The following is a 115343-nucleotide window of genomic DNA, read 5'->3' as shown; positions in this document are numbered from 1 at the left end:
TTTTTAAAGAACTCCCTCACGCAGATTATACCTTCTGTCAGAAAAGCCGTTTCAACAAGGTCTCCCCCATTGTCTTTTTGTCCAAAAGGCTTAACCTTACCTGTATTGCCGTCCATCCAGTGCGGCCATGCGCCATGAAAGCGGTCGGCATTTTCAAGAAAATTTGCAATTTTTTTAAACCTTTCTACACCCTCTTCGCGGGTTATATACTGTTGGTTAATACCGCCAATGATGGCCATAAGCCCAAAACCGGAACCTCCGGTAGTTACTATATGGGCATCATTATCAGGGTAGTTGCCATCAGGATGATAACGCTCACGTGCCAGGCCTGAGTTAGGCTCTGCAAAATCCCAGAAATATTTAAAAGTTTGTTTTTCAACCAGGTCTACAAGCTGCTCATCAGTTAGTTGCACGGCAGGAGTTTCAGGCTGTTCAGGAGTTCCTGATACTTTTGGATCGCCTGAGCTGCATCCTGTTGCGAAAAGCGTCGGAATGATAAGTAAATATCTGAGCATTGGCTTTGTAATTATTTTCATGCTATTAAAAAATCTTCCCCCTTACAGTAAACTATAAGGAGGAAGAATATTGGTATTAGTAATTCGGATTCTGAGTCATTGTTGGTGTCTGAATCAGCTGGTTGTAAGGTATCGGGAAAAGCTCATGTGTTCCCACGATGAAGTTTTTACCTGCTGCCTGCATTGCAGACGCTGCCTGTCCTGTTCTTACAAGGTCAAACCACCTGTCGTGTTCAAATGCAAGTTCAAGCCTTCTTTCATTCCAAATTGCCTGTCTAAGGTTTGCAGTATCTGTTACCTCACCAAGGTTTACCCTTAATCTTACAATATTTAAGTTTGTAAGGGCTGCCGCAGTGTTGCCAAGCTCATTAGCCGCTTCAGCTGCAATTAAGTGAATTTCAGCAAGCCTAAGTACACGAATGTTCTTATCGCCATCTCCTGCACCGGCATTAGCACTTGAATAAGCTTTCTCGTTGTACATTGGGTTTTCAACCGCTGCACTTACAATACGCCCGTCATAAAGTGTTTCGCCTGCAAAAATAATTGTTGCATCTCTCCTTATGTCATCTCCTGCTGCGTTATAAGCATCAAGAAGGTTTTGAGACGGCGTATTAAAGCCCCAGCCCCAGCCGCTTGTACCACGTGCACCCTGAGTTTCAGAATACTGCTGAACACCGTGAGCTACTACTTCGCCCCTTGCCTGAACTTCAAAAATAGATTCAACTCCATTTTCAGTTGTAACTCTCCATAATGTAGCATAATCGTTCTCAAGGCTATACTGGCCAGAGCCTATAACAGTCTGAGCCATATCATAAGCCTGCTGCCATTTTTTTTCATACAGATACACTTTAGCAAGTAGTGCCTGTGCAGCACCTTTAGTAGCACGGCCTAAATCTTTAGACTCATAGTCACTTTTGTTAGGCAATGTGTTTATAGCATCAAGAAGATCTGCTTCTATATAAGCATAAACCTCTTCTTTAGGAACACGTTCAGTAAGGCTAACATGCTGTAAAGGCACATCTCCAAAACCTCTTACTAAAAAGAAATAGTTATAAGCCCTAAGAAATTTAGCCTCTCCTATAAGACGATTTTTATATCCCTCATCTGTAAGGCCAAAACCTTCAGTATACTCGATAGCATAAGAAGCACGGCCTATTGCTTTGTACCAATTAGCCCACATAGCATCAAAAGATCCTGAACTGCTGGTAAACTGTAGATCATCAAGTTCTTTCTTATCACCTCCGGTATCGGATGGTGAACTTCCTTTATCTGCATTATCAGACAGCATCTCTGTAACTCCAAGGTAAGAGAATGCATAATCCCACTCCGTAAGCATACCATAAATACCATTTACGTATGCTTCAGGGGTTACAAGTTCCTGATCGTTAATATCAGTATCCTTTCTTGAATCTACGTCAAGAAAGTCATCACAGCCTGTAAGTACCGCAGCACCCATTAACAGGCATAATATTGTTTTATATTGTTTTTTCATAACTATTTTATTATAAATCTACAGAAACACCAAAAATGAATGTTTTTACATTAGGATAGGCAGAAAGCTCGATACCAGAGATTCCGTTTGCAGTAACATTTCCGTTTGAATCAGGAGTGTTAAGCTCCGGAGTAAAACCTGAATATTTTGTGATCAGGAATGGGTTCATCGCCGTTGCATATACCCTTAATCTTGGAATTTCTTTCCAAACATTATTGAAGGTATATCCTATAGTAATGTTGTTTATCCTCAAGTAGTCCGCTTTCTCTAGATAATAGCTGGATGCAATGGCATCACGGTTAGCACCAGGTTTTGTTGCAGTAGTATTATCCGGAGTCCAGCGACCGTTAAACATGTCTGCAGAGAAGTTTTCACCACCATTTATACGTGTACCTTTAAGTCCGTTATAAATTTTGTTTCCTCCTGCACCATATCCATCAACAGAAAAGTCGAAATTTTTGTAGTTGAAACCTACAGTAAGACCGTAGTTGAATTTAGGCATATAGTTACCAAAGAATTTTTTATCGGCATCATCAATTTTGCCGTCACCATTCTGGTCTTTGTATTTTAACTGTCCAGGCTGCGCAGTTGCAAGGTGTGCATTTGCATCAATATCTGCCTGGTTTTGCCATACACCGTCTGCCTCATACATCCACCATGAATAAATTGGTTGTCCATTTTGCAGCCTCTTTGTTATTTGCCCGTTAGCAAGGCTACCGCCTGTGCTTCCGTCATAAGCCGGTTTAACATTCTGTACCATATTTTGATTATGCGTAAATGTACCGCCTACAAAATAGGTAAAATCTTCTCCGATATTGTCTTTCCAATTAAGACCAATCTCAAAACCTTTATTTACGATCTCTGCACCATGATCATTATAGTTAAGGATATTAGGTGAGTTACGTAAAGGAATAACATTTAGAATTGCATTTGTTGTACGCCTGTTGTAATAATCAAAACTACCTGTTAACCTTCTGTCAAGAAGTTCAAAGTCAAGACCTGCATTAACCTCTTTAGTTACTTCCCAGCTTAGTGGTGTAGCAGGAGATCCTAAATAAGCCCCCTGCGCAAGAACCTGGCCCGGTCCAAGTACGTAGTTATAGTTGTTGCTGTCTGTTCCTCTTAAAATCACAGTCTGATTAAATTGAACATCTGCGTTACCAAGCTCACCGTAACCACCTCTTATCTTAAGAAAATCAAGTCCTTTAATATCACTTAGGAAATTTTCTCTTGTAATAACCCAACCGGCGGAAACTGATGGAAAGTTACCCCAGTATTTCTCATTGTTTTTAAATGTACTGTTACCATCCCTTCTAAAGTTAGCCGTTAAAAAGTATTTGCCATCGTAGTTATATGATAAACGTCCGAAGTAAGAAATGATTTGTTTAGCAGTATCATAATAACCTGTAGCTGAAGTTAAAGAAGCCTGATTTAAGTTCCAGTACTGTTCTTTAACAGGCACATTATATCCTGTAGATGTCTGTGTGTAATTATCATTTCTCCTGTCTCTTGTTACACCGGCAATAACGTTTACACTATGCTTGTCAAATTGCTTGTCAAATGTTAAGAATGTATCCCAGTTATAACGGAAAAACTCATCATTTTGATACGAGAGCATATTGTTTTGATATGTTGTAGATGTAGGGTTAGCCTGCTGAAGTGCGAGGAAATCAGCTTCTGTCCTCGTAGGATCTTCAGCAAGATAGCGTCCTTTAATATCATCGTAAGTCCTTGTTTTTGCATACGATTTGTTTAAACCAATCCTTGAATTCACTTTTAACCAATCGGTTAACTTCAATTCAGCATCAAACATTCCCTGTAGTGCAGTAGAATTTGTTTCTCTATTAGTAAAACCTACTGTTGCCAGCGGGTTACCGATAGAATTTAAACGTCCTATAGCATCACCTGCAGCTCCCTGATACCCTACAACACCTATTGTCTGGTTGTAAAAACTTTGTCCGTAAGCTCCATTAGCATAACGTGTTGGCACAATAGGTGCCTGTCTGTAAGCATCATCAAACGCACCAAATGGTTTTGGATTATTTTTTGTGAACGCCATACTACCTGACTGCGTAATTTTAAGTTTATCATTAAACAGTTTGAATGTATTATTCATCCTGATCACATTCCTGTTTAATTTCTGATCTTTAAGAATACCCTCTTCGCTGTAATTGTTATAGCTTACAAAATATTGCGCATTATCACTTCCTCCAGATACAGATACATTGTTCTGTACAGTATGGCCTACCTGAGCAACTTCTTTAAACCAATCTGTGTTATAAGGCTGGTTTGCAGTAAGGAAACCTGTAGTTCTTCCCTGAGCAGCAAGATTTTCGTTGTAATATGTAACATACTGTGAAGCACTTGCCATATCAACCTGATTAAGAATTGATTTTGCAGCGTAGCTTGAGCTTGCAGAAAGGGTCATTTTACCTGATTTACCTTTTTTAGTAGTAATCAAAACAACACCGTTTGCAGCATTAGATCCATAGATCGCAGCAGATGAAGCATCTTTCAGGATGTCCATAGATTCGATATCTGCAGGGCTGATGTTTTTAATATCTGTAGTGACGATACCATCAACTACATATAAAGGCTCTGTTCCCGATGCAGCAGTACCTAAACCCCTGATCCTAACTGTAGGAGCAGCTCCGGGAGCATCATTATTGATAATCTGTACACCCGCAACCTTACCCTGGATAGACCCCATGGCATTAAATGCCGGCTGTTTTGTAAACTGATCTGCTTTTACAGAGCCAATGGCGCCTGTTAAATTAGATCTCTTTTGAGTACCATATCCCACAACAACAACCTCTTCAAGATTGTTTGCTGCGCTGGTTTTCATGGATACCGACATAGCGCCTGCTGTGGCCGCTACAGTTATTTTATCAAACCCAATCATGGAAAAAGTGATCATATCGCCTGCTTTACCGGCAATAGAAAATTTACCATCAAGATCTGATGATGCTACGGCACCAGAAGACGAAGAGATGTATGCATCCGGTATCGGCTGCCCATCAGAATCGACTACTGTACCTGTAATTTCCTGACCGTAGGTAACGATGCTACCAAGCAGCAGGAATAAAACAAGAATAAAGTTTTTCATATTGTTGAATATGTTAAAGAGTTAGTAGCACGAAAGTAATCACTACATCGTTGTAGTCAATACATTTTAAGCATATCTTAACTACATCATTTCAATCAAAATACAACATAAAACTCTATATTACAACAATTTAAACATTACTATAATACATCTAAAAAATAGCAATTGATGTAGTATTGATGTAGTATTCAATAGTTAATTTTTTAGTTTAAAAATTGAATAAAATAAATTATAACTGGAATAAATTACACATTTATCATGAAGCGGGTAAGGCTTTCCTCCTGTGTAATATCAAGCTTTTTGCGAAGTCTGTATCGGTGAAGTTCTACGCCGCGATATGATATATTCATTAGGGGAGCAATTTCTTTTGATGACAAATTCATCTTAAGATAAATACAAAGTTTAATATCTTTTGAAGTAAGGGTTGGATATTTTTTAGATAACCTGTCTACAAACTCTTCATGACTTTTTACCAGGTTTTTCTCAAAACTCTGCCATTCGTTTTTGCTAAGGGTATTGGTTTTAATGATTTTCTTGATTGCTGATTTAAGTTCAGCAGTATTTTGCTTTACTTCTAAAGCCTCCTGAATGCTTTCAATCATTTCATTGTGCTTGGCAATAGATAACGATTTACCCGCAACTTCAGATGCCTTACTCTGCACCTCTACTTCGAGCATATGTTTCTCATGCTGTTGCTTCCTTAATTTATTTTCGGCCTCCATTTCAAGTTCCAGAATTTGTCGCCTGTGCTTAAGCTCCTCTTCGTTAAGTTTTATCTGCTCCATGTACCTTACCTTATTCCACCTATAGTATAGGAAAAAAACTATAGCTACAAACAACACATAAACCAAGATCATCCAGAAAGAAAAATACCATGGGCTGGAAACATAAAACTTAAAATCACCCAATTTTATATTGTTTTTACCATCGTTATAAAAAACTTCTAACTCCTGTTTTCCCCCTCCAAGATTATTAAGCGTAAGATGACCGTTACCTACAGGCAAAAATTCGTCCGATCCGTTGAGCGTATAGGTAAGATCAGGCCTGCTAAATCCATAAAATTCAGGTTTGACATCTATCTCTACAGATTGGTTGTATTTAATTTTAGTATTGTAATCTATCAGCTCGTTGTCGTAAAATCCTTCAATACTGATCTTTTGCCGTTTTTCTGATCTTTCAGTGGGAGTAAAAGCTATAAAACCGTCATCAAGGTTTACCAATAGCTGCCCATTGTCATTGTAAACCTGTATATTATCAAGGATTAGCTTGCTGCGATAGTATTTTTCAGGAAGGAGTTTCCATAAAAAATCATTTTTACCCGCAGTTATAAGATACAGCTGCGATGCTTTTACCACCATAAACTGATCGTCGTCTACAGGAATAATATCTGAAATGCCTTTAAATGCGGTATTAAATATTTTATCTTCTTCCAGCTTATTGGCAATGCCATTATATACATACCATACATTATTGATAAGAAACAATATCTCATTTCTAAAATTAAAGATCTTTACTCCATAATCTCCTGATATCTTATTCGTGCTTGAAATATTTTCAACTTCTTTTACCTTAAAATCTTTGCTGTAGGTAATGCGGTAAAGGCTTCGGTTATTATCTGCCGCCCATATTTCTCCCGGCTTATTTTGGGCAATATTCCGTATAGGCTTATTAAGCTTATCCAATTTAGTTACCTTAGTAAGGTCGTTTATATCTTTATACACAGCAATACCGGTATAGTTTGCCTGAAAATAAACGTTATCATACTGGCTCTTCAAAAATTTCCATCCGCCGTTAACAGGGTTTTTCCATTGCAGTGCATTACCATCATATAAGAATGTCCCATCGTTATGGCCTATTATAAAACGGTCGCCTTCCTTATAAATATCCCATACCTGCCCCTGCGAATTTGGAATGGCATTTAATTGCTTATTCTTATGTGTAAAAATACCGTGATTCGTAACCAGAAGATGACCGCCATTATTAAGTGCAGCCAATGAATATACTGATCCTAACAACCCGGAATTATCTAAAAATATAGATACCGGCGAATTAATCTCAATGTGAGAGATGCCGTTATCAAGCCCAAGCCAAAGATCTTTTTCTTTATCAAAAGCTATAGACAGCACCGTATTATTCTTGATGCTGTTATTACGATTGATGTTTTTATAGGTATTGTCGGCAAGGTTAATTACATAAAGTCCGTTACGGCCTGTACCTAACGCCAGTACTTTGTCGTCAAGAAACTTTCCTGCAGTTATTACATTATCCTTTATTATAGCATTTAGAGGATTGTTCCAATTTTCAAGCTTTCCGGCAGAATTAGAAACAAGTATCCCATTGTTTTTGGTGAAAATATAAAAGACTCCACCCTTTTTTTCTATACTGTGTATAATGTTGCCCTCAGCAAGATTCCAATTGGGCATCTTCGTAAAGGTTTCTCCGTTCATTACAAAAATCCCTTTACGTACTGTTGCAACGTATATTACATTATCTATAACATAGCAATAGGATATCTGTTCAGGAAACCTGATTTTTTTTATAGCAGTGCCATCATAAACGTAAATCTCGTTAAACCCCTGAAAATAAATACTGCTGCCTTTCTTAAATATTTTCCAAACCTCCTCGTTATCCGCATTTCCGCTAAACAATTTCGGATTGATCTTTGATATAGATGTATATACCATTTTACCTTCAACCCTCTTAAAGAAACCAAATTCTCTGTAAGAACCACAGTATATCTTATCTCCATCTACAAAAACAGAACGGATGATGGTTTTATTTGGGAGCGAATATTTTTCCCATTTTACACCATTATACCGAATAAAATAATGGTTGTTAGCAAAATACATTGCATTGTCATTACCCTGAACAACGTTCCATACCTGGTTGTCACCATTATATTCTGACTTGGTAAAATTTTCTACAAAAGGCAAAAGTTCCTGAGAAGAGACTATCGAGAAACAGAATAAGAGAAAAACTGAGAATATATTTTTCAGGAACATATCGGGAGCGGTTAGAATGATAAATTTAATCAAAACAAAAATAGCAAAAGTGCAAAAAAAATGCCCCTATATATGGGGCACGTTTTCTTTTTCTGTTATATAGTCCTTGAGATAGCTAAATCTTTCGGTCAGCCTTCCGTTATCGGTTATCTGAGATCGGCTTAGCACCCCATCTTTATCGTTATTAAAGAAGGCAGGAATGATATGATCAAGAAACATTCTTCCAAAACCTTCACTTGCATCTTTAGGGAGTTCACAAGGTAAATTGTCTACCGCCATAACCACAATTGAAGCAGGATGATGAACATCAACCTCAACACCTTCTGATGGATGGTAGCCATAAAAAGGTTCTGCAATGGTAGACGACCTTAGCGTACACGCCACAGGCCCGTTTATATCGCACGAAATATCGGCAACGATCTTAATCCTGTTATCTGCAGCCTTAAGCATATCAGCCGATAATATAACAGGGGCATTATTGCCATAAAAATGTCCTGCAATAAATATATCAGATTCTTTGGAAAAGCGCGCAAAGTCTGACTCATAGCCTGATGGATCGTGATAAAACTCATTTTTATCAAATGGCTTTCCGTCTTTTCTTCTATTATAATGCTCTACATCAATATGAACATATACAGGCTCAGTATAATTTTTTGAAAAATAATTCTCTACTGAAACCTCCTTAATCTTCATACCATCAAGCATTTCCTTGGCCCCCATACCTACTTTACCGAAACCGGTAAGGACAATTTTTACGGGTGGCAATACCTGTTTTTTAAGCCTTGCAATAAGCATGCTCTTATCATGAAGCGTTTCAGCCTTTGGCAAATTAAACAGCTCATATTTAACTCCAAGTGCTCTTATACAATTGTATGCACCCACGTTCCCTGCATATTTACCAAAACCTATAAGACGCTTACCATCTGCATCTACAAACGTTTCATGATCATAAAGATCTATTTCTTTATCTATTATTGCCTGCAAAAGTTTTTGGTTATGAGGCTGTTTTTTAATAGTATGCGAAAAAAATATATACTTTTTTTGAGGTATAAGATCATCAACAGGAACTTCCTTAACACCTATAAGCACATCGCAATCAGACATATCTGTGCTCACTTCAAATCCTTTTGCGGTATATTCGGCATCAGTAAATACTCGAATTTCAGATGCTTCTACCTTAATTTCAGCCTGCGGATAATTATTGCGTAGTTCTGCCAGTTCTTCAGGCGAAAAAACTACTCTCTTGTCTGGCGGTGATTTTCTCTCTGTTATTATACCAAATTTCATAGCAATCAAAATTCTTAAAGTATACTAATTTGTTAGTTTAAAGTTTGCTAAAACGTTATGAATACAATAATATAACACAAACTTAAAAATTGTTTTCAAATATAACAGTTATTACTACTGTAAGCAATTAATATTTGAAAAATATATTGTTATATTTGCACAGTGATTTGGTACCGTTTTTGATATTATTAAATCATATACTTTAAATGGGGTCGACTGGTTTTGACAGCAGGCCGAATTGAACAGTAAGCACGTCGAGAACAGGGGTTAGTTCTCGTTAATAAATTGGCCTCAAACTTATAAACGGCGAAAATAACTACGCTCTAGCTGCTTAATCTAAATTAAAGTAAGATTAGCCTCGTCCCTGCAAGGCAGGGAGGCAGGATTCTCCTGAAAAGCCCTGGTTTATGGCGTTTCGTTTAGGAGAACCGTAAAAGTAAACCTGGGGGTTTCTTCGCTTCGCGGAAGCCCTGAGAAAACAGAAGATAAGTGTTGTGTGGTAGTTTTTGGCCTTGCACAACAACGAAAAACCAAGCGAAAACTAAACGTGTAGAAAGCTCTTTGCTTCCCTGTTTGGACCCGGGTTCGATTCCCGGCGATTCCACACCAATAAAAAACCTGCTTAACTTCTTAAGCAGGTTTTTTTATTACATAAAGTTTAATGTAGCATTAGCCATGTTTTTTATTATTTTGACTTTTATTAAGTGCAAGCAGCACTAGGCCTAAACCTGCACATGCAAGTAAAGCTACACTGATATTTTTATTCCTCACCGTCATTGGTTTATTTCCGTAAACGCGAAGCGGTTCTTTAGAATTTTCTAAAACATTTCCGGCATTACCCTCTTTGTTCTGGTTAGACCTCATCTTTATCCGTACAGCTGAGGAAGCAGTATTAATTATCAGTTTAGGAAACAGCCTGTACATATTTGTAATAACCGCAGACCTAAAGTCAGGAAAAAGGTCTTTTTTAGGATGTTTTGCCAATTCAACCATTTTTGCCGCCGTTTCGCGCGGGTCTGAAGCTACAGGAGGAATTGTCATAGCAAAACCTGAATATTTAGCCGAATGTAAATTGCCCGTGGAGTTTTGTAGCTGAGGATAGAGGTTACTAATGTGAATATTTTTTCTATTAGAAATTTCACCTTGCAGGCATTCCATCATGCCCCTTATGCCATATTTAGTAGCAGAGTACACAGCACTATAGGGCGCAGGCATAAAGCCACCAATAGACACATTGTTAATTAAAATTCCTTCATTTTGACTTTTAAATATTTTTATAGCATTGTAAGCGCCATGCATGTATCCAAATAAGTTGGTCTTAATTACCTGCTCATGGATTTCCATTGGGATCTCTTCAAACTTCCCACTAGCCATTACACCGGCATTATTAACCCAAACATCAACCACACCGTTTATTTTTAAAGCTTCTGCTGCTATTCTTTCAACGTCTTCCGCTACCGACATATCTGCGGAAACCCCAATAGCTGTAACACCTAATCCCTGGCAGAGCGCTACCACTTCATTAATACCTTCCTGTCCCCTTGCAGCTATAACGACATTTGAACCTTGCAGCGCAAATGCTTCGGCTGCAGCACGGCCAACACCACTGCTCGCACCTGTAATAACTACTGTCTTGCCCTTCAAACTGTTCTTAACTTTTTCCATCCCTTTATATACTTAAGTGTATTTTCAATAATTAATGCTTTTAGCAGTATAATAATCTCCTTTATGCAACAGAAGCAGGGAAGATGATTATTCATTTAAATTACTAAGAATAACTTTTATTGCGCTTAGGTTTAAGAAAACTTTAGTCGTTAAAAGTCAAAAACTTACAGTACAGGCTTTTTATCCTATTTACTAATACTACGCAATGCAGCTATTTCCCTGCGCATTCCCTGTAGTACATCTCTAATCGTTTCAGGGCTGTCATCGGGTTCAGATTCGTGGGTAGCAATACTGCAGGCATACTCCCATATTTCAAGTATTTCAGATGCTTTTATTACGTAAGGATCATAAAGCGTATTATCAGAACTTAGCGTCAGGCTGTTCTTGCCATTCTTGTTAAGCCGTTTATAAACAATACCCTCATTTTTAGTCAGAAGAATATATGTCCTCCCATCCCTCACCTCGCCCAGCTGTTCTATATATTTACCAATGATAAAAGAACCATCCCTGTGCGGTGGCATAGAATCGCCCACGACAGGAAATGCACGGAATTTACCATTCTTAAGAAATGGCAGTGAGATGTGCTGCAACCCCTCAATAAACTCAGGGTCACTGTAGCCGGCCATATAGCCTGCCCGCGCTTTATGAGGAATGATCTCAATCATATTCTCTCCTGATTTTTCTACTGTAATAGGCAGCAGGATGCGGTTGTCATCTAATTTTATTAATCCCTCCATGTCAATCTTTCGGATATCTACCGTAAGCAGCAGGTCTATGCTAATATGGTAGTAGCGGGATAACCTGATCAGCGTTTCATAGGGGGGCTGTGATTTTCCTTGTTCGTATTTCGCAAGGCTGTCACGGCTTATAGACAGGCTTTCGGCTACGAAATCCTGCGAAACATCTTTTGTAACCCTAAGGTGGCGGATATTGTCAGAGAATAAAGACATATGTATTTTGGGATTATTTATCCCAACAAATATACATAATATTGGGAATATCTGTCCTAATTTTGTTGAATTCAAAAGCAATATTTTTACTCGTATTCAATCTATAATTAAGAAAAAGTGAAACCGGCAGCAGATAAAATAGAAATAGCGAAGCAGCTCCAGGCAGGCATTAATGCTATGCAGGGAATGGGAAAGCAATCCCATGAGCCCGCTATTGGCCTAGCCCCTTTTGCCGCTGCCTTTCCCGAAAATACGTTCCCCACGGGGGCGATTCACGAATTCATAAGCTATGAAGCAGCCAACGCAGCGGCAACTACCGGATTCATGGCTGCAATTATAAGCAAACTGATAAAACAGGGCGGCCTTTCCTTATGGATTACAGGCGTAAGAAAAAATTTTGCCCCGGGTCTAAAACATTTTGGGCTGGAGCCTGACCGCATTGTCTTTATCAATACATCACGTCCTAAAGAGGCACTCTGGATTATTGAGGAAGCGCTAAAATGCGAAGCGCTTACCGCAGTTATAGGCGAAATTAAAGAACTGAGCTTTACCGATTCCAGACGGCTGCAGCTGGCTGTAGAAAACAGTGGCGTAACAGGATTCATCCATCGTTATTGCCCCCGTACCGAAAATGCCGTTGCCTGTACCACGCGCTGGAAGATAACACCCTTACCCAGCCTGATTACAGACAATTTACCCGGTGTAGGGCAAAGCTCATGGGATGTGCAATTGCTAAAAGTTCGTAACGGACGGCCTAATGCCTGGCAGATAAGCTGGTCAGGCAAAAACTTTGTACCCCTTGCAGATAAACATTTTGTTATACCGGTTTTAAACGAACGACATACAGGATAATGCCACGATATGCCTCAATAGCTTTTCCTTTTCTGCTGACAGAATACGCAGCCAGAAAACAGCCCGAATTATGCGGCAAGGCCTTTGTTATGGCTTCACGCCAACGCGGAAGGATGGTTATTGACGCAGTAAGCATGCAGGCTGCAAAAAAAGGAATTGCTAACGGTATGGTACTGGCCGACTGCAAAGCTGTTTTTCCTGAACTGGGGATGATGGAAACAGAGCCGGGCAGGACAGAAAAAATTTTGCAGGCATTGGCAGAATGGAGCATTATGTATACGCCCTATGCTGCCGTTGACCTGCCCGACGGATTGCTATTAGACATTAGCGGCTGTGCACACCTTTGGGGTGGCGAGGAGGCTTACCTTGAACATATCACGGCTAAGCTAAACAGTTACGGCTACACTATTCAGGCGGCTATTGCAGATACGATTGCCTCGGCATGGGCTGTGGCACGTTTTGCAGAACCCATGACGATAGTTAAACAGGGCAAACAGCGCGATGCATTACAAAGCCTGCCTCCTGCGGCATTACGGCTGGAGGCCACCATCCTGGCACGTTTAAAAAAACTCGGTATGCGGCAGATAGGAAACTTTATCAATATGCCGTCTTCGGCTCTTCGAAGGCGTTTTGGTAAAGAACTTCCCAAAAGAATCGCACAGGCTTTAGGAACCGATATAGAATGGATAGTACCTGTACAACCTGTTGAACCCTATCAGGAACGGCTTTCGGGCATGGAGCCCATCGCATCTGCCATAGGTATCACGATTGCCTTACAACAGCTTTTAGAAATGATCTGCGCACGGTTACAAACTGAAGGACTCGGTTTGCGTAATGCTGTATTCAGGTGCTACCGCGTAGATGGCATAGTGCAGCAACTGGACATTGGCACCGGCCACCCGTCGCGTAATACAACACATTTATTTAAACTGTTTGAACATAAGATCGCGACATTGGAGCCTGCACTGGGTTTTGAAGTATTTGTACTGGAAGCACCAAAGGTAGAACCGGTAACCGATGAGCAGGCAGCCATTTGGAATGCAGCTACGCAAAACGACAAAAAAGTAGCAGAGCTGCTGGATCGGGTAACGGCAAAAATAGGCCCCGGCGCCGTGAGCCGCTATTTACCGGCAGAACATCACTGGCCGGAACGATCTATAAAACAGGCCGTTCCTTTATGGGAGAAGCCTGTAACAGAATGGCGTACAGACCTGCCCCGCCCTATTCATTTACTACCTGTCCCCGAAACCATAGAAGTCTCGGCTGTACTGCCCGATTATCCGCCTATGTTATTTCGCCATAAAGGGACACGGTATTCTGTTGCCAAAGCCGATGGCCCTGAGCGTATTGAGCAGGAATGGTGGCTTTCAGACGGACTGTACCGGGATTATTATGTAGTCGAAGACGATAAAGGTGCCCGGTATTGGCTGTTCCGCTCCGGCCCGTATGACGGTGATTATCCTAAATGGTTTTTACACGGTTTTTTTGCATGAGCTATACAGAATTACAAATAACATCAAATTTCAGCTTCCTGCGCGGGGGCTCACATCCCCACGAAATTGTGGAACAGGCTGCTACGCTTGGCTACCGGGAAATCGCCATTACCGATTATAACACCCTGGCCGGCGTAGTGCGTGCCCATGCTGCCGCAAAAAAATCAGGCATACGGCTTATAATAGGGTGCAGGCTGGAACTGCTGGATGGACCTCCCCTGCTGGCATATCCTACAGACAAAGATGCCTATGCACGGCTCTCTGCCCTTTTATCCACAGGCAACCTGCGCGCCGAAAAAGGTAAGTGCCACCTTTACAAAAATGATGTATATAAGCATGCACAAGGAATTCTATTTATTGCCCTGCCACCGCTTTTATTAAATGAAGCATTTGATTTTGATGATACCTATAAAAATACACTGAGCGAGTACCGCAACAATTTAGGAAAAGCGCTTTACCTGGGTATGAGCCGTTCCTACCAGGCTAACGATAACAAACGCCTGCACCGCATTGCAGAATTATCTGAAGCCCTGGATATAAAGCTTGCTGCTACTAACGATGTGCATTATCACGAACCTGAACGCAGGCAGCTACAGGACATACTTACCTGCATTCGCGAAAAATGTACCATACACACAGCGGGTTTCCGCCTCTATCAAAATGCAGAGCGTTACCTTAAGACTGAAGATGAAATGCAGCGCTTGTTCAGGCATTATCCCGAAGCGTTAACTGCTGCCCGTGAAATAGCCGATGCGTGCCAATTTTCCCTGAACAGCCTTAAGTATATTTATCCCGAAGAAATTACATCCGGCGGACGCACACCGCAGGAAGAACTGGAAATGCTTACCTGGCAGGGCGCTAATGAGAAATTTATTGACGGCATACCGGAAAAAGTTGCAGAGAACATTCGTTATGAGCTTGAATTCATGCAACGAAAGAATTATGCCTCTTATTTTTTAACAGTATACGACTTTGTTCGCTTTGCGCGGCAGCGCGATATTTTGTGCCAGGGGCGTGGTTCGGCAGCAAACTCTGTAGTATGTTACTGCCTGGGCATCACATCGGTAGATCCGTCTAAATTTAAGGTTCTCTTTGCGCGCTTCATGTCTGATGCACGCGACGAACCGCCCGACATTGACGTTGATTTTGAGCACGAACGCCGTGAAGAAGTTATTCAGTATATCTATGAGAAGTACGGGCGCGACCGTGCAGCAATCGTGGCTACCGTAACACAGGTACACTGGAGAGGCGCCATACGCGATGTGGCTAAAGCAATGGGCTTATCTACAGATGCAGTTGACCGCCTTGCGGCCTCTATACAGGAATTTCGCGATGAGCTTGACGATAGCCGCATTACCTCTGAAGGTTTTAACCTTGCCGACCCGCACCTTTTGAAAACTTTAGAGCTTACAAGGGAGTTTGTAGGATTTCCAAGGCAATTAGGACAACATACCGGCGGTTTCATAATTACCAGGGACAGGCTATCTGACCTGTGCCCCATACTCAATGCGCGCATGGAAGAGCGTACCAATATAGAATGGAACAAAGATGATATTGAAGAACTGGGATTTTTAAAGGTAGATGTGCTTGCTTTAGGAATGCTTACCTGCATTCGCAAGGCTTTTGACCTGTGCAAACAGCATTATAATAAACACTATACCCTTGCTGATATTAATAAGGAAGAAGACCCTGCAGTCTATGAAATGATAAGCCACGCAGATACATTAGGGGTATTCCAGATAGAAAGCCGTGCCCAGATGTCTATGCTGCCAAGACTAAAGCCAAAATGCTTTTATGATCTTGTTATTGAAGTTGCCATTGTACGCCCGGGCCCTATACAGGGAGATATGGTACACCCTTATCTTCGCCGCCGCGATGGAACTGACCCTATACATTATCCATCCCAGGAATTAAAAGAAATATTAGGGCGCACGCTGGGTGTACCATTGTTTCAGGAGCAGGCCATGGAGATTGCTATTGTTGCAGCTGGTTTTACACCTGCCGAAGCCGATGGGCTGCGACGCAGCATGGCTACTTTTAAGGCTAAAGGCAAGGTTAGCGACTGGGAGAAAAAACTTGTTGCCGGAATGATAGCTAAGGGGTATGAGGAAGATTTTGCCCGCCGTGTGTTCCGCCAGCTGGAGGGCTTTGGTTCGTATGGATTCCCCGAAAGCCATGCGGCAAGCTTTGCCTTATTGGTCTATGTTTCTTCGTATATAAAATGCTATTATCCTGATGTTTTTGCAGCAGCGCTGCTCAACAGTATGCCCATGGGTTTTTACCAGCCCGCCCAGATTGTTATTGATGCCCGCAATCATGGTGTAGAAGTACGCCCTGTAGACATCAACCATTCCTCATGGGATAATACCCTGGAAGAAAAATCAGGAAGGTATTTTGCCCTGCGGCTTGGGTTCAGGCAAATAAAAGGATTATCGGGCGATGATGTACAGTTACTGATGGATGCACGTAAAATGCCTTTTAAACATATACATGCATTGCTCGATGCCGGGGTATCTATGGCTGCCCTTGAAAAACTGGCAGATGCCGATGCGTTCCGCTCCATTGGCTTTGACCGCAGGCAGGCGCTTTGGGAGGTTTCTTCGTTATCAGACAGCCCTATAGGAATGTTTGAGGGGCAGCCTTCGGAAAGTGCTGCAGAGGGTCAGCTCTCACTACCATTGCTTACCGATGCCGAACACATAGTAGAAGATTATGCTACGGTGGGACTATCGCTCAAGGCGCATCCTGTAAGTTTTGCACGCCGGAGGCTGGAGGCTATGCGGGTAATGCCAACAGGCAGCCTTCCTACTATGAAAAACGGCGACATTGTAGCTGTAGCAGGGCTGGTTACTGTACGGCAAAGGCCCGGAACCGCTAAAGGTGTAATCTTTGTTACCATTGAGGATGAGACAGGTTTTGCTAACCTGGTAGTTTGGGGAAAGGTTTTTGAAACCTATCGCAGGGATATCGTTCAGGCGCGCCTGCTCATGGTACAGGGAAAAGTGCAGATTGAAGGGGAAGTTATACACATCATTGCAAATTCATGCTATAACCTTACCTATCTGCTGAGAACAGGCGATGAAAGTGTGGAGCCACAGCCTGATGCAGATACAAAAGGCAAAACACCGGAAGCTGTATTCCATAAAGGAAGAAACTTCAGGTAAATGCACATTGGTCAATACTAAAAGCCCTTAAGCATACAAACTATGCTTAAGGGCTTTATAAACAAACAGCTATCAGTTGCCCCGGCTATTAATTTTCGCGTACATATTGTTTATCTATCTGGCTTAAGATCGTAGGATCCTGTATCTCATTGTCTTTTGCCAGTAAAAGCACCTTAGACAAGACCTCTGCCGATTTAGGGTCGTCATCTGCAAACGGCAGGAACAATCTGCCCCTGTGCTGCGAATGCACCGGCAATATAGATAAATATTTACCCGGAACCTGGTGCACGATGGCGCTACCCAAATGCACACTGTAATTAGCCAGTTTACCCTGTATATGGGCATGATTGCCTTTTACCTCAACATTAGCAACCTTAAACAATCTAAGGGTTTCCCTAAGCAGCACCGACCTCATTTCTATAGATGAGTGGCTTGCCTCAGGATCTACACCGCCCACGTGGGCAACACTAACCACAAGGTCTATATCGCGCATTACCTCTGAGAAAATACGCGGGTTTATATCTTTAAAAGCTATGTTTTTATAATCTTTTAATGAATGGAATTCGATGGTCTCAAGGGTTGGGCTTTCTACATCGGCAGGAGAAAACCAGTTTGCCATTGCATACATTTTAACCTGGTAGCCTTCTTTATGAAACACCTTTTGCAGGCCTTCTTCATAATCAACCCTCCATCCCCTGCTTTTCAATAAAGCCAGTGTTTGCTTAGGCTGTACCTGATGGCCGGCATATCTGCGGGATATTGATTTTTCGCCAAGCTCATCGGCGGTAGGTACATACAGTTCCCTGAATACCTGCTTAAAGGGCTGCTGGATCTTATTATCAAAATAATAAGACTGATAGTCTGTCCATACTTCATTTTTATGCAGGTCATAACAATGCGCAATCCTCAGGGTCTGATTTTCAGCTAACGCAAAAATTTCTCCATGTGCACTTATAAGGCTGCCATCCTTGTAAAAACCTGTCGTATTGTCGTTAGCTATAAGCACCAGCTTTTCAAGGTGTTTAGAGATAACAGGATGTTCAAAAAGGTTACTGATTTCTGAAAACAAAAATTCATCACCGCGAATCATACTTTCTTCCAGTCCTTTTCTTGATCGTGTCCATTGCTCGCGCATGGTTTTCCTATAATTGGTCAGTTCAATATACCCTTTATCTTTCTTAACATTTGCCGGAATTGTCTTTAATTCCTTATCGCCTTTAATAGCAACCACATCAGCTTTTCCGTCGCTATTTACAATTAAACGTATAGTTGTGCCTTCAATAGTTACTTCGGTTTCTTTAGACAGGATATTCTGGACCTGTTTTGTCTCCATTGCCCACGTTAAACGTACAGGATCAGGATATCCTGCATTACGCGCCAGGTTTTCTAATGCAACCCTGATAGCCAAAGCCTCGCTGGTTTGTTTCATAGATCCAAACTCCCTGCTCTCTTTTTTAAACTGCTGAAGGTATTCGTACCGGGTTAACACATCCTTTTCTGGATTTGCCTTACTAAGCGGTACTAAACCATACACGCGCAAATAATCCTGGTCTCTTTTCTCTTTCACTTTTGCAGTAACCTCTTTTATTTTGAGGTCGCCGGTAATCGTATCGGCATATAGCCTGGCTCGCCTGTGGCCGTTGCCGTCGGTTACAAATTTGGCGGCATCATATAGTAGTTCCCATCGTGCTTTGCCTAATTTTTTATAGGCGGATACAAACCAATCCCTGTCTACAGCGCCATCTTTAAAATCCTGCAGGTCAATCGCCGAAAATTTAGCTGCTTCACTTTCCAGTTCAGAATTCACATCACTGTATGCAGCAGTTTTGGTATGGGCGTGCAGCCACCAGATGCCTTCGTCCAGTCCGTTCCAGCTTAAATAGCTGCTCACAAATTTTTGCCATTGCGGTGCATATATGGCCGCCTGTATAAGCCTTTCCTCCGGTATTTTTGCTTTTTCTACAAAGTCGTTAAAAAGTTCCTGTGTATCTGATTCTGACGGATAACATCTTTTTAATAAATAACTGAATAGCTTTTGCCTGTTAAGCTCAGTATATCCCCAGGAATAAATATAACCCTTATAGAGGCTTTGCTTGCCAAGGCCCGAAAGCAGCTCTGCAAAGCGGTTAATGCCGTATATTTTTTCGAACCCCTGCACAAGATGTGTTACAGAGGTATTAGAATCGCCGCGTTTTAACTCAATATCTAAAAAAGTATCCCTTATCTTGTCGACCATCGGCTCTAAAAATGGGAACTTCTTTAAAAGGTTTGCACTATCAAAATGGCGGTAATGATTAGTCTTTCCCGTTAGGACAGAAAGCCTTTCGCTCTCAAGAATGCCTTCGTACACTTCGCCCTTTGTAATAACATTTTTTTCAAAGGCCAAGCCATATACATATATAGGCGGTTTATTGACAGCTATGTTCCTTTCCAGTCCTGAGAACTGTCTCCACCTGTAGAGATTCCACACCTTAATGCCTTGCTCCGGCGTGAGGTTGTTGAGGGATATGGCGTTCAGGTAAACATCAAAATGGCCCTGGTTTTGCCAACCGTCCCCGTTTTCATGCCTGTAATAATATTCGTTTTTAGCAGGCTTATACTCATAATTCAGTACCGATTTTGGCAGGTCGGCAAACAGCATGCTGCAGGCATCAATAAGAAATTGCTCTTTTTCTTTAAACGGATACCTTAACTGTAACGACTTGAGGATATCTATAAGAGGGTTGTTCCAGTAATAGCCTTTTTGTATGGGGTTAGGTATAAAGTCCTGATGGTAAAAAACGTGTTTTTCAAGAAAATCCCTCCACACCTTCCTGTCGCAATTGCCTACAAGAGTGAGCAGGAATAAATCGCTTTCTGTCAGTCCTGAATTTTTAAACCACTCTGACCAGACATCGAATAACGGATAATTATCGGCTATTTCTTCTGCACTTGCAGTTTCAGGCAATCTTTTTACTCCCCTGAAAGCATTACCCAGCAGTATCGTTTCTTTACTGTTATCATAGTTTTCAACCTCGTATTCATAGTTTTTATGCCGGTCGAATAAATCGTTCAGTTTCTTTATCTCATTCTTTATAACCGAAACCGGTTTAGAAAATCCGTATTGGTTTGCCTTTACAGCAACAGCATAGCGTGAATCTTTATCGGGTACAGGCAGCGCATAATTGGATATTTGCTTTGGATCATAAAATCCATAGCCGTTCTCCTCACTCAGGACTTCCTTTTTTTCCTGCGGAAGCAGCTGTTCCATAAACTTCAGCTCTTTCTCAGTAATTTTAGGGCGTGCGGCATATTCTTTAACCCAATCATTTACTTTCTTTTCCAGCCTTTTGTTTTTCTGGAGCTGCAGCATTATATCAAGGGCAGACATACGCTGTTCTACATCGCCATTATCTAAAATATCGCTAATCACATTTTCTATCTTAGCTTCCTTCTGCTCAAGTATAATTTCTATCAAATGTTTTTTCAGGGTAGCATTCCTGCGTTTAAGCAGGCTGTTAAACAGTGCCATCTCTTCGTTATTTATATCAACCCTTTTAAGAGTATTCATAGCCGTTGCTACGAGTGCCTCGCCCCTGTCTTTTAAAATACGCAGGGCAAAGCCCCTTTCAAAATCTGTTGGTGTCCTTTTAGTGTTGGTATTACTATTTAAGCTGCTATAGCCATAGCAATAAAAGTCTTTCAGAATCCTTTGGGTAAGCGTGCTCCTCAGTTCTATGGAGAATTCCTCAAAATGGTTCAGTATGCGTTCCAGCCTTTCATTATTTTCTCCAATAAGATTAATGGCGGCCGTATAGAGATCATCTTTTTGAAAAGTAACCGTAAGCCATGAAAAGACCTTGCCTTCAAAAGCTTTTTGCTTTATGGTTGTGCTTTGAGCCAACGCATATGTTTTTTTAAAGAAATCAGGATAATCAGCATTTTGTACATAAAACTGAGATTTTGCATTCGCCAACAACAATCCGTTCATGCGTGGCAGGGCAAAGGCCAGTATTTGTAAATCGTCAAACTGCAACGCCTTGTAATACAATGGCATTTCTATATAAGGGTCCTGTGTTTCGCCTGCAAACTTCAGGGCTAGGCATTTTTTTTCTACAGTACCTTTCTCTAAAAGTTCGTGCAGGTAGGGCACCGTTTTTTCTACATCAAAAACGCCCTGTACCCACAGGGCCATATACACTTCATTATTATTTTTACTCTGTATGCCTTTTGCAATAGATGCCGGATCTGCAAAATAAGATGCTGCCAATTGCAGTATGTTTTTTACCGTGGCTTCCTTCTCGGCATCCCATCCTAATCCCGCCCAGGTATCTACTGCTCTTACAACCGATGAAAAACGCGTAAGCTTATGTTCTAGCACCACTTTTATCATGTATTCCAGTGCCCCTATATCTGTTTCGTCCAGCGCTTCAAGAATAGTTTGGCGCAGGCCTTCCTGTCGTTGTGCGGCGAGCAGCAATTTTTCTACAAGTTCCCAGCTTTCCTTCTTAGCAGAGTTTAACAATGCCTTGATTATGTTGCGTGACACCTTACCGTACGGATGCTTATTGAATAAAATATCTTCAAACAACTGGTATATTGAAGTATTTCCTGAGTCTAACATTGCCGACCAGATCATGAACTGGCCTGCAGTATTAGTAACCTCTGTATCGTAACATATCTGTTCTTCTGTAGTCAAGTCATAATATGTACCTTCAGGATAGCCGTATACTTTTGAACCGCTAAGCAGCGACCTCAAAAAATTGATTTGATTTACGAGCAGGTACCTTTCATTATTTGGCGCCCTGAATGACCTCCTGGCATAGCCCAACTGATACATTTTATGAGGAAGCTTATCCCATGCCTGCTTGACGAACTCTGCCTGCTCAGCGCCAAAAAAGTAAACCAGCAGCTCATGGTAATTTTTATCATTCCACATACCTGGTTTTATCCATTTTGCCAGCTCATCACACTTTTTAGAGCCTAACGAAACAGAGGCTCCCGTATAATCGGTATCAAGACTAACCAGGGCCAGGCCAAATTCGGCTACTTCCTTTTTAAGCTTATTTTTAAGCAGCAGCCTGGATACCAGATTACTTTCGGCAATTTCTTTTAGTTCCTTCTTATATTTTTTAACGGGATTCCCTGTTACCTTATTTTTAAGAATTGATTCAACAGACATATTGATTTGATTGATTAGTTTTAAATACTACCAGAGACCGCCAGCTAAAAAAGTAAGCCTGATAAAAGTTAAAGGCTTATTTTCCTGCAAATCTATTTTCATATCCAGAGCGGATAATTCGTCATCCCCATAAAAAACAGTGTAGATGCCATCCTGAAAAGCCAGCAGGGCATTTTCTATTGCCGCATCGAGATTGGGCTTTTGATGATTGTAAATAGCCCCAAAGCCTGCCTTACCTGTATCGGTTAACACAGATAAATAATTTTCTTTGGGGTGGTGTGTCTTATCCTGATCATCAGACTCAAATGAAGAGCAGTTAAACATATCCACCTGATGCTTTACCACCAGCTCTATAATTTTTTGCGTAGTTATTACCGAAACTGAGGTATCTAACTCCAATTGCTTTTCATTTAGTATCGGGTACTTTCTCCCCAATAGCCTTACAGAAATACTGACATTCATTATTAGCGGTTTGAATGCTAAATATAAAGTTTTTCTATGTAATTCTTACATTTTGCTGCATCAATTGACCAAAACTTAATTTTAGGGGCAGTCATAAGACTTACATTTAAAATTGACTAAATTGCGGTTAACTATACAAACACACAAACATTATGAACGACGATACTATAGCTAAAAAACAGGAGCTGATTGAAAATGCATACAAGTCTTTTAATGCAAGAAATATTGATGCAATCCTGAATGTTATGCATCCTGACGTAAAATGGTCAAGAGCCTGGGAGGGCGATTACGCAACAGGGCATGAAGACGTAAGGGAATACTGGGAACGCCAATGGAAAGAAATAAACCCTAATGTAAATCCTGTTGGTTTTTGTGAACGCGATAACGGGACTTTTGAAGTAACTGTTGACCAGTTGGTAAAAGATTTAGAAGGAAACATTTTATTTAACGGAAGGGTGTTCCACATCTATGTTATCAACGACGGAATGATTTACCAAATGGATATTGAGCAAAATTAGGCGTATTAGCCTGTTAAATATATTTATATATACAAGTATATTCACATAAAAAATTCCCCTTACAATTTGCAAGGGGAATTTTCTTCAATTTAAATGTTTGGGAATATTATTTTTGAGCGAGGCCTCGTGTTAACCAACCTCTTTTGTTTGCTGTAACTATGGCATAAGGGGTAATCCAGAACAAGCCAAAGGTATATAAAACGCTATACGAATATGCCCAGAAGGACTGTGCAAGATTGTATCTTTTTGCGTAAAACAATACCGGAAAGCTTGACATTACCAATATGCTGAAAAGCGTAGAGCTTAAGAACAATACAGGATGCACAACGATAAAGAATAACATAAACATTAAGAAAGGATAGGTCATTACAATCTTTAAAGCCTGGTTTATAAACAGCAGCCTTGCTCCTGCTTTATTACCTTCCCTAAAGTTTTTAAAGACGAACTTAGACATCATTATGTTTTCACGCACGTTACTCCTGTCCCATCTGATGAACATTTTGTATAATCCGCTGTATTTTTCAGGAACGTCTGTAAGTACATAAGAGTTTCTTTGGAACAATACTTTGAATCCTTGTTTAAGTATCATGTTTGTCATGGCACGGTCTTCACCAATGTCTGACGGCTGCCCCATAAACGTTTGATTAATCCATTCAGGAAGACATTCAAAAACTGCTGAGCTTCTGTATGCTGCAAGTGCTCCAGGAGTACACATAACAGTACCAAGCCTGCTTTCTACAGAACGCATGAATTCAAAACTCATTACAAAACTTACGTTAAGCATTTTTGGAATGATGCCCTTATCTTTATTAAGCACCCTTACGTTACCCGCAACAGCACCACAGTCTTCGTTTACTACAAAGGGGCTTACAAGATTTCTAAGTGTATCTTTTTTAACGATAGAATCGCTGTCTACCGTTACAAATATTTCTCCCGTTCCCAGGTTAAAGCCACGGTAAAGCGCATGGCGTTTTCCTTTGTTTTCTGGTTGTTTGTATATTGATAAACGATCGCCTAGTTTTTCTTTAGCCAGCTTCATGTATTGCCATGTGTTGTCTTTACTTCCATCGTCTACGGCAAGAAGCTGCAATTTTTCTACAGGATAATCACTTTCAGCAAGGCTTATAAGAGTATCAAGCACAAGTTTACCCTCATTGTATGCAGGAACGATAACGGTTACCGTAGGCAGCAAATCATCTGAAACCGATTCGATAGGCTTGTATCGCAGGTAAAGAAATACATTGTAAAGAAAGAAAACGAACTTAAATGCAAATAATGCCGTAGCAATCGCAAAGAATATGAATCCGAAAGTGGTATTCATCCTGTCAAGGTTAAACTGTTCAAAGTCGTCTTGCAGTTCGTATACTACATAACCTCCACCCAGCATAAGTACAAAAGTACCTATAAGCACTAAAAGCGATAAAGGCTTTTTAGGGTCAGATGGTTTCTTTTTAAACTCGTTATTTGTCTCTTCTTTCTTTTTTATTACAGCAGCCGGTTCAGGTTTTAATGATTCATTATAAACTCTGAAATGGTTTTGCTGACCTGCAATACTTTTTGAAGCGTATAGTTGTTTGGCAGTAATTGTGTCGCTTTTCATGGGTGTGGATCTTATGGGTTCAATTTCATTCTAAATCGACAGCATCGTGTAATATTATCGACATATGAGATTAAGCAAGCCCCGTGCCATAGCCCTTTTGCACGTACTACAAGGGTTTCGCTACTTGTTTTATGTGGAAAAACTGTGGAATTATTCCACAATAGAAACTGAAATTCCACACATTTATTAAGACAATACTGATTAATTATTTTTAATGGATTACATTTACCAGTAACATTTTTTAAATTCCTGTTACAAAAACTGTCGGTAAGCGTCATATAAGTAATCCTAAACCAATAGCCATGAACCAAAGATTATCTATTACACTTTTTGCTTTTTTACTTTGTACACTAAACATTGCTGCACAAGCAATTACTGGTAAGGTAGCAGACCGGCAGCAGCAACCTATTGAATATGCCAACATTATGATAGGCGACACCTATGGCGTTATGAGTAATACTGAAGGTGTTTTTACCGTAAATACTGAGGGACTTGCTCCCACAGATAAAGTTATCATTTCATGCATTGGGTTTGAGAGTGTACAATTGCCGCTTTCTGAACTGAAAGAAGGCACATATAATCTTAAAGAGAAAATTAATGTCCTTGATGAAGTATTCATTACAAACAAAAAGTTATCTGCTACAGAAATCCTGACGGAGGTAATCAAGAATGCACCTAAAAATTACGCGCAAAAAACGGTAAAAGAAACATACTTCCTACGTTCGTCTAACAGCTATAAATTACTTGACAGCCAGTTTGAACTGCTTAAGTCATCGTTAGACAGTAAAGCGACATTAAAAGAAATAAACAAAGAATTTGCAGAAATGTCTAAAAAGACAAAAGGTAAAACCTCTAAAGATTTTAGCGAATACTATGGTTTTCTATATGAGCAGAACAGCCTGAAAAAATTAGCTGTAGAAAAAGCCATTCAGCTTAAAAACAATGAGAAAGACGTTTCAGGCGAACAAATGAGCGGAAAGGCCATAGAACTTATCAAAAAATATCTTGATCCGGGTGCAACTTATAAGGTAAAATCTGGAATTATACCTATTGATGACTCCCTGAAGATTAACTCCCCTAAGAAGGATGTAAAGACAGATATAAAAACTGCGTCGTTAAGAAACAGTATAACGGCGCTAAGCAGTTCGCTAAATAAATTTTATACTAATGAGGAACTGGATTTCTTTACAGAATTTAAGAAATATACTTATACCCTTGAAGGTTACACTACAATGAATGATGAAACTATTTACATAATTGATTTTAAACCATTAAAAAAATCGGCTAATTATTACGGTAAAATATATGTAAATGCATTCGACTTTGGCGTTGCAAAACTTGAATATAACCTTGTTGAAGGCAAAACAGAAAGCAGTGTAAGCCTTAAGTTTTTACTCGGTGTAAAAATGGTTGAAGACAGAACGAAAGTATCGGCAACATATACAAAAAGTGAGGATGGCAAATATGCTTTAAACTTTGTAAAAAAAGAGTCAGGCACTTACGCTTACATGAATCGTTCCCTGAAATTTACCAAAAATAAGGCCGATAAAAATGAAGAAACCAAAATGATCAAACTGGATTTCCTTGGCGAATTTGACAACATGAACATTAAGGAACTTTTTATTATTGACAGGAAACCTATAAGCGACGACGAATTTAAAAACGTTACAGAAAACACCACCTATAATCTCAATTATATTTCTAAATACGATCCATCGGTATGGAAAGATTACAATGTTCTTGCACCGGTAGAAGCCATCAAGAATTATAACTAACAGTATATGCCTTTATCGCCCTAATCTCATTAGGGCGATTTTGTTTTAACGCGCTTTTAATACTTAGCAAAATCTTAAAGGCAGCTGTGTTACAAATCGCATTATCTACCTTTACAAAACTATAATTACGTGTTTCCTGCCTGCTGTAACGAAGATGACGGGCGTCAGTCGGTTGAGGAGGCTGTAAAGGGGTCATACACTTTCCGCCCGTTCGTATATGGCATTAAAAACCTACGCCGGCGCATTTTATGCGGAAACCGGTCAGCAACACAACCGCCATCCGGCAGGAAGCAAAATTAAACAGTCATAAAAATGCCCCTTACAATTGTAAAGGGCATTTTTTATTATACTGTTACATTACCATTTAGCAGAAAGTTTCCGTAAAAATCAGGAATATCGCTTTTAAAAATAGCATCCGCGACTTCCTGTACAGGATATTCAAGTTTTACTATTTCGGCAGTTATACCTTGTTCGGATATTCTCAGGATTGCATATGATGCGAGCCTGTCTGCTTCTCTCGACCTTCCTACAGAACCGTCGTTGAGCAAAAGCCTTTTATCATTTCCACCCAGTAGTATTTCTTTTTGATAAGCAATATGCGTATGCCCCATTACGATTACATCGGCGCCGGACAAAGTGAGCATTCCCTCCAGATCTTTTGAATCGTGCCCTACATGTATGTATTCGTCATTACTGCGGGTGCTAGCATGCACAAGTAATACCTTCCTGAACGTATCTTTTATTTTATAACGAAGTTCTATTGTGTAAGGAAGCTGCGACATCCACTTCTTGTTAGCCTCTGTAATGGTATCTTTAGAGTGATTGATCGCTTTTGTACGCTGCATTGTTTCTTCGGCGTCGTGGTGCGGTATAGGGATTATCGGGTTGTTAAAGGCTAAACGCTCATCATGATTACCTAAAAGGCACGGAATCTTAAGATCCCTTATGCATTCTATCACTTCGTTACCCCAGGGAGCAAAATCTACAAGATCGCCCAGGCAGTACATCTGGTCGATTCCTCTTTGCTCTATATCTTTTACTACTACTTTTAAAGCCGGCAGATTGCCGTGTATGTCACTAAAGATAGCTATCTCTATCATCTTTCATTGATTATGCAGCAAAGTTAGGGCATAACTTTTAAAACGTTCATTATTTGTGCTATTCAAATATTACTGTTCATTATTTTTTTAATCTTTATTACATTTGCCCAAACTGATAATTAAATGCTGTCCATACTCATCCCCACCTATAATTATACTGTATATCCTCTTGTAAAAGATCTGCATGACCAGGCTGTGAAGGAAAATATCGTGTTTGAAGTAATTGTAATGGATGACTGTTCTACAGCCTTGGCAACTATTGAGCAAAATAAGCATATAGATTCTCTGTCCCACTGCAGGTTTATGCAGCAGAAAACGAATGGCGGCCTTGCGCAAAACAGAAATACCCTTGCAGCGGAGGCAAACTATGAAAACCTTTTATTTATAGATGGTGATGGTATCATAATATCTGACTCGTATTTAAAGGACTATCTTAACAATACTACAAACAATGATATAATTTATGGTGGCAGGAAACATCCTGAGAATGTAAACAAAGAAAATCAAAAACTACGCTGGAAATACGGCCTGCTTATAGAAGATACCACTGCTGAACAGCGTGATACTGCGGTGTATCAAAAACTGCTATGCAATAATGTATTAATCAAAAAACATTGTTTTGATGTGGTGGCATTTGATCCTGAACTACGCAAATATGGCCATGAAGATACACTATATGCCTATCAGGTAAGCCTGCTGAAACTAAAGATAAAACATATTAATAATCCTGTTGAACATGGCGACATAGACCCTGCCGAAGTTTTTTTAAATAAAACTAAAATGGGGCTCGTTAATTTACGTATGCTTTACAGGCAGGGTAAAATAGATTCCGGTTTTGTGAAAATGCTATCTATATACCGCAAGTTTAAGCGAACAGGATTAAGCGTGCCTGCAGGCTTATTCTATAAGATGTTTGAAAAAGTAATGTTTAAGAATCTTACATCCGGTAATCCTTCACTGTTTGTATTTAATTTATACAGATTGAGCTATATTTGTTCTTTAAAAGCATAATGTATGTATGGTATAGCTAAAAAGCTGGCGATAAAAATAATTGGCAAAAAGAAAATCTTTAAATATGAGCAGGCTCTAAGAAAGATTTACGCCGCAGGCTACACCGGCAGTAAACACCAATGCAACATCTGCGGCAAAAAATTAAGCCGTTTTATTATACTTCCCCACAATAACGATAAACTATGCCCAAGCTGTGGAAGTCTTGCACGCGACAGGCGATTATGGCAAATTGAAAACAGCGGATTTATTAAAGAAGGTATTACCTTTCTTGATTTTTCTCCCTCTCGAAGCCTTTCTAACAAACTAAAGAAAGTTAAAAGCATAAAATATATAAGTACAGACTTATCAGGAAATTTTAATGCCGATCATCGATATGATATTACCAATATTGATCTTCCCGATAGTAGTATAGACCTCATTGTATGTTATCATGTTCTTGAGCATATTGATAATGATGCACTGGCAATGACCGAACTGTACAGGATTTTAAAACCGGGAGGGCACGCCCTGATACAGACACCTTATAAGGAAGGTGATATATATGAAAATCCCTTGATAAAATCCCCGCAAGAGCGTGAAATTCATTTTGGGCAGGACGACCATGTGAGGATTTACACTGTACACGGCTTAAAACAACGACTTGAAAATGCAGGTTTTGATGTTGAAGTCAAAACTTTTAATGCTAATGCTTTTAACGGACTTACCGCAAATGAAACTATTTTAATAGTGCGCAAAATATAATAGTATGCCATTTTTTTCTGTCGTAATACCACTTTATAACAAAGAAAATTTTATTGCTGAAACGCTAAATAGTGTATTGGCACAAACTTTTACTGACTTTGAAGTGATTGTTGTTGACGATGTTTCAACGGATGGCAGTATATCTGTTGTTGAAAAAATAAAAGATGATCGGATAAGGATCATAAGGCACGAAAAAAACAAAGGCCTTTCTGCCTCACGGAACACCGGAATTAAAAATGCTGACAGTGAAATGATAGCTTTTCTTGATGCTGATGATTTATGGAAAGAAGAATTTTTAGAAAGCATGGCCGGTTTATCTAAAAAATATCCGCAAGCGTCAATGTACGCCTCAAAATATGAAGAAGTTTATAACGAGGTATATGTAGAACATGATTTTTCTGCTCAGGAAGGATTGGTACATGATTTTTTCATCAATAATTTAAACCAGACGATATACTATCCGTCTTCCCTTTGTGTAAAAAAAGAGGCTTTTGATGTAATAGGCCATTATGACGAATCAATAACTTTTGCTGAAGACCTTGATTTTAATATACGAGCCCATCTTGCCGTAAAAATGGCATACGCAAACAGGCCATTGATGATTTACAGAATGGCATCTGAAAACCAGATTACCCATTCAGGTCTCAAAAACAGGAGCATTACCGATTTTGATAAATATGAGGCTTTGTACCCTGCCAGAAAAGACCTTAAAAAATACCTGGATTTTCACCGTTACATAATGGCAAAACATTATAAACTGGATGCTAACACACAAGGCTATAAAAAAATGCTGAAGGGAATTGACCTTTCCAGCCTTAATTATAAACAGATTGTATTGCTATATGCCCCTGCATTTATTTTAAGAGCAATAAAAAGAATAAAAGGATTGCTGATAAAAAATGGCCTTAACCCTACTTCTTATTAGTCCTCACATAGTCTAAAAAGTCGGCATATTCGCGTATGTAATCTGCTTCGTCATATACTCTTGAAGCTATTACCATACACACTGCCCCTGATGAGAAATTTTCGAGTTCGCGCCAAATATTATTGTTTATAAGCAGGCCTTTGTCGGGTTTATTAAGTGTTATCGTAACTTCTTCAGTACCGTCTTTAAGCACTACATCAAAACTGCCCGAAAGCGGTACTAAAAGCTGCTGCAGGTTTTTATGTGCATGGCCTCCCCTTGATGCAGAGCTTGGCACATCATAAAGGTAATATACCCTTTTAATATCAAACGGAACTACATCGAGCTCAATTACGCCAATATTGCCTTTGGCATTTTGTATTTTAGGTATATCTATGAGCTGTATCTCCATTTTAGTTTTGTATTTGTAAAAATTCCATCCATTGACGGCCTATTGATTGTATTGAAAACTTTTTAACGCTGGCTTCCGAATTACTCTTGCATTTAGCATAAAGGTCTTTGTCACTATACATACGGTTAAGCCCTTTGGTAAACTCCTGAACGTTCTGGTCTTCAATCAAAAGTCCGTTTACTCCATCTTCAATAATTTCAGACGGGCCTGTGTAGCAGTTAAAAGCTACTACGGGTGTGCCACACGCCAAAGATTCCAGCAATACCATAGGCAGGCCTTCATTTTTGCTGGTTAACGTACAGAAAAGCGCATTGCGCATATAAACATACGGATTTTCCTTAAAACCCTTAAAAATAACTTTATCTGAAAGGCCTTTTTGTGCAGCACGTGCCTTTAATGCTGCTTTCATTATTCCCTCCCCCAAAATAAGGAGTTTAACATCATTTTGAGACAGTACAGAATTGGCATAGGCTTCAATAAGCTTATCAAACTGTTTGATATTGTTTTCCGGCATGCTTCCCGCAGCCATTATGTAGGGAAATTTTATATCAGCATCAGTCTTCTCACCACATTTATCATTTATATACTCTATGTTTACAGGATTATAAATGTTTACAACATTTTTTAGCTCATATAGCGCTTCTATCCTATTTTTTATCTTTGTGGTGATACTGATAACACCATAAGCTTTGCCATAAATAACTTTTGTAAACCATGCATTTTGGGGCATATACCATTCTAAGACAGAACTATGTACTGTGTAAACTGCTGGTGCGGTATAAACGAATTTAGAAATAAAGAAATCCTGAATGTATTTCTTTCGCATCCGGAAATCTATAACATAATCAAAGTCATGCTTAACTATGTAGCGCCTCAGGGTTAAAAAGCGTTTCAGCTTATTGCTTATCCCATTTTTTTTATCTTTTAGAAGCCCCAGGTTAAGCAGCCTGCCCGAAAAATCATAGCTAATCTTATCCTGAACGATCACATTATGAACTTCTACACCCTGCGAAGTAAAATAAGTAGACAAAATTGCGTGTACACGTTCTGCCCCCCCGCCCGAAAGTGCGTCGCCTACAAGACATATTTTGGTTTCATGGGGTTGCTTCATTGGTATATATTAGCTATTTTCGAAACAAATATAAACATTCATGAGGATTTTACTTATTGGCGAATACAGCAGGCTTCACAATTCCCTAAAAGAGGGTCTGCAGGCATTAGGCCACGAGGTAACGCTGGTGAGTGATGGTGACGCCTTTAAGAATTACCCCTCAGATTATCTTATTGCTCCAAAATATACTACAAAGGGCATTTTGAATATGGGCCGCCAGGTTATTTTCAGGATGTTTAAGCATGACATATCCTACTGGGAGCGCGGAATTCGTTTTTATAAACTACTTTCCAAACTTAAAGGCTACGATGTTGTACAGCTGATAAATGAGGCCCCTATAAAAACTGTTCCTATTTTTGAAAAGTATCTTTTAGGTAAAATTTTTAACCAAAATAAAAAGGCATTTTTATTATGTTGCGGTATAGACTATACCGTTGTACGCTATATGCTGGATAAAAAGCCACGTTATTCACTTATGGATCCTTATTTTAAGGATAAACGCCTTATACCTGAATACCGATACATTTTTGATTATGTAACAGCTTCGCATAAAAAACTGCACAGATTTGTATATGCCAAAATTAAAGGTGTCATAGCAAGCGATATGGATTATGCCCTGCCACTTAAGGAGAATGACAAATTTATAGGCCTTATAGGTAATCCTGTAGTACTAAACAACCTTATCTATACCATACCATACATTAACGATAAAATCGTTATTTTTTTGGGCATCAACAGATGGACGTATAACCAAAAGGGCATCTTTTATTTTGAACAGGCACTAGATATAATCCGTAAGAAATATCCAGAAAAGGCTGAGATTGTTATTAGTGAGACACTGCCCTATAACGAATATATAAAGGTATATGATAAGGCACACATACTGATGGACCAGGTGTATGCCTACGACCAGGGATACAACGCGCTTGAGGCTATGGCCAAAGGAAAAGTGGTTTTTACAGGAGCCGAAACAGAATTTATGCAGCATTACAAACTCACGCAAAGAGTTGCTGTTAACGCACTGCCTGATGTTAACAGTATTGTAAACGAACTGTCTTACCTCATAGAAAACCCCGGAGAGATAATTGCCATCAGCAAAAACGCAAGGGATTTCATAGATAGCGAGCACGATTATATAATAGCCGCGCAAAAATATTTAGAAAAATGGGAAAATTAAATACATTGTAATGCTTCAGAAAAAAATTGCTTACCCACTGATTTTTATTACAACAGTGCTGATATACACTATTTTTATAGCCCGAAATGGATATGAAGACTGGGATACAGGCTTTATATCGGGTATGGCATGGCGCTTAGTTAAAGGTGAAGTTATGTATAGGGATTTCATCTATACAAAAACACCATTTTCTCCTTATTACACAGCCACTCTGATGCGTTTATTACCGCAGGAGGGGCAGTTTTATTTTATAAAATGCATCAACAGTATTGTCTTTGCGTTACAAGTGTGCCTTACCGTTCTTGCCATAAATAACATTTACAACCTAAAGAAATATGGCATAAACGTTTGGGGATTTGTAACCGTTGGGTTCATCATTTCACTGCTCAACTATCCAATGTACCCATGGTACACTCCGGATGGACTTTTTTTTGCGTCAGCTGCATTGTATGTAAAATCAAGAAATAGTAAAAGTTATGCATCGCTCCTTTTTATAGCGTTATTAGTATTGCTTTCTGCACTATGCAAACAATCCTATTATCCTGTGCCAATAATTTTTCTTGTTTGGGTATTTATAGATTACGGATTTAAAAAAGCAGCAGCTTTCCTGGGTATATTTTTATTGCTTACAGGAGTATTTATTGGCATTATAACCCGAGTAACATCGCTTCATAATTTCTTAGACTGCATAACCGGGCAAACAAGGCTTTATGATGTTTATTACAGCTGCATATACGGTTATGCCCATAAAAACTATAAACTATACCTTTTGATTATCGCAGCGTCTATACTAATTGGTATTAATTATAAATCCGTCAAACAAACATCGTTCACGGTTATTTTTAAATGGCTTATTATCTGCCAGTTTGTGGCTGCAATAATTTTATATTGTATCGGCGAGGCACAGCTGGGATCTATAATAGCATTTAACTCGTGCGCTTTAGCAGGGATATATAATATTTTTGTGCTAAAAAGAGAAATCAGTTATTTATACCCCGCTGCTGCGTTGCTTGGCATCGCGTGGTGTTCGTCGGTAAGTTGGGGATATCCTTACCCTACACTTTTTGCCTCAGCCATAATTGCTGTGTATTTTATATTGTCTGATGGCTTTCTGTCCCAAAAAATAGTTTCAAAAAAAAATATTCTTGCGGTCGTAATGTGTATAGTGGCATTTGCGTACAACTTGTATCCATACAGGAGCGGTGTAGTAACAGATTTAGATTACGACATGGGAGCTATCTCTCCTAAGCTAAAATATATCAGGACTAACAAAGAAAATTTTGATAAGTTTTTGCAGCTTAAAGAACTGATTGACAAGTACGGTCCGGTTTACATTACCGCTACTCATTATCCGGGTACTTATTACATTTTTGATAAAACCAATCCGTTGACAGCCGGATGGATGATTAATTCAGAAATCAACTTTAAACTTGACAAGATGCTGGCAGAAGCTGCAAATAGCAACGGCTATATATTTCTTGACAATGAATATAAACCTATATTTGATGCCGGTGAGGCTGAAGCCTCAAACAAGACACTATTTTCGGCATACATAGCTGAGAATTGTACACCTATAGAAAAGCTTAGATACTTTACTGTTTATGACACAAAAGAACTTAACAAAAAGTTACCTGAAACTGATAAGAACAGAGCAATACATTAAAAATCTTTTTGTTTTTGCGCCTATATTCTTTGGCGGTAAATTTTTGATACAGGATGCAATAATCAATACAGCGATAGCTTTTGTAAGCTTTTGCATGGCTGCGAGCGCTATCTATATACTTAATGATTATTTTGATATTGAGGAGGACAGAAAGCATCCTGTAAAGTGCGAAAGGCCACTCGCTGCAGGAACAATACCTAAAAGTAGCGCCCTGACACTAATGGTTATATTAGCCGGGACGGGCATACTGCTGGCATCGTTCGTATCTTTCAGGCTATTAGGAGTAATAGGAATCTACATCACAATGAACATACTTTATTCAAAATGGCTAAAGCATATTACTGTTGTAGATGTAAACATTATAGCAACGGGATTTTTGCTAAGGGTACTTTCAGGCGCAATAGTAGCCGAGGTTGAGCCTTCCGTATGGATTCTCCTTATTACGTATCTCCTAGCGCTGTTTTTGGGGTTTGCAAAACGAAGGGCCGACGTACTTTTATCCCTTGACGGAAAAGAGGTGCGAAAAAACATAGACGGTTATAACCTAAATTTTATTGATACGGTATTGTCTATACTTGCTGCGGTTATAATCGTGGCCTACATATTATACACCCTATCTTCGGAGGTACAGGAACATTACAGATCGCACCTTATTTATGTATCGGTGATCTTTGTGGTAAACGGTCTGCTGTATTACATGAAGCTTACACTTGTAGACAAGGTTACTTATTCCCCCACCCTTATAGTATTACGCAACAGGGTGATACAAATTACTTTGCTGGGCTGGATCTCCATAATGGTATACCTCCTTTATATTCAATAACCAAATGACAAAGACGCTTGCCATTTTTGATTTTGACAATACGTTATATTCAAAAGATTCCCTTCTTGAATTTACGCGTTTTGCAGTAGGCCGGAAAAGCTTCTATATTGGCATTGCAAAATTGTTTCCACATCTTGCAGCCCTCAAACTTGGCCTGCAGGGCAATGCAGTCACAAAACAGAAATACCTCAGCCATTTCTTTGGTGGTATGGATCGTGAAACCTTTAAGCAAGCAGCATCGAATTTTTCTCTTAACAAGATTGATAAGAACCTCAACCCACAGTTAAGCCAAATTTTACAGACGCATATTGATAACAACGACACGATATATATTGTAAGTGCTTCGTTTACCGAATGGCTTGAACCCTGGTGCAAAAAGAACAACTTTGGGCTTATATGCTCTAAGCTGCAAATAGAAAATGAAAAAGTTACCGGAAAAATTGACGGCCTTAATTGTTACGGCCCTGAAAAAACAGCACGCATTAACGACACTATAGATCTATCTGTTTATGATTCTGTTTACGTATATGGCAAAGGCAAAGGTGATAGGGAAATGCTGCTGCTGAGGCGGTAATTATTTATCAGATATTAAACAAACCCTTTCTGAAATACACCGCCAGCATTATCCAGTAAATAAAATATGTCAGAGCATGCCCCATTACAGCGCCTTTCACACCAAAATGAGCTATCAAAATTGTACTTGAGATATAAAGAATTATACAGGATACAGCTTCGCTTACAAGATAAGCCGTTGTTAGTTTTTGAGCAAAAAACTGGTAGCCGAGTATCAGCGCGCCTACTTTAAAAAAGTCGCCTGTAAGCTGCCAGAAAAATAGGTCTGTAACCGGTAAAAAATCTTCTTTTAATATAAATAGCACCGCAAACTCACGTAGTAAATAAAGCAGTATCATGCCTGTTCCAAACAAGGGCAGCATACTTCTGTAATAACTTAGAAATACATCTCTTGTTTGTCCTTTTGACTGGGCAACAGAAAGCTTCGGCAGGAAATAAACCGACAGCATGGTCGTGGCAAACATCATATAGTATGAAGATATCCTGTTCATTGCAACCCACATACCTGCCGTATCCAGGCTAAAATTGTCAATCAGGTTATTACGGATAAAGATACTTACCAAAGGGGCGACAAGCGCAGAGAACAGCGCCATAATGCTATACGATAACAAATCTCGTAATGTCGCTTTATCAAAATATTTAATACGTATAAAAGGCAGTCGCGGAAAACGCTTCCATATACTGTAAAACGTGAGTACAAAAAAGACCGACTGAAACAATATGAGTCCCAGAAGGGCCCCATTAGTTTGGAATTTCCACATCAGCAGTACCGATAATACTACGCCGAGTACATTTCCACTGATATTAAGCCATATTACCTGTTTGTAATTGCCCAGTCCGTTAAGGATAGCTATAAATAAAAGGCTGCCCGCATACCATGGCAATGAAAAGCCAAGTACTTTAAACACCCATGCATATTCGTAATAGTCCCTGAATATCCATTCACTGCAATAGCCAGACAACAGCAGCAGCAGGATGCTTAAGCCTATTACCACGGCAAAAATGCTCAGGAAAACGGTTGAGAGTATTTTATATAGCTTTTCCTCGTCTTTTTGGTATTCGGCTACATATTTTATGATGCCGTTCTGCATACCCAGCATGGAGTATGTTTCTACGGGAGTAAGAAAACTGCGAAGGTTTTCTATGATAGCCATACCTCCCGGCCCTACATATGCTGCGATAGCTTTTGACGTTACCAAGCCTCCAAGTATTCGCACAATAACGCTTACGCCGTTAAGCGAAGATATTTTTACAATAGGTTTTTTTAGTATGTTAGCGATGCTGCCCAAATGGAATATTATATAAGTACGTTATCCAGCTTTGTAAAGTTAGCGGTTTCTACCTCATAAAAATCCTGAACCTGAGTCCTGGCACCAAAGCTCTCTTTCCAGAAAACAAGGCCTTCATTGAGTTTTCGTCCCTGTTCTTCGTTAGATATGCCAAAGTCAAAGAAACGTTTATCTGCAAAAACATCGTTGATAAGGTGCGCATATAGATAGTCCAGGCTTCCTAACTCGTTTTTATCTCTATTTCCCGAAATGTATTGCGGATGCGCAACGGTATCAGTTATAAAAACTGTAGTTCCCGCTACAATTGCATCGTTAAGGTACACATTAAAATGCCTTATATTATCAGGGAATTTTTGATGCAGCAATGCTATTTCTTTCGCGGTATGTACAGGCTTTACATCATGCTTATGATGCAGGTTAGGTATAAGTATTGCATCCCAGAACAGTTGGAATTCAGGCTCTTCTTTGATGACAAGCCCGTTCTTTAATCCTCTTCTTATGCTTTCTTTCCTTGTTTTTGTAAAAGGCAGCCTGTTGTCGTTATCTATAATGCAAAGGCTGTCCTTTCGGGTTAATTTAGCATCGGCAGTAAACAACGCATAGCTAAATTCGTCGGCAGGGACTTTGTGGTAAATGGCAGGAATTAATTTTACATGGAGCTTATGCACCCCATTTTCATATAGGAAACTCAAAATAGCTCCCAAAATTTTTATCACTGACGCCAGTTTTAGCTTATCAGAATATACAAGTCCGCCATAGGTTAAGCCCCAGTGCGAGTATACTACATTTTCTTTTATGTGAGCCGGAAGTATTGCTACGGGTTTATCACCCTCAAATACCATAAGCGAAAAATCTTCAAAGCGGTCGCTATGGTATTCCATAAAACCGCGGTTAAGCAGAAATGTACCGTTCTTAGAACTGTTTACGACTTCATTCCACTGGAGGCAATTTTCGTTTGAATATCTTACGACTGAATATTGCATAGCATTAGTGCTTTTCATTTACATAATTACCTTCGCCATCAATAAGCTTATGTACAGACTGCGTTATAAAATTGCCCGGCCGTATATTATAACTTGCGTCTTCTTCAAGATGATTAAGGTACGATTTATTTTCGCTAAGGCAGGAAAACAAAACCCTAAACACATTAACGTTTGATCTAAGTTTATCATCATAGCCATCATGTTCATTATTATTCCAATCTATTGCCGCGAAATTGCCAAAAGTAGAATGAATAAGCGGAGCAGAGTTGGTACTGTAAAACTCTTTTACACCATTAAAGCCGACCCAACCACCATGATCAGATAATATAATTATCAATGCATTCTTATCCTTACTTTTTATTTTTAAGATTGTCTTTTTCAGCCATGTATTTGCTTTTTCTATTTTTGAAATATAGTCTCTTCGCTCTTTCTCTATATGATTTTTGCCTTCAGAAAAATGCACATGATGCGGAAGTAGCTTTTCTACAAAAACAAACTTTGGTTTGTCTGTTTTAAGCGCCATGGCACTATCTAAATCCTCATCTACATTTTTTATATTATCATGCCCGTAGGTAAAATAAGCGACCTCCGCGGGCTGTATATTAAAATTGTCATAGATACTTTTACTCCTGTCCTGCTGAAAATATTCATCCTGAGCTACAAAAAAGGATTCGTAACCATTATTTTTAAGTATGCGCAGGGATGCATTATCCATTATGACGTTTCTTGCATTTGGCATATCTATTGAAGGGAGCAAGACATCATTAAAATAATGATGTTTCATGGCAAACATCGAAGCATTTGAAGTAAGGCTCGCCGGATAATTGCTCCTGAAATTATCATAAACTTTAAACCCATTGTTATCAATCCAATCATAAAACTGATTATCGTAATTATAAGGCACATTGCTTATAGCTTCTTTACCTGCATAACCATCAGGCTGAATCATGTAAATGTTCGGCTTATTTTTAAATTGCACATTTTCTATATCATCCGTTAACTGCGTCCATTCTGTACCTCTCAAATCTTCATATAAGCTTAAGGAAAATTTTAAAAGCGGTAAAATAGCCATAACGCAAATTATGACGATAAGATGCTTGTAGTATTTGTAAAATTTTAAAGACAGTACAAATGCCAGTACAAAAATAAGCACTGCGAGTTTCTTTCTAAATGTGAGTGTTACTGCAATAATGAGTAAAGATGCTGTTATGGTTATTAATAAAGCAAATAACAAATTTGACTTGTACGGCTTTAATTTTGGTACGGCATTAAAAAAATAATATCCCGCCAGCGTTACTACAATAGGAATTATAATTGAGAAAAGCGAAAATATCAGAAAGTGTCCTGCTGAATCTATTGCAGGGTAATTATTGGAATAATAAAACAAAAAAGGATATAAACCACTAATAAACCCCGCTAAAAATGGCACATCTTTGGGATCATCTAAAAAAGTCTGAAATTTATTTTTTACTTTTTGTATCATATTAAATAATTACCAACTATATTTTTTCAAAAACTATATTACCGTTTTCGCCTATATATTTATATACACCCTGATTATTTTCCAATCGCATAAAACTACTGTTTTCCTGCATACTATCAAGGTATTTTTTATCTTCTGATAAAAATGAAAACACCGTACGGAATAAATTAATTCCCGTTTTTAGGCGGGTGTCATATTCTCTGGATTTTTCGGTAGTCCACCTGATGGCAAGCTGCGCGCCAAAAATAGATTTTACAAGCTCTTTGTCTGAAGTCCTTTTTTCAAAACTCTGCCCCATGTAATCATACCCAACAAAACCGCCGTGATCAGCACCGATAATTATCATCGCGTTTTTATCTTTTGCCATAATAAAGCTTATCAATTCTTTTAGCCATAGGTTCATTTCGTTAAGCCTTTTAAAATATTCCGATTTTTCAATTGCAGCACCGAGCGATTCGGGCTTATTGTTGTGGATATGGCTTGGCAGAAATTTTTCTATAAAGTAAAAATTATGGCCACCCGAACGATTATCTTCATCTAATCGGGCTTTAAGGTCGCTACAGACATTTTTAGCGAGAACGCCGCCTAAAAACGGTATTTCGCTATATGGGATATTAGTGGTATCGTAACCTAACTTTGGCCTGTTAAGCAGTAAGTAAGGATTTTCGGTTATAAAATGAGACTTATAACCATTATTCTTTAATATCCTCAAAACCGGATTATCTCCCACTATAATACCCCTTGCATTAAAAAGCTCAATATCGTTAGCTGCATAATGGTGCTTCATTAAAAATGTAGCCGAATTTGAAAGCAGGGTACTCGCATAATTAGACCTGTAATCGCCATACATGGTGAAACCGTTCTGGCTCAAAAAATCTTCATAGGCACTGTTATCGTAGCCGTGCAGTTTATTTTTCAGATTATCAAAACTGGCGTAGCCATCGGGCTGTATGTAGTAAATATTAGGGTTATTTTTAAATTTTACAGCTTCAATATCATCTGTAGGATGATTATAACCTTTATCGGCAAAAGTAATTACTGCTACCGAAGCTAAAACAGAAGGAATATTTAAAACAGCCATAAACAGCAATAGGACAACAGCTATCTTGTAATACTTTTTAAGAAAAAAAGATAGTATCGCAACTATAACGAAAGATGCTGCTAAAGCGATTTTTTTAGAAAATCCAAAATCATTGTTCTGTATTATAAAAAAGAGAAAAAAGCAAAGCACACCCGCAAAAAGAAACTGTTTTTTAAATTTTACGAATTTTAATTTTTCTATAATTAGGCAGCCCAAAAACAGGATAGTAACCGGCATTAGGATATAATAACAGCTGTAAAATAACAACTGCACCAGAGAATTATACATACCCAGGTTACGGGAATATAATAACAGAAACATGTAGATGCCAACACTGAAACCAGCGAGCACCGGCACATCTTTATCTGACTTCAAAAACGCAAACAGTCGTTGTCTTATTTTTTCAATCATTCAAATCTTATTTCCTTTTAAGAAGGTACATGGTTCTATGCGTATTAGGTATTTCCTGCTGGGCTACAACATCATACACATCTGTATAGGCTTTTTCAAAGTTTGCTTTATTATAGTAATCAAAATGGCCTGCAAATTCACGCTTGCTTTTCAGCAGGAAGCTTACCCATGAGTCTTCCCTGTCAGGAAACTCAATGATAAGGTATGGCGTAAGCGAAGCAAACATTTGAGCACTCATCTCAAACGGCACATTACCTGTAAGCGATATGTGATGTATGAGTGCGAGCGCTAAAGACAGGTCAAAATTATTGTCTTTAATACGCTGCTGTAACGGCAAACGCTCCTTGTTATTAAAACCTATCCCCGGTGATGGATTAAGCAGGTCGCTCACAAGCGGGAGTATGTTTTTTTCTTTATTAGAAAGCACCTGGCTGTAGTTTTGGTTTACAGCATTAGGGTCTATATCGGTAACCAGGATTTCGGCAGCGCTGTCTTTGAGCACACGGCCAAAGGTTCCGTCGTTACCACCAAGGTCTACTACTTTTTGCGCGTTTATTTGAGATTGCCACTGACTTACAAGCTGTTTTTTAAAATCAAAAGCTGCAGCATCATAATTAGTAATGCTATAGTAATTTTTCCACTCTGTCTTTTCGTTAAGGGAAAGGTCTTTTATATAATTGTACAGCGAATCAAGTATTCGTATCTGTGCTTGTTTAGAGATAGTAACCTGTTTACCTGCGCCTTTATCGTCGCTGGAATATTTAGCATCATACTTAGCCGCTAAAACAATATTGGTATACAGCACAGGACTGAATTTTGCGCTGAACGGCAATAGTTTTGAAGCCTTTTGCAACGGAATGCCGTCTATATACTGCAACAGGAGCTTAAGCATGTCGTTGCCATAATACTTGGCTAGTACCAACGGCGCTAAAAAGTGCATTACAAACTGCTTATAAGCACGCCATGGTTCGCCTTCGCTATATTTATCAAAAGAAAGGCTGTCTACAAAAACGGGAGATCCTTTGTGGAAGGTCACATTAAATGCAGTGGCATCCTTTAGGGTATATCCGTTCTGGAGGCAGTATTTTTGCAACTTAAGCGTGTGCAGCGCAGCGTGCTTGTATTGCGAGAAACTCCACTCGTATGGATACGAAAAGACAGCTATTTTTTCTGGTTTTATGGTAATGTGGCTCTGCTCGTTTGCAACCTCTTCATGAGGTATAAGCAGGCCGTTATCAAACAGTTTTTTATAAAAACCGCTATTGTTTAATGCATTGTATTGTTCAAAATATATTGGGTTTACAGACCTGAGCAATACTCCGTTATCTGTAAATATATTACCTGAAGGATCCCTGAACGAAGATGCATGCCTATTTATTATTGTCTGCATCCTTATTCTCCTCAATATCAATAGTACCCATATGATCCTGATTTTGTTTTTTTCCAAAAACCGATTTTATACCTGTTGTAATTTTTCTGTAAAACAAGGTAACACCTGCGCCAATAGCAACTAAAAGCTGTACTACAAGAGCGCCTGTACCGGGGTCAAAATATAAAAAATGATTGGCCATAATATTTTTTTTAAAGTCGTAAAAATAGAAAATTATTCGGCAATGCCTCTTAATGCCTCCTAATAATAACGTAAATTATTAATAATGTTGTTTTAAGCTAAAAAATTGGCTGTTAGCAAATAATTGTTAATTTTAAGCAAAAAAAGTATTGCTGTGAAAAAAATACTACTCCTGCTTTTTACGTTTTTAACCGCATCTTTAGCTTATCCTCAGGTAGACATAGCCCTTTACCAGCAATTTAACGGCAGGTACGATTTTACGTTTGTAGGGAACACTTTAAATGAGCACCCTAATGGCCCAACCGGACTTAACGGCGCATTTGCACCCTGCGAGCTGCTGCCTTCATCGTCGGCCCAGCTGTCATTGGCATCAGGTAACATAATAGAAAAAGCATATTTATACTGGGCAGGATCGGGAACTGGCGATTTTGAGGTTAAGCTTAACGGAACTGCAATAACTGCCGAACGCGACTTTGCAATGCTCTATGAATCTATAGAAAACGGTGAAAATGTAGAAAGGCATTTTTTTAGCGCATTTGCCGATGTTACCGCGCTTGTACTGGCTCAAGGCAACGGTACTTATACCTTCTCTGACATGGACCTGTCTGATGTGATAAATGGTGGTGCGCCCAGTGAAAATCTTTACTGTCGTACCGGTGTCAGCTTTGGCGGCTGGACACTCGTAATTGTTTATAAAAACAATTCACTGGCCCTTAATCAGCTAAATGTCTATGACGGTTTCCAGATGGTTCCAAATAGCATTAATATAACCCTTGACAATCTTAATGTAATAGACAACGCAGGTTCTAAGATAGGTTTTGTAGCCTGGGAGGGCGATGCAAACATATCGGTTAACGAATCGCTAAAAATAAACAATTTAACGGTAAGCAACCCACCGCTTAATCCCTCTGCTAATGCATTTAATGGTACTAACAGTATTACCGGCTCCAGTGCTTTATACAACATGGACCTGGATATATATACACTTGATAATTTTGTAGCTATAGGCGATACAACAGCCGAAGTATCATTGCAGTCCGGCCAGGATGTGGTTATTGTAAACTGTATCGTCACTAAATTAAACAGCGAATTGCCCGATGCCACCATAACCATAGATGACGAATTTAAAGACTGTGCGGCCCAAACGCTTCAGGTAGATTACACGGTGCACAACGACAACAGCACCGCTCCCCTGCCTGCCGGAACGCAGGTAACGGTTTACTATAATGGAGATGTTCTTACATCATTCTTTACACAGACCGAAATCGCTATAAATGGCAGTGAAAGCGGCACGCTTCCCCTGCCCCTGCCTACGGGGCTTACCGGAGAAGTGCAGCTTATATTTATTGTAGATGACAACGGAACAGGAACAGGCAGCGTGATTGAAATAGACGAACAGAACAACTCGTTTACATACACGACAATCCTTTGGGCGCTAGATCCGATAGACCCGGCCGATATTACCCACTGTGAAACGGCAAGCGGAACTAATGTGGGTATTTTTGACTTCTCAGGTTACGAAGAATCGCTGAAGACAGACGACAACCAAATAGTTACTTTTTACCATACGCTTACAGGAGCACAGTCTGAAGATGCTGCCGACCAGATTACAGCAGCCAATGCTTATCTTACCACACAAAATCCGGAAACGGTATTTGTGCGCCTGGACGACCCCAACGGATGTTCTACCGTGGCATCGTTTGAGCTGATCGCCATAGATTGTACGTTTCCTGATGCTACAGTTACAATAGGTAATATAGTTACAAGTTGTGATTCCAGGACATTACAGGTAACCTATACTGTAAACAATTTTGACAGTTCAGACATACTGCCCGCCAATACCCCAGTTGCTATTTATGCTAACGGAATTCTTATTGCAACGGCAGCTACAACTGCAGATATTGCCATTGGCGGAAGCCTTACAACCACAATAACGGTAACAATACCTGCTGCTGTACCTCAAACATTTAACCTCACCATTGTAGCAGATGATACAGGCAATGGAACTGGTGTTGTTATAGAAACTAATGAATTGAACAATGGCACTACCCAGTCGTTTATGCTTTGGGTGTCACCCGTACTAATTCAGCCTGCAGCTATTGAAGGATGCGAAACCTTTAACGGGTCGGGAATTGGGGTCTTTGATTTTTCAATATACGCTGAGACACTGGAGGTAACTTCTACAGATGTGGTCACTTTCCACACCTCTCAGGCAGATGCCGACAGTGGCGATAACCCTATAGATCCTGTTGACTACAATGCTCCTCACAATACAGAAGTTTATGTGCGCCTTACCGATGAAAACGGCTGTTATGACACGGCTTCGTTTACGCTGTTTATAATTGACTGTTATTTTCCTGATGCTACAGTGGTTATAGATGATGTTTACAAACAATGTAACTCGCGCATACTGCACATACACTATACCGTGAGCAATGTAAACGGTACAGATGTACTGCCTGCCAATACTCCCGTTGCTATTTATGCCGATGGTCAGGTACTTACAGTTGTACACACGATTAATGCACTGGAGATTGGCGAAAGCGAACCGGGATTCATAGAAGTTACTGTGCCAATAGGCATTCCGCTTGATTTTGAACTTAAATTAGTTGCCGATGATACCGGTAATGGCATGGGGATAGTTCTAGAGCTTAACGAAACAAATAATGAATTTGCACAGGCTGAGAACCTTCCGTTATCGCCTGTACTGATCCAGCCGGATGATATTGAATTGTGTGATGCAGGATTTGGATCGGCAACTTTCGACTTTTCTGACTATGCCGAGACCTTAAAAAATTATCCTAACGAAACGGTTACGTTTTACACATCTCAGGCCAACGCCGACCAAGACCTGGACCGTATCTACAATATAACGAGCTATAGCATAAATGAAAACCCTACACGCATTTATGTGCGCCTGTTTAATGGCACCTGCCATACAACGGCGTCATTCCTGCTAAAGGTTAAAAAATGTGCCCCTGTAACCCATAATTATGTTACGCCAAACGGCGACGGCCTTAACGACGACTTTTTTGTAGAGGGACTGCGCAATGTGTTCCTAAACTTTAAGATGAGCATATACAACCGCTGGGGTACCCTGATATGGACCGGAAACCACAGTACCGCCGATTGGGATGCTACTGCCGACGTATCTAAAATTGGCGCTGAAGGCACACAGGTTCCTGTAGGCACCTACTACTTTGTACTAGAGCTTAACGACCCTGATTTTGCCGAGCCAATCGTAGGATGGGTATATGTAACGAGGTAAGATTTGACGATTTGTGGATTTCGTGATTCGATGATTTGGAACCAAAAGTTGGAGTTTGAAATTTGGATTTTTTTAAAATTATGGAAATAAAAGACCTTAGCATTTCCCGGGATATCGTTACCTTTTTTGACTATACCCAAAACGACGATGCGCGTGAATGTCTTAAAAGAATGATGCTTACACCACTCGCATCACAACAGGAAGTTATTGAACGGCAGAATATACTCAAGGGCTTTTTGGCTAATATTGAAATGTTTGCAAACTACTCCTACTCCCGCATTGATTTTCGTGAAGCCGATTTCTTTATAGAAAAGTTTACCGAAAAAGAATACCTGTCTAAGAATATTAGGCTCAGGCTGAGGCTTTTTAAGGCGGTATACCACCAGTACCGCAGTAAATTTGTGCAGGTAGTACTGATGTATAACCGCCTGCACCATTACATAAAAAATGTTCCTACTACGGCATTTCCTGTTGAATACAAAAAGGAACTGGCGCTAATGGACGATTACCTGAGCAGCTACAGGCTAAACTATTACGAAAGCCTTATCCGTGAGAACAAGCTTAAAATAAAGCACATAATCGCATTTTTCAGGTTGATAGCCAAAAGGAAAAGCAGGAAACTTGACACCTCATTCAAAACCACATACACCCGTTTTGAAGCGTACATCTCTGTAGCGCAGGGCATCCATTTCTATAAATTTCAATTCCCCGAAATTGGGGGCAATAAACTGTCCATCAATGATTTTTATCACCCGGTACTTAAGCATCCGGTTAAGAATACACTGCATTCAAACAGTAATGTGATATTGCTTACAGGGCCTAATATGTCGGGTAAATCAACCCTGCTTAAAGCTATTGGCATATGCGTTTACCTGGCTAACATTGGCTTTGCCATACCGGCATCAGCGGCTAACATTCCGTTTTACAGCAACATAGAAATCTTTATTAACCTGAACGACGATTTGCAGAGCGGCTACAGCCATTTTATGACCGAAATAATGAACCTCAAAAAGGTAGTCCGGGAAGCAGGTACGGGCCAGCCGGGGTTTGCCATATTTGACGAGCTCTTTAGAGGAACGAACATTGATGATGCGCTGGAAATCAGCAGGTCAACATTAAAAGGGATGCTCAATTTTCCGGAGTCGCTGTTCTTTGTATCGAGCCATTTGCACCAACTGATAGCTATGGATGAAGTAAAGTCTGGTGCAGTTTCCTGTCTATACCTTGACTGCAATCTGCAAAACGACACACCTGCATTTACCTATCAGCTTAAGGAAGGATCGAGCGATATAAAAATTGGGCGCATACTTTTTGAAAAGGAAAACATGAGCGAATTTTTAAAACTTAAATAGCTCATTTTGGTGATTTGTGAATATGTCATTTGGCCTCTGAAACAGAAAAACCAAAAGCGTAACATTATTTTACAATATGCTGATTTTTAGAATTTTGTCTACTTCTAATTTTGCGCACGAAATCCGCATTTTGAGAACCAAAAGCGTAACATTAGGCTCTTGAAAAAACGGCTTATTTACGCTCTAAAACCGGCATAGACCATTTGTAATTTACCGCTAAAAGCCTGATACCTATAATAATTCCAGAAGTGACAAGATAAAGTACATCCTGCGGCACGTTCCATTTGCGCAATAAAAAGAAAACACAGCCGCCAATGATACAAATTGTGGCATAAATCTCTTTCCTGAAAATGACCGGGATCTCGGTACAAAGAATATCACGAAGCACTCCGCCGAAACAAGCGGTCATGGTTCCAAGCGCAATGCATATTACAGGATGCAGGCCAATGGCAATACCTTTTTCAAGGCCGATAAGCGTAAACACACCAAGCCCAATTGTATCGAACAGGAACAGTGAAACCCTTAATTTATCAAGCTTCTTCCTGAATAACAAGGCGATAACAAAACCGGCAATGATCATGTACACGTAAGTAAGGTCTTTCATCCAGCCCACAGGGGTTCGGCCAATCAAAACATCACGCAGCGTACCGCCACCCACAGAGGTTACAAAAGCGATGACAAACACCCCAAAAGGGTCCATCTTTTTATTCATTGCGGTAAGTGACCCGGAGATGGCAAAGGCCATTGTTCCCAGTATATCAAGCAGTTGAAACATTACATATTCTGGGTATAGTAGTTATAATCGTGCAGGACCGTATTTACAAATGCCATCGCATTTGCCGATGTAGATTTGATTCCCGTAACATTTTCAATCCTCATCTGCAGCCTTTCTATCATTGGGAAATCTGTTGTGCGCATGCTGGCCTCGTAGGTTTCTTTAATGATACGTACATCGTTATCACTCAACTTAATAACCAGCGGATATATAGGCACATAATTGCTTTGTACTTCCCTCAATATTGTATGGTTTATGCTGATGTCGTTCTTAAGGTTAATAACGGCAGTACCTGCTGCCATATCGCCTAAACGCTGGTGTTTTTTGCTGTTAGAAACAAAGATAAGCGCAATGATACCACCTGTTAAATTGATATCAACCAGGCGCATCAGCCATCGGATGAGATAGTCTCCAAAACTTGCCTGATAGCCGTCTATCTTGATGACTTTAAGCTTAAGAAGCTTTTTCCCAGGGGTCTGCCCTTCAAAGATGCTTTCAAATACCAGGCTGTAAAATATCACCGGGATATTAATCCCAAGGTATACAGTTGCTACCTCCCACTGGTCAAGGCTGCTCATATAATTATCAAGCCCGGCAACGCTCATAAGGATATAAGTAACGATACCGGTGTAAGCTCCCTTTATAAAAATATCAATCCAGCTTGCCCCCATTCTGGCGCCCGCATGGGCAGCTGTAAAATTAATATTCACATTTTGTGTTGTTGTTATAGATAATTCTGACATATTTTATAATTTAGCTGTGTATGAGAGAAGTTGCATTTATAAAACAAAATAAAGAAAAATGGCTTGAATTTGAGCAGGCTATTTTCGGTAAAGCTAAAAAAAATCCTGACGAACTTGCCAGTTTGTACATACAATTAGTTAACGACCTGTCTTTTTCGCAGACTTACTACCCTAAGAGCAAGACCGTTGTGTACTTAAATCATCTTGCTTCGCTTACCTATCAAAAAATTTATAAAACCAAGCGCGAAGAGGGCAACAGGTTCATCTTTTTCTTTAAGACCGAAGTGCCGCTCATTATTTATGAATACAGGCGTTATGTATTATATGCCTTTTTGCTGTTTACTATCTTTACAGCTATAGGCGTTATATCTGCCGCTAACGATACAACCTTTGTTAGGCTTATACTTGGCGACAATTATGTAAACATGACCCTGGAGAACATAGAGAACGGAAATCCAGTTGCCGTGTATAAAAGTGGCAGCAACTGGGGAAGCGCCGTAGGCATCACTGCAAACAACCTTTACGTGGGCATCAGGTGCTATTTATATGGTGTTTTTGCCGGATTTGGAACTTTACTAATGCTGTTCTACAACTGCGTTATGCTGGGTTCATTCCAGTATTTCTTCTACGAGCAGGGCGTTTTCTGGGAGAGTGTTCGCGGAATATGGATTCACGGCTGCATGGAAATTTTTGCCATCGTGATAGAAGCTGCTGCAGGATTCATCCTGGGTGCAAGTATTTTGTTTCCTAAAACATATTCAAGGATGGCATCGCTTAAGATAGGCTTTAAGAGCGGACTCAAAATACTGCTCAGCACCATGCCGTTTACATTTGCTGCAGGAATGCTCGAAGGGTTTGTAACGCGCTATTCGCCTGATATGCCAAGGGTTTTGAACCTTTTTATAATATTTTTTACATTATCGCTTATATCTTATTATTACCTTATCTATCCGTTCAGGGTAAACAGGAAAATGAAAAAGAACTTTGCCTCATTACAATAGCTATAAACGATAACAACCGTACAACCACGATTAACTGTGAATAAACTATTACTATACCTGCTGTTATTAAGCAGCCCCGCCTTTCTTAATGCAGGAATTTTGCAGGATGAAACTATCCATGCAGACTCCCTGAATGAAAGTGAGGAATACATTGAAGAATTTACGCCTGCAAATAACAAGGATTCTGTTGCAGAGGCCATAAACTACGTTGAACCTGTATATAAAGACCGAAGATTAAAAGACGGTTTTAAAAAGAAATACGACGACGAAGACTTTTTATATGAACCTAAACCAAAGCCTAAAACACTTTGGGACCGCTTTTGGGAAGGAGTACGCGATATCCTTGACTGGATTTTTTCAAGCAATGGCAAACCGGAAAGCACTGCATCGGTAGTTATTAAACGTATTATTGCAGGCCTTGTGATCCTTGGGGTTATTTACATGATAGTGCGTGCAATACTAAACAAGGAGGGTATGTGGATCTTTGGGCGTTCGCGCAAAAAGATTACTGCCAGCGATGTGTTTGAAGAAGATATCCACCAACTGGATTTCAACAAGCTGACTATTGAAACGAAACAGGCAGGAAACTATAAACTGGCTGTGCGATACTACTTTTTATGGCTGCTTAAAAAAATGGCAGACCGCGAAATTATAGACTGGTACTGGGATAAAACAAACAGTGATTACCTGTATGAAATAAAGAACCCACAGCTTAAAAAAGATTTTGAATACCTTACATATGTGTATGATTATAGCTGGTATGGCGATTTTCCGCTGGACGAACAGGCATTTGCCAAAGCCGAAAAAACATTCCAAAAAACCTTAAATACGCTATAAGATGAATAAAAAGTCAGGAATTTTTATCGTATTACTGGTTCTGGTATTGTTGATTATAATAATAGCAGACGCTATGAGGCCCGATACCATAGACTGGACACCAACCTATGCTACTAAAGATAAAGTGCCATTGGGCTTGTACATTTTTGATCAGGAATCGCCTGAATTGTTTAAAGGCGATACGGTACAGAAACTTACCACAACCCCTTATGAATTCTTTGAAAGCCTATATGACTATGAGAGCAAAAGATACAGGGAGCCTGGTAACTTTATAAACATAAACGAAGAAAACGAGATAGACGATGAGTCGGCTAAGGAGCTGCTTTATTATGCAGATCATGGAAACACGATTTTCCTGAGCATGAAGAGCTTTCCGGGCCCTATACTGGATTCATTAAAGTTAAAAACCGGCGACGATTTTACAATAAAGGATTCTACTTATTTATCGCTGGGAGAAAAGAAACCTGTAAAGAAATACCTTTTTAAAGGCGGTACAGGCTATACGTATTTTGATTCGCTGGACACTGAAAAGGTAAAAATACTTGGCTACCAGACCATAGGAAAAAAGAAACACGCCGACTTTATAGAAGTACCTTACGGTTATGGACGCATTTTACTGCACACACAGCCTGCTGCTTTTAGTAATTTCCATTTGCTGAAAGACGACCACTACAAGTATGCAGAGGGTGTATTGTCATACATTCCGCAGGGCAGGGTTTTTTGGTATGCTAAAAAATACGAGAATGGCGAGGAATCAGACAGTATATTCAGGTACATACTTTCGCAGCGTGCTTTAAAATCGGCATTCTGGATTGCTATCATTTCGTTCCTTATATTTATTTTCTTTAATGCCAAGAGAAAGCAGCGCATAGTACCGGAAATATTGCCGCTTAAGAACACAACCGTAGATTTTGCCAAAACAATTGGTAACCTTTACCTTCAGGAGGGCGACCACCATACGATAATAGAAAAAAAGATAATATACTTTTTAGAGCACATCCGTAACTTGTACCTTATAGATACCTATTTGCTTGATAAGGATTTTATAGAAAGGCTGCACTTAAAAACAGGCAAGCCTGTAGAGGATATTGAAAAAGTGGTAGGTTTAATAAAAAAACACAGAAGCCAGCTTGCCAGCAACGAAGCTGATGCACTGGAAATTAATAAAGCAATTGAAAAACTAAGATTATGACAGAATCTTTTGAAAACCAAAATATGGACAACACCAACAACGACGGAATAACACCTGGTAACAATCAGGAGACAAACAGCACAGGCATTAATTTTGAAAAAACCGCTGCCCAGGAAAGCGAAGATATCAGCTTTCAGTCAAGGCTGAACCTGTCTGACCTGCAGGCCGGCATCAATGCTATAAAAGGCGAGATCAATTCGGTAATTGTAGGCCAGCACAAAATGATAGACCAGCTGCTAGTCGCTATTCTTTCTAACGGCCACGTGCTGCTTGAAGGTGTACCGGGTGTAGCAAAGACCATCACGGCAAAACTATTGTCTAAAACCCTTTCGCTGGATTTTAGCAGGATACAGTTTACACCCGATCTTATGCCATCGGATATTTTAGGAACATCGGTGTTTGACCTTTCAAAATCGGTATTCAACTTTAAAAAAGGTCCGATATTTTCTAATTTCGTGTTGATCGATGAAATCAACAGGGCTCCTGCAAAAACACAGGCTGCACTATTTGAGGTTATGGAAGAGCGCCAGATAACAGTAGAGGGAGCTACCTATACTATGGAGGCACCTTTCTTAGTTATTGCAACCCAAAACCCTATTGAGCAGGAGGGCACTTACCGCCTGCCGGAAGCACAGTTAGACCGTTTTCTTTTCAAAATAAACATTGACTATCCTAACCTGACGGAAGAAATTGCCATCCTGCAAAAGGAAAACGCTCTTAAAGACAGGCAAAAGCTGGATCATATCAAACAGGTATTATCTCAGGCAGATATCATAAAATACCAGGCTATCGTAAAACAGGTAGTTATAGAGCCGCAATTACTGGAATACATAGCAAGAATAGTAACAAACACAAGAGAGAATGCATTCCTTTTCTTAGGTGCTTCACCTCGTGCCTCTATCGCCATCCTTAATGCGTCTAAAGGTTATGCAGCCTTGAGAGGAAGGGATTTTGTAACTCCTGAAGATATTAAGGACGCAGCCATCCCTGTGCTTCAGCACCGTGTTATGGTGGCTCCTGAACGCGAAATGGAAGGCATTACCAGTGAGCAGATCATTAAACAAATAATAGACACTGTAGAAATTCCACGCTAATGAAGTGGCTTAACAAAATATACCTGAATAATTTCTTTTTCTATGTAGTGATGGCCATACTGCTGTGCTTTATAACAGCCCAGTTTTTTCCGTCACTATACAATGCAACATGGCTCGTGGTATATGCAGCCATCGGTTTTGTAGTCTTGGATTTCCTGCTGCTTTTTGCAACCAACCAGAGATTTACTGCATCCAGGCATACACCGGAGAAATTTTCTAATGGCGATGAAAACCCTGTAACCATAAGAATGGAGAGCGGCTATTCATTCCCCGTAGACATTAAGGTTATAGACGAAATTCCGTTTCAGTTCCAGGTAAGGGATTTTAAACTGAACCGCAAAATAGCATCTAACGAAAAAGACACCTTTGAGTATATGCTTCGCCCGGTTTCCCGTGGCGAATACCACTTTGGCAGGCTTAACATATATGTGTCGTCGCCGCTGCATTTAGTGTGCAGGAGGTTTATTTTTGACGAAGGTGCAATGGTGCCTACCTACCCTTCTTACATCCAGCTTCGCAAATACGACCTTATGGCCTTTTCTAACAGGCTGTTCCAGTACGGGCTTAAAAAAATACGCCGAATTGGGCACACCATGGAATTTGAGCAGATAAAGGAATATGTATCGGGAGATGATATAAGAACGATAAACTGGAAGGCTACTGCAAAGAAAAACCAGCTGATGGTAAACCAGTTTCAGGACGAGCGTTCGCAGACGGTATACATGGCCATAGATAAAGGCCGTGTAATGAAAATGCCCTTTAACGGGCTGAGCCTGCTGGATTATGCCATCAACTCTACCCTTGTACTTTCTAACATCATCCTCAAAAAACAGGACAAAGCGGGTATGTTTGCCTTTTCTAAAAAGGTAGAGAACCGTGTGGCTGCCGAAAGGCGTTCATCGCAAATGCAGCGCATACTGGAAAATCTGTACAATATAAACACTAACTTTTTTGAAAGTGATTTTGGGCGTTTGTATACAGACATAAAAAAGAACATTACACAAAGGAGCCTCATACTGCTCTACACAAATTTTGAAACGCTGGACGGACTGAAACGCCAGCTGCCCTACCTAAAAGGTATTGCCCACAGCCACATGCTGGTAGTGGTGTTTTTTGAAAATGTTGAGTTAGAACAGTTAATAAACAGCGACTCTAAGAACATACAGGACGTATACGACCAGGTTATTGCCGAAAAGCTGGCCTTTGAAAAAAGGCTTATCGTAAACGAGCTTAAGAAATACGGCATACACTCTGTACTTACAAAACCTGAAAACCTCACTATTGAAAGTATTAATAAATACCTTGAGATAAAATCGAGGGGGATTTTATAAACTGCTCATGAAACTAAACCATATTGTATGTATTGCAGCCGCATTGCTTATCGCATCCTGTAAAAAGGATACGACGGTAAACAATGCCGACCGGTCTGTTGAAAGACTGGAAATACCTGCCGACACTGTTGCGGCAGCTACCGCCCAAAGCGATGCAAAACCCGATTTACAGCAGCTTGTAACCTTATATACCGATCGTAAAGAGCATATTAAAATTCTGCTTACCCAATCTACCAGCGAAGAGGCAAATGAAATTTATGATGCCTATTATGAAGAAAACATGCTGTTGCTTAGCAGTATGTACAGGGCAGAAAATTATATGCTGGAACATTTTTACGATTATTTTTATGATGAAGAAAAGCGTATTACTCCTCCAGATTCTATCCAGCGCAAAGTGATTTTGCTAAAAAAAGCGGGGCTTGACCTGTGTGAACAGGGAGAAGGCTATGTAGATATTTGCGCCGGAAGCGATTATTATTACAATATTTTTAAGCTTTACGTAACTCCTGACTATAAAGAATTTATACGCATAAATGCCGATGAAGACAAAGAAGTTTATGCTTTTGATGCGGGCCTTCATGTAACTTTTGAACAGGTATCTGAAAGGGTTTTGCATTGGGAAACGTTTTTGCAGAAGTTCCCAAAAACTAAATTAAGGGAGAAAGCCATAGACAATTACAAGTCATATCAGATGGATTACCTTTTAGGTATGGACAACACCCGCTCCATGAATACCGAAACAGGCCAGCTTGAAGATGAAAATATTGCTGAATACAGGCGTTTTATCGCTAAGAACCCTAAAAGTTTTACATCTAAACTGGCTAAGATTACGCTTGAGAATACAGGAAATTTAGAGCAGCTGCAGGCGCGCATAGAGCAGGAACAGGCAAAATATTTTAAGTAATAGCTATTGTTGCTTAACTTTGCAGGCGAAATATACCCAGATGAAACAAATTACGAGCCCGCAGAATCCTTTTATCAAATCGTTGGTGCTGCTTCAGGAGAAGGCTAAAGCCCGCCGCCAAAGCGGTACATTCTTAATTGAAGGACAACGCGAGATACAGCTGGCACGAAAAGGCGGTTACGAAATTGAAACCGTCTTGTTCCTGCCGGATATGATTAGTGAAGTTGAAGTGTCTGTGCTTGCAGGCAGGCAGATAGAAATCATAGAAATAAGCCGCGACGTTTACCAAAAACTGGCCTATCGAGATACTACCGAAGGTATTATAGCCATTGCCAAAAGCAAATCGCTTGAACTTACCGACCTTAAACTGGGCAATAATCCGCTGATACTTGTTGCAGAAGCTCCCGAAAAACCGGGCAACCTTGGCGCGCTCTTACGCACTGCCGATGCCGCAAAGCTTGATGCTGTTATTATAGCCAACCCTAAAAGCGATATGTACAATCCTAATGTGGTACGTTCCAGCGTGGGCTGTTTATTTACCAACCAGATCGCCGCAGGAACTACCGATGACGTTATTGCATTTCTTAAGGCAAAGAACATAAGTATTTACTGCGCTACCCTTCAGGATTCTACACAATACCATACCCAGGACTACACCACTCCTACCGCACTTGTGGTAGGTACCGAAGCAACCGGCCTTACGCAGGAATGGCGCGATGCATCCACAAAAAACATAATAATTCCCATGCAGGGCGAGATTGATTCCATGAATGTTTCGGTAGCGGCTGCAATACTAATTTTTGAAGCTAAAAGACAACGCGGCTTTTAGAAAACTGACGATATGAAATTGATTTATTTTTTACTTACGCTGATTACTTTTTCGGCGAATGCCCAAATTGAGACGCTTAACTGGGACGAAGCACGTATAAACGGAAAACTGGAACTGACGATATCAAAACGTGATTTTGAAGCCGTTTACAAAAAAGCCGATAAGATTTTTACCCCTGATTACGCTGATATATGCGGATCTGACGAAGACAGCAATTTTCAGTATTATTTTTATAAAGAGCTTCAATATGAGATTGACAACGGCATAATGAATTTCAGGAAGATAACTTTTGATAAGAAGAGTTCCTTTTTCTTTAGCTACAAAGGCAAAAAGTTTAATGCCAATACAAAAATAGATGATCTTAAGACGCTGTTTCCCGAAGCGGTAAAAAGCGTTGACAAAGATGCACCTGAGGCAGGTTTCCTGCTGGGTTCAGGCAGTGATCTTGATGATAACCTATGGCGTTTTACATTTAAGAAAGGCGTACTTGTAGCTATAGAAAGCTTTTTCCCCTGCTAATGATGAGCAATGCAAAGACATATTACAATCCGTTAAACGGCGAATACACTAAAATACTGGCGTCTTCTGCCGATACTGGCGGAGAATATTCTTTGCTTGAAGTTTACCTTATGCCTGGTGGCGGTAATCCGCCCCATTATCATACCCGCTTTACCGAAGAGTTCTTTGCTGTGGAAGGAAAGCTGGGCCTCCTCTATGAAAAAGATACAGTTTATCTGGAACCGGGACAAAACCGTCTTGTGCCCATAGGTGTTGAACATCGTTTCTTTAATGACGGAACCGAACCGATTGTTTTCAGGATCATGCTGCGCAGCGGACAGCCCGGATTTGAAAATTTCATAAAAGGGTTATTTGGTCTGGTAAATGACGGCAGGACCACAAAAAGCATGATACCTAAAAATCCGCTATATGGCGCAGCCCTGCTTTATTGGGGCGACACCCATCTAAAAAATTTATACTTCTACATCTTCAGTCCGCTTGCGTCACTGGCCTACCGCCTGGCGAAAATCTCGGGTTCCGAAAAAAAACTGTTAAAAACGTATTGCGGCGATTAATTATGCAATCATAGAATAATTCGATAGGGAGCTTTGTTTTTGATGAAAAAAATCACTAATTTTAAAGCTATTGACAAAGGACTATGATAGAAATCGATACAGAGCAGGAAAATAAGGCTATTGCCAAAGAATACAAAGAGTTACTCCGCATCAGTTACCAAACGCTTAGCGAAGACGATAAAAAGCTTATACGAAAAGCTTTTGATGTTGCTGTGGATGCCCACAAGGACCAGCGCAGGAAATCGGGAGAGGCTTACATCTTCCACCCTATTGCCGTGGCTAAAATTGTAGCATCGGAAATTGGGCTGGGTGCCACTTCTATTGCCTCTGCCCTGCTGCACGACGTTGTAGAAGATACCGACATTACTGTTGCAGACATTGAGCGCATGTTCAACCCAAAAGTTGCACAGATTGTTGACGGCCTTACTAAAATAGCTCAGGTTAAGACCGATCAGGAGATATCGATGCAGGCCGAGAATTTCCGTAAGATGCTGCTTACCCTGAATGATGATGTTAGGGTAATCCTTATCAAGATCGCCGACAGGCTGCACAATATGCAGACCATGGACTCCATGGCCGACTATAAGCAGGCTAAAATAGCATCGGAAACATTGTATATTTATGCTCCGCTGGCACACCGCCTGGGGCTTTACAACATAAAATCGCAGCTTGAAGATCTTGGCTTGAGGTATACTGAGCCCGCAGTGTATAACGACATTGTGAGCAAAATGAAAGAAACCAAAGAGGAGCAGGATGCTTATATCAAATCGATATCGGATGTACTTAAGGCTTCCCTTGACGCTGAAAATATCGAATACACGATTAAAGGCAGGCCGAAGTCAATTTATTCCATCCGAAGAAAGATGCTAGCCCAGGGTGTTACTTTTGACGAGGTATACGATAAGTTTGCACTGCGCATCATTTATAAATCGGACCAGCACGATGAAAAATTCGTGGCATGGAAGATATACTCTATAGTAACCGACCACTACCGCCCAAGCCCAAGCCGACTTAGAGACTGGATATCATCGCCTAAATCTACAGGATATGAGGCGCTGCACATTACAGTTATGGGACCTAAAGGACGATGGGTTGAGATACAGGTGCGAAGCGATCGTATGGACGAAGTTGCCGAAAAAGGCTACGCTGCCCACTACAAATACAAACAAGGAGGTTCTACCGAAGAACACGGACTTGAAACGTGGCTTAACCTGCTTAAGGAAGCGCTTGAAAATTCGTCGGCGAATGCCGTGGACTTTGTTGAAGATTTTAAATTGAATCTATACGCCAAAGAGATTTATGTATTTACGCCAAAAGGAGAGATTAAATCGCTTCCTAAAGGTGCTACATCACTGGATTTTGCTTTTAGCATACACTCAGAGATAGGTGTAAAGACAAGGGGCACACGAGTAAATGGCAAGCTGGTTCCGTTAAACCATGTACTGAACAGCGGCGACCAGGTAGAAGTTATTACATCGGCCAACCAAAAACCTAACCCGCATTGGCTGGATTATGTTACTACAGCACGTGCCAAGAACAAGATAAAGAACGTACTTAACGAAAGCACCAAGAAAATTGCCGACGATGGCAAGGAACTGCTTACCCGTAAACTGCGTCATCTTAAGATAACACTTAACGAGACTACGGTTAACGAACTGGTAAATTATTTTAAGTTAAAGACCAGCCTTGACCTGTTTTACCGCGTGGGCGTGGGAACCATAGACAACCAGCAGCTTAAGGATTATGCTGCACTGAAGAGCAATACCTTCATGAACTTCTTTAAGAACAAAATGAAGCGTACGCCAAATCTTCCGCAGGAGCAGATCCAGAAAGAAGAGATAAGCCGTAATTATGACCTGCTTGTGTTTGGCAAGAATGAAGACAAACTGGACTATAAGCTTTCTAACTGCTGCAACCCTATTCCCGGGGATGATGTTTTTGGTTTTATCACCATTAACGAGGGGATAAAGGTGCATAAAAGAGACTGCCCTAACGCTATAAGGCTGCAAAGCAATTATGCGTACCGCATCATGCCGGCCAAATGGATAGACTCTTCGCAGGAAGAATTTAAGGCAACCCTTAAAATAACAGGTATGGATATACTAGGGCTTACAAACGAGCTTACCAAGGTAATATCCAGCAACATGCACGTTAATATACAAAGTATATCGCTTAGCGGTAATGCGGGTATCTTTAACGGACAACTAACCGTGGTGGTACAAAACAACACCATTCTTAAAAAACTGATTGAAAATATTAAAAAAATTGAGGGCATAGATAAAGTGACGAGGATTCATAACAATTAAGGTTAATGCTTTCACTTAACGAAAATTACATTATCTTTGCACCATCGATACAAAAACCATGGAAAATAATAAAAACCAGGACATTGTAAAAAATGTTTTTACAAAGTTTCTTGAAGATAATGGCCACAGGAAAACTCCTGAGCGCTACGCTATACTTCAGGAAATATATGACAGCACCGAACATTTTGACATTGAATCGCTGTACATAAAGATGAAGAACAAAAACTATCGTGTAAGCCGTGCTACACTGTACAACACGATAGAACTGCTTTTAGAATGCGGCCTTGTAAGGAGACATCAGTTTGGCCAGAACCAAAGCCACTACGAGAAGTCGTACTTTGACAAACAGCACGACCACATTATAATGACAGACACGGGAGAAGTTATAGAGTTTTGCGACCCAAGGATACAATCTATCAAAAAAACGATAGAAGAAATTTTTGGTATTGAAATTCATAACCATTCTTTATATCTTTACGGCCATAAAAAACAACCTGTTGCAGAGCAAGAGCCTATCGCTGAACTGCCTGCCGCAGAAAATTAATAAGGGCCCGTTTTAAGAAACGACAAACCAACCCTGAAAAGGATTGGTTTTTATTTTTACTACTATCCGGAAAAACAATTAGTTCAATATAACAAACAAATAAATAGGAATGACCGTAGATTTGCTGCTTGGATTACAGTGGGGCGACGAAGGTAAAGGAAAGATCGTTGACGTACTCACCTCTAAATATGATATCATTGCCCGTTTCCAGGGCGGACCAAATGCTGGCCACACACTGGAATTTGACGGAATTAAACACGTTTTGAGAACTATACCATCGGGTATATTCCACAAAAACTCTGTAAATATCATTGGTAACGGTGTCGTTATAGATCCTGTTGTTTTCCAGAAAGAGATTGAAGGACTTGAAAAATTCAACATTGATATTCAGTCACGCCTTCTTATTTCAAGAAAAGCACACCTTATATTACCTACCCACCGTCTTCTTGATGCTGCATCTGAAGCATCTAAAGGAAAGGCAAAAATTGGTTCTACCCTTAAAGGCATCGGTCCTACTTATATGGACAAAACCGGCAGGAACGGTCTTCGCGTAGGCGATATCGAACTTGCTAATTTTGATGAACTTTACCGCCATCTTGCAGACAAACACCAGGCTATGATAGACTTCTACAATGTAGAGCTTGAGTATGACCTTGCTGAGCTTGAAGCAGAATTCTTTGCTGCGGTAAAAGAACTTAAGAAACTACAATTTATTGATAGTGAAGAATACCTTAACCAGGCAATGAGAGCAGGAAAAACTATCCTTGCTGAAGGTGCTCAGGGATCGCTTCTTGATATCGATTTTGGTACATATCCTTTCGTTACCTCTTCTAACACTACTGCTGCCGGAGCTTGTACAGGCCTTGGTATTGCACCAAACAGGGTTAAAGATGTATTCGGGATATTTAAAGCATATACTACACGTGTAGGCAGCGGACCTTTCCCTACCGAATTGTTTGATGAAGACGGTGCTACAATGGCACGCGTTGGTAATGAGTTCGGTTCGGTTACAGGACGTGCAAGACGCTGCGGATGGCTTGACCTTGTTGCACTTAAATATGCGGTTCAGGTTAATGGCGTTACAGCACTTTACATGATGAAAGGGGACGTTCTTTCCGGCTTTGACACCCTGCAGGTATGTACAGCATACAAATATAAAGGGGAAGAAATAAGCCACCTCCCTTACAACATTGAACCAGAAAATGTAACTCCTGTTTTTGTTGAGAAAAAAGGATGGGCTGCAGACCTTACAGGAATGACTACGTATGATGAGCTTCCTGCTGAACTTAAAGAATATATTGAATTTATTGAAAAAGAACTAGAAGTGCCTATCAAAGTTGTATCTGTAGGCCCGGACAGGACTCAGACAATTATGAAATAATACAGAAGCCGCTTGAAAGAGCGGCTTTTTTTTGCCTCACCCCAGCCTTCCCCAAGGGAGAGGGAGAAGCTACACTCTGATGTTATCTACTAATGTACCATACACATTAATTACCCCTTATGTTTTGAGAAAACCAAAATGAGGAAAAACATTTATACCACAATAAAACTACATACCTATTGTTATAGTTTTTGCTTAAATTTGTTTCAAATTCCATAAAATTGAAAAAGCTTCTTTTTTTACTTATATCTTTTACCTTATTAAACCAGGTGATGACGGCACAGCAGAAAAAGCCGGTTATCATTGAAAACTCAGATTATACCGACAAGAACCAAACAGAAATCCCTGACGCTGTCGTGTTTATAGGGAATGTTGTAGTAGTACACGAAGGTATAAAGATGAATTGCAATAAAGCTTACTTTTTTACTAAGGAAAATTATGTAAAGCTTTTTGGGAATGTAAAAATGAACCAGGGCGATACCCTGTTCATGGACAGCAAATATGCCGAATATAATGGTGACCGCAAATTTGCTTATGCAACAGGCGATGTAGTGATGCGTTCACCGGAAATGAAGCTTACTACCGATACTATTAACTTTGACAGAACCATACAACAGGCTTATTACAATACGTACGGAACGATAGTAAACGGACAAAACACGTTGAAAAGTAAGTCGGGGCGTTATATTGCCGGGCAAAAGAAATACGAATTCAGAACGGCGGTGGTGCTTACCAACCCTCAATATGTATTAAAATCTAACCATCTTGATTATTATACCAATTCTGGTCACTCGTATGTTTTTGGTCCTTCAACCATTACAAGCAAAGAAGACTTTATATATACAGAAAAAGGCTTTTATGACACCAAAAAGAACGAAGCCAAGCTGTTAACCAAATCGTATATAAGATATGGTACGCGGATAATTAAAGGTGACAGCCTCTACTATAACAAGCCGAAGAATTTTTCATCTGCAACAAACAATGTGAAAGTTACCGACACCATAAACAAATATGTGCTGGAAGGCCATTACTCTGAAATATACCGGAAACCAATAGGTGATTCGCTTGTTATGACAAAACACGCGGTAGCCAAAACACTGGTAGAAAAAGATACGCTCTACACCCACGCCAAACTCATGGTTGTTACGGGTAAACCCGGCGAAAGGATAATAAGAGGCTATAACAATGCGCGCTTTTATAAGATAGACATGAGCGGTAAGTGCGATTCTATACATTCTGATGAAAAGAAAGGGTTAACCCAGCTTATCAAGCGACCTGTGGTATGGAATGGCGACAGCCAGCTTACGGGTGATGTAATCCATATCATATCAGACAATAAAACCCAGCAGGTAGATTCGCTAAAGGTGCTCAACAATGCTTTTATCATACAGAAAGACACCCTCGGCACCGGATACAACCAAATAAAGGGCAAGAACCTGTACGGTAAATTTAAAGACAACAAAATGTACCAGGTAGACATGGTGGGAAATGCCGAGAAAATCTATTATATGTATGACAAGCAGGAACTCTTTGGCATTGATAAAGGAGTAGGCAGCAGAATACACATGGATCTCGAAGACAACAAAATTACATCGGTATACATTTACAAAAAGACAGAGAGCTTTACCTACCCTGATTCTGAATTTCCTCAAAATGTGCGGAAGCTTAGGGGCTTTATATGGCGGGGAGACGAAATTATAAAGACCAAAGACGATATTTTTCCGCCTGAAGAGCAGGAAATTCACGATAAGATCGTAAACCAGAGTAAAAAAGACAAGGCTGTAGAAGACACACCTATGGAACCGCTTAAGCAAACACTGGATTACGACAAGAACAACCCGAAGCCTAAGCCGAAACCTGTTACTGAATAAAAAATAATTTTTAGTCACAGTTACGGATTTTCAGACCGCTCTGTGATTGCCAGCGCAGTGCAGCGGAATGTGGCAATCTCAATTATGCATAAGAATATAAAATGATCAACGATTTTTTAAAATACCAGGCGCAGACTTCCCCTTACCCGTTAGGGATGGAAGTTTCGCACGCAAAAGGTTCTTACATATACGATACTAACAATAAAAAATACCTGGACTTTGAGGCAGGTGTTTCGGCGGTAACGCTTGGGCATCAGCACCCAAGGGTTAACCAGGCCATCATAGATCAGCTGAATAAGTACAGCCATGTGATGGTGTATGGCGAGTATGCGCAGCATCCTGCTGTACAGCTGTGCAGGCTTTTAGCCGAAAATATGCCGCCTCAGCTTAATAAGACATACCTTGTAAATTCGGGCACCGAAGCTATTGAGGGTGCTTTAAAACTGGCGAGAAGGGTTACCGGAAGAAGCCAGCTTATATCGTGCTTTAATGCATACCACGGTAACACTATGGGCTCTATGAGCGTTATGGGCTTTGAGGAACGCAAACAGGTATTTCGCCCGCTAATCCCCGATGTGGATTTCATCACTTTTAACTGCGAAGAAGACCTCCAGAAAATAACCAACAAAACTGCGGGCATAATCCTGGAAACGATTCAGGGAGGCGCAGGTTTTATTCAGCCTGAAAACGACTTCATGAAAAAAGTGCGCCAGCGCTGTGACGAAGTGGGCGCGCTGATGATACTTGACGAAATCCAGCCGGGCTTTGGACGCACAGGGAAATTATTTGGCTTTGAGAATTATGATGTTGTACCTGATGTTGTTGTTATGGGCAAAGGTATGGGCGGCGGAATGCCGGTTGGTGCCTTTACTGCAAACGACAAAATGATGGACCTGCTGAGCCATGATCCTAAATTGGGACATATAACGACCTTTGGCGGACATCCCGTAATTGCAGCAGCCTGCCTGGCTACGCTACAGGAACTACTGGAAACTGACATAATGGCGCAGGCGCTTGAAAAAGAAAAACTTTTCAGGAAACTGCTGGTACATCCGCTGATTGAAGAAGTGCGTGGCAGAGGCCTTATGCTGGCTGCCATGACTCCTGCTGCAGATATTACCGATAAAGTGATATTACGCGCCCAGGAAAAAGGGCTTATTTTATTCTGGCTGCTGTTTGAAGGCAAAGCAATACGCATAACTCCTCCCCTCACATTGAGTAATGAGGAGATTGAAGAAGGGTGTGGCATTATTATTGAAGTTATGAATGAGATTCTTGCCGAACAGTACAATAATTAACAATAAAATTTGTTAATTAAATTGTTCAAAAGAAATCTAAATTATTTCCTTTTGAGGTTTACTTTGCGTAACTTTAAGAAGGGTAATTTTAAAAAATTGGGAGTATGAATTTGAGCCACGAAGAAGAAGATTACAGTTTATCCTTATCAAAGTTTGAATCGATGTTGAAAACCAACAAAGTTTTATTCTTTGACTCCGAAGAGTTTGAAGACATCATTCTTCACTACCTCGACACCGGAAAAATAAATTTAGCTAAGAAGGCCTTAAAATTAGGCCTGGAACAACATCCCAGGTCCACAGGTTTAAAATTAGTGCAAGTAGAGCTTTTAGTTTTTGATGATAAATTAGACATTGCCGAAAAATTACTGAATGAGCTGTACGCAATTGAGCCAACAAACGAAGAAATATATATCCAGAAAGCAAATATTTACTCTAAAAGGGATCAGCATGATAAAGCTGTAGAACTTTTACAGACCGCCCTTGAATATACTGACGATTTTGCCGACGTATATTCGCTAATAGGTATGGAGTACTTGTTTATGGACAACCTGGAACTGGCAAAGGATAACTTTATCAAATGCCTTGATGAAGATACCGAAGATCATTCTGCACTGTATAATGTTGTATACTGCTTTGATTTTCTTGACCAAAACCTAGAGGCAATAGACTTCCTTAACGGATTTATTGACAAGAACCCGTACAGCGAAGTAGCATGGCATCAGCTAGGAAGGCAGTATTATGCCATAAAAGATTACGAAGGCGCATTACGCGCATTTGATTATGCCACTCTTATAGACGACAGTTTCTTAGGTGCATTTCTTGAAAAAGCAAAGTCGCTTGAAAAATTGAAACGTTATGAAGAGGCTATAGAGTGCTACAACATGACAATGGAACTTGATGACCCTACTTCTTTTGCTCTATTGCGCGTAGGTAAATGCCACGAACGCATGGGTAATTTTGAGGAAGCCCTTAAGTTTTACCTTAAAACTGTTCACGAAGATCCATTGCTTGACAAAGCATGGATAGCAATAACCGACTTTTACATTCGCCGTAAGAATTACCAGAAAGCCCTTTATTATGTAAACAAGGCGATTGGTATTGACAACGAGAACAAACTGTACTGGAAACGTTATGCTGTAATCAATAAGGCGCTTAGCTTTCACGAAGAAGCCGAAGAAGGCTACCGTAAGGCTGTAGAATTTGGCGATTATCAATTGGACACATGGTTGTTCTGGACCGATACACTGGTTACCCTTGGTGAATATGACACTGCTATCAGCACGCTGCTGCAGTCTTCAGAATATTTTCCTGAAGAGTATGAGGTAGAATACCGTCTCGCCGGGCTGTATTTTATGCAGCAGGAAGAAGATAAAGCGGTGTTTCACTTAAGCAACGGTTTGCGTCTTGGCTTTAAACACCACATGCTTATAGAAGAATATTTCCCTGCCATTTACTATTCTGATATAGTTCAGGATGAGATAAAAAAGCACGAAAAAAGACAGTAATAAACTGAATTTCAGAAATATCGAGCCTGACTATATAAAAATAGTCAGGTTTTTTTACTTTTATGGGATGAAGAAACTATTTCTAGCAGCGTTTATTCTGCACTTTACGTCTGGCATTGCCCAAACAACAACATTAGACAGTCTGATAAAAGTTGACTTCCTATTTATGAAGGAGTTGATGACAAGCCCTTTGCCGGGAATAAGTGTAAGCGCAGATTATCCGGGAGGAGTAAATAATTTTCTTAAAGAGCTGAAGGAAAAACTAAGCAAAGCTTCTTTAAAAAAGCTAAACCGCTTAAAACAAAAGTCGCAGTTGAATTTCACTATTGAAAAAGACGGAAATTTGTCGGATATAAACATATATACATCGAATGATAAAAAATTAATACGAGACATTGAGCAGTCAGTTAAGCTGATGCAAAAGTGGTATCCCGCTATTGAAAACGGAAAAGCTTTACGCGTCCAGATGTCCTTACCCTTAACACTAGAATAATTTGAAACCAAAACGTTTTGGCCTTGTTGGCCGTAATATAAGCTACTCTTTTTCTGCCGGTTACTTTAAAGCAAAATTTGAAAAAGCAGACCTTGAAAACTATACCTATACCAATTTTGATATCGACAACATATCGCAATTGCCTGAAATCATTGAGAATACCAAAAGGCTCAAAGGGCTTAACGTGACCATTCCGTATAAGGAAGCGGTAATTCCGCTTTTGGATAAAGTTTCAAAAACAGCACAGCTCATTGGGGCTGTAAACACTATCGTTATTTCTAAAAAAGGCACAAAGGGCTTTAATACTGATCATTATGGCTTTCGTAAAGTCTTACAGCCTATGCTTCTGCCCCATCATCAAAAAGCATTGATACTGGGTACCGGAGGCGCATCAAAAGCTATAGCTTATGCGCTTCGCCAACTGAAGATTAAATATGATTTTGTTTCCCGCACCGCTACAGATGTGATTTATGCTTATGAAGACCTTGATAAAGATGTATTTGATGATTACCAGATAATCATAAACACTACACCGCTGGGAACATTCCCAAATGTACATGAATGCCCCCCAATAGACTATTCGCATTTCACCAATAAGCATATCGCATTCGATCTCGTGTATAACCCCGCAGAAACCGAATTCATGAAGCGTGCTGCCCAAAATGGAGCAACAATTAGTAACGGTTATGAGATGCTGGTACACCAGGCAGAAAAGGCCTGGAAGATATGGAATAAAAAATAATACACCTTTTTTAATAAATCGTTACTTATATCGAATTAAATTGCCCAAACCTTTAGAAATTAATGTTTTTCTTTGAATTTTAAACCAGCTTTAGTATCTTTCGGCAATAAAGCAATTAACCACTTAAGCATTTTTACGATGTTAGAAGAAAAGAATGATAACCTGCATAACGCAGATGGAGAGCAAATAAACGAAGTAAACGGCACTCTGCACACGGATTACAACGCTGAAAATGAAAATGTTGAAAACAGCGAAACTCCTTTAGTCCATGAGACTGAAGGTCAGCTCCCTTTTGCTCCTAAAGAGCTGCTGGAAGCTGCAAAAGTTGCCGATGAGCCTGCAAATGAAGAAGAAAGTGAAGATTCTCACGCTGTAGCACCTACAGTAGTAGCAGATGAAAATAAGGCCGACGAAGTAGCGGCAGAAACAGCTGAACTTCCTGCTGAAGATAAAAAATTATCGGCAGTGGATTCCATTGCGGAAAGCAATGCTGAGGAAGGCGAAGATGAATCGCTTATAGGGCATGATATCCCTATGAAAAACTATGAGGAACTTTCTATGGAAGACCTTACGGAAGAACTTGAAAAGCTTGCTGTCATAGAAAAAGTGATGTCGGTTAAAGACCACATCGAAGAAATACGCAAAGAATTCTATTCTAAATACAATCATTTTATTGAGGAGAAAAAAGACGAGCACAGCCACGAGAACAACGGCGACACGTCTGAATTTGAATATCACTTCCCTCTTAAAAACAAGTTTGATACCCTTTATAACCAATACAGGGATAAAAAGAACAGCCACTTTAAAAAACTGCAGACAGACCTTAAAGGCAACCTTGAGAACAGGCTTGCCATTATTGAGGAACTTAAAAGTGTTGCTGAAGGCAGCGAAAACATTAAGGATGCACTTAAGCACGTTAGCGATCTTCGCGAGCGCTGGAAAAATGCAGGCCCTATTCCGCGTGACAAATACAACCACGTTTGGAACAACTTCCATTTCCACATAGAGCGTTTTTACGACCACCTTCACCTTGACAGGGAAGCCCGAGACATGGACTTTAAGCACAACCTTGAGCAAAAGCAAAAGATTGTTGCCCGTGTCGAGGAACTTGTAAACGAATCGGATATCAATAAGGCATTCCGTGAGCTGCAGGCGCTTCACAAAATATGGAAAGAAGAGATAGGCCCCGTATCACGTGAGCACCGTGAGGAAATATGGAACCGCTTTAGCGAACTTACAAAACAGCTGCACGACAAGCGTGAGGAACTAGTGGCTAAAGGCAGGGAACAGGAGGAGGCTAACCTGGCTAAAAAGAAAGATATCATCGCTCAGATCGACGCTATATCTGAAGAGAAAATAACAGCACACAGCGCATGGCAGGGACAAATAGACCGCATTGAAGCATTAAGGGAGCAATTCTTTAAAGCCGGTAAAGTACCGGCAGAGGTAAATGAAGATACCTGGGCTGCTTTTAAAGCTGCTGTAAGGAACTTTAATACCGTTAAGAACTCTTTTTATAAAGACATTAAAAAGGACCAGCAGGATAACCTGAACAGGAAACAGGCACTTGTAGAAAAAGCAAGGTCGCTTCAGGAAAGTGAGGATTTTGCCGCCACTACCCCTGTCATGAAACAGATCCAGGACGAATGGAAAACTATTGGCCATGTGCCAAGAAAATATTCTGACAGCGTTTGGAAAGATTTCAAGGCAGCCTGTAACCATTACTTCGACAGGCTTCATGCACAGCGCAACGAAGCAAACAAAGATGAACTGGAAGCTTTTGACAAGAAAAAAGAATATTTAGAAAGCTTAAAAGAATTTGAACTCACAGGCGACCATAAAACAGATCTTGACGGCATCAAAAAACATATTGAGAACTGGAAGGCTTTAGGCCGCGTACCGCAGGCAAGAAGGCATATAGAAGGCAAATTCAACAAAATACTTGATGCATTGTTTGACAAGCTGAGCCTTTCTAAGAAGGAGACCGATATGGTGAGGTTCAACAACAGGCTGGAACAAATGTCTGAAGGCGATGACACCAGAAGGCTTGAAAACGAACAGCTTTTCATAATGCGTAAGATTGATGAAGTACAGGGAGAAATTTTCCAGCTGGAAAACAATATCCAGTTCATCTCTAACGCAAAAGGTGATAACCCATTTGTAAGGGAAGTTCAAAAAAGCATTGAACGCCACAAAGAAGAACTTAAAACGTGGAAAGATAAGCTTAAACAAATAAGGGTCCTTAAGCAGCAACAGCAGGAGGGACAATAATCAAAATAGAAAAACCATCAGTGAAAGCTGATGGTTTTTTTATGCCCTTTAATTGCATTACTGTTAGCCCGATAAATTGGTTGAAATAACTCATTCAAAGTCTTTCCTTCAATGTCTATTCATTCAACATCTAAATCAATATAAAACAAAAAAAGAGGGGCCGGCAACCAAAAGCCGAACCCCTCTATGAACTAAAAACTATTACTCTGTTACTGTTTTACAATTTTAAATGTAGCAGCTCCACCATTTGCAGTGCTTGCCTGCATGATATAAGTAGCTTGTGGCAGCGAAGAAATGTTTAGCTGTACAGTATCTGCATTAGCAGACTGACGCAACACTTCCTGGCCTAAAAGATTATATATAACAACTCCTGAAAGTACTTCATTAGCCTGAACGTTTACAACGTCTGATGCTGGGTTAGGATATACTTTCACACCTTTTAACTCAAAAGCAGGGTTGCCAAGGATAACAGATACAGTGATTGGCAGTCTTTCGCTCTCGCAAGTACCAAATGCCTGAGTTACACCATACGTATATCCGTCAGTAAGGTTTGTATTTGAAGAAATTTCGAACCAGGCATCTTCCTGCTCATCATAGAAATACCATTGTAGTTGTGCACCTGCCTCAGTTTCGATAGTAAGGTCAGATACAGTATCACCTGCATTGAATTCCTGAGAAGCTTCTCCCACAGGAGCACCAAGGATTTGAGATACTACTACAGACACAGCTACAGTAGCGCTTTCACATCCTTCTGAAGTCTGAGATACAGTATAAGTACCTGTTACAAGAGGTTCAGTACCTGTAAGTGGAGCACCGTCAGGAGAATACCAGTTTGCAGTATAACCAGTTGTAGTACCTCCGTCAAGTTCCGAAACCAGCCCTTCACCACAGAAAGCCTGTGTTGCAGCAGGAGTAGGAACCGCTGTTGTAGATACCGTGAATGCAACTGCTACCCTTCCGCTTTCGCATCCGTCAACAGTTTGAGAAACATATAATGAACCTGCTGTAACAGCAGTAGCGGCACTAACAGATGTATCGCCATCTAAAGATGAATACCAGTTGAATGTACCGCCCTCTACGCCTTCTACTTCAAGTTCTGATAGCAGCGTACCATTACATACTGCAAAGCTTGCAGATGTAGGCACCGGAATTTGCAGGTGCGTTACAGCAACTGCTGTTCTTGGGCCTTCACAATCTCCAACAGTCTGAGATACGTAATAAGTACCTTCGGCAGCAGGAGCGTCAGCTGCAAGGGTAGCCGACGTTGTAGCGCTTGCATACCATTTTAAAGCTGCACCATCTGTAGTTTCAACTCCAAGATCCGCCAGTGTAGCCGTAATACATACAGCTTGCGGTGAAACAGCTGCAGGAGCTGTTACCACTGCATTAACAACTACTTCCACAGCTGTTCTGCCGCTTTCGCAGTTATTAAGTTTTTGAGATACATAATATGTACCTGAAACAAGTGGTGTTGTTGATGTAAGTACTACAGCTGAAGTTTCGCCGTTATACCATCTGATTACAGCACCCGCAGAAGGTGTAGCAACAAGTGATGCAACTGTAGCGCCAGCACAAAAATCCTGGCCTTCAACCACCGGGGCAGTAATATTATTTATAGTAACAACAACAGAAGCTTTAGGGCCTTCGCATGTTCCTAATGTTTGTGACACATAGTATGTACCGCCAACTACAAGGGCTGTAGAGGCAAGTGGTGTTGTGCTTGTAGCAGAGTCAAACCATTTGTAAGTTGCACCTTGGCCGCCTGTAGCAACAAGGTTGGCAACCGTAGCTCCTGCACAAAGCTCCTGAGCAAATACCGTAGGCTGTACAACTGTTGCAACAGCCACACTAACCGATGCTCTTAAACCTTCGCATGTGCCTATAGTTTGAGAAACATAATATGTACCCGTACCCAATACGGCTGTAGAAGCTAATACCGTTGTTGACGTTTCGCTTGAATACCATTTTAGTGTTGCACCCGTTACAGCAGTAGCCTGTAAATTAGCAACTGTAGCACCAGAACCTGCACAAAATACCTGAGAAGTACCTGCTACCGGAACCGGAGTAGTGTTAACCGTTACGGCAACGGCAATTCTTGCGCTTTCGCAGCCACCCACGGTTTGAGAAACATAGTAGTTTCCTGTAGCAAGGGCAGTAGTTGCCGCTAAAGCTGACCCACCTGTTGCTGCTGCATACCATTTGGTATTAACCCCTGATGTTGTAGTAAGGGCAGCTACCGTAGTACCACCACAATGTGTTTGCGCAGCAGCTGTTGGAGCAGCTGTTGGAGCAAGTGTTACGGTAAACGCAGCAGATCTTGCACTTTCGCAAGTACCAACAGTTTGAGATACATAAAAAGTACCATTAGCTACCGCCGTAGAGGCAGTAATTGCAGTACCTCCTGTAGGAGCAGTATAGAATTTGTTAACAGCCCCGGTAGTACCTGTTACTGTAAGATCGCCCATAGTTGCCTGAGGGCAGATATTTTGATTAGCAGCTGTCGGGGTAGCAGGAGTAGCACAAGTTGCATACTCAAGATTGATCGTTATTTTCCAGGTATTGTTATCAATTTTACCGTAGGTAACATTACAGTCGGCGCCTCCCCATACTCTCCATGCCCTTAGCTGGAAAGCGACAGTACCTTCAAGTCCATTGGCTATATTTATTCCTGTACGGTTGTAGACAGCAGTTCCACCGTTACCCGGAGCAGTTGATAAACTTGCCTCAGTGGTATTATTGGTAGTACATGCTAACAATGATTGCTGTTCAGACATGAAAAGGCCGGCTTGTGCTGTAAAATTATAGCTTGTCGCTACAGAAGCAATTTTAAAACCAGGAGGTATCGTAGCAGTAAGATTTCCCGGGCAGGCCGTCGTAGAGGTAATCGTTGGAGCGTTATTATACTGGCTGCTTATCTCGCCTGTAGTATAGGTCAGGACAATCTGACCTGGTGTGAAAATAACCTGCTTCCAAAACCCTGTTGTACCTCCACAGTTTGAGCGTATCCAGAAATAATAAGAAGAACCTATTGCATAACCTGTTAAGGTTTTTGTGTTCGTTCCTGCTGCAACGTTACCTGTAGGCGTTGTAGTAGCTGTAGGTGGTGTTGCTGAAGCAGATGTATAATAATCATAACCTCCTGAAGGAGCAGTAGCCGGAGCTGTCCAGTTAATTGTAGCACCATCTGTTGTAGAAACAGCAGTGATATTAGTTGGTGCAGGGCAGCTGGTATAAGCGTTTGCAGAGAATGCAAAAACGTTTACAACCTCTCCGCCTGTAGATGTTTTAGTCACCTGCACACTGGCGATTGGTTTAGACTGGTTTGCCGGAGGAATAGCCAAGGCAATCTGATACATCCTTGGATTGATCGTACTGGATTCAAGTCCATTATTGGTCCTGTTAATACGGCCGATACCTATTATAGCTGCATTAGCACCGTCGTACCAGTCTGAAACAGTAGTACTTGCAAAAGGAGTACTAGTACCATCAGTATAATTTACGGTAACGGTTACAGTTCCTGTACCACTTCCTGTAACAGCAAGCATGTACAACGTTACTGCTGCTGTTGGGGTAGTAAATGTTACGGTGCCTGTAGGAGCTGCAGTTGGTAATCGTAGTGAGTTATTCCCTGTCACGGGAGCAAGCTGATAAGATAAACCCGGCGTTGAAGTAACTGCCGAATTGATAAGCCCGTTTACAGGAACTCCATATGTTATAGGTGTACTTGTTGCCGTAAGCTTAAAATCAGTGGCCACATAATTGTAGTTAACACCATCGATATCAATAGAGGTAGATGATATGGCTGTACCCACACCATTGGCGATAACGTCGGCGTTAAGCCCACTGGCAATGGGCATTTGCACATACTCTTGTGCCGTCACTGCATTAAAGGACAATGCAGCAAAAAGACACGTTAATAAATAAGGTAATTTTTTTGACATGAAAGTAAATTTAGGTTAACATAATTTTTAGAAATTTAAGAATTAATTACATAATTTCCTCAAAATTTGTGAATATTCGAAAAATATAACAAAAAACCCGCAATCAACTATTTTTCAACAGTTAACCCGGGCTTTCTTGTTAATTTATAACTATTTTTAAGTACAATTATCTCAAATAGTACCATTTACGATTTACTTTTCCAATCAAACGGAACAGGTATTTTATTTGTGGCTATTTTCGGTTCTTTAACAATTCGCTTTTCATAACGAGGGGTAATAATCTTGTCCATGTATTTTTCATCCCTATATTTAATATGTTCTACAATGGCAGACACTTTTACACTTACATCAATTCCCTGTACATAATTATCGTTGCTAAGCACAACATAATATTTACCTTGCTGAAGGGGAGCATCTATAAAGCGTTTGAAGGATGCAACACCCTTACCTGCATCAAATGATTTATATGCCTTATCCTGAAGCAGCAGCTTGCTGTTAGCCTCATTGACTAAGGCATATTCAACGTCTTCGCCATTAACCGGCAGTGCAAGGTTAGTGAGTGTGCCGGCAGCTATTCCGCCCAATGGCGTGGTAAAATAACTGGCTATACCTTTAACGCCCTCAACAATCATTTTACGGTTCTCCTTCCAGTATTCATTGCTTTCTTCTCCTACCCCAACCCAGTACGCCCATGCTATGACTTTCTTGGTTTCATCCTTACCTGTATAATTTACAGGAAGCGAAAAAGGAATTGCTACCCTGGTTTCTCCTAAGGTGGTTTTACTGTTTACGCGCTGGCTTTTATCCATGACTACCTCTTCATACCTTTTTTCAAAATAAGGCACCCTACGCATTTTTTGCGTAGATAAGGTATCATAACCTACCACGACATCTTTAGTATACGAATTCCATGTGGTATCCTGCACGGTTACCCATTTTACCGCTGTATTAAAATTTTCGGTTTGTTTACCCGCCGGAACGCGCTGTATCTTAACGTTGCATACCCTGGCTTCTTTTGCAGTATTTGTAAACCTGAACTTATATACCGATTTACCTGTCATCATAAATTCATGGTTCTTCTCTTTCTTAACATCATGGCCTTTATACTTATAAGTGTCTGGATATTCAAAAACCGTAACCTCATCAATAGTATTGCCATTGTTCTCTTCTACAGTAAACAATACCCTGTCACCGTCGGCAAAACTATAATAAAGCTCTTCGGCAGATGCCGGGTTAATACGCAGCTGCACTTCGGCTACCGTTAATTTTTGTCCGTAGCAGGCGCCTGCAAAAAGCAGCAGCAGGACTATAACTCTGTTCATATAATAGGGGGTGATTTACAATTTCTTTGCTTCGTTCCAAAAAACATCCATTTCAGCAAGTGTCATATCGGCAAGTGGCTTACCAAGTTCTTCTGCCTTGCCTTCAAGGTACATAAAGCGTTTAATGAATTTTTTATTGGTGCGTTCCAGGGCGTCTTCAGGATTTACATTTAAAAACCGTGCATAGTTGATCATGGAAAATAAGACATCACCAAATTCGGCTTCTATCTTATCCTGGTCGCCATTTTTAACTTCCTCCTGAAACTCTTCTATCTCTTCCTGCACTTTATCCCAAACCTGGTGCGGTTCTTCCCAGTCGAAGCCCACGCCTTTAGCCTTGTCCTGGATACGGCTTGCTTTTACTAACGCCGGAAGGCTTTTAGGAACACCCTCAAGTACCGACTTCTTGCCTTCTTTAAGCTTCAGCTTTTCCCAGTTTTGTTTTACCTGTTCTTCGTCTTCTACCACCACATCACCATATATATGCGGATGGCGGTGAATTAGCTTATCGCAGATCTCATTAGCAACATCGGCAATATCAAAATCGCCGGTTTCACTACCTATTTTGGCATAAAAAACAATATGTAGCAAAACATCACCCAACTCTTTTTTAACCTCGTTAAGGTCGTTATCAAGAATAGCATCCCCAAGTTCGTAGGTTTCCTCTATGGTAAGATGGCGAAGGCTTTGCAGTGTTTGCTTTTTATCCCACGGGCATTTTTCACGAAGTTCGTCCATGATATCGAGAAGCCTGCTAAAGGCATCGAGCTGCTGCTGTCTTGTATTCATTTTTTTTTTTGTAAAATTAAAAAATCCTGCCTCTTGATAAACAAAAGGCAGGATAAATTATATAACTAAGAACTTGTATTATTCTTCGGTCTTAACTTCTTCCTGTGCAGGAGCTTCTGCAGGTGCAGCTTCTTCTTTAGAAACAAGGCCTTTTGCCTGAAGCATATTGTACCAGTTAAGGATTTTTTTAATGTCTGAAGCATATACCCTGTCTTCATCAAACTCAGGAAGCACTTCCCTGAAATACGACTCTAACTTAGCATTGTCTTCTTTGTGCGAAAGTGCCGGGCCGTTATCTTCCTTAGCCGCTATAGCGCGGAATACTTCAGAAAGGCGTACTTCGCCATCATACGTATATACAGATATTTCAGAAAGAAGGCTTACGTTGCTTCTTAACCCTACAGTAACTTTTTTACCGTCAACTAAAGATTCTGCAACAAAACCTGTACGGGTTTGAAGTTTTAGTTCATATAGTCCCGGTTTTCCTGAAATGGATAATATTTTCTCTATGCTCATTATGTTATTTTTTTATGGGAAGGCAAATATCTAATCTTTGGGATAAAAAACAAAAATTATCTGCCTTTTTTGGCAACAAATTTCATTTTATAATCCGGCCTTGTTTTGCCCTCCATTATATTCTGGAGTTTCTTTTTGATCAGTGTCTTTTTAAGCGTAGATATCTTGTCGGTAAACAACACACCTTCTATATGGTCATACTCATGTTGTATTACCCTGGCAATAAGGCCGTCATAAACATCAGTATGCTTATTAAAGTCCTCATCAAAATACTCAATAGTTATCTTTTCATGACGGTAAACGTCCTCACGTACTTCAGGTATGCTAAGGCAGCCCTCGTTAAAACCCCACTCTTCACCTTCTTCCTTAAGGATAGTAGCGTTTATAAAGGTCTTTTTAAAATCTTTAAGCTGTGCCTGCTCCTCTGCCGAGAGGTCTTCATCATCGCTAAACGGAGTTGTATCTATCACAAAAAGACGGATAGCCAAACCTACCTGTGGGGCAGCAAGGCCTACACCATAAGCATTATACATGGTGTCATACATATCGGCAATGATCTTTTTAAGCTCAGGATGCTCCTTGCTTATCTCTACCCCTTTTTTTCGTAATACAGGATCACCGTATCCAACAATTGGTAATATCATAGTAACTCGCTTTAAATTTTAGCCTGCAGAAATAACTGCTTTTTGAGACTGCAAAAGTAATAAATTAAAATGATTTGGCTGCCTCCGTGCAAATGCTAAAATTTTGTGAGAAATAAAGCCCCCGCCCAAAGAATAATTTTAACATTCATTACCTTTACTCCATAGTTAAACAATATGCTCCAAAGGATACGCAATTTTACCGACAGTAATAATTTTACCAAAGCCGTGATCGTTACGGTTGCCGCAGCCGCGCCGGTTATGATCCTTTCTCGGTTTGGGTATTTTCAGCTTGGTTTTGCCGTTGCATTGGGAGCATTCCTTACCTACCCTGCCGATATTCCCAGCAACCTGCTGCACCGTACAAAAGGATTGCTAACAGCATCACTTATCGTTGCAGGATGCGTACTTATCGTTAACCTGCTGCACCCTTTTAAGCTGCTGTTTTATCCGCTGATGTTTGTGCTTGTCTTCTTTTTATCCATGATATCAGTATATGGGCAAAGGGCAACCATGGTGTCGTTCTCAGGGCTTTTAGCAACGGTACTTGCTACAGGGCATATTCATACCGGCTGGGACATATTAGAATACACAGCGCTAATATTCGCAGGCGGACTCATATATACACTAGTGTCGGTATCGTTTAATTACTTAAGTCCGCACCGTTATACAGAACTCCAGATTGCCGACTGCATGAAGCTTACCGCAAAGTACATGAAGCTGCGCGGCGACTTATGGAACGCTGATGCCGACAGGGCTGCCATTGTAGAGAAACAGCTTCATCTACAGGTTGAGATAAACCTCAACCATGAAAACCTGCGTGAAATACTATTGAGGAGCCGCTACAATAGCGAAAATTCCAACCGGAGCCGTAAGATGCTGCTGGTGTTCATTTCGCTTATGGAGATTTTAGAGCTTGCCTTATCCACATCGTTTGACCACAGCAAGCTGCACCAAAAATTCAGTGAGCACCCTAAAGTACTTAATACCTACCAAAACCTGGCGTATAACCTGGCTTCTTCGCTTAAGAAAATTTCAAAAAGCATAGAGAACAGAACGAAATATACTCCCAAGCACCAATTGCTCGCCGATCTCGAAGCGCTGGAAAAAGCCATACTGGAATACGAAACAGAATTAGGTAAAGAGGCTGCCGCCGAAGGTGTATGGATGCTGAAGAACATGCTGCATTATGCCGAAAAGCAAATTGAAAAGATAAAGCTCATAGAACGTGCCTTTACCGAAAAAATAAAGTTTAAGGAACTTGGCAATGGCAGGGATAAAGACCTTGAAAAATTCCTCACTCCCGATTATTACCCTGTACATACCTTAAAGGAAAATTTAGGTTTCTCCTCTACCATATTCAGGCATTCCATGAGGCTTACCATGTGTATCGCCATGGGTACCATACTATCGTTTATCTTTCCGCTGCAAAATGTGTACTGGATACTGCTTACCATTGTGGTCATTATGCGTCCCGGCTATGGGCTCACAAAACAGCGTTCGTACCAGCGTATCGTAGGCACCATACTTGGCGGAGTAATAGCCTTTGCCGTACTTAGTTTTGTACACCATCCGGTGATTATAGGTACACTTACCATTATATGTATGCTCCTGGGTTACACGTTTACGGCAACAAATTACCGCATAGGTGCCACATTTGTTACCATATATGTAGTTTTTGTCTATGGAATGCTTACGCCGGATATCACCCATGTTATACAATACCGCATACTGGATACTGCCATTGGCGTAGCAATAACGTTTGCAGCTAACTACTTTCTGTGGCCGTCATGGGAATTTATGAGCCTTCCTGTATTTATAAAAAAATCTATTGAAGCCAATAGGAATTACCTTAGCGAAATATCCCATTACTATAACCAAAAGGGCATTGTACCAACATCGTACCGCCTTGCCCGTAAAAATGCCTTTATAGAACTGGGTAACCTCATGTCATCGTACCAGCGAATGGTGCAGGAGCCAAAGTCAAAGCAAAAACAACAGAACCAGGTTTACAAACTTGCGGTGCTTAACCATACTTTGGTATCGTCATTGGCATCATTGGGCACGTATATACAATCGCACAAAACAAGTACAGCCTCTGAAGCGTTTAATGTTGTGGTAAACACTGTAATAAAAAACCTTGACAACGCCATTGCCCTGCTGACTATGGACACAAAGGCTAACGAAGCCCATGAAGATAATAACGAAGAACTTGCCCTGAGATTTACCGAACTGAAAAACATCCGCGCACGCGAATTGAAGGAAGTACACATTACCGATGAAGAAGAATTCCGACTTAAGATGGAAGAGGCGCACCTTGTGATAGAGCAGCTGGTTTGGCTTACAGGATTATCAGAAAAAATAGTAAAGGCTGCGAGGCAGCTGGAGCTGAAGGGGTAGGAATAATTCAGCACCCTGTCATTTCGACCGTAGTGCAGCGTAGTGGAGAAATCTCATAAACTTATTTATTGTTCACCAATAGTAAACCTTGTATGACCCTCTATTTTTTTAACCTCGTTAGTAGATATTGCTTCTCTCCCCCCTATTGCCAAAAAGAGATCATAGTCATGATCTGACAAATCTCCTTTTTTATGGGCTTTTTTCAGCATCTTGGCCATCTCATCATAATATCTGTTAGGACGAACGGCGAATATTACACTGGCATTGGGCAGATTGTAAGCTCCTGCATATTTTTCAACCCTTTGCTTTGACGGATAACCGTATTTGTGCGTCAGGGTTAAAAGCATTTTTGCATTGGTATTATTTACCTTAGCCATAAAATTTTTCCAATCCTGCGGAACGTCTTTCTTAATGTATATTTCTAAAAAGCGTAACAAGTCTACATCAGGAACAGGATTAGTGGCTAAAACATTTGCTTCAATATATTCCTGAAAATTTTGCCCTGTACTTATCCTATCCTGCTCCGGCATTAAATAATACTGCATCACGGCACGTTCTAAGTGATGCATCACCTTTAATGTATCATAAATCAATGCAGCATCTTTCTTAAACAGAGAATCTTTTTCTACCTGGCTAAATGAAAAGACTGAAAACAACAATAAAGATATAGACAGCAAGTGTTTCATATCAAACTAAGGCTTTAGTTCAACTCTTCGTTTTTGTTGTTTTATTTTTAATTTTTCAAGCTTTTTAGCGTCTTGCTTTGTTACAAATGTCTTACCTCCCATTATCGAATACAATTCAAATTCGGTTTGCGTAACATTACCGAGCTTATACTCCCTTTTCATCATTTTAGTCACATCTTCATAATAATTATTGGAAGTCAAAGCAAAATTGATGGCAAATATATCCAGATTTATACCTATAAATTTTTCAATTCTTTTGTGGGATGGATAACCATATTTATCAGCTATACCTAACAACCCTTTGCGTTTGCATTATACACCCGTTTAGCAAACGTGTTCCAGTCCTGCGGAATATCTTTTTTAATATAAATTTCGAGGTACAGCAAAAGGTCTACATCAGGTACCGGATTAGTAGATAATACATTTTCTTCGAGGTATTTTGGCAGATCCTGACCAGAAGTGTTTTTATCTTCCACAGGCATTTGATAATAATCCTTTACTGCACTGTCTAAATGATGCATCACTTTTAAAGTATTATAAATCAACGCAGCATCTCTTTTAAACAAAGAATCTTTTTCTGATTGGCTGAAAGATAAAGCAGAAAATAATAACAGGAATATGGTTAAAACATTTTTCATTTGCCAGGGTTGTTTTTCAGTAACTTCTTAATGATATAATAAACTAAAAACGCAATCCCTACACCCAATATAACATTAAATAATTGCCACACTAACAGGCCTTTACTAAAACCATTCATAAATTTTGATTTAAACTTCTTACAATACTATGAAAAATATTTAAAAGATATATGGAAAATTATAACCAAATAAAAATGCCACTCTTTTCAGGATGGCATTTTACTATAAAGTATATGTACTTTTTAAACGTTTACAGAAGCTGTAAGCCCTAACATCTTATCAGAGTGTTTGCGCACTTCGGCAAGCAGTTCAGGATTGTTATTAAGCTGCTGGCCGTATGATGGTATCATCGTTATCAGCTTATCCTGCCATGCTTCGGTTTTAAGTTGCTCCGGGAAGCAGCGCTCAATAAGGTCGAGCATGATAGAAACCGCTGTACTTGCACCCGGTGAAGCTCCTAAAAGCACGCCAAGCGTACCGTCGGCACTGTTTATAACTTCGGTACCAAATTCAAGCTTACCGCCTTCTTTCTCGTCCTTTTTGATAACCTGTACACGCTGGCCGGCTGTTTCCAGTACCCAGTCTTCTTTTCTAGCATCCGGAAGGTATTCCCTAAGGGCTTCCATCCTGTCGTCCTGCGACTGTGTTACCTGTTGTATAAGATATTTAGTCAGCGACATATTGTGGTAACCCGCTGCAAGCATAGGCCCAATATTATTAGCACGGATAGAGGTAGGCAGGTCAAAATACGACCCCTGCTTTAAGAACTTGGTACTAAACCCTGCATAAGGGCCAAACAACAGCTCTTTCTTTCCGTTTATCATACGGGTATCAATGTGCGGCACAGACATTGGCGGTGCGCCTACAGATGCCTTACCGTATACTTTTGCATTATGTTTTTGTATTACTTCCTCATTTACACACTTAAGCCATTGTCCGCTTACCGGAAAACCTCCAAAACCGTTTCCTTCAGGAATATCTGCTTTTTCAAGCAGGTGAAGCGATCCGCCTCCTGCGCCTATAAAAACAAATTTGCCATACACACGCCTTTTGCTGCCTGTAGACATATCTTTTATCTTAAGCTTCCATTTTGGGGTTTTGCGCGAACGTCTTATATCGCTCACATCGTGGTTAAAGTACATGTTTACGCCCGGCTGTTTGCCTAACCACGTAAACATATCGCGGGTAAGTTCGCCAAAGTTCACATCGGTACCTATAGCCATATGGGTAGCGGCAACAGGCTGGCTGCTGTCGCGATCCTCCATAACAAGCGGCATCCACGATTTAAGGGTTTCTTTGTCCTCAGAATATTCCATTCCTTTAAACAGCGGATTTTTTGTAAGCCCCTCAAAACGTTTTTTGAGGTACTCAACATTCTCCTGCCCCCACACAAAACTCATGTGCGGAATACTCCTGATAAAATCTTCGGGTTTAGAGATACGGTTCTGCTCAATAAGGTAAGCCCAGAATTGCTTTGATACCTCAAACCATTCTGCAATCTTAACCGCTTTTACCGTTTCTACAGTTCCGTTAGGCAGTTCAGGGGTGTAGTTAAGCTCACAAAAAGCAGAGTGGCCTGTACCCGCATTGTTCCATGCGTCAGAACTTTCGGCAGCAGCCCCGTCAAGCCTTTCGTAAATGTCAATTTTCACTTCAGGCATCAGTTCTTTTAAGAACATGCCAAGGGTGGCGCTCATGATACCTGCGCCTATAAGAACCACATCTGGCTCCTGTTTTATAGTTGTGGACATTGTGTAAATTTGAGTACTGCAAATTTACTTTGAATAACTTAAAATTTTATCTTAAATTGGCAGTAAAAGGGTTAAATTTCAATTTTTATCAAAACCAAAATAATTTTCTTTATTTTTTTCGGGATAAATAATCCTGAAGCATTATTGTTGCTGATATCTCATCAATAAGCCCTTTATCCTGACGTTGCTTCTTTTTTAGCCCGCTGTCTATCATAGTCTGAAAAGCCATCTTACTTGTAAAGCGTTCATCTACCCTTTCCAGTTGCATATCAGGAAACTGTGCTATGAATTTTACAACAAATGCCTCGATAAGCGGCGCACTTTCTGACGGAAGCCCGTTCATCTGCTTTGGCTCGCCGATTAGCACCTTTTCCACCTTTTCTTTAGCAAAATAATCCGTAAGGAAATTCACTGCTGTTTCAGAGGCAATCGTAGTCAGCCCCGAAGCGATCATCTGCATTTCATCGGTTACCGCAATACCGGTACGTTTAAGTCCGTAATCAATAGCGAGGATTCTCATTTATCAGATTTAAAGATTGAAAAATTTAAGATTGAAAAATTGCATGACTAGCGTAATTTCCCAATCCTCAAAAGTAAAGGAAAAGTAACTTTTTTGTCGCCTTCCTCCCAAATTTCTTTTAGTTCTTCCTTTATAAGGTCAATAGGGTTAGTGCCGTTTTTCTTTATGTAGTGCTGCACAGCAGACCATGTCTCCAGATATCCAGTAAGCTGCTCAAAGGTCCATGTAAATTCGTTCACAAATTCTTGGGTTTCCAGCTCTTCAAAAGGGAAAGGTATCGTAGTGTAGTTTTCGTCAAGATAACGGCGTTCGGCATCCCAATAGGGACCGGTGATATCATAATAAAAATGTTTCAGCAGTTTATCGGCATCGCCATTGGCAGAAAAAAGTCCGTAACCTAGTACCGCAAAAATGCCGTCGGGTTTCAGTATCCGGTACACTTCTTTAAAAAAAGCATCAAAATCAAACCAATGAATTGCCTGAGCGACAGTTATAAGATCAAACTGGCTTTCGCCGAAAGAAGTTTGCTCAGCACTCTCCTTTTTATACACTATATTATCTGCCTTTGCAGCGTGCTCCAACTGTTTGTCACTTATATCTGTACCATAAACTTCAGTAAAATATTTAGACAACTGAATTGCTACCTGGCCGCTGCCAGTTGCAACATCCAGTGCTGTTTCTTTATTAGTTACGAATGAAACGATATGGTCTATCATTTCTGAAGGATAATACGGCCGGAACTGAGAATACTGCACGGCCTGAGCGGAAAAGTTGTCTTTCATAATAAAATCATCAACAGATGTAAATATAATTCATTATGTTTGAAAAGCATACTCATAAAGCCTGTTTAACTTTATGCCATCTTAAAAATCCATATTATATTTGCCGAAACTAATTTAAAAATGCAGAATTTACAAACCGTTATAGAGCAGGCCTGGGAGAACAGGGCTTTGCTGCAGGAAGAAACTACAACAAGCGCTATTCGCGAAGTTATTGAACTTTTAGACTCAGGAAAATTACGTGTTGCAGAGCCTGTAGAAAACGGCTGGCAGGTAAACGAATGGGTTAAAAAAGCAGTTGTTATGTACTTCCCTATCCAGAAAATGGAAACCCTTGAAGCAGGAATATTTGAGTACCACGATAAAATGCTATTAAAACGCAATTATGCCGAAAAAGGCATACGCGTTGTTCCTAATGCTGTTGCACGATACGGCGCTTACATTTCATCGGGTGTTGTACTTATGCCTAGCTATGTAAATATTGGTGCTTATGTAGATGAAGGCACTATGGTAGACACATGGGCTACCGTGGGAAGCTGTGCACAAATAGGCAAAAACGTTCACCTTAGCGGTGGTGTAGGTATCGGCGGCGTATTAGAACCGCTTCAGGCAGCCCCTGTTATTATTGAAGACGGTGCTTTTATAGGGTCAAGATGCATCGTGGTAGAAGGAGTTCGTGTTGAGACAGAAGCTGTTCTTGGCGCAAATGTATGCCTTACTGCCTCTACTAAAATTATTGACGTTACCGGAGACGAGCCTGTAGAAATGAAAGGTATAGTACCTGCACGCAGCGTCGTTATACCGGGAAGCTACACCAAAAAATTTGCTGCAGGCGAATTTCAGGTACCTTGCGCCCTTATTATAGGTAAACGTAAACCTTCAACAGATCTTAAGACATCGCTTAACAATGCACTACGCGAGTATGATGTAGCGGTTTAAAACCATATTAATGAGCGATCAGAATAATAGAATATCTGCACTGGCCATTGTTTTTAACGAAGAGCACAACATACGGCTGTACCTGGACAACATGTCTTTTGCCGACGAAATTATTGTTGTAGACTCTTTCAGTACAGATAATACTGCTGCTATCATAAAACAGGAATACCCGCATGTAAAATTTTACCAGCGGGTATTTGATGATTTTTCTAAACAGCGAAATTATACATTAGATCTGGCCACAAATGACTGGGTCATGTTTTTTGATGCCGATGAAAGGGTAACCCAAAAAGGTATCGATGAAATCGTTGCTACCGTAAATTCTAACCCTGAAGAAGTTGCACTTTGGGTTAAACGCATATTCTATTATGAAGACAGGCCATTTGTAAACAGTACTGTAAACGACGACAAGACAGCGAGGATATTCCGCAGGTCAAAATGCCGCTATTCTGACAAGCTGGTTCATGAAAAACTGGATATTGACGGAAAAAGCAGGGTCTTAAAACACGCCATACAGCATTATTCTTTCAGGGATAAAGAAGATTTCCTTCAAAAAAGGCTGCAATACTCTAAACTTAAAGCGAGGGAGTTTTACCAGGACGGTGTAAAGACAAACATCTTTCATTTTACGGTAAGGCCGGCATTCCGCTTCTTTAAATTCTATGTGCTTAAACTGGGATTTGTAAACGGAAGACGCGGTTATGAAATGGCCAAGATACTTGGTTATCACGTATACATGAGATACGTATACCTTAAAGAGATGCACGAGCGTGAGTACGACGGTAAAAAAATACTGGTCATACAGGAAAAAATGATAGGCGATGTGCTTGCAGGCAGTATTATCTGCAATGCACTAAAGCAAACGTATCCGGGTGCACAAATTGACTATCTTGTATATGATTTTACCAAACCTGTTATCGAGAACAACCCGAATATTGATAACATTATCTCTTTTAAAGACGAATACAGAAAAAGTCGGTGGGCTTTCCTTAAGTTCCTGTTTGCCATACGCAAAACAGAATACGATGCTGTTATAGATGCCTATAATAAGTGGGAAAGCGGTATCATAACGCTATTTTCAGGTGCTAAAAAAAGAATTGGGTACAAGAAATGGTATACCCGTTTTTTTTATGATAAGACTATAGAGCCTAACTGGAAAACATTAGATTCTGCACTTGTGCACCGTAACCAGCTTACAGAAGCGCTTACGGGATTAGAACATACGATTGAATATCCAAAAATCTTCCTGACGGATACTGCGATAACAGATGCAAAAAGGCTTTTGGCTGCCAGCCTTGACCCTAACCTGCCCGTTATAATGATCAGCGTAATGGGAAGTGACGATATAAAAAGCCTCCCTGCGGCAGAAATGGCCAAAGTACTTGATCTTATTGCTGCCAACACAAATGCGCAGTTGCTCTTTAACTACCTGCCAAAACAGCTTGACCAGGCAAAAGATATATATAAACTGTGCACACCTGCAACACATCAAAAAATACTTTTTGATTTTTATACAAAAGGACTAAGAGAATTTATGGCAGTGCTATCCCAGTGTGATGCACTTATAGGGAATGAAGGCGGCGCAGTAAATATGGCTAAAGCGCTGAACATACCTACTTTTACCATCTTCTCTCCGTGGATCAACAAAAACTCATGGAACATGCTAAATGACGAAGAAAAGCATGTATCGGTACATCTTCAGGATTTTCAACCGGAAATATATGGCAACAACCATCCTAAAGAATTTAAGAGCAAAGCGACAGAACTTTACAAGAAGTTTACGCTAAACCTTTACAGCGACAGGCTTGTTAGCTTTGTAAAAAGGATATCTAAATAAACAATATCTTAGTAATAAGCAATAAAAAAGGGATAACCTGCTATTCCGGCAGTGTTACCCCTTCTTCTTTCTTAATGCCGTAAGGCGTCCATTTTATTTTTTCCTCACGAACCTCTTTGCGTATTGCCAGGTTGGCAGCAAGCGATTCGGGTGTTCTGTACCCACGGGCATGGTCTAGGTGCAGACAGATGGCTTTGTGCCTTATCTGTTTTCCTTTAACGCCAAAATTCTCAAGGCGTTCGCCAAATTCCCTGTCGGGACCTCCGTATTTCATTCTTTCATCATAACCGTTTATAGCTATCATATCATCCTTATATCCCGAAGAATTACAGTTATTGAATGATGGTGTCGTAGTTGTAACCGAATCCAGCACGGCACCAAGCACTGTACCTGCCGTTAATTTCAGCGTTTGCGAGAAACCAAGCTTATCCTGTTTTTTAAGCCAGGTTACATCAAAGCAATTTTCGTTAAGGATATCCTCTTTAGTAATTGTCTCGCTGGTTTTCATGGTGAGCTTACAATAGCCACCCGAAAGAAATTTACCTCTCTCGGCAAACTTAGCATGTACTTCTACAAAGTCTTTACGAGGGATGCAGTCACCATCAGTCATGATGATGTATTCGTTTGCAGCCTCAACAATAGCGACATTGAGTATCTCCTGGCGGCGATACCCTTTATCTTCATGCCAAAGATGTCTTAAAGGCACAGGGTAATTTGCAGCATAACGTTCTATAAGTTCTTTAGTAGAAGGACGCGAACCGTCATCGGCAATAATAACTTCAAAATCCTTATAGGTTTGATTACTGTAGCCTATGAGTACATTCTCAAGCCATTTTTCTGCATTATACGTACTTACTATTACGGATATCTTCATTTTTTTTAGTTTCTGAGGTGCTTAGTGATTTAGGAACTCAGGCCATACATAGAAAACTAAGTGGCTAAGCTGCTAAGCGCCTTTTTCAGGTGCAAAGATAATACAATTAATTTTTTCGGAGGCCAAGCTTTCTTTTGATGGCGCGCTTGCGGTGAAACCTGTTGCTAAAGTACTGTGTACGGTTTACCATAAGGGCAAGTACTTCATCGTAAGGCTTGCCATAAAGTTTAGCATATTCATCGCACATAACGGTTATCAGCCTGGTTTCCGGCGTTAGCTTAGCCATATTTTCTATGCGCTGTTTAAACGACATATGGGTGTGGAATTTCATCCTGTTAAGGTCTACCAGAAAGAAGGCATATTGTCCCTCGCCTGTTTTTTTGATTAGCGTATTTCCGGGAGTATTGTCAAGAAATTCAACGCCTTTTTCATGAAGCTCAAATGTAAAGCGGGTAAACTGCCTTAGTATATTTTCGTGGTCAGGATAATTGGGTATTTCAATCAGCTGCCTGAACGTAAGCTCTGTTTCCATCTGGGCGCTCATATAGTAGCTATCCTGTAACGAAAAAGCCGTGAAATTTTCAAAATAAGCGATTGGCTGTGGTGTGCCTATACCTTTTGCAAGCAGGATATTGGCAAACTCGTACGAGCGGCGTGCCTTAGATTTCCTGAATGTGCGGTATACGATCTTATTGATAAAGTTTGGTATTTTGAATGATTTTACATTCACCGTAAGGCCGACCAGCTCAAAAAGCTTTATCTTATTTCGGGCACCGTCGGCAAACATTGTACCGGTAGCGCTAAAATTTTCTATTATCTGGTTTATTTCTTCAGCCTGGTGCAGGAATTCCGGATGGATTACTTTATTCATTCAGCAGATGCAATTTTATGCAAAAGTAACCATTTTGAATTTCTTACTTCAAATAATTGGTTTATTTTTACCCGGCATAAGATAAAACACAACCATGTTTAACCACTACCTGATTACCCGCTTTAACCTTAAGAATCCTAAATGGGACGTTGCTAAAAATAACGAATCCCTGCTTACAGACGAATGGCTGGACCACAGGCTGTGGCTTTTTGAGAACTTCTGTTTTCCGTCGGTAGCGGCACAGGTAAACCGCAATTTTACATGGCTTATCTATTTTGATGTCACCACGCCTGATGCCTACAAGCAAAAGATTGAGGCCATCATAGGCAACCAGCCTAACATCAGGTTATTCTATATTGAAGGCATGCCGGCATTTTATCCTGAAATACACAAGCTTATTTCGGCTGAAGCCAATGAACCCTACCTTATTACCTCGCGCATAGACAATGACGACTGCATAAGCAAAAACTTTATAGACGAAGTGCAAAAGCAGTTTAAGAGCCAGGAGTATATGGCGATAGATATCATAAACGGCTATTCACTGCAAATTAAGCCAACTATCATGCTGGGCAAAAAAGAGCACATCTTTAACCCTTTTATCAGCCTGATCGAAAAGAACGATAACCCAAAAACCGTTTGGGCAAACGACCATAACCACTGGAAAAAAGAACCGCGCATTACGCAGATTACCAGCAAAAGGCTGTGGATGTCTATTATTCACGAAAAGAATAAGGTTAACGAATTTGACGGTTATGGCAACATACCGTGGCAAAGCGTTAACGATGAATTTATAGTTTCAAAAACAATGAAGGCTGTTATTAACGAAGGCATATTGCCGCACAGCAAGTGGGCATGGACCAGCTTTAAGAACGAACTGTATGTAAAATGGGTGCTTTTCAATAAATCGTTCAAGAAAGCACTGGGTCTTTATAAATTAAAAACATAGCAATTTTTTTATGAATATACTGAATGTAACAACGATGGTAGGCCTTAGGGGCGGTGACTTACAGATGTACACCATTTATAACCTGCTTAAGGAAACCGAAGGAATTAAACAGTATATCCTGTGCCCTGAAAATGCTGACCTTGCTGCCATGTGCAAAAGGGATACTAACGATTGCTATACGTATAAAAAAGATCGGTTCAGGGTATTCAATACAATTTCAGCTATTATACACATCTGCAAAAAAGACAAGATAGATGTTCTCCACATACATGACTCTACTGCGCTAAACTATGCGCTGATAGCACTTAAGTTTCTGCCATCATCTATAACGCTTATTTTAAGCAGAAAAAGAAACAACCGAATCAAGGACAAGTTTCTTAACCGTTACAAATATTCGCATCCAAGAATCAAGAAGATAGTGTCGGTATCTAAGGCAGTAGAAGCTATTTTTGATAACATCATACCCGACAAAGAAAGGCTGCTTACCATTTATGACGCCATAGATGTACAAAAATATGCAACTAAAACAAACAAACACCTCCTGCACACCGAATTTGGTTTTAGCAATGACACTAAAATAGTAGGCAACATTGCAGGGCTTACCAACCAAAAAGATATTTTCACTTTTGTAGATACTGCAAAGAAGATTTTAGAAACAAAACCAAACGGCCTTAAAGTTAAGTTTGTTGTAATAGGCACCGGCGTATTAAAAGACGAACTGGAAGCCTATACGAGAACGCTGGGGGTTGATAACGATGTTTTCTTTACCGGATTCAGGAATAATGCCGATGAGCTATTGCCTGAATTTGATGTGTTCTTAATGACTTCCATTACAGAAGGTCTTCCGCTAACTATATACGAAGCGTTTGCCAGTAAAATACCGGTGGTGAGTACTGATGCCGGAGGAATTAAAGAAGTGCTGATAACGGGACAAACTGGCCTTATGGCAGATGTAAAGGATGTGGAAACACTTGCTAAACATACGCTATCAGTTTTACAGGATAGTGAACTTGCATCTGTACTAACACAAAATGCCCTTACCCTTGTACAGCAAAACCACGATCTTGACACCTTAAAGGAGAATTATTATAATTTTTATAAAAGTCTGTAATTACAATTACCTGTTATACAGCGTGTCGAAAAATGTTTCGAAATGCTGCTGGAAATAAAAGTCATAACTGTTTTCTCCAAGGGGATATACCACCGGAAAAGGCGGGTTTGCCTCAAGCAGTCTTGGTACTTTTAACCCGTCTGCAACGGCATAAGCAAATGACTGGTTGCCAAGGAAGAATCTGGATGACTTTATAATTTGTGCCATTTCATAAAAATCTTTCACATCATAGAACTCAAGATTAGGCACAACTGCCTTCAGGTCTTCGTATTCTTCCTGTATTCCTATAAATAATAAATTATCATATTTGGCAAGAAACGAATAATCCACAAAATAGTTACGTGCCCTGAAACTTCTTACAATTACTACCTTATCTTTAATAACAGGATGCTCGTCTACTTCAAGATAGGGAATATTAAGGTCTGGCTGGATACCTACAATGTGGAAATACCAGCGGTGAGACAGGAAACTAAAATCAACAGGAAGGTCGCGAAACAGATCAAGATCAATATCTATCTCCTGTCCTCCCCAAACCGCAGCTGTAGAAAGATATTCCTGTTTTTTTAACAGAGGAAGCAGCTTTGATATAAGTTTGCTGTTTAGCATTACCTTACCCGCAGGGTGCTTGTAATAATTTTTTACGTGTATAGGAATGTCAGATGCAATGTATAAATTGCAGGCGTGAGTTTTAGCCAGTTCTTTTATCACGGGAAACGAATATACAATATCGCCCAGATGCCCGGAATGTTTGAAATTTAAAACTTTTTTATTGGCTATGCTTTCATTAATGGCGTCTATGACAGGACTAAAATGTTTGTTATAGGCTTCTAACTTACTATCTGTTTTAAGGCCATTTTTAATTTCCTGATATTTTTGATAGTTCGTGTATTTATACCAATACTTAAGTAGTACCTTTTGTTTTATGCTCATATACCGCTATTCCTTAAAGATTAGCAAATGTATTAAAGATATATCAGCCAAATGTTTAATTTTACCAAAAAAAAGCGATGAAAATTTGTTTGATAATAACAACCTACAACTGGCCTGAAGCATTGGAGCTGAGCTTGAAAAGCGTTATGCGCCAAAGCCGCCCGCCCGATGAAGTGATAATTGCCGACGACGGTTCTAAGGGAGAAACAAAACATCTTATAGAGTCGTACATGGATAAGATTAAAAACCTTAGGCATGTGTGGCATGAAGACAACGGCTACCAGAGGGCAAAAGTGGTAAACCTTGCCATTATGAGTTCTGAAGCTGATTTTATTATCACTACCGACCAGGATTGTATTTTACACAAGGATTATGTGCTTGACTATTCATTGCAGGCAGAGCACGGCTGTTATATATCGGCGTATCGCATCAACCTAAGAAAAGAACTTACTTATAAAATACTCGCTCAAAAAAGGCTGCCGAATATGTTTGAGCTGCTAACACAAACCAAATGGAACCTCAAGCATCAGCAGCGAATCCCTTCTAAATGGAAGAAAAAGACACGTTACATTACTACAAGTTCTAACGGAACCTATGGATGTAACATGGCATTCTACAGGAACGACCTTATGGAAATTAACGGCTACAATGAGAACTTTGTAGGCTGGGGGCCTGAAGATTCTGAAATGACACAAAGGCTGATTAACAATGGTAAAAAGTGGAAGAGGATATATTACTCTGCAATATTGTACCATTTATACCATCCTGAGCTTAGCAAAAGCAACCTTGAATTTAATGTAGACCTTTTAAGGAAAACCATAGATAACCGCCTTACCTATATTTGTAACGGCATCTGCAAATCTAAAACCGACGTAGACGTAGCATGATAAAATTTCTTGACCTGCAAAAAATAAACCTGCTTCACCAGGACGAGATAGAAGCGCGCCTGATTAAAACATTCAGGAGTGGCTGGTACCTTTTAGGAGAAGAAGTTAAGCAATTTGAGAATAACCTTTCTGCATATATTGGGGCACCACATGCCATAGGCACAGCAAACGGCCTCGACGCACTGCGCCTCATCTTTAAAGCATATATAGAACTTGGCGTTATGCAGCCTGGCGATGAAGTGATTGTTCCTGCAAACACCTATATAGCGTCATTACTTGCTATTACAGATAACAACCTGGTTCCTGTGTTGGTTGAACCGGATATCAACACTTATAATATCAACATCAGCCTGATAGAGGAAAATATATCGCCAAAAACAAAGGCGATAATGATTGTGCACTTGTACGGACAGGTAATTTTTGATGCCGAATTAAAAGCATTGGCCCAAAAACACAACCTCAAGATAATTGAAGATAATGCACAGGCTATAGGTGCCGCATGGCAGGGTGTCAGAACCGGAAACCTGGGCGATGCAGCCGGATTCAGTTTTTACCCGGGCAAGAACCTTGGAGCGCTTGGCGATGCCGGCGCAGTTACCACAAACGATGAATTATTAGCTAATACGATACGCGCGCTGGCTAACTATGGGTCGGAAGAAAAGTATGTAAACAAATTTCAGGGACTCAACTCCCGCCTTGATGAGATGCAGGCAGCAGTGCTTGATATCAAGTTGCAGTACCTTGATACCGAAAACGGCATCCGCAGGCAGGTAGCAAAATACTACAATGAGAACATTAAAAATCCGCTGATCATACTTCCTGAAATGCCATCAGATGGAAACAATCACGTATGGCATTTGTATGTTATCCGCACGCCGGAAAGGGACAGGCTCCAAAAACACCTGGCAGACAACGGCGTACAAACGCTGATACACTACCCTATTCCTCCACACAAACAGGAGGCTTATCCTCAGTTAAATCATTTATCTTTGCCAATAACAGAGCAAATACACCGTGAGGTACTGAGTTTGCCTATAAGTCCTGTATTGACGGAGGAAGAAATCAAAAAGGTTGCAGATACCATAAACAATTATAAGTAACACCATGAAGCCTAACTATATCTGGATTCTGTTTGTATTACTTTCGCTAAATATTTTTGCACAGCGTACTATGAAATATTTTTCTCCTGAAAGCCAATACTACGGAATTTACTTTCCTGATGATTTTTTAGTAGGTACCGACCATGAAGATAATATCGTAACGTTTACAGACCTGGCTGAAGGCGGAATAAATATTACTGTAAGCAGTTATATTTTTGAGAACAAAGCAGCAGCAAAGGCTTTTATTGTCAAATTTGCTGAATTGACAGAAATCAAAAAAGAAGAATGGCCAAACGATACATCAAAATTTGACGACCTCATAAAAGGAAGCGTTAAAAAAGGTGATAATGATTACTGGACGTGGTGGTACATAGTAAAAGATAACCATGCAATGTCTATATCAATAAATAAACCCACACAAATAACTGACGAAGACACTGGGCTTTCGAAATACATGATCGAAAATCTGGATATATGACCTTAAAATAACACGCATGAGCACACCCGATGTAAATACAGAAGTACACAATGCCTTTGAAGTAATCAAAAACGGCGGAATAATACTATACCCTACTGACACCGTTTGGGGAATTGGCTGTGACGCCTCTAACCCTGAGGCGGTTAAAAAAATATATGCATTAAAACAGCGCGAAGAAAGCAAAAGCATGATCGTGCTTATGAATAGCGACCGCATGATGCATACCGTTTTCAGCCAGATACCCGAAGTGGCATGGCAAATACTTGACCTTTCTGAAAAGCCTACAACACTTATTCTTGACAACCCTCGCAATGTGGCGGCAAATATTATTGCCGAAGACAAGACCCTTGGTGTGCGTCTTGTTAAAGAGCCTTTTTGCTATAAGCTCATGGAGCGCATGAAAAAACCACTGGTTTCTACATCGGCAAACATAAGCGGCATGCCAACCCCTAATTCTTTTAAAGAAATTGACCATCATATTTTGGACGGCGTAGACTATATCGTAAATTTGCACCACGATAAAATTGCCGCTAAGCCATCTACCATTATTAAACTTGGTAATGACTTACAGGTAAAAGTGATACGACGTTAATGGAAAACAATACTTCATACAAAGAAGCACTAACAAACAGGATATTTGAGATCACCTCGCAGGCAGCCACAGCGCTTAACGTAAAAAGTTATGTGATAGGCGGTTTTGTAAGGGATTTTCTTTTGCAGAGGGATTTTAAGAAAGATATAGATATTGTTGCCGTAGGCAGTGGTATTGCCCTGGCAGAAAAAGTATCGCAAATCTTGCCAAACAAACCTAAAGTACAGGTATTTAAGAACTATGGCACTGCAATGCTTCGCTTTGAAGATATTGACATTGAGTTCGTAGGCGCCCGAAAAGAATCATACAACCGCGACAGCCGCAACCCCATTGTAGAGACCGGCACGCTGGAAGACGACCAGAACCGTCGTGACTTTACAATAAATGCTTTAGCCCTTTCATTGGCTGAAGAGAATTTTGGGGAGTTGGTAGATCCGTTCAATGGTGTTGAAGACCTTAATAACAAAATAATTCGCACGCCCCTTAACCCTGATATTACCTATAGTGACGATCCGCTGCGAATGATGCGTGCCATTCGTTTTGCATCGCAGCTCAATTTCACTATTGAAGATGAGTCACTTAAGGCTATAGAAAGGAATAAGGAGCGCATCAAAATAATTACTGGTGAGCGTATTGTAGATGAGCTTAATAAAATACTGATGTCGCCTGTTCCGTCTTTAGGCTTTAAGCTGTTGCACCAAACAGGATTGCTGCACATCATACTGCCTGAGCTTACCGCCCTTCAGGGAGTTGAGGAAGTAGAAGGCCAAACCCATAAAGACAACTTTTACCATACCCTTGAGGTGGTAGACAATATAGCGCCAAATACAGATGATGTTTGGCTTCGCTGGTCGGCACTGTTGCACGATATTGGCAAAGCGCCTACCAAAAAATTCAGTAAAAAAGTGGGATGGACATTTCACGGGCACGAGTTTGTGGGTGGCAAAATGGTTAAAAAACTGTTTGAACGCCTACACATGCCGTTGAACCAAAAAATGAAATTTGTTTCTAAAATGGTTATGCTGAGTTCGCGCCCCATTGTCCTTGCACAGGATATTGTGACCGATTCGGCAGTGCGCAGGCTTATTTTTGATGCCGGCGAAGATGTAGAGGATCTCATGATTCTATGTGAGGCCGACATTACCACCAAAAACGCACAGAAGTTCAAAAAATACCATAATAACTTTAAGATAGTACGCCAAAAACTGGTGGAAGTGGAAGAACGCGACCATGTGCGTAACTTTCAGCCGCCTATTACCGGAGAGGAGATCATGGAGATCTTTAACCTGAAACCGGGAAGGGAAATTGGTGTCCTTAAGGAAGCGATAAAAGAAGCAATACTGGAAGGCGAGATTCATAATGACTATGATTCGGCGTATGCCTTTATGATGGAAAGAGCGAAAAAGATGGGGCTGGAAGTGGCAAAGTAACAGAGTCGCAAAGTTGACTGCAAACGTGTGTCATTTCGACCGGAATATAATGGAGTGGAGAAATCTCAGATTGATTCCCAAAGTTTTAGTTATAATGTCGTTTATTCCCTGAGATTCTTCGACTTCGCTGCGCTGCGCTCAGAATGACACTCTGCTGTTATCCTAACGAAAGAAGGATCTATAAAAGAATATAAATCGCATAGGAACCTGACATATATCATAAAATAAATTACGGCTTTACCCGTAATTCGCAATAAAAAAAGAAATGAAATTTAATTTTCAGAAGATTACAAAAACCGCTCTTATTCTGGTTTACTTAGTAATAGTAGCCGGTGCGTTAGTACGCATGACAGGATCCGGAATGGGATGCCCTGACTGGCCAAGATGCTTTGGGTACTACATTCCACCTACTGATATTAAAGAACTTATGTGGTCACCAAACCACGAGTTCAGTAAAGGTCAGGTTATCATACAGGATGAAAAACTTTGGGTGGCTAAAGAAACATTTACCACTACAGATACTTACAACCCTGAAAACTGGGAGGTTTACACCAAACACGATTACGCCGAATTTAATCCCGTACATACCTGGGTAGAGTACATCAACAGGCTTACAGGAGCGCTTGCCGGTCTCGCTGTGTTAGCAATGGCATTTGCATCATTAAGATTCAGAAAGACGAAATCAAGCCTAATCCTGCTTTCATGGTTTGCCGTATTTTTAATGGGCTTTCAGGCATGGCTGGGCAAAACAGTTGTAGACTCGGTACTGAACCCTATCAAGATAACCATACACATGGTAGCAGCACTTGTTATTGTTGCAGTAATACTGTATATTCTTGATAAATCTAAAGAACTTACGCATACCGCAGTAACATTAAAAAAAGATAAACTTTTTAAGACACTGCTAGTTGCTTCATTAGCTATAACCCTTATACAGGTTGTCCTGGGAACTGAAGTACGCCAGTTTGTAGACGAACGCATCAAGATGCTTGGCTATGAAAACATGCACCTGGTTATGGACAGCCCAATCATTAATTTCTATATTCACAGGACTTTTTCTTTTGTGGTATTTGGTGTTAACCTATGGCTTTACCTGCGCAACAGGAAACTAAACCTGGGCTATGCAAAAACCACCTGGGTTATGTACCTGCTTATCTTAGAGATCGCATCAGGAATTGCAATGTACTATTTTGATTTTCCTTTTGGGATGCAGACAACGCACATAGTTGCGGCTTCTGTTCTTTTTGGTATCCAATATTACATGATACTGGAAAGCGGAAGGAAAGCACAGCAACATTTAGCATAGTTTTACATTTCCCTTACCACAAGTTTAAGAATTGAGCAGGTAACTTTACATTAAACAAATAAAGAAAAAGACACCATGCCGAATTCAACTGAACTTAAAGGAAACTGGGACGAATTTAAAGGAAAACTAAAACAGAAATATGCCGAACTTACAGACGACGATTTGACGTATGAAGAAGGCAAAGACGATGAAATGTGGGGCAAACTTGAACAGAAACTGGGCAAAGCGAAAAAAGAGATTTTATCCCTGTTTCAATAGCCCATTTTCCTTCAGGGTTATATAACCACATATTCCGAAACTGTTCTATAAGTAGTATTCTGCTTATCGAACAGTTTTTTTATACCTATAATTTACCTGCCTCTTTTATTAAAAACGCCGCAACTCCATAAAGGCCAGATAACCAACAGCGGATGCAGGAACAGCCGTGTTAGCCTTATATTGTCTGTATCAAGCCCAAAAGCAGGATCATGATTTACGTATTGCGCATAATTGCCCGGGAAGATGCATATAAAAAATATTGCAGCGACCCAGCCTACTGTAGTACGGTAACGGGCTAAAAATAATAGCGAAAGCCCGATCAGCAGCTCCACAATACCTGACAGTGTTACGACAAGGCCGGCGTCCAGCGGAACCCAGCCGGGAACCTGCGAAAGAAATTCCTCATGCAGAAAAGACAAATGGCCTATACCGGTAAATACTAAAAGACAGCCCAGCAATATCCTGAAGATATTCTGGGCTTTTGTGTAATGAGTAGAAGTTTCCATAATAGTAAGTGATTGGTTTACTCAAAGTTAAGTACAATTACCTTACAAAATAATGGTTGGGTTATTTTTACTAAATCGTCAGAATCAAACCATAGATACGGTTATTCTCTTGATTATTTTTACTTTTTTGACTGCAATGCACCTGAACTCCATAACGCCCAGCCCATGAGCACCGGTTGAAAGAACAATCTTGCCAGTCGCTTATTATCGGTATCCAGTCCGAAACCGTCACGCCGATTTTTGTATTGGGAAATATTCCCCGGAAACACTGCCGCGAAAAAAGAAGCAGCAACAACTCCGGTTGTTTTACGTTCTTTTTTTAAAGCAGCGATAGATAAGCCCAATGCAATCTCTGCAACTCCCGAAAGTAAAACAGTTGTGTCTTTATCTACAGGAACCCAGTCGGGTACCTGTGCCTGAAACTCTTTCCTTGAGAAGGTTAAATGGCCTATACCTGCTGTAACAAGCATGGCACCAAGAGCAATTCTTGAAAGGTTTTGGGTTTTGGTATATTCTTTCTTTGTTTTCATAGCTGATACTTTTAGTTTTACTAAAGTTAGCCACTCCAATTACTGAAGCAAAGCACTTTACATCAACTTTATGAAAACAGGCTTAACCCAGCCATTCCCTGAAATCGTTTACACGCTCGCGGCTCACGATAACCTCATCGTCTTTATATGTAGGCAGAATTATTTTAAGGCGTGAGTTGGTATATACAACAATATCTTTAATAGCAGTAACAGAAACGATGAACTTTCTGCTTACGCGAAAAAACTTTGCAGGGTCCAGCTCATTTTCAAGTTGCTCAAGGGTATTTTCAAGAAGATAATCCCTGCCGTCTGTCGTATGGATGTACGTGCCTTTGTTTTCACTAAAAAAGCACTCGGCGTCCTCAACGTTTATCATTTTAAGGTGCTGCCCCATTTTTATGGTAAAGCGCTGCTTATAGCTTTTCTCTGCGGGGTTGGCAAGCATTCGTTTTATCTGGTCAAAATCCAGAGAAAGGTTCTGCGCTTTCGGCTGTCGTTCTTTGTATTTATTCACTGCTGCTGCCAGGTCATCTTCATCAATAGGTTTTAAAAGATAATCTATACTGTTTAGCTTGAAGGCGCGAAGGGCATATTCGTCATAAGCAGTCGTAAAAATTACAGCACTGTTAATCGCTACGTTCTCAAATATTTCGAAAGAAAGCCCGTCTGAAAGCTGAATGTCAAGGAATATAAGCTCAGGATGCGGATTGCTGCCAAACCATTCCAGGCTTTCTTCTACAGAATGCAGCATTGTCCCCGCCTCTATTCCTAATTTTGACAGCTTGCGCTGCAACAGGCGTGCAGCAGGTTTTTCATCTTCTATTATTATAACGTTCATTTTTTGATTGATGATTTATTGGTTGTAAGCTTTTTACCGCAGTTAAACTACTGCCATTCCTTTTTGTTGTTCTTTTCCTGCTCCATAAGCTCCTGTATTTTGCGTTTTTCCCATTCTTTTGCTATGGTTACACTGGGTTTAAAGGCGCCTAACCAATGGAAGAACACCCCTATTCCCCAGCCTAAAGGCATCATAAAAGTATCCCATTCAAAAAAGTTTTCACCTTCTTTCAGGTCAAAGGCATGCACGATTAGGAAAAAGATATTAACAATAAGGTAGATTACAAAGTGCATATAGAACCCTTTTATCTCCTTAACTTTCTTTCGCGCTTTTTGAAGCCTTACCTGTTCGTCAAATGATTTTTCCATGTTACTCATATTTAGCCTGTTGTTCTTTTTCCCTGTCTATTTTATCCATCAGCTCTTTTAGCTTTCTCTCTTCCCAGTCCTTGCCTAAAAAAGGATAGCCAAATGCTGCCATTGCGTGAGCTGCAATACCCATTCCCCAGCCGAGTGCCGAAAACCAGAACCAATGAAACTGCGGACTAAAAGTAAGGTTCACTATTATTACAATGGGTATACAGATAAGGTAACTTGTAACGTTTATGTAAAACGATTTTATTTCTTTTGCTTTGCGACGTGCCCTGTCGTAGGCTGTTTTTTCTAAGTTGTCCATAATCAATATTATTTCCAGCGGTTAGACTTTTCTTTATTCATAATCTCTCTTACCTTACGCTCCTCCCAGTCATTATCCAGGAACGGCATATAGTCGTAGGTTTTAAATCCGTGGATGATTACACCTATACCCCAACCTACCATAGGAAATAAAAACCACAAATATGCGGGGTATGTAAGCAGATTAAGAATGGCGAGGCCAATGGTAACTACTATGTATGAGGCAAGGTTACCATAAAAACCTTTAATCTCCTCTATTTTTTTCTGTGCTTTAAAATAGCTGCTTTGTTCGTTTTCGTATGTTGTTTCCATAACCGAAACTTGTTTAGTTAATATGGGCAGTTTAACCCTAAAATACTCATCTGACGCCTCCACCAATACATTTCGGGAGGTTAAAATTGCATAGCGGCTCACTATATTCTGCAGGCCTACTCCGCGCCTGTCCTGCAGTACTTCCTTCTTCTGGAGATTATTCCCCACTACCAGGTAGCCGTTTTCTTCAAAGATCGTAATATGAAGCGGCCTCTGCGGACTCACCACATTGTGTTTTATCGTGTTTTCTAATAATAACTGCAACGACAGCGGCACTACCTTACATTCGCTGTCCGGTTGTTTTTCAGGTAATTCGTAAGAAAGGCTGTTCTCAAACCTCATCTTAAGTAGGTTCATGTAGGTCTTTGCAAACGAAAGCTCCTCCTGAACACTAATGAGCTCCTTATCTTTCTGCTCAAGTACGTAACGGTATATTTTAGATAAAGACGTTGTGAATCGCTGCGCATTATCAGGATTCTCTTCGATCAAAGAGCTCAATACATTGAGGCTGTTGAAAAGAAAGTGCGGGTCTATCTGGTTCTTAAGCGACTCAAACTGTGCAGAAGCTGTACCTGCAATTATCTTTTGTTCCTTTACCTTGTTTTCCTGGTAACGTTTATAGAAATAAAAAGCATGTGTTGCTCCTGTTAAAACAACAGTGATTATCGTAGCGGTATAATAGTTAGAAAGTGTTTCTGTTTCAAAATAAGCTGCAAACGATTTGCCTTCAAATCCCACCTCTTCAAAAACACGAAGCAAGAATATTATAAATACCGATACTCCTATTGATCCGAAGAAACCATACACCAGCCGCGGCGTGCTCATTGTGCCTTTGCCAAACTTTTTGTCAAAAAGCACAAACAGCGTACTGTTAGCCACATACAATAAAACCGAATACAGCATTACAAAGACAAAATTGAAGAACAGGTTATTGTCCCATTTAAAAGCCTTTCCGTTTGCCATGGCAACAAAAAACAGTACAACAAAAATTATTGTCCCTATGGCCAGCGACCTGAATATTTCCCTATAGATTCTCTTCATTACTTTTTAGCGCTTATTTTTACTTCTCTTTTAATCCTCATAATTTTTATGAGTTGATAGAGTGTTCCTGTAAACCATATCGCAGCTATAAAAAGCATCCAGTGCACCACGTCTGTTGTTCTTACAATAGCTTTATTATACTTCTGGAAAAGCCTCAACATTTTCTTTTGTGAATTTATATCTTCCAGCGTTTCAGGATAACCAAATGTGCTCAATGATGGCGTTGACGGCAGCGCAAGGACAGCGATGAAGATTGTAATTCCAAACCCTATCAGCATTATTTCTAAGTCCTTAAGCTTATCACGAAGTGGATCGCCTGTATCGCGCTTAATAAATCTTGCATAAATAGCCGTTAGTACCAAAACCGGCAGGAATACATAGCCAATATTTGAGTCGTCTTCAAAAATCATATTTTTATTTTTTACATTCTGCCAGCTTTTTCTCTGCCCTGTCTTTTCCCCAGTTAGGATGGAAAACTGTTTCGGGTTTAAAGTTAGCAAAAAGACCTATTGAACGTTCTACTTCCTTACACATCGGCGCTGTGTCCTGCCCAAAATATGCCGCACCGCCTATTTCAAATTCGGCTTTAGCGTATACCACCCTCGGGTTATTTGGCGCCAGCGAATAGGCCTTTGCATACAATTCGTTTGCTTTGCCTGAATATTTCATACCATTTGCCATAGGGTCATACACAATCCACGCGGTGTAGATAAGACATTGCGAGACCAATAGTTCTGGATTATCGGGAGATAGTGCCGTTGCCATGTCTTGTGCAGCCTGTGCTTTGAAAAGCAGGGCATTTATCTGCTCTTTGTCTTTAGTTTTAAAAGCTTCAAGCGTATTGATAAAAGCTACATAATATTGAGGAAGCCAGTTTGTTTTTTCTACAGCGGCGATCCTTTCAAACATTGCCGATGCTTCTACAGGTTTATCTTCTTTCCACAAGCCGAAAGCCTTCTGCATTCCGGACTCATATTGAGATTGTGCAGTAAGAGTACTGCCAATCATCATAACGAATAATGTAATAAGTCGTATCATAGTAATAAATTTAGGTTGCTACATTTTGATGATACAAATATGTACAGAATCTGCCATGTTTAAAAAAAGGGTTTACCCAATTGTAGAATTAAGGGGATGAATTGCAAAATCGGCACATCAATACAATTTTGCAATCTTACATTTAAATAAAGTACACTTAAGAAACACCTTATTTTTAAGGCATCAGAAAACGTTTTCACAAATAAATCACATTTTTTTTGCTTTTAAAACTTCTATTTTACCACAACGTATCATTATTGTTATTATATTTGATAAATCATTGCCAAGTAATTGATTTTTAAATCCGTTAAAATGAAGACAACTTTACTAAAAGTAATGCTTTTTACAGCCTTTTCCATCTCGCTGTCCGGTTGCACCGGAAGTGATGATGGCACCAGTGGCAGCGGAAGAAATAATGGCAGCGGCACTTCTTCATCGTCCCTTGCAGGAGTTTATAAACTTATTTCCATGTCATCTGACATAGAAGTCGATATGAATAATGACGGCATTACATCTACAGATCTTTTTATGGAAATTGATGCCACATTTTTTGACAGCTCATCTGAACTCGAAATAAAGCCGGTTATTTATAACAACAACGTAGAAGAGATCATGAGCTTTTATCTTCCTCACTCTAATGTAGTTGTTAGTACGCCCGGCAAACCGGGATCTGTAAGTTTTACTAAAAGCGGCCTTGGGTATGTCTTTGATTTTAATAAAACCACTCAAGTTATTACGCTGGAAAACAACGATAAAAACCAGGATCCTGCTGTTTACGGGGAAATGAAAGATATTAGGCTGTTAAGCCCGGGAAAACTTCAGGCAACATTCAGCAAATATTTTTATGATTTTGCAGCCGCAAAATGGCAGATGCTTACACTTACCTGTGTGTACATAAAAATTAAATAATTGCTAAAATAAAGCTCACAATTTACTAATCCTGCAAAAGTAACCCTACAACTTAGGGTAAACTGTTTTAGCGCTGTTTGTTAAAAAAATGCTAGAACAAATGGATCAGAAAGAATTGCAATTACCCGATACGGTTTCGTTGCCGCACCCTAACAGGCTGCTCATTATAGAGCCGCTTGACTATCCTAATCCTTATAATTTTCATCAGGCCCATCGTCACGATTACTTTGAAATTATACTGGTAAAAAGCGGCCATGGCTTCCAGATCATAGATTTTAATCAGCACGACATGCATGCCGGGCAGCTGTATACTATTTATCCGGGGCAGATACATCTTATGGAACGCAAATCGGCAGAAGGGATGATCATACAATTCAGAAAGAACATATTTGATCTTATTCATCCCATAAAGCACTCGCACCTCTATTTTACCAATCCTGCTTTTAAAGCCGATAAAGAAACTTTTCTACATCTTTACAGTCTTACTGAGAGTATATGGGTGCTGCTGCAGCAAGAAGAATTGTCCTCACTCTCTATCCATAAAGCATATAGCTACCTGCAAATATTGCTTATTACTTTAATAGAGCAGCACAGCGATACCGTTACATTACAGGGCCATCAGGTTGTAGTTCAGTTTATATCGCTCCTGGCACAATACATAAAATCTAAAAAGAAAGTAGCCGACTACTGCGAACTCATAAACTGCAGCCCAGATAAGCTCAACCTGGCCTGCAAAAACAGCCTTGGTAAAACTGCGCTTAAACTCATTCATGAAGAGCTTATACTTGAAATACGGCGAATGATGCTCCTAAACCAGCTGTCGCTCAAAGAAATTGCTTATGAACTGAATTTTGACAGCCCGGCAAACTTTAGCGGTTTCATTAAGTCCTGCACAGGCCTTACGCCCACAGCGCTTCAATCTTCTATATTGAATAAGATATACGCTTAATAATTCCCCCTTTTTCATTCTGAATCAAAAACGCAGCATAATTTGCTGCGTTTTGTACTTATTGTCACAAACACCATTAAATCTATAAGTGTTTACGGCTTTTACATAACTTATCTGGCATTTTATAGTCATAATTTTGAAATATAATTAATCTATTAAATAAAATGCTATGAAAAAGATTTTTACATTAACACTTTTTGCACTGCCATTTATCGCAATGGCACAATTGCAAAACACGAGTTTTGAACAATGGCAAACCGCCCCTGCAGCCATTGAAGAATGGATGCAGAACAAGCCTACAGGCTGGACCTTAAGAAATGATTTTTTTGAAAGTGAGGAAGCTACATTTTACTACCCGGCCGATACCGCGGCCCAGGATGGCGACTATGCCCTAAAACTGGGAATATGGTACAACTACGTTAAAGATGAAGCCAAGCAGAAGGTACCTATAGACTACAGACCATCTACATTGACAGGTTTTTACAAGTATACTGAAAATGACCTGCTCGCTCAAAATAACGAGATCGTTAAGGATACTGCCAGGGTTAGCGTTTTCCTTACCAAATGGAATGCGGCACTTAGCCAGAATGATACCATAGGCTCAGGAAAAATTCATTTAAACGAAAGTTTAGACTACAGCAGTTTTACCTGTAACATAAACTATACAAGCCTGGACACACCTGATAGTATCATTGTTTTATTAGATTGTTCAAAACTTAAAAGAGACGGTGATACCGGCGGGCTTATCTGCCCTAATAATAATGGTTCTTATTTTACGGTAGATAATCTTAAACTGGAGGCCCTCACCATGGGCAGTGATGATTTTATTGCACACAATAATGTAAAACTTTACCCTAACCCCGCTGTTAATTCGGTGGCTGTTACAAATTTTTCGGGAGAGGCAGCGATTTATGACATGACCGGAAAACTTGTACTCTCTAAAAGGATTACCGAAGGCAGCGTTATAGACCTGCAACAGCTTTATAAAGGCGTATATGCTGTAAAGCTTGCGCAGGGAAACAGTGTGACGTATTCCCGACTAATCAAGGATTAATTAATTTTTTCATGAAAGGTTGCCGTTTTACCTAAAATGGTGATTTGTTTTAATTTAGGTTTAGGTAACTAACAGGGGCTATAGCCCCTGTTTTTTGTTGCCTGTTAAAAAGATTAGCCCGATATTTAACCTTCAAAATTTTATACATGAAATATATCTCGCTGTCTTTTCTTGCCATTACTTTTTTAAGCTGTTCTAAAACCGAAAAAACAGAGCTGCCTTTTGATACGTTTGAATATTCATTTTCGGCACAGGCACTTGACTATTCTATAAAATTCAATAACAGTGATACGGTTTATTTTATTAAACGCCGCCCTGAACCTGCCGCCAACAGTTATGCCATTTTAGACGATATGCAAAAAGATAGCCTGAAGTCACTTGTGCAAAAGCTGGACTTCGCTAAATACAAAGCTGCTTATAACGACAATGCCATAATGGATGCCAGCACCTTTACCCTTACTAAAACCAAAGGCAGTACAGAGAATTCGGTTCATGTATATGGTACCAAAGCGCCCGAAGAACTTTACATCTACGCTGCAAAATTGAACCAGTATAGCAAACACCTTGACTTTAAGCCCTACTTAGGAACGATTAAATAACGCTTTATAACCTGACGGCTTTTTGACTTTTTACAATTAGAGATTATCCAGCTGGTTCTTAGCTTTATCATCGCTTATCGTCCAGAAGAAGCCTACGAAGAAAAAACGTGATGCCTGCTGTGTAATCGCCTGTCTTGCATATTGTCCGTCAGCGCCGGGATTATTAGCATAAGTATAACCAAACACATTGCTGCTTCCCGTTACATTAGATACTGAAATGTACACTATCTTCTGCGGGCTCATTAGCCACGCCCAGCTCATGCTAAGGTTATTATAGCATTTGGTCTGCCTGTTCATGAAGGCCGTTTCGTTAGGGTTATCATACGGCCTGCCGCTGTTAAATGAATGCGTAATACCTACCTGAGAACGAAGGCTGTTTATCCAATACTTTGTTACAATAGAAAAATTGTGGCGTGCTATGTAGCTGGGTGTAACACTGTGTTCGTAGTTCCTGTAATCCCTCTTGCTGTCTATGTATGAGTACGACACCCAATATTCCAGATTCTTAATTGTGTTGTTATCCCTCCACAAAAGATCTATCCCCTGTGCATATCCCCTGCCCGAATTACTATACTGCGAATCGTAAGCTGCCGTAATACCATTGTATTTTACAAGATTATCGTATTTTTTATAGTAAGCTTCTGCCCTTAGCATTTTTCCATCTATGTTGTACAGGTAATTAAATATGTAGTGTGCTGTTTTCTCGTGTTCAAAGTTCTTGTAGTATTTTAAATAATCCTGTTTCGGTGTCTGGTAAAAATCGCCATAGGCCAGAGAGAACTGGCTTTTACCGCTTACTTTATATGCCAGCGCAGCACGCGGTTCTACCGTACCCTGTTGTAATACGCTTGCATACGAGCTCCTTAATCCCGCCTTAAAAGCCAGCTGTCTGGAAAGGAAAATATCCGTTTCTGCATACACCGCCCCTATTGAGTTATTGTAGCCGCTATTAAACTGAAAACCTGCCGGCTCCTTATATTTTTCAGTAAAATCGGTAATAAAATAATCGACTCCAAAGGTTAGCTTTACCCTTTCGCTAAAGCTTTTACGCAGTTTTAATTTTAAGTGAGAGCTGTGTTCGCCGTTGGTTACAATATTTTGGTTAAGGCCAATATTGTTATGGCTGTAGCCGTAAGCGATACCGCTTTGTATTGTCCATTGCGTGCCAAACATCCCTCTGTAAGAAGTATTGAAATAAAAATTATCGTTCTTCATGTCCACACGTACTGGCTTAGATTCGTTAACATCCTCCTGGTTAAGGTCAAAGTTAGCGTGGTCAAAAGCGGCATATACCTTAAGCATCCCGTTATTATTTAATTTATAGCGATACACCGTTTCTCCCGATAGCGACTGATACGGCTTGTTCCAGCTTACCTTTTGCGGTACAAGCCACTGATACGGCTGCAGGTTGATGTAGCTAAGGTTAAAGCTCAGTGAGCTTTTTTCCCATTTTTGGGTATTGCCAAGGCCAAGGCCTACCGTCATGAGTGAAATATCGGTTTGTTCCTGTGCCGGTTCTTCTATGGTATTGAGCAATAGTACACTTGAAAGTGCCTCGCCATATTCTGCCGAGTAACCGCCTGTAGAAAATGTCATCCCGCTAAAAAGAAACGGAGAAAAGCGGCCGCGTGCGGGCAGGTTATTAGCCGAAGCGCCATACGGCTGCGCTACACGTAATCCGTCTACAAAAGTCTGCGTTTCATCAGATTCTCCGCCACGCACAAACAGCCTGCCGCTCTCTCCTACTGTCTGCGTACCCGGAAGCGTTTGCAGTGCGGCAACGATATCGCCTGCAGAACCTGCCGTAGTAACAATATCCAGCGGTTTAAGAGCCGTTACCTTACTGTTATCGCCCGCCTGGAAAGTGCCTGCCGAAATTACAACAGCATCCAGCGTATTTACGCTTTCTTTCATAACAAGCGCTTGCAATTTATAATCTTCAATTACGATATCCTGACGTATGTCTTCGTGAAACAGCAGGGTGATTACGAGTATCTGATTCCCTTTTTCTAAAGTTTCGAACGAAAAGAAACCCTGTGCATCGGTACTCGCGCCATCATAAGTACCGTCAAGGTAAACATTGGCTCCAGCGAGGTATTTACCCTTAGAATTGGTAAGTGTTCCCTCAATCTTTGTTTGTGCCTGCAAGATGGCAGTCATAATAAGCAGTAAAAAAGTAATTATTGGTTTCATGGTGGTTGGTTTGGTTCATCAAAATTGCGGTGGAAAATCCCAGCCATCATAAAAAAGAATCCTGAATTGTAGAATTTTGAGGATGAGTTGCAGATTGCAATATTTATTTTACTTTAGCACCACCAATTTAACCAACACCGTTACTCCCTGATGAAGAAAGCTATCGCCCTGCTATCATTGCTATTTCCTTTGATATCAATAGCGCAAAACAGATTTGAACCCGGATATTTTATAGAAAACGGTAAAAAAACAGAATGCTTTATTAAAAATCTGGCCTGGAAAAACAATCCCTCAAACATAGAATACAAACTTTCTGAAAACGAAGAGAGTAGAACTAAAACAATAAGGCAAATCAGCGAATTTAGCATTAATAACATATATAAATACATGCGCTTTACAGTAAACGTAGACCGCTCTAAAATTGTACTGGAAGACCTGGACACCGAAAAAGAACCAAAATGGAATGAAGAAACCCTATTGCTAAATGTTCTTGTGGAGGGCAAAGCCAATTTATACCAATATGAGGAAGGCAACTTTGTAAAATACTTTTATAGCACAGGCAATCACAGCAAAGCAGAACAGCTTGTATTTAAAGAGTACAAAATAGGAACCCAGGTAGGCAAGAACAATTTCTTCCGCCAGCAGTTGTACAATCTAATGAAAGGCGAAAGGAATGATATGGATAAGTTTAAGAAAGTCCAGTATAAAAAAGACCCGATCGTAAAACTCTTTAATGAGTATAACGGAAATTCGGGGCAAAAGGTAACCGACCTTACCAAAAAACAAAGCAGTGGCAGCGTTAATTTAAAGATTACTCCCGGAATAAGTTTTTCATCATTAGATGTTAGCAATGGTGTTTCTAAAAATTATTTTGATTTTGAAAGTAAAACCGGCATAAGAATAGGTGCAGAAGTTGAATATGTAATGCCATTTAACAATAACAAGTGGTCTATTTTTGCCGATCCTAATTATCAAACCTTTAGCGGAAGCGGAAGAAAAGGCAACCAGCAGGTAAAAGCCGACTATAACTATATTGAACTCCCTTTTGGCGCAAGGCATTACATGTACCTCAACCAAAATGCAAAATTTTTTATAGATGCTGCCTATGTATTAGCTATACCATTAGGCGACCCTTACATACAATTTGGCGGCTCAAAGCTGGATATCGAAAAAAATTCGGGTTTAGCCTTAGGCGGCGGTTTCAGCTATAAGCAATACAGTGTGGAATTGAGGCATAACTTTTCGCACGAACTATTGAACTATGCTTACTGGTCAGGAAGTTACAATTCTACATGCATTATCCTGGGTTATAAGCTGCTGTAGCCCACTTTTAAACGATTTCCTTATCATATTCGTAATTTGATGCGTACTTTTGCAGTATTAAATACATTTACTGCAATGGTTAATCTTGCCCGTAAGCAAAAATATACCTTTGACAAGTATGCCAAACTTACCGTTGTTTCGCTTGTTATAGGTTTTCTTGCCGCATTTCTTGCGGTTTCTTTAAAACATATTACAGAACACTATGAAGAAGCTCTTTTTCGTGAGTCACAGCACCACAGCCTGTACCTTATCGTATTTCCTTTCTTTGGTTTATCTCTAATTTATATATTAAGGCAGTACCTGTTTAAGAAGAAAGAAAACAAAGGCATTAAAGAAGTTTTTGAGAGCACCGCAACAGGAAAGAACCTGCCATCGTACAAGATACCGTCACACTTTATCAATGGCTTGCTTACCGTTAGCTTTGGCGGAAGTACGGGTGTTGAAGTTTCAACAGTAGTATCTACAGCGGCCATTGGGTCATTGGCACAGGAAAAAGAGAAGATATTCAGAAAATATAAAACAGAGCTTATCTGTGCAGGCATCACTGCCGGTATTACGGCACTATTCTGCAGCCCGCTTGCCGGATTATTATTTGCCTATGAGGTAGTGTCTAAAAAGGCAAACAAAGTATTTTTAGTGACCAACCTGCTTGCTGCAGCCATAGCATTTGCTTTTATCCTTATCATTAAAGAGAAGCCATTATTTGCCATGAACATTACCCAATGGAACTGGTTTGCAACACCATACTTTGTCCTTTTGGGTATACTATGCGGACTGAATTCTATATACCTTACCAGGTGCGTAATGTTCTTTAAAGGCCAATTTTCAAAAATATCGGGGCATTATTATAAGATACTAATTGCGGCAGCTATAATAAGCACTATGTTGTTTATCTTTCCGCAGCTGTATGGCGATGGCTACCATGCCATGAAAGAAAGTTTGCTTACGGCAAATACCCTGATACTAACATTGCCACACGTAGCACTATTTACCGCTTTGCTGCTGCTGAAGCCTGTGATAACATCTATAACGCTATCAGCAGGTGGCGATGGTGGAGTATTTGCACCCAGCCTTTTTATAGGTGCTTTTATAGGGCTGTTCTTTGCCTCGTTTCTTAATACCTATTTTGATGCCGGTGTGATACCCATCAACTTTATGGTTATCGGGATGGCGGCCATGCTTAGTGCCAGCATACACGCACCATTTACAGCCTTGTTCCTGGTATGTGCGCTCGTTAACGACTATACCTTGTTTGCACCGATACTGGTGGGAACCCTTGTAGCAAAATACTCGGCGAAAGCCATCTACCCTTACACCGTTTACTCTTTAGCACCTGCAAAACACTAAAATGCCGATACAAAAAATAAAACGCGGCTACCGCAAGACCCGTTATGTAATTTACCGCGAAACGCTGGTAGATTATAAGGAACACTTTTGGGCATTTTTGGGTTCGTTCGTAGGCATGGGTATCATCGCCTGGCTGCAATATGAAGCATTTCCCCAACAGGATTATGTATTTCTGATAGGTTCATTTGGGGCCTCCTGCGTATTGGTCTATGGCGTAATCCAGAGTCCGCTTGCGCAGCCCCGCAACCTGATTGGCGGGCATGTCATATCGGCAATTATAGGGGTAACCATGCAAAAGCTGCTGCCTGATATGATATGGCTTTCGGCACCGCTTGCCGTATCACTGTCTATCGTCATGATGCAGATCACCAAAACCCTGCACCCACCGGGAGGCGCAACAGCGCTTATTGCCGTTACCGGAAGCCCGCAGATAAAAGCCCTTGGCTATGAATATGTACTTAATCCTGTTTTGAGCGGAGCCATGATACTGCTTGTCACTGCGCTTATTTTTAACAACATAACAAAGAACCGCCAATATCCTTCGCCACATGCGGTTCATAAATTCAGGAAGTTTAAAGGGCATTTAAAAAAGTCAATTAAATTGTAAAGAAGTTTAGTTTTAGACTGGTTGCCCTTATCTTTGATATACCAACCTAAATCTTTAACTATGAAAATGCCAGACTACTACCTTCCGGTAATGCCGTACCTTATCCTGGATAAAGCACCCGAATTTCTTGAGTATGCCAAAAAAGTATTTGGCGCATCAGAGATAATGATTGTTCCCGGAGAAGATCCGCGTTCTATAATGCACGGTGAAATAAAAATAGGGAAAGCCGTTATTATGTTTGCACAAAGCACGGCAGAATGGAAAGAGAAATCGGCTGGGATGTTTATTTTTGTACAAAATGCAGACCGCACCTACAACGCCGGAATTGAACAGGGCGGCACATCACTGCAAAAACCTGAGAGAAAAGAATACGGCTACTCTGCAGGTTTTGAAGACCCTTTTGGCAACCAATGGTGGATTACAGAAGCCGAATAATTATAGAACCAATGCTTACAATAAACAAGATACACCACGCTGCCATAATCTGTTCTGATTATGATGCCTCTAAATATTTTTATACCCACGTGATGGGTTTTACGGTACTTGCCGAAAACTACAGGAAAGAGCGCGACTCCTACAAGCTTGACCTCGCTGTTAATGGCGACTATGCCATAGAGCTGTTCTCCTTTCCCGACCCACCAAAAAGGGTTTCGCACCCAGAGGCTGCGGGGCTACGCCACCTTGCTTTTGAAGTGGATGATATTGAGGCTTCCATTGCCTGGCTTGATAATAATGATGTGCCGCACGAACCGATACGCGTTGATGAATTCACCAGTAAGCGTTTTACCTTTTTTACTGACCCCGACGGACTTCCGCTGGAGTTTTATGAGAGGTAGATTGTTAGTCAGATGTCCGAGGTCCGAAGTAAGTGTACCCAGACCCCAACATCAGACAACAGACTTTTGGCTTCCGACACCAGACTTCCGACACCGGACAAAAAAGCCTTATCCAAAATTTTCAAAATTCCAAAATCCAAAATAGGAATTTATAGATTACCTTTGAGGTCTACAAAATATTTGAATCATGGTTTATAAATTCAGAGTTATACTTGATGCCGAAGAGGATATTTTCAGGGACATCGCTATTATGAATACCGATACGCTTGAAGATCTTCACAATGCTATTGTTAACGCCTTTGGCTTTGACGGGATGGAAATCGCCTCTTTTTATATGAGCGATGAGGAATGGACACAGGGAGAAGAAATTCCGTTGTTTGACACAGGAGATGTAGCAGGAGAGCAAAAAACAATGGCAGACTACATACTTGCAGATAATCTTGACGAAATGGACAACAAGATCATCTACGTTTATGATTTCCTAAACATGTGGACTTTCTTTGTGGAGCTTGCTGCCATTGAAGAACCTGAAAGCGGCGTAGCCTATCCTGAACTGCTTTTTGCACATGGTGAAATGCCGGCTAACGCCCCGGAACACGCTTTTGGTGCAGATGGTGCCGAAGATGACCTTTACGGCGAATTTGATGACGATTATGATGAAGAAGACCTGGATATGTTTGACGACGACCAGAGCTTTGGCGAGATGGACGACCATAACTGGAATTAAAAAAGCTGCTGAGTCGCTTAGGAACTTAGGTTCTTAGGTTTATCACTCTTATAAATAATCAGGACTTTAAATGGGCACATTCAGGGATTTGTTGATTTGGCAGAAAGCAATGGCTTTAGTGACCAAAGTTTATACTATCACAAAAACATTTCCTAAAGAAGAATTATTTGGCTTAACTTCACAGATAAGAAGGAGCAGTATATCGATACCCAGTAATATTGCTGAAGACTATGGCAGAGGTTCTAACACAGAACTTTTGCGATTTAGTAACATTGCTGTTGCTTCACTTTTTGAGTTACAGACACAAATAGAAATAGCTTACAATATAGAATACCTCAGCGGGCAGGAGTTTAAAGTTTTATATGACGACACCCGTGAACTGGAAATAATGATAATTTCATTTTCCAACAAAATCAAAGAACGCAAATAAAAGACGCTTTTTTTAGTTATAAGGTTCAATACCTAAGTGACTAAGTACCTAAGCAGCTAAGTACCATAAATAGATGATCAACTTATTCAATACCCATATCGAGAGCCTTTCTGTACACAGGGTAGGCAATAAAAGCCGTAACGAGGCAATTTTCTTATCAGAACAGACATACACGCCGTCTGACGAGATCGTTCCGCTTTTAAAAGAATATTTTTTTAAGCCTTTCAGGGACAAGGAAGAAAACTATTTTCAGTTTGCACACGATGTACATTTAGATTACCACGACATGTACAACTATGCTACAGAGATATTTACAAATCCTGAAAGCGTACATGAGGTTTCTAAAAAGATAACAAAACACTTATTTGAGCAGTCTAACCACCCGCACATTAAAAACGGTGAGGTGTATGTTGCTTATTTAACGCACCTTTCTATTGACAACAACCCGGTTGACGCAATTGGTATATTTAAAAGCGAGATAAAGACAGATTTCCTTCAGCTTGAAGAGAATGGCGCTAACATGGAAGTGCTTCTTCAGCAGGGTATCAACCTAAATAAGCTTGATAAAGGATGTATCATCTTTAATTACAAAAAAGAAGAAGGCTACAAAATACTTACCATAGACAGCAACCGTTATGATGCGCGTTACTGGCTGGAGCATTTCCTTTCGGTAGATGCATTTCAGGATGAGAACTTTATTACTAAAAAGTACATGAAGTTTGTTCAGGATTTTGCTAAAGACGTTGTACTGCCGGCAGAAGACAAAAAAGAAGAGGTAATGTTTATGAACAGGGCCGTTAATCACTTTGCCAAGAATGACGACTTTGAAGAAACTAAGTTCCTAAACGAAGTTATTGATAACCCGGACCTTATTCCTGAATTTAAAAACTATAAGTTAGAAAAGGCACCTAAATACAGCATAGATGATGTTACGTCTTTTCCTATTGCTAATGCTGCTGTAAGCGATGCAAGAAAAAAGATAAAGAACGTTATTAACCTGGATACTAACATACAGATAAAAATGGATTTCATTAACCCTGAAAGTGCCGAGAAATTTGTAGAAAAAGGCTGGGATGAAGAAAAACAAATGTATTACTACCTTGTTTACTTTAATAAAGAGCAGAAAGCGTAGTTTTTCATAAAAGATAAGAAGAGGCCTTTGGCCTCTTTTTTGTTGTTAAAACATTCGTAAAAATGGTATGCTAACATACTTTTATCTTTTTGTTAGGTTATTATTTCCTAATTTTCCACAACAATTCTGTTAACCGTTATGGCGCTAAAACTACGACTGCTGTTACTGCTGGCATTTTTTGCCACAGCATCGTCGTGGGCACAGGTTACGCCCGCTCAAAAGAAGGATACGGTTAAAAAAGAAGACATGTACAAAAGGCTGGAGAACTACTCTAAGCGTAAAAAATTTACCAAATTTGTACATAAGCTCATATTCAGGCCGGTTACCAAGCAAAAACCTGCAGAATCACGCCAAAAGGTAAAGGCTAAAACTCCCGAGATGCTTAACGATTTTGGCCGTTACGAAGGCAAGATCGTGCGCAGGATAAAAGTAGAAACCATGGACCCGTTTGGGTACTCCATAAACGACACTACAAAACAGCCTAATACCTGGGTAGAAAAATTTGGTAACGGTGTGCACTTAAAAACAAAGCAGCTTACCATACGCAACCTCCTCCTTATAAAACGAGACAA

At 40.2% G+C, this 115343-nt stretch carries 101 protein-coding genes and 1 other RNA gene (2 of these 102 cut by a window edge); 58 read left to right on the top strand and 44 right to left on the bottom strand.

Features of this window, described 5'->3' with window-relative positions:
- The 5 genes from R1T16_RS06865 to R1T16_RS06845 all read right to left on the bottom strand — a co-directional run.
- On the bottom strand, window positions 1-515 hold the 5' portion of the coding sequence (locus R1T16_RS06865) for a glucoamylase family protein (RefSeq protein WP_317500359.1). Its footprint begins 862 nt before the window's first position; 515 of the gene's 1377 nt are visible here — the first part of the coding sequence; its start codon is at window positions 513-515; its stop codon lies off the left edge, out of view.
- 76 nt (window positions 516-591) lie between these two features.
- Complete coding sequence (locus tag R1T16_RS06860; protein ID WP_317500358.1) at window positions 592-2007, bottom strand: RagB/SusD family nutrient uptake outer membrane protein; 1416 nt, start codon at window positions 2005-2007, stop codon at window positions 592-594.
- A 10-nt stretch (window positions 2008-2017) separates the two neighbouring features.
- Window positions 2018-5113 carry a TonB-dependent receptor gene (locus R1T16_RS06855; protein ID WP_317500357.1) on the bottom strand — a complete coding sequence of 1032 codons (3096 nt, stop codon included), beginning with the start codon at window positions 5111-5113 and terminating at the stop codon, window positions 2018-2020.
- 245 nt (window positions 5114-5358) lie between these two features.
- On the bottom strand, window positions 5359-8115 hold the full coding sequence (locus R1T16_RS06850) for a LuxR C-terminal-related transcriptional regulator (protein WP_317500356.1): 2757 nt from the start codon (window positions 8113-8115) through the stop codon (window positions 5359-5361).
- A 66-nt stretch (window positions 8116-8181) separates the two neighbouring features.
- Complete coding sequence (locus tag R1T16_RS06845) at window positions 8182-9402, bottom strand: NAD(P)-dependent oxidoreductase (RefSeq protein WP_317500355.1); 1221 nt, start codon at window positions 9400-9402, stop codon at window positions 8182-8184.
- Window positions 9403-9610: 208 nt separating this feature from the next.
- Here R1T16_RS06845 and ssrA point away from each other — a divergent pair.
- Window positions 9611-10009: a transfer-messenger RNA gene (gene ssrA, locus R1T16_RS06840) on the top strand.
- 62 nt (window positions 10010-10071) lie between these two features.
- On the opposite strand, the gene R1T16_RS06835 is transcribed toward ssrA, so the two are convergent.
- Both R1T16_RS06835 and R1T16_RS06830 read right to left on the bottom strand, forming a co-directional pair.
- On the bottom strand, window positions 10072-11067 hold the full coding sequence (locus R1T16_RS06835) for an SDR family NAD(P)-dependent oxidoreductase (RefSeq protein WP_317500354.1): 996 nt from the start codon (window positions 11065-11067) through the stop codon (window positions 10072-10074).
- A 185-nt stretch (window positions 11068-11252) separates the two neighbouring features.
- Window positions 11253-12017, bottom strand: a complete 765-nt coding sequence (locus R1T16_RS06830; RefSeq protein ID WP_317500353.1) for a LexA family transcriptional regulator — start codon at window positions 12015-12017, stop codon at window positions 11253-11255.
- A 117-nt stretch (window positions 12018-12134) separates the two neighbouring features.
- Here R1T16_RS06830 and R1T16_RS06825 point away from each other — a divergent pair, with 117 nt between their 5' ends.
- The 3 genes from R1T16_RS06825 to R1T16_RS06815 are packed head-to-tail and all read left to right on the top strand — an operon-like array spanning window position 12135 to window position 17526.
- Window positions 12135-12869 (top strand): hypothetical protein, encoded by a 735-nt coding sequence (locus tag R1T16_RS06825; protein ID WP_317500352.1) that lies wholly within the window; start codon window positions 12135-12137, stop codon window positions 12867-12869.
- Entirely contained in the window at window positions 12869-14362 is a 1494-nt protein-coding gene (locus R1T16_RS06820; RefSeq protein ID WP_317500351.1) for a DNA polymerase Y family protein, read from the top strand. The genes R1T16_RS06825 and R1T16_RS06820 overlap by 1 nt, the downstream gene beginning before the upstream one ends.
- Complete coding sequence (locus R1T16_RS06815) at window positions 14359-17526, top strand: error-prone DNA polymerase (protein WP_317500350.1); 3168 nt, start codon at window positions 14359-14361, stop codon at window positions 17524-17526. The genes R1T16_RS06820 and R1T16_RS06815 overlap by 4 nt, the downstream gene beginning before the upstream one ends.
- Window positions 17527-17614: 88 nt before the next feature.
- Here R1T16_RS06815 and R1T16_RS06810 read toward each other — a convergent pair whose 3' ends face one another.
- Window positions 17615-22687 (bottom strand): DUF4132 domain-containing protein, encoded by a 5073-nt coding sequence (locus tag R1T16_RS06810; RefSeq protein WP_317500349.1) that lies wholly within the window; start codon window positions 22685-22687, stop codon window positions 17615-17617.
- 27 nt (window positions 22688-22714) lie between these two features.
- Window positions 22715-23149, bottom strand: a complete 435-nt coding sequence (locus R1T16_RS06805) for a hypothetical protein (protein ID WP_317500348.1) — start codon at window positions 23147-23149, stop codon at window positions 22715-22717.
- 152 nt (window positions 23150-23301) lie between these two features.
- On the opposite strand from R1T16_RS06805, the gene R1T16_RS06800 reads away from it, so the two are divergent.
- Window positions 23302-23667 (top strand): nuclear transport factor 2 family protein, encoded by a 366-nt coding sequence (locus R1T16_RS06800; RefSeq protein WP_317500347.1) that lies wholly within the window; start codon window positions 23302-23304, stop codon window positions 23665-23667.
- A gap of 106 nt (window positions 23668-23773) precedes the next feature.
- Here the strand turns inward: R1T16_RS06800 and R1T16_RS06795 are convergent, their stop codons facing one another.
- A complete protein-coding gene (locus R1T16_RS06795; RefSeq protein ID WP_317500346.1) occupies window positions 23774-25267 on the bottom strand; it encodes a glycosyltransferase family 2 protein in 1494 nt (497 codons plus the stop codon).
- 302 nt (window positions 25268-25569) lie between these two features.
- On the opposite strand from R1T16_RS06795, the gene R1T16_RS06790 reads away from it, so the two are divergent.
- On the top strand, window positions 25570-27042 hold the full coding sequence (locus tag R1T16_RS06790) for a carboxypeptidase-like regulatory domain-containing protein (protein WP_317500345.1): 1473 nt from the start codon (window positions 25570-25572) through the stop codon (window positions 27040-27042).
- 344 nt (window positions 27043-27386) lie between these two features.
- Here the strand turns inward: R1T16_RS06790 and R1T16_RS06785 are convergent, their stop codons facing one another.
- Complete coding sequence (locus R1T16_RS06785) at window positions 27387-28142, bottom strand: metallophosphoesterase family protein (RefSeq protein ID WP_317500344.1); 756 nt, start codon at window positions 28140-28142, stop codon at window positions 27387-27389.
- 123 nt (window positions 28143-28265) lie between these two features.
- Between R1T16_RS06785 and R1T16_RS06780 the strand changes: the two genes are divergently transcribed.
- The 3 genes from R1T16_RS06780 to R1T16_RS06770 are packed head-to-tail and all read left to right on the top strand — an operon-like array spanning window position 28266 to window position 30819.
- Window positions 28266-29153: a glycosyltransferase gene (locus R1T16_RS06780; protein WP_317500343.1), complete on the top strand. Its 888-nt coding sequence runs from the start codon at window positions 28266-28268 to the stop codon at window positions 29151-29153.
- Window positions 29154-29156: 3 nt separating this feature from the next.
- Entirely contained in the window at window positions 29157-29894 is a 738-nt protein-coding gene (locus R1T16_RS06775) for a class I SAM-dependent methyltransferase (RefSeq protein ID WP_317500342.1), read from the top strand.
- 4 nt (window positions 29895-29898) lie between these two features.
- Window positions 29899-30819 (top strand): glycosyltransferase family 2 protein, encoded by a 921-nt coding sequence (locus R1T16_RS06770; protein ID WP_317500341.1) that lies wholly within the window; start codon window positions 29899-29901, stop codon window positions 30817-30819.
- On the opposite strand, the gene R1T16_RS06765 is transcribed toward R1T16_RS06770, so the two are convergent.
- On the bottom strand, window positions 30806-31210 hold the full coding sequence (locus R1T16_RS06765) for an FdtA/QdtA family cupin domain-containing protein (protein WP_317500340.1): 405 nt from the start codon (window positions 31208-31210) through the stop codon (window positions 30806-30808). The genes R1T16_RS06770 and R1T16_RS06765 overlap by 14 nt on opposite strands.
- Before the next feature lies 1 nt (window position 31211).
- Window positions 31212-32321: a glycosyltransferase gene (locus tag R1T16_RS06760; protein WP_317500339.1), complete on the bottom strand. Its 1110-nt coding sequence runs from the start codon at window positions 32319-32321 to the stop codon at window positions 31212-31214.
- Window positions 32322-32361: 40 nt separating this feature from the next.
- On the opposite strand from R1T16_RS06760, the gene R1T16_RS06755 reads away from it, so the two are divergent.
- The 4 genes from R1T16_RS06755 to R1T16_RS06740 are packed head-to-tail and all read left to right on the top strand — an operon-like array spanning window position 32362 to window position 36558.
- Entirely contained in the window at window positions 32362-33498 is a 1137-nt protein-coding gene (locus tag R1T16_RS06755) for a glycosyltransferase (protein ID WP_317500338.1), read from the top strand.
- A gap of 10 nt (window positions 33499-33508) precedes the next feature.
- Window positions 33509-35161 (top strand): hypothetical protein, encoded by a 1653-nt coding sequence (locus R1T16_RS06750; RefSeq protein WP_317500337.1) that lies wholly within the window; start codon window positions 33509-33511, stop codon window positions 35159-35161.
- Complete coding sequence (locus tag R1T16_RS06745) at window positions 35100-35984, top strand: decaprenyl-phosphate phosphoribosyltransferase (RefSeq protein ID WP_317500336.1); 885 nt, start codon at window positions 35100-35102, stop codon at window positions 35982-35984. Before R1T16_RS06750 ends, R1T16_RS06745 begins: the two co-directional genes overlap by 62 nt.
- Before the next feature lie 4 nt (window positions 35985-35988).
- On the top strand, window positions 35989-36558 hold the full coding sequence (locus R1T16_RS06740; RefSeq protein WP_317500335.1) for an HAD-IB family hydrolase: 570 nt from the start codon (window positions 35989-35991) through the stop codon (window positions 36556-36558).
- Window positions 36559-36565: 7 nt separating this feature from the next.
- Here R1T16_RS06740 and R1T16_RS06735 read toward each other — a convergent pair whose 3' ends face one another.
- The 6 genes from R1T16_RS06735 to R1T16_RS06710 form a co-directional block, all read right to left on the bottom strand.
- The gene (locus R1T16_RS06735) at window positions 36566-37846 is read right to left on the bottom strand and encodes an O-antigen translocase (protein ID WP_317500334.1); all 1281 of its coding nucleotides are present in this window, start codon (window positions 37844-37846) and stop codon (window positions 36566-36568) included.
- Window positions 37847-37854: 8 nt separating this feature from the next.
- Window positions 37855-38829 carry a GNAT family N-acetyltransferase gene (locus R1T16_RS06730; RefSeq protein WP_317500333.1) on the bottom strand — a complete coding sequence of 325 codons (975 nt, stop codon included), beginning with the start codon at window positions 38827-38829 and terminating at the stop codon, window positions 37855-37857.
- A 4-nt stretch (window positions 38830-38833) separates the two neighbouring features.
- Complete coding sequence (locus R1T16_RS06725; RefSeq protein ID WP_317500332.1) at window positions 38834-39901, bottom strand: hypothetical protein; 1068 nt, start codon at window positions 39899-39901, stop codon at window positions 38834-38836.
- 427 nt (window positions 39902-40328) lie between these two features.
- Window positions 40329-41804: a hypothetical protein gene (locus R1T16_RS06720; protein WP_317500331.1), complete on the bottom strand. Its 1476-nt coding sequence runs from the start codon at window positions 41802-41804 to the stop codon at window positions 40329-40331.
- A gap of 7 nt (window positions 41805-41811) precedes the next feature.
- Complete coding sequence (locus R1T16_RS06715) at window positions 41812-43194, bottom strand: class I SAM-dependent methyltransferase (RefSeq protein ID WP_317500330.1); 1383 nt, start codon at window positions 43192-43194, stop codon at window positions 41812-41814.
- On the bottom strand, window positions 43175-43375 hold the full coding sequence (locus R1T16_RS06710; RefSeq protein ID WP_317500329.1) for a hypothetical protein: 201 nt from the start codon (window positions 43373-43375) through the stop codon (window positions 43175-43177). The genes R1T16_RS06715 and R1T16_RS06710 overlap by 20 nt, the downstream gene beginning before the upstream one ends.
- Window positions 43376-43528: 153 nt before the next feature.
- Between R1T16_RS06710 and R1T16_RS06705 the strand changes: the two genes are divergently transcribed.
- Both R1T16_RS06705 and R1T16_RS06700 read left to right on the top strand, forming a co-directional pair.
- Window positions 43529-46642 carry a gliding motility-associated C-terminal domain-containing protein gene (locus tag R1T16_RS06705; RefSeq protein WP_317500328.1) on the top strand — a complete coding sequence of 1038 codons (3114 nt, stop codon included), beginning with the start codon at window positions 43529-43531 and terminating at the stop codon, window positions 46640-46642.
- Between the two features lie 80 nt (window positions 46643-46722).
- Window positions 46723-47994: a MutS-related protein gene (locus tag R1T16_RS06700; protein WP_317500327.1), complete on the top strand. Its 1272-nt coding sequence runs from the start codon at window positions 46723-46725 to the stop codon at window positions 47992-47994.
- A 172-nt stretch (window positions 47995-48166) separates the two neighbouring features.
- Here R1T16_RS06700 and R1T16_RS06695 read toward each other — a convergent pair whose 3' ends face one another.
- Window positions 48167-48769 carry a trimeric intracellular cation channel family protein gene (locus R1T16_RS06695; RefSeq protein ID WP_317500326.1) on the bottom strand — a complete coding sequence of 201 codons (603 nt, stop codon included), beginning with the start codon at window positions 48767-48769 and terminating at the stop codon, window positions 48167-48169.
- Complete coding sequence (locus tag R1T16_RS06690) at window positions 48769-49512, bottom strand: RDD family protein (protein WP_317500325.1); 744 nt, start codon at window positions 49510-49512, stop codon at window positions 48769-48771. Before R1T16_RS06690 ends, R1T16_RS06695 begins: the two co-directional genes overlap by 1 nt.
- Before the next feature lie 20 nt (window positions 49513-49532).
- On the opposite strand from R1T16_RS06690, the gene R1T16_RS06685 reads away from it, so the two are divergent.
- From R1T16_RS06685 to R1T16_RS06600, 18 genes are all read left to right on the top strand, one after another.
- Window positions 49533-50513, top strand: a complete 981-nt coding sequence (locus R1T16_RS06685) for a stage II sporulation protein M (RefSeq protein WP_317500324.1) — start codon at window positions 49533-49535, stop codon at window positions 50511-50513.
- A 36-nt stretch (window positions 50514-50549) separates the two neighbouring features.
- Entirely contained in the window at window positions 50550-51350 is an 801-nt protein-coding gene (locus R1T16_RS06680) for a DUF4129 domain-containing protein (protein WP_317500323.1), read from the top strand.
- Between the two features lies 1 nt (window position 51351).
- A complete protein-coding gene (locus R1T16_RS06675) occupies window positions 51352-52542 on the top strand; it encodes a DUF4350 domain-containing protein (RefSeq protein WP_317500322.1) in 1191 nt (396 codons plus the stop codon).
- Window positions 52539-53636 (top strand): MoxR family ATPase, encoded by a 1098-nt coding sequence (locus R1T16_RS06670; RefSeq protein WP_317500321.1) that lies wholly within the window; start codon window positions 52539-52541, stop codon window positions 53634-53636. The genes R1T16_RS06675 and R1T16_RS06670 overlap by 4 nt, the downstream gene beginning before the upstream one ends.
- Window positions 53636-54967 (top strand): DUF58 domain-containing protein, encoded by a 1332-nt coding sequence (locus tag R1T16_RS06665; RefSeq protein ID WP_317500320.1) that lies wholly within the window; start codon window positions 53636-53638, stop codon window positions 54965-54967. Before R1T16_RS06670 ends, R1T16_RS06665 begins: the two co-directional genes overlap by 1 nt.
- 7 nt (window positions 54968-54974) lie before the next feature.
- Window positions 54975-55871, top strand: a complete 897-nt coding sequence (locus R1T16_RS06660; RefSeq protein ID WP_317500319.1) for a hypothetical protein — start codon at window positions 54975-54977, stop codon at window positions 55869-55871.
- A 40-nt stretch (window positions 55872-55911) separates the two neighbouring features.
- Window positions 55912-56700, top strand: coding sequence for an RNA methyltransferase (locus R1T16_RS06655; protein ID WP_317500318.1), 789 nt, complete (start codon window positions 55912-55914; stop codon window positions 56698-56700).
- Between the two features lie 12 nt (window positions 56701-56712).
- Window positions 56713-57219 (top strand): hypothetical protein, encoded by a 507-nt coding sequence (locus R1T16_RS06650; protein WP_317500317.1) that lies wholly within the window; start codon window positions 56713-56715, stop codon window positions 57217-57219.
- Window positions 57219-57773 (top strand): cupin domain-containing protein, encoded by a 555-nt coding sequence (locus R1T16_RS06645; protein WP_317500316.1) that lies wholly within the window; start codon window positions 57219-57221, stop codon window positions 57771-57773. Before R1T16_RS06650 ends, R1T16_RS06645 begins: the two co-directional genes overlap by 1 nt.
- Before the next feature lie 83 nt (window positions 57774-57856).
- Window positions 57857-60079, top strand: a complete 2223-nt coding sequence (locus R1T16_RS06640; protein WP_317500315.1) for a RelA/SpoT family protein — start codon at window positions 57857-57859, stop codon at window positions 60077-60079.
- Between the two features lie 58 nt (window positions 60080-60137).
- Window positions 60138-60623: a transcriptional repressor gene (locus R1T16_RS06635; protein WP_317500314.1), complete on the top strand. Its 486-nt coding sequence runs from the start codon at window positions 60138-60140 to the stop codon at window positions 60621-60623.
- A gap of 109 nt (window positions 60624-60732) precedes the next feature.
- Entirely contained in the window at window positions 60733-62004 is a 1272-nt protein-coding gene (locus R1T16_RS06630; protein WP_317500313.1) for an adenylosuccinate synthase, read from the top strand.
- A gap of 221 nt (window positions 62005-62225) precedes the next feature.
- Window positions 62226-63875 carry an OstA-like protein gene (locus R1T16_RS06625; protein ID WP_317500312.1) on the top strand — a complete coding sequence of 550 codons (1650 nt, stop codon included), beginning with the start codon at window positions 62226-62228 and terminating at the stop codon, window positions 63873-63875.
- A 101-nt stretch (window positions 63876-63976) separates the two neighbouring features.
- Window positions 63977-65173 carry an aspartate aminotransferase family protein gene (locus R1T16_RS06620; protein WP_317500311.1) on the top strand — a complete coding sequence of 399 codons (1197 nt, stop codon included), beginning with the start codon at window positions 63977-63979 and terminating at the stop codon, window positions 65171-65173.
- Window positions 65174-65277: 104 nt separating this feature from the next.
- On the top strand, window positions 65278-66678 hold the full coding sequence (locus R1T16_RS06615) for a tetratricopeptide repeat protein (RefSeq protein WP_317500310.1): 1401 nt from the start codon (window positions 65278-65280) through the stop codon (window positions 66676-66678).
- A gap of 67 nt (window positions 66679-66745) precedes the next feature.
- Window positions 66746-67171, top strand: a complete 426-nt coding sequence (locus tag R1T16_RS06610; protein ID WP_317500309.1) for an energy transducer TonB — start codon at window positions 66746-66748, stop codon at window positions 67169-67171.
- Between the two features lies 1 nt (window position 67172).
- The gene (gene aroE, locus R1T16_RS06605) at window positions 67173-67913 is read left to right on the top strand and encodes a shikimate dehydrogenase (protein ID WP_317500308.1); all 741 of its coding nucleotides are present in this window, start codon (window positions 67173-67175) and stop codon (window positions 67911-67913) included.
- Between the two features lie 138 nt (window positions 67914-68051).
- Window positions 68052-70184 (top strand): DUF349 domain-containing protein, encoded by a 2133-nt coding sequence (locus tag R1T16_RS06600; protein WP_317500425.1) that lies wholly within the window; start codon window positions 68052-68054, stop codon window positions 70182-70184.
- A 209-nt stretch (window positions 70185-70393) separates the two neighbouring features.
- Here R1T16_RS06600 and R1T16_RS06595 read toward each other — a convergent pair whose 3' ends face one another.
- The 5 genes from R1T16_RS06595 to def form a co-directional block, all read right to left on the bottom strand.
- Window positions 70394-74125: a T9SS type A sorting domain-containing protein gene (locus R1T16_RS06595; protein ID WP_317500307.1), complete on the bottom strand. Its 3732-nt coding sequence runs from the start codon at window positions 74123-74125 to the stop codon at window positions 70394-70396.
- A 185-nt stretch (window positions 74126-74310) separates the two neighbouring features.
- Complete coding sequence (locus R1T16_RS06590) at window positions 74311-75447, bottom strand: hypothetical protein (protein ID WP_317500306.1); 1137 nt, start codon at window positions 75445-75447, stop codon at window positions 74311-74313.
- Between the two features lie 15 nt (window positions 75448-75462).
- Window positions 75463-76236 carry a nucleoside triphosphate pyrophosphohydrolase gene (gene mazG / locus R1T16_RS06585; RefSeq protein ID WP_317500305.1) on the bottom strand — a complete coding sequence of 258 codons (774 nt, stop codon included), beginning with the start codon at window positions 76234-76236 and terminating at the stop codon, window positions 75463-75465.
- Between the two features lie 78 nt (window positions 76237-76314).
- Window positions 76315-76752: a DUF5606 domain-containing protein gene (locus R1T16_RS06580; RefSeq protein ID WP_317500304.1), complete on the bottom strand. Its 438-nt coding sequence runs from the start codon at window positions 76750-76752 to the stop codon at window positions 76315-76317.
- Window positions 76753-76808: 56 nt separating this feature from the next.
- On the bottom strand, window positions 76809-77396 hold the full coding sequence (gene def, locus R1T16_RS06575; RefSeq protein ID WP_317500303.1) for a peptide deformylase: 588 nt from the start codon (window positions 77394-77396) through the stop codon (window positions 76809-76811).
- 174 nt (window positions 77397-77570) lie between these two features.
- On the opposite strand from def, the gene R1T16_RS06570 reads away from it, so the two are divergent.
- Window positions 77571-79793, top strand: coding sequence for an FUSC family protein (locus R1T16_RS06570; RefSeq protein ID WP_317500302.1), 2223 nt, complete (start codon window positions 77571-77573; stop codon window positions 79791-79793).
- Between the two features lie 65 nt (window positions 79794-79858).
- Here the strand turns inward: R1T16_RS06570 and R1T16_RS06565 are convergent, their stop codons facing one another.
- The 6 genes from R1T16_RS06565 to R1T16_RS06540 form a co-directional block, all read right to left on the bottom strand.
- On the bottom strand, window positions 79859-80479 hold the full coding sequence (locus tag R1T16_RS06565; protein WP_317500301.1) for a hypothetical protein: 621 nt from the start codon (window positions 80477-80479) through the stop codon (window positions 79859-79861).
- A gap of 6 nt (window positions 80480-80485) precedes the next feature.
- Entirely contained in the window at window positions 80486-80776 is a 291-nt protein-coding gene (locus R1T16_RS06560) for a hypothetical protein (protein WP_317500300.1), read from the bottom strand.
- Window positions 80770-81117: a hypothetical protein gene (locus R1T16_RS06555; RefSeq protein WP_317500299.1), complete on the bottom strand. Its 348-nt coding sequence runs from the start codon at window positions 81115-81117 to the stop codon at window positions 80770-80772. Before R1T16_RS06555 ends, R1T16_RS06560 begins: the two co-directional genes overlap by 7 nt.
- Before the next feature lie 242 nt (window positions 81118-81359).
- Window positions 81360-82868 (bottom strand): malate:quinone oxidoreductase, encoded by a 1509-nt coding sequence (locus R1T16_RS06550; RefSeq protein ID WP_317500298.1) that lies wholly within the window; start codon window positions 82866-82868, stop codon window positions 81360-81362.
- Between the two features lie 109 nt (window positions 82869-82977).
- On the bottom strand, window positions 82978-83388 hold the full coding sequence (ruvX, locus tag R1T16_RS06545) for a Holliday junction resolvase RuvX (protein WP_317500297.1): 411 nt from the start codon (window positions 83386-83388) through the stop codon (window positions 82978-82980).
- 47 nt (window positions 83389-83435) lie between these two features.
- Window positions 83436-84170 carry a class I SAM-dependent methyltransferase gene (locus tag R1T16_RS06540; protein WP_317500296.1) on the bottom strand — a complete coding sequence of 245 codons (735 nt, stop codon included), beginning with the start codon at window positions 84168-84170 and terminating at the stop codon, window positions 83436-83438.
- 120 nt (window positions 84171-84290) lie between these two features.
- Between R1T16_RS06540 and R1T16_RS06535 the strand changes: the two genes are divergently transcribed.
- Complete coding sequence (locus tag R1T16_RS06535) at window positions 84291-85106, top strand: 2,3,4,5-tetrahydropyridine-2,6-dicarboxylate N-succinyltransferase (protein ID WP_317500295.1); 816 nt, start codon at window positions 84291-84293, stop codon at window positions 85104-85106.
- A 10-nt stretch (window positions 85107-85116) separates the two neighbouring features.
- A complete protein-coding gene (locus R1T16_RS06530) occupies window positions 85117-86943 on the top strand; it encodes a glycosyltransferase (RefSeq protein WP_317500294.1) in 1827 nt (608 codons plus the stop codon).
- A 40-nt stretch (window positions 86944-86983) separates the two neighbouring features.
- On the opposite strand, the gene R1T16_RS06525 is transcribed toward R1T16_RS06530, so the two are convergent.
- Window positions 86984-87817, bottom strand: a complete 834-nt coding sequence (locus R1T16_RS06525) for a glycosyltransferase family 2 protein (protein WP_317500293.1) — start codon at window positions 87815-87817, stop codon at window positions 86984-86986.
- A 106-nt stretch (window positions 87818-87923) separates the two neighbouring features.
- The gene (locus R1T16_RS06520) at window positions 87924-88688 is read right to left on the bottom strand and encodes a Kdo domain containing protein (protein WP_317500292.1); all 765 of its coding nucleotides are present in this window, start codon (window positions 88686-88688) and stop codon (window positions 87924-87926) included.
- 94 nt (window positions 88689-88782) lie between these two features.
- Here R1T16_RS06520 and R1T16_RS06515 point away from each other — a divergent pair, with 94 nt between their 5' ends.
- Together R1T16_RS06515 and R1T16_RS06510 are read left to right on the top strand one after the other, a co-directional pair.
- A complete protein-coding gene (locus tag R1T16_RS06515) occupies window positions 88783-89634 on the top strand; it encodes a glycosyltransferase (RefSeq protein WP_317500291.1) in 852 nt (283 codons plus the stop codon).
- A 10-nt stretch (window positions 89635-89644) separates the two neighbouring features.
- Complete coding sequence (locus tag R1T16_RS06510; RefSeq protein WP_317500290.1) at window positions 89645-90745, top strand: glycosyltransferase family 4 protein; 1101 nt, start codon at window positions 89645-89647, stop codon at window positions 90743-90745.
- Window positions 90746-90751: 6 nt separating this feature from the next.
- Here R1T16_RS06510 and R1T16_RS06505 read toward each other — a convergent pair whose 3' ends face one another.
- Complete coding sequence (locus tag R1T16_RS06505) at window positions 90752-91675, bottom strand: hypothetical protein (protein WP_317500289.1); 924 nt, start codon at window positions 91673-91675, stop codon at window positions 90752-90754.
- 77 nt (window positions 91676-91752) lie between these two features.
- On the opposite strand from R1T16_RS06505, the gene R1T16_RS06500 reads away from it, so the two are divergent.
- The 7 genes from R1T16_RS06500 (at window position 91753) to R1T16_RS06470 (ending at window position 97726) form a co-directional block, all read left to right on the top strand.
- A complete protein-coding gene (locus R1T16_RS06500) occupies window positions 91753-92562 on the top strand; it encodes a glycosyltransferase family 2 protein (RefSeq protein WP_317500288.1) in 810 nt (269 codons plus the stop codon).
- A complete protein-coding gene (locus R1T16_RS06495) occupies window positions 92559-93662 on the top strand; it encodes a DegT/DnrJ/EryC1/StrS family aminotransferase (RefSeq protein WP_317500287.1) in 1104 nt (367 codons plus the stop codon). Before R1T16_RS06500 ends, R1T16_RS06495 begins: the two co-directional genes overlap by 4 nt.
- A gap of 4 nt (window positions 93663-93666) precedes the next feature.
- Complete coding sequence (locus R1T16_RS06490) at window positions 93667-94140, top strand: hypothetical protein (protein ID WP_317500286.1); 474 nt, start codon at window positions 93667-93669, stop codon at window positions 94138-94140.
- Window positions 94141-94156: 16 nt separating this feature from the next.
- Complete coding sequence (locus R1T16_RS06485) at window positions 94157-94732, top strand: L-threonylcarbamoyladenylate synthase (protein ID WP_317500285.1); 576 nt, start codon at window positions 94157-94159, stop codon at window positions 94730-94732.
- Window positions 94732-96162, top strand: coding sequence for a CCA tRNA nucleotidyltransferase (locus R1T16_RS06480; protein WP_317500284.1), 1431 nt, complete (start codon window positions 94732-94734; stop codon window positions 96160-96162). Before R1T16_RS06485 ends, R1T16_RS06480 begins: the two co-directional genes overlap by 1 nt.
- Before the next feature lie 265 nt (window positions 96163-96427).
- Window positions 96428-97468: a COX15/CtaA family protein gene (locus R1T16_RS06475; RefSeq protein ID WP_317500283.1), complete on the top strand. Its 1041-nt coding sequence runs from the start codon at window positions 96428-96430 to the stop codon at window positions 97466-97468.
- Window positions 97469-97543: 75 nt separating this feature from the next.
- A complete protein-coding gene (locus tag R1T16_RS06470) occupies window positions 97544-97726 on the top strand; it encodes a CsbD family protein (protein ID WP_317500282.1) in 183 nt (60 codons plus the stop codon).
- Between the two features lie 92 nt (window positions 97727-97818).
- Here the strand turns inward: R1T16_RS06470 and R1T16_RS06465 are convergent, their stop codons facing one another.
- From R1T16_RS06465 to R1T16_RS06430, 8 genes are all read right to left on the bottom strand, one after another.
- Window positions 97819-98232 (bottom strand): hypothetical protein, encoded by a 414-nt coding sequence (locus R1T16_RS06465; protein ID WP_317500281.1) that lies wholly within the window; start codon window positions 98230-98232, stop codon window positions 97819-97821.
- Window positions 98233-98351: 119 nt separating this feature from the next.
- Window positions 98352-98762, bottom strand: coding sequence for a hypothetical protein (locus R1T16_RS06460; protein ID WP_317500280.1), 411 nt, complete (start codon window positions 98760-98762; stop codon window positions 98352-98354).
- Window positions 98763-98844: 82 nt separating this feature from the next.
- Window positions 98845-99600 carry a LytTR family DNA-binding domain-containing protein gene (locus tag R1T16_RS06455; RefSeq protein WP_317500279.1) on the bottom strand — a complete coding sequence of 252 codons (756 nt, stop codon included), beginning with the start codon at window positions 99598-99600 and terminating at the stop codon, window positions 98845-98847.
- Between the two features lie 47 nt (window positions 99601-99647).
- Window positions 99648-99968 (bottom strand): 2TM domain-containing protein, encoded by a 321-nt coding sequence (locus R1T16_RS06450; RefSeq protein ID WP_317500278.1) that lies wholly within the window; start codon window positions 99966-99968, stop codon window positions 99648-99650.
- 1 nt (window position 99969) lies between these two features.
- Entirely contained in the window at window positions 99970-100275 is a 306-nt protein-coding gene (locus tag R1T16_RS06445) for a 2TM domain-containing protein (protein WP_317500277.1), read from the bottom strand.
- 8 nt (window positions 100276-100283) lie between these two features.
- Window positions 100284-101627, bottom strand: a complete 1344-nt coding sequence (locus tag R1T16_RS06440) for a histidine kinase (protein WP_317500276.1) — start codon at window positions 101625-101627, stop codon at window positions 100284-100286.
- A complete protein-coding gene (locus R1T16_RS06435; RefSeq protein ID WP_317500275.1) occupies window positions 101627-102037 on the bottom strand; it encodes a hypothetical protein in 411 nt (136 codons plus the stop codon). Before R1T16_RS06435 ends, R1T16_RS06440 begins: the two co-directional genes overlap by 1 nt.
- Window positions 102038-102041: 4 nt before the next feature.
- Complete coding sequence (locus R1T16_RS06430; RefSeq protein WP_317500274.1) at window positions 102042-102665, bottom strand: hypothetical protein; 624 nt, start codon at window positions 102663-102665, stop codon at window positions 102042-102044.
- A 312-nt stretch (window positions 102666-102977) separates the two neighbouring features.
- On the opposite strand from R1T16_RS06430, the gene R1T16_RS06425 reads away from it, so the two are divergent.
- The 4 genes from R1T16_RS06425 to R1T16_RS06410 all read left to right on the top strand — a co-directional run bounded on the left by R1T16_RS06425 (window position 102978) and on the right by R1T16_RS06410 (window position 106176).
- Window positions 102978-103574, top strand: coding sequence for a hypothetical protein (locus tag R1T16_RS06425; RefSeq protein ID WP_317500273.1), 597 nt, complete (start codon window positions 102978-102980; stop codon window positions 103572-103574).
- Window positions 103575-103674: 100 nt separating this feature from the next.
- Complete coding sequence (locus tag R1T16_RS06420) at window positions 103675-104523, top strand: helix-turn-helix transcriptional regulator (protein ID WP_317500272.1); 849 nt, start codon at window positions 103675-103677, stop codon at window positions 104521-104523.
- 169 nt (window positions 104524-104692) lie between these two features.
- Complete coding sequence (locus tag R1T16_RS06415) at window positions 104693-105577, top strand: T9SS type A sorting domain-containing protein (protein ID WP_317500271.1); 885 nt, start codon at window positions 104693-104695, stop codon at window positions 105575-105577.
- A gap of 146 nt (window positions 105578-105723) precedes the next feature.
- On the top strand, window positions 105724-106176 hold the full coding sequence (locus R1T16_RS06410; RefSeq protein WP_317500270.1) for a hypothetical protein: 453 nt from the start codon (window positions 105724-105726) through the stop codon (window positions 106174-106176).
- Window positions 106177-106212: 36 nt separating this feature from the next.
- On the opposite strand, the gene R1T16_RS06405 is transcribed toward R1T16_RS06410, so the two are convergent.
- Window positions 106213-108369 (bottom strand): carboxypeptidase-like regulatory domain-containing protein, encoded by a 2157-nt coding sequence (locus R1T16_RS06405; protein WP_317500269.1) that lies wholly within the window; start codon window positions 108367-108369, stop codon window positions 106213-106215.
- A 150-nt stretch (window positions 108370-108519) separates the two neighbouring features.
- Between R1T16_RS06405 and R1T16_RS06400 the strand changes: the two genes are divergently transcribed.
- The 9 genes from R1T16_RS06400 to R1T16_RS06360 all read left to right on the top strand — a co-directional run.
- Window positions 108520-109692 carry a tRNA modification GTPase gene (locus R1T16_RS06400; RefSeq protein WP_317500268.1) on the top strand — a complete coding sequence of 391 codons (1173 nt, stop codon included), beginning with the start codon at window positions 108520-108522 and terminating at the stop codon, window positions 109690-109692.
- 39 nt (window positions 109693-109731) lie between these two features.
- Window positions 109732-111039 carry a chloride channel protein gene (locus R1T16_RS06395; protein ID WP_317500267.1) on the top strand — a complete coding sequence of 436 codons (1308 nt, stop codon included), beginning with the start codon at window positions 109732-109734 and terminating at the stop codon, window positions 111037-111039.
- Window position 111040: 1 nt separating this feature from the next.
- Window positions 111041-111646 (top strand): HPP family protein, encoded by a 606-nt coding sequence (locus R1T16_RS06390; protein ID WP_317500266.1) that lies wholly within the window; start codon window positions 111041-111043, stop codon window positions 111644-111646.
- A gap of 60 nt (window positions 111647-111706) precedes the next feature.
- Window positions 111707-112081, top strand: a complete 375-nt coding sequence (locus R1T16_RS06385; RefSeq protein ID WP_317500265.1) for a VOC family protein — start codon at window positions 111707-111709, stop codon at window positions 112079-112081.
- A gap of 11 nt (window positions 112082-112092) precedes the next feature.
- On the top strand, window positions 112093-112482 hold the full coding sequence (locus tag R1T16_RS06380; RefSeq protein WP_317500264.1) for a VOC family protein: 390 nt from the start codon (window positions 112093-112095) through the stop codon (window positions 112480-112482).
- A gap of 187 nt (window positions 112483-112669) precedes the next feature.
- A complete protein-coding gene (locus tag R1T16_RS06375) occupies window positions 112670-113209 on the top strand; it encodes an IS1096 element passenger TnpR family protein (RefSeq protein ID WP_317500263.1) in 540 nt (179 codons plus the stop codon).
- Window positions 113210-113279: 70 nt separating this feature from the next.
- Window positions 113280-113639 carry a four helix bundle protein gene (locus tag R1T16_RS06370; RefSeq protein WP_317500262.1) on the top strand — a complete coding sequence of 120 codons (360 nt, stop codon included), beginning with the start codon at window positions 113280-113282 and terminating at the stop codon, window positions 113637-113639.
- A gap of 73 nt (window positions 113640-113712) precedes the next feature.
- Window positions 113713-114771, top strand: a complete 1059-nt coding sequence (locus R1T16_RS06365) for a nucleoid-associated protein (protein ID WP_317500261.1) — start codon at window positions 113713-113715, stop codon at window positions 114769-114771.
- Between the two features lie 138 nt (window positions 114772-114909).
- Window positions 114910-115343 carry the 5' end (the start) of a hypothetical protein gene (locus tag R1T16_RS06360; RefSeq protein WP_317500260.1) on the top strand. Its footprint extends 1426 nt past the window's final position, so 434 of the gene's 1860 nt are visible here — the first part of the coding sequence; it begins with the start codon at window positions 114910-114912; its stop codon lies off the right edge, out of view.

Origin of the sequence: Flavobacterium sp. DG1-102-2, from assembly GCF_033042555.1 — a bacterium.
Lineage (GTDB): Bacteria > Bacteroidota > Bacteroidia > Flavobacteriales > Flavobacteriaceae > Flavobacterium.
The sequence above is the reverse complement of the archived record's forward strand: the minus strand, read 5'-3'. Positions and strand labels throughout refer to the sequence as shown.

Coding starts and splice junctions, on each gene's coding strand:
- R1T16_RS06860 (WP_317500358.1), bottom strand. CDS start 2,007: ATGAAAAAACAATATAAAACAATATTATGCCTGTTAATGGGTGCTGCG.
- R1T16_RS06855 (WP_317500357.1), bottom strand. CDS start 5,113: ATGAAAAACTTTATTCTTGTTTTATTCCTGCTGCTTGGTAGCATCGTT.
- R1T16_RS06850 (WP_317500356.1), bottom strand. CDS start 8,115: ATGTTCCTGAAAAATATATTCTCAGTTTTTCTCTTATTCTGTTTCTCG.
- R1T16_RS06845 (WP_317500355.1), bottom strand. CDS start 9,402: ATGAAATTTGGTATAATAACAGAGAGAAAATCACCGCCAGACAAGAGA.
- R1T16_RS06835 (WP_317500354.1), bottom strand. CDS start 11,067: ATGGAAAAAGTTAAGAACAGTTTGAAGGGCAAGACAGTAGTTATTACA.
- R1T16_RS06830 (WP_317500353.1), bottom strand. CDS start 12,017: ATGTCTTTATTCTCTGACAATATCCGCCACCTTAGGGTTACAAAAGAT.
- R1T16_RS06820 (WP_317500351.1), top strand. CDS start 12,869: ATGCCACGATATGCCTCAATAGCTTTTCCTTTTCTGCTGACAGAATAC.
- R1T16_RS06815 (WP_317500350.1), top strand. CDS start 14,359: ATGAGCTATACAGAATTACAAATAACATCAAATTTCAGCTTCCTGCGC.
- R1T16_RS06810 (WP_317500349.1), bottom strand. CDS start 22,687: ATGTCTGTTGAATCAATTCTTAAAAATAAGGTAACAGGGAATCCCGTT.
- R1T16_RS06805 (WP_317500348.1), bottom strand. CDS start 23,149: ATGAATGTCAGTATTTCTGTAAGGCTATTGGGGAGAAAGTACCCGATA.
- R1T16_RS06800 (WP_317500347.1), top strand. CDS start 23,302: ATGAACGACGATACTATAGCTAAAAAACAGGAGCTGATTGAAAATGCA.
- R1T16_RS06795 (WP_317500346.1), bottom strand. CDS start 25,267: ATGAAAAGCGACACAATTACTGCCAAACAACTATACGCTTCAAAAAGT.
- R1T16_RS06790 (WP_317500345.1), top strand. CDS start 25,570: ATGAACCAAAGATTATCTATTACACTTTTTGCTTTTTTACTTTGTACA.
- R1T16_RS06785 (WP_317500344.1), bottom strand. CDS start 28,142: ATGATAGAGATAGCTATCTTTAGTGACATACACGGCAATCTGCCGGCT.
- R1T16_RS06780 (WP_317500343.1), top strand. CDS start 28,266: ATGCTGTCCATACTCATCCCCACCTATAATTATACTGTATATCCTCTT.
- R1T16_RS06775 (WP_317500342.1), top strand. CDS start 29,157: ATGTATGGTATAGCTAAAAAGCTGGCGATAAAAATAATTGGCAAAAAG.
- R1T16_RS06770 (WP_317500341.1), top strand. CDS start 29,899: ATGCCATTTTTTTCTGTCGTAATACCACTTTATAACAAAGAAAATTTT.
- R1T16_RS06765 (WP_317500340.1), bottom strand. CDS start 31,210: ATGGAGATACAGCTCATAGATATACCTAAAATACAAAATGCCAAAGGC.
- R1T16_RS06760 (WP_317500339.1), bottom strand. CDS start 32,321: ATGAAGCAACCCCATGAAACCAAAATATGTCTTGTAGGCGACGCACTT.
- R1T16_RS06755 (WP_317500338.1), top strand. CDS start 32,362: ATGAGGATTTTACTTATTGGCGAATACAGCAGGCTTCACAATTCCCTA.
- R1T16_RS06750 (WP_317500337.1), top strand. CDS start 33,509: ATGCTTCAGAAAAAAATTGCTTACCCACTGATTTTTATTACAACAGTG.
- R1T16_RS06745 (WP_317500336.1), top strand. CDS start 35,100: ATGACACAAAAGAACTTAACAAAAAGTTACCTGAAACTGATAAGAACA.
- R1T16_RS06740 (WP_317500335.1), top strand. CDS start 35,989: ATGACAAAGACGCTTGCCATTTTTGATTTTGACAATACGTTATATTCA.
- R1T16_RS06730 (WP_317500333.1), bottom strand. CDS start 38,829: ATGCAATATTCAGTCGTAAGATATTCAAACGAAAATTGCCTCCAGTGG.
- R1T16_RS06725 (WP_317500332.1), bottom strand. CDS start 39,901: ATGGCTATTTTACCGCTTTTAAAATTTTCCTTAAGCTTATATGAAGAT.
- R1T16_RS06720 (WP_317500331.1), bottom strand. CDS start 41,804: ATGATTGAAAAAATAAGACAACGACTGTTTGCGTTTTTGAAGTCAGAT.
- R1T16_RS06715 (WP_317500330.1), bottom strand. CDS start 43,194: ATGCAGACAATAATAAATAGGCATGCATCTTCGTTCAGGGATCCTTCA.
- R1T16_RS06710 (WP_317500329.1), bottom strand. CDS start 43,375: ATGGCCAATCATTTTTTATATTTTGACCCCGGTACAGGCGCTCTTGTA.
- R1T16_RS06700 (WP_317500327.1), top strand. CDS start 46,723: ATGGAAATAAAAGACCTTAGCATTTCCCGGGATATCGTTACCTTTTTT.
- R1T16_RS06695 (WP_317500326.1), bottom strand. CDS start 48,769: ATGTTTCAACTGCTTGATATACTGGGAACAATGGCCTTTGCCATCTCC.
- R1T16_RS06690 (WP_317500325.1), bottom strand. CDS start 49,512: ATGTCAGAATTATCTATAACAACAACACAAAATGTGAATATTAATTTT.
- R1T16_RS06685 (WP_317500324.1), top strand. CDS start 49,533: ATGAGAGAAGTTGCATTTATAAAACAAAATAAAGAAAAATGGCTTGAA.
- R1T16_RS06675 (WP_317500322.1), top strand. CDS start 51,352: ATGAATAAAAAGTCAGGAATTTTTATCGTATTACTGGTTCTGGTATTG.
- R1T16_RS06670 (WP_317500321.1), top strand. CDS start 52,539: ATGACAGAATCTTTTGAAAACCAAAATATGGACAACACCAACAACGAC.
- R1T16_RS06665 (WP_317500320.1), top strand. CDS start 53,636: ATGAAGTGGCTTAACAAAATATACCTGAATAATTTCTTTTTCTATGTA.
- R1T16_RS06660 (WP_317500319.1), top strand. CDS start 54,975: ATGAAACTAAACCATATTGTATGTATTGCAGCCGCATTGCTTATCGCA.
- R1T16_RS06655 (WP_317500318.1), top strand. CDS start 55,912: ATGAAACAAATTACGAGCCCGCAGAATCCTTTTATCAAATCGTTGGTG.
- R1T16_RS06650 (WP_317500317.1), top strand. CDS start 56,713: ATGAAATTGATTTATTTTTTACTTACGCTGATTACTTTTTCGGCGAAT.
- R1T16_RS06645 (WP_317500316.1), top strand. CDS start 57,219: ATGATGAGCAATGCAAAGACATATTACAATCCGTTAAACGGCGAATAC.
- R1T16_RS06640 (WP_317500315.1), top strand. CDS start 57,857: ATGATAGAAATCGATACAGAGCAGGAAAATAAGGCTATTGCCAAAGAA.
- R1T16_RS06635 (WP_317500314.1), top strand. CDS start 60,138: ATGGAAAATAATAAAAACCAGGACATTGTAAAAAATGTTTTTACAAAG.
- R1T16_RS06630 (WP_317500313.1), top strand. CDS start 60,733: ATGACCGTAGATTTGCTGCTTGGATTACAGTGGGGCGACGAAGGTAAA.
- R1T16_RS06620 (WP_317500311.1), top strand. CDS start 63,977: ATGATCAACGATTTTTTAAAATACCAGGCGCAGACTTCCCCTTACCCG.
- R1T16_RS06615 (WP_317500310.1), top strand. CDS start 65,278: ATGAATTTGAGCCACGAAGAAGAAGATTACAGTTTATCCTTATCAAAG.
- R1T16_RS06610 (WP_317500309.1), top strand. CDS start 66,746: ATGAAGAAACTATTTCTAGCAGCGTTTATTCTGCACTTTACGTCTGGC.
- R1T16_RS06600 (WP_317500425.1), top strand. CDS start 68,052: ATGTTAGAAGAAAAGAATGATAACCTGCATAACGCAGATGGAGAGCAA.
- R1T16_RS06595 (WP_317500307.1), bottom strand. CDS start 74,125: ATGTCAAAAAAATTACCTTATTTATTAACGTGTCTTTTTGCTGCATTG.
- R1T16_RS06590 (WP_317500306.1), bottom strand. CDS start 75,447: ATGAACAGAGTTATAGTCCTGCTGCTGCTTTTTGCAGGCGCCTGCTAC.
- mazG (WP_317500305.1), bottom strand. CDS start 76,236: ATGAATACAAGACAGCAGCAGCTCGATGCCTTTAGCAGGCTTCTCGAT.
- R1T16_RS06580 (WP_317500304.1), bottom strand. CDS start 76,752: ATGAGCATAGAGAAAATATTATCCATTTCAGGAAAACCGGGACTATAT.
- def (WP_317500303.1), bottom strand. CDS start 77,396: ATGATATTACCAATTGTTGGATACGGTGATCCTGTATTACGAAAAAAA.
- R1T16_RS06570 (WP_317500302.1), top strand. CDS start 77,571: ATGCTCCAAAGGATACGCAATTTTACCGACAGTAATAATTTTACCAAA.
- R1T16_RS06565 (WP_317500301.1), bottom strand. CDS start 80,479: ATGAAACACTTGCTGTCTATATCTTTATTGTTGTTTTCAGTCTTTTCA.
- R1T16_RS06555 (WP_317500299.1), bottom strand. CDS start 81,117: ATGAAAAATGTTTTAACCATATTCCTGTTATTATTTTCTGCTTTATCT.
- R1T16_RS06550 (WP_317500298.1), bottom strand. CDS start 82,868: ATGTCCACAACTATAAAACAGGAGCCAGATGTGGTTCTTATAGGCGCA.
- ruvX (WP_317500297.1), bottom strand. CDS start 83,388: ATGAGAATCCTCGCTATTGATTACGGACTTAAACGTACCGGTATTGCG.
- R1T16_RS06540 (WP_317500296.1), bottom strand. CDS start 84,170: ATGAAAGACAACTTTTCCGCTCAGGCCGTGCAGTATTCTCAGTTCCGG.
- R1T16_RS06535 (WP_317500295.1), top strand. CDS start 84,291: ATGCAGAATTTACAAACCGTTATAGAGCAGGCCTGGGAGAACAGGGCT.
- R1T16_RS06530 (WP_317500294.1), top strand. CDS start 85,117: ATGAGCGATCAGAATAATAGAATATCTGCACTGGCCATTGTTTTTAAC.
- R1T16_RS06525 (WP_317500293.1), bottom strand. CDS start 87,817: ATGAAGATATCCGTAATAGTAAGTACGTATAATGCAGAAAAATGGCTT.
- R1T16_RS06520 (WP_317500292.1), bottom strand. CDS start 88,688: ATGAATAAAGTAATCCATCCGGAATTCCTGCACCAGGCTGAAGAAATA.
- R1T16_RS06515 (WP_317500291.1), top strand. CDS start 88,783: ATGTTTAACCACTACCTGATTACCCGCTTTAACCTTAAGAATCCTAAA.
- R1T16_RS06510 (WP_317500290.1), top strand. CDS start 89,645: ATGAATATACTGAATGTAACAACGATGGTAGGCCTTAGGGGCGGTGAC.
- R1T16_RS06505 (WP_317500289.1), bottom strand. CDS start 91,675: ATGAGCATAAAACAAAAGGTACTACTTAAGTATTGGTATAAATACACG.
- R1T16_RS06500 (WP_317500288.1), top strand. CDS start 91,753: ATGAAAATTTGTTTGATAATAACAACCTACAACTGGCCTGAAGCATTG.
- R1T16_RS06495 (WP_317500287.1), top strand. CDS start 92,559: ATGATAAAATTTCTTGACCTGCAAAAAATAAACCTGCTTCACCAGGAC.
- R1T16_RS06490 (WP_317500286.1), top strand. CDS start 93,667: ATGAAGCCTAACTATATCTGGATTCTGTTTGTATTACTTTCGCTAAAT.
- R1T16_RS06485 (WP_317500285.1), top strand. CDS start 94,157: ATGAGCACACCCGATGTAAATACAGAAGTACACAATGCCTTTGAAGTA.
- R1T16_RS06480 (WP_317500284.1), top strand. CDS start 94,732: ATGGAAAACAATACTTCATACAAAGAAGCACTAACAAACAGGATATTT.
- R1T16_RS06475 (WP_317500283.1), top strand. CDS start 96,428: ATGAAATTTAATTTTCAGAAGATTACAAAAACCGCTCTTATTCTGGTT.
- R1T16_RS06470 (WP_317500282.1), top strand. CDS start 97,544: ATGCCGAATTCAACTGAACTTAAAGGAAACTGGGACGAATTTAAAGGA.
- R1T16_RS06465 (WP_317500281.1), bottom strand. CDS start 98,232: ATGGAAACTTCTACTCATTACACAAAAGCCCAGAATATCTTCAGGATA.
- R1T16_RS06460 (WP_317500280.1), bottom strand. CDS start 98,762: ATGAAAACAAAGAAAGAATATACCAAAACCCAAAACCTTTCAAGAATT.
- R1T16_RS06455 (WP_317500279.1), bottom strand. CDS start 99,600: ATGAACGTTATAATAATAGAAGATGAAAAACCTGCTGCACGCCTGTTG.
- R1T16_RS06450 (WP_317500278.1), bottom strand. CDS start 99,968: ATGGAAAAATCATTTGACGAACAGGTAAGGCTTCAAAAAGCGCGAAAG.
- R1T16_RS06445 (WP_317500277.1), bottom strand. CDS start 100,275: ATGGACAACTTAGAAAAAACAGCCTACGACAGGGCACGTCGCAAAGCA.
- R1T16_RS06440 (WP_317500276.1), bottom strand. CDS start 101,627: ATGAAGAGAATCTATAGGGAAATATTCAGGTCGCTGGCCATAGGGACA.
- R1T16_RS06435 (WP_317500275.1), bottom strand. CDS start 102,037: ATGATTTTTGAAGACGACTCAAATATTGGCTATGTATTCCTGCCGGTT.
- R1T16_RS06430 (WP_317500274.1), bottom strand. CDS start 102,665: ATGATACGACTTATTACATTATTCGTTATGATGATTGGCAGTACTCTT.
- R1T16_RS06425 (WP_317500273.1), top strand. CDS start 102,978: ATGAAGACAACTTTACTAAAAGTAATGCTTTTTACAGCCTTTTCCATC.
- R1T16_RS06420 (WP_317500272.1), top strand. CDS start 103,675: ATGGATCAGAAAGAATTGCAATTACCCGATACGGTTTCGTTGCCGCAC.
- R1T16_RS06415 (WP_317500271.1), top strand. CDS start 104,693: ATGAAAAAGATTTTTACATTAACACTTTTTGCACTGCCATTTATCGCA.
- R1T16_RS06410 (WP_317500270.1), top strand. CDS start 105,724: ATGAAATATATCTCGCTGTCTTTTCTTGCCATTACTTTTTTAAGCTGT.
- R1T16_RS06405 (WP_317500269.1), bottom strand. CDS start 108,369: ATGAAACCAATAATTACTTTTTTACTGCTTATTATGACTGCCATCTTG.
- R1T16_RS06400 (WP_317500268.1), top strand. CDS start 108,520: ATGAAGAAAGCTATCGCCCTGCTATCATTGCTATTTCCTTTGATATCA.
- R1T16_RS06395 (WP_317500267.1), top strand. CDS start 109,732: ATGCGTACTTTTGCAGTATTAAATACATTTACTGCAATGGTTAATCTT.
- R1T16_RS06390 (WP_317500266.1), top strand. CDS start 111,041: ATGCCGATACAAAAAATAAAACGCGGCTACCGCAAGACCCGTTATGTA.
- R1T16_RS06385 (WP_317500265.1), top strand. CDS start 111,707: ATGAAAATGCCAGACTACTACCTTCCGGTAATGCCGTACCTTATCCTG.
- R1T16_RS06380 (WP_317500264.1), top strand. CDS start 112,093: ATGCTTACAATAAACAAGATACACCACGCTGCCATAATCTGTTCTGAT.
- R1T16_RS06375 (WP_317500263.1), top strand. CDS start 112,670: ATGGTTTATAAATTCAGAGTTATACTTGATGCCGAAGAGGATATTTTC.
- R1T16_RS06370 (WP_317500262.1), top strand. CDS start 113,280: ATGGGCACATTCAGGGATTTGTTGATTTGGCAGAAAGCAATGGCTTTA.
- R1T16_RS06365 (WP_317500261.1), top strand. CDS start 113,713: ATGATCAACTTATTCAATACCCATATCGAGAGCCTTTCTGTACACAGG.